Here is a 115,343-nt window from a genome sequence, read left to right as displayed (position 1 = left end):
CCGTCCCCCGCGCGTAGTACCCCTGTACTCCCCTCTTCCTCCAGCCTGCGCAGCGCTACCGCCAGTTCAATTCCCATGACTCCCCTCGGTCAATTCGGAAAGAATCCCCCGCAACCGAAACCTCGCCAAGGCCAGGTTTCCGGATTCCTCGTCGAAGAGAACGTGTACGAACAACCTGCCGTCGAAATCGCCGTCGATCAGATTCAGCAGGTGATAGCCGCGAGTCCCGCACACGATGATCTCGCCGACGTCGTCGTCGCCGTGCTCGGTGGCCAACGCGGGACACGCGAGCACCGCACGCACCACATCCGTTGTGGCAGCGGCATCTTCGTGCTCATCGATCGCATCGTGCCGACCGACCGCGGCGATCGCGAGCCCACTGGCCCCGTCCGCCAGTGTCACCCCGCGCGCCCCCGGAATCTCCATGATCCGCCGCAGGCATTCGTCGATACTGATCACACGCCCCCGCTCGCCGAGTTCGGGCTATCTGAAACGCCGACGCTACACATTGCCCGCCGGACCCGCATCTCGAACAGAGATAATGCCTGGCAAATTTGCTGCGGCACAAGATCATTGGCGGATTATGGACGCGCCGGCCCGCGGCGTCGGAGAGGACGGCCCGGAGCGACCACGTCGCCAAGTCCGGAACACGGGCAATCGATCAGCGCTCGAGCGCGATCACGTGGGCGTCGGCACCGACGTAGCGGTCGATCGGCGAGTACGGCGCCGGAACGCCCCGCGCGCGTCGATACGGGCGCGACCCGGCAACCGAGCCGACGCACACGGCAACCGGGCCTGCATACGCGATCGATCGGCGCCAGGCGGTCGCCGTTCCCGTGCGCGAATCACGTTTGAATGCAACATGTTCCACTTCTGGCGAGCACATTTTTCACAGATTGTTCTGAGACAAGTCCAGTACGATTTGTCCCGTTCGCCCACGACAGACAACAACTCGGGGAGCTGTATGCCTGCCATGAGCCTTACCAACCCTCACCGCGCACTCGTTCTCGGTTACGGATCACTGCTCGCGACCGTCGCGGGCTACGTCAATGCCGTAGCCATCCTCACCCTGGCCATCCCGGTCGGCAATCTGACCGCGACGACAACTCGGCTGGGGATGGACACCGCGAACCCCTGGCTGTTCGAAAGCAGCCTGCTCGTCCTCATCCTCATCGGATTCCTGCTGGGAGCGGCGGTCGCGGGCGCGACACTGTCGCCCACGAGAACACATGCGGGAGTCCGCCACAGCGCGATCATGATCGGTGAAGCGTCACTGTTCGTGCTGACCTTCGCCCTGACGGAGAACAGGCTGTCGGTTCTGCTCGCGGCCGTCGCCTGCGGGCTGCAGAACGGCACGACCTCCAGCCTGCGGACGATGCAGATCCGCACCACGCATTTCACCGGCACCGTCACCGATCTCGGCCTGCTCATCGGACGGTCCGGCCGCCACGGAATCGACAAGTGGCGGGCCGCGGTCCTGTCGGCCACCATGGTCACGTTCATCACCGGCGCCATCGCGGGCACCCTCCTCGGCACCCGGATCGGCAAGGCTGCACTGCTGTTGCCTGCCGCGGTGTGTGTCCTGATCGCCGTGGCCGGACTCGTCTACGATCGCCGCAGCTCCGCTCCGGCGTCGGCGACCGTCTTAGCACTACGCGGCGCCGCCGACCGCGACGAACCGGAACACGGCCACGACTCGATGCCGATGTATCGGGTCGGCTGACACGCATTCCAGCCGCACGCGCCCTCTCCCGCTCACCGGAGCGCGGTCACGGCGGTCGTCACCTCCGACAGCAGCGGCAGCGAGCGCACACCGAAACGAACGTCTTCTTCGGCTCGTCGGGAAAATCTGATTTCGCAACTCCCGATTTCCTCGTCACCCGATGTCTGCCGAACCCCTACCAGGATGTCCGGGCCGCCGATGTCCTTCTGGTCGGCGAGGTGCTGTCACCGTCGAACTCTCAGACCGACATGGACGACAAGCGGGCCCGGTGCGCGAGCGGGAAGAAGAGCGCGATTGCCATGATCCGAACTTTCGCCCTCGAAAAGACCCACGGCGCTCTTCCCGCCGGCGTGCACCCCTTGCATCCGGCCAACTACCTCCTGACCGGTAAATGGACGCCCAAAGATTCGACCGCGATAAGCATGAATTGCCGTTCCCCATCCACATCCCGTGGCCGGACCTCGAATTCTGAACGGCCGCATCGGAGGTCAGGGCAGCCGACTCGCACCGGGGCTTCGTCTCGCCAGATAGTTGAGCGCGGCCGCGTTCGGTGCGAAACCGGCGCGCCGGATCCGAAAGCCGGGCGTCAGCACCGAATCGACCACATATATGTCACAATACACATATGCCACTCAAACGCACGATGGTCTACGCCGACGCCGACGATCTTGCCGTCATCAAGGAGGCTGCCGCCCAGAGCAATGTCAGCGAGGCCGAGATCATCCGCAACGCCATACATCTGGCCGCTAAAAGGGTGCGGCGGCGGACGGAGCCCCTGCGGCTGCGACGGTTCGCGAGTGGTGACCCCACCCTGGCCGAGCGGGTCGATGACATTCTCACAGAAGACTTCGGCGGCGATTCGCAGGATCGCTGATGGGTCGACTCGACGGCCCCGGCATAGTCATCGCGGATACGTCAGGGCTGATCGCCGCATTCGATACCTCCTCGCCGGACAGCGATCGGGCCTTCCACGTTCTCGAAAGTGCCGGCCTCGTCGTTCTGTCGCCGCTCGTTCTCGCGGAAATCGACCATGTCGCGCGTCGGGAACTCGGCAGACACGTCTCCACGCAGATGATCGAGGACCTGACAGCTCAGGCACGCACCGATCACTTCGAAGTCGCCCGCGTCAGCGCAGATGTTCTGGATCAAGCCAATGCCGTCCGAAGGCTCTATCCGGATCTGCGCCTCGATCTTGCCGACGCCGTCTCCGTGGCACTCGCGGCCGATTACGAAACCGATGAAGTCCTCACCTTGGATCGGCGAGATTTCAGAGCCGTCACTCCGTTGACCGACCACAAAGCATTCCGGGTGCTGCCGGACGACCTGGCACCCGCATAGGCCCCCCACGCAAGAAAGGGTACGGACTCGGATGGGTCCGTACCCTTTCTCGATTCGATTGTCGCGCTCAGCGCGGGCGCTGCGTCAGCAGCGCCGGCTCACCAGGAGCTCTTGTGCACGCCCGGCAGCTCGCCGCGGTGCGCCATCTCACGGACGCAGACGCGGCACAGGCCGAACTTGCGGTAGACCGCGCGGGGGCGGCCGCAGCGCTGGCAGCGGGTGTAGCCACGCACGGCGAACTTCGGCTTCGCGGCGGCCTTGTTGACGAGAGCTTTCTTAGCCATGTGCTCAGTTCTCCTTGAACGGGAAGCCGAGGTGCTTGAGCAGGGCGCGGCCCTCCTCATCGTTGGTCGCGGTAGTGACGACCGTGATGTCCATACCGCGCGGACGGTCGATGGAGTCCACGTCGATCTCGTGGAACATCGACTGCTCGCTCAGGCCGAACGTGTAGTTGCCGTTGCCGTCGAACTGCTTCGGCGACAGGCCGCGGAAGTCGCGGATACGGGGCAGCGCGATGGACACCAGGCGGTCCAGGAACTCCCACATGCGGTCGCCGCGCAGCGTGACGCGCGCACCGATCGGCATACCCTCACGCAGCTTGAACTGCGCGATGGACTTGCGGGCCTTGCGGATCTCCGGCTTCTGACCGGTGATCAGGGCCAGGTCGTTGACGGCGCCGTTGATCAGCTTGGCGTCGCGGGCGGCGTCACCGACACCCATGTTGACGACGACCTTCACCACGCCCGGGATCTGCATCACGTTGGCGTAGTTGAACTCGTTGTTCAGCGCGTCCTTGATCTCCGCGCGGTAGCGCAGCTTCAGGCGGGGCTGAATCTTTTCAGACGTGGTCATGCTCAGATGTCCTTCCCGTTGCGACGGGAGATGCGCACCCGCTTGCCGTTCTCGTCGGTGCGGTAACCCACCCGGGTCGGCTTGCCGTCGGAGTCGACAACCATCACGTTGGACACGTGGATGGGCGCCTCCTGGGTCACGATGCCGCCGGAGCTGGCGCCGCGCTGGTTCGCGGAGTTCGCGACGTGCTTCTTGATCCGGTTCACGCCCTCGACCAGGACCTTGTCGGTCGCCGGGTAGGCCTGGATGACCTTGCCCTTGGCGCCCTTGTCCTTACCCGAGACGACGATCACGGTGTCGCCCTTGTGCACCTTCATGTCAGAGCACCTCCGGGGCCAGCGAAACGATCTTCATGAACCGCTTGTCACGCAGCTCGCGGCCGACGGGGCCGAAGATGCGGGTGCCACGCGGATCGTTGTCCGCCTTGATCAGCACCGCGGCGTTCTCGTCGAACTTGATGTACGAGCCGTCCGGACGACGACGCTCCTTGACGGTGCGCACGACGACCGCCTTGACGACGTCACCCTTCTTGACGTTGCCGCCGGGGATGGCGTCCTTGACGGTGGCGACGATGACGTCGCCGATACCGGCATAGCGACGCGACGACCCGCCGAGCACGCGGATGCACAGAATCTCCTTGGCACCCGTGTTGTCGGCGACGCGCAGTCGCGACTCCTGCTGAATCACTTCAGCTCCTCCTAGACCTGGACGTAATGCACGCCGGATTGCCGACCCGACGGGCATGGTCAGTTGCCCTTCGACGGACCTTGACGGCCCGCTCCCGCAAGCTCAGCGGGGCAGCGCCTGCCAGCGGTTTTGCATGATCGGAAGGATCAACCACTGTGGGTTCGCGGCCGAAGTGCGGGCACAATACCCGCAGGCAACCCGACAAGTGTAGCGAAGCCGCAGGTCGCGCCCAAATCAGGGTCGAACGGGGTCCGGTACGGCCACCCCACGGGTGGCGGCCGAACTCAGCCGAGTCTCAGCAGGTTCGGTTAGCCTCTCACGGACGCAACCGGCCCGGCCTCCGCGTGGAGCCGCAGTGACGGTCGTCGCGCAGGTGCACGATGAGTCGGGGAGAGGATTTTCTGTGACATCGTCCGGTCGCCAGGTCCGCCTGGGTCGCCGCTCGTTCCTGATCGCCCTCGGCGCGGTGCCGGTGGCCACCGCCCTGGTGGCGTGCAACAGCGACGACGCGAAGCCGAAACCCCTCACCGGCCCCGATCTGTCGGGCGTCGATCCCGCGGTGCGGCCGCAGGACGATCTGTACCGCAATATCAACGGCGCCTGGCTGCGTACCTACCAGCTGCCGCCGGACAAGGTCTCCTACGGCACCTTCGCCGAGGTGTCCGATCGGGTCGAAGGGCAGCTGCGCGAGGTCATCGACGGAATCCACGATCCGAAGGACGGGTCGGAGGGCCAGCAGATCCGCGACCTCTACGACGCGCGGATGGATCTCGACACACTCGAGAAGCTCGGCACCACCCCGCTGCAGCCGCTGTTCGCGCGGATCGACGGGGCGCAGACCAAGGCCGATCTCGCGAAGGTCATGGGCGCGCTGCCGCTGGGCGGCCTGATCGGGCTCGGTGTGAGTATCGACCGCAAGAATTCGAATGCCTACATTCCGTCCGTGGGCCAGTCCGGTCTCGGAATGAGCGAGCAGTACTACCGGAAACCCGAATTCGCGCAATATCTTTCGGCGTACCAGACACTGCTGCACAAACTGGCGACCGGCGCCGGCCTGCCCGACCCGGACGGCGCGGCCGAACGCACACTGGATCTCGAGAAGCGCATCGCCGCCGGTTACTGGGACAACGTGCGCACCCGCGACTCCGATGCCACCTACAACCTCATGGCGTGGAACGAGATGACCACGCTGGCACCGGGTTTCGATTGGGAGCCGTGGCTGGCCGGCAGCACCGACCGGCCCAAGGAGCTGTTCGGGAAGATGGTCGTCGGCGAACCGTCGTTCGTCACCGCGGCCGGGCAGCTGTGGACCGAGGTGGACATCAACGCCTGGCGGGAATGGCTGAAGCTCAGCCTGCTGCGCAAATACGCCAAGTACATGAACAAGGATCTGTCGGACGCGAATTTCGATTTCCTGAAGGCCACCAGCGGGATCGAGCAGCGCCCGGAGCTGTGGAAGTCGGCGGTCGCGGTGGTCGACGCCAATCTCGGTGAGCAGCTGGGCAAGTTGTACGCGGCGAAATACTTTCCGCCGCAGGCGAAGACGCGCGCCAAGGAGCTGGTCGACAATCTGCTGGCCGCCTATCGCGACAACTTCCGCAACTCGTCGTGGATGTCGCCGCGGACCCGCAAGGCCGCGATCGCGAAACTGGACAAGATCACGGTCAAGATCGGCTACCCCGACAAGTGGGTGGACTATTCGAAGCTGACGGTCACCCGCGGCCGACTGGTCGAATCCCTGCTCGCCATCGAGGCTTTCGAGGCGAAGCGTTCGATGGACAAGCTGGGGACGCCGGTGGACAAGGCCGAATGGGGTATGTCGCCGCAGACCGTCAACGCCTACTACGAGGCAACCTCCAATTCCATCAACTTCCCGGCCGCGATCCTGCAGGCCCCGTTCTTCGACACCGACGCCGAACCGGCGGTGAACTACGGCGCTATCGGCGCGACCATCGGCCACGAGATCGGGCACGGCTTCGACGACCAGGGCTCGAAGTACAACGGCGACGGCAATCGCGAGGACTGGTGGACCCCGGAGGACCGGACCGCCTTCGAGGCCAAGACGAAGCAGCTGATCGATCAGTACAACGCCCTGGTGCCCGAGGGACTGCCGCCCAGCGATCACGTCAACGGCCGGCTGACCGTCGGCGAGAACCTCGCCGACCTGCGCGGGCTGATGATCGCGCTCGCCGCCTTCCGCATCGAGGAAGCCAAGAACGGCCGCAACACGCCCGACTACACCCCGATGTTCCAGTCCTGGGGCCGCAATTGGCGGGAGAAGCAGACCCAGCAGTCGCTCGAACAGCAGGTTGCCACGGATCCGCACTCCCCCGGCGAATTCCGCTGCAACCAGGTGGTGCGCAATCTGCCGGAGTTCTACGCGACCTTCGGCGTCCAGCCCTCGGACAAGCTCTTCCTGCCCGAGGACCAGCGCGTCAGCCTGTGAGGTCAGTGGGTGATCAGCCGCCAATCCTCGGGCAGGTTGGTGGCGATCACCTGCTCACCGTCCACTGCCAGATCCACGGCCGTCCCGCCGAGGCGCAGATCGGTGAGCTCTACCCTGCCCCAGCGCGCGGGGACGTGCGGCAGGACGGTCACCGTCCGGTGCGGCACATCGGGTTCGAGCCCCAGGAACGAACGGACCAGCAACAGCGGCGCGGCGCTGGCCCAGGCTTGCGGGGAACACGAGGTCGGATACGGCACCGGCGCCGAGAAACGGGAGCGCTGAAAGCCACAGAACAACTCGGGCAGCCGGCCGCCGAAAGCGGTTGCGGCGTCGAGTAATCCGTTGGACAACCGGGTGGCCAGCCCGACCGCGCCCGGGATGTGGCGGTAACGCAGCAGACCGGCGACCGCGATGGCGGTGTCGTGCGGCCAGACCGAACCGTTGTGATAGCTCATCGGATTGAACGCGCCCATCCCGGAAGACAGTGTGCGCAAACCGAATCCGGAGTCCATCTCCGCGGTCGCCAGATGGTGCACCAGTTGTTCGGCGTGGTCGTCGGTCACGATGCCCGACCACAGGCAATGGCCGACATTGCTGGTGAGCGCATCGACGCGGCGCTTGTTACCGTCCAAAGCGACCGCATACCAGCCCTTTTCGGGAATCCAGAAGGCTTCGGCGAATTTCGTGCGCAATTCGGCGGCATGTTCGCGCAGCTTCTCGGCCTTGTCCGACTGCCCGAATTCCTCGGCCAGTTCGGCCCGGGCCAGGATCGCCGCGTAGACGTAGCCCTGCACCTCACACAGCGCGATCGGCGCCTGGGCGAGATGTCCGGCCGCGTCGTTGATGCCGTCGAAGCTGTCCTTCCAGCCCTGGTTGATCAGGCCGCGGTCGGTCGCGCGCTGATATTCGACGAAGCCGTCACCGTCGCGATCGCCGAAGTGTGAGATCCAGTCGAGGGCCGCGTCCGCCGCCGGCAGCAGCGTCTGCACCGCCTCCGGCGACGCACCCCAGCGCCGGGTCTCGGCCAGCAGCATCACGAAAAGTGGTGTGGCGTCGACGGTTCCGTAGTACACCTCCCCGCCCAGGGCCAGTCCGCCCGCCGGGCCGCGGCGGATCTCGTGCATGATCCGGCCCGGCTCCTCCTCGGTCAGCGCGTCGACCTGCTGGCCCTGCATTTCGGCCAGCTGCTGCATGGTGCCGAGTGCGAGCGAGGAGTCCAGCGGCAGCGCCATCCACGCGGTGAGCAGCGAGTCGCGGCCGAACAGCGTCATGAACCACGGTGCGCCGGCCGCGACGAAGGTGCGATGCCGGCGTTCCTCGCGAATCTGCAGTGCGCCCAAATCGCTTTCGGTGCGCTGCAGAATCGCGGTGAGCTGCGGATCACCGGTGGTGAGTTTGGTGGCGGTGTCACGCCAGGCGGCCATCTTGCGGCCCGGTTCGCTGCTGCGATAGTGCTCGCCGGGGCGCAGCGCGACATGCACCCGCTGATTGGCCACGGTCGGCTGCGCGAGGATCTCGGTCTGCCAGCGGCCGGTGGCGGGCACGACGATGCGCCAGGTCAGCGAGCCGGGCAGCACGGTCGGGAGTTCCGAGGAGGACACCGCCAGGCCGCGTGCGCGATCGGAGCGGTCGTTGAGCAGCAGTTCGTTATCGGTGACCAGTATTTCGGCGCGTCCGTGCCCGGCCCGGCCCTCCTTGACGGCGAACAGATCCACGAAGTCGGCGTCGGCGCGCAGCTCGAGCACCACGGCCGTGGGTTCGCGGCCGAGATTCTCCAGGATGACCGTTTCTCTCATCCCGTCGGCGACCAGTCGTTCGCGCACCACCAGGAGACTGGAATCGGCGGCGCCGGACCGCGGCGGCCGCCGCAGGATGAAGCGCGCGGTGAATGCCTCGGGGCTGAGCACCGACAGCGGTTCGAGCCGCTGCCCGTCCACCCGCAGCTCCCAGCGCGACACCACCCGGGCGTCGCGATAGAACAGGCCCTGCGAGGTTCCCGATTCCACATCGCCGACCCGGTCGGACAGGCAGAAGGTACTGCCCTCGACCAGCGTCACCGAACCGTTCAGCAAGGCGGGTTCGCCGCCGTTGAGAGGTGAGGGCCCGGTCATCGCGCAGCACCCCCTCGGGGGTGTCGCGGCGCCGCGGCGGGCACGGTAGATCGTTTCGTCGACTCGAACATCACCATCGCGAACGGCTCCTCCCTGATCACCGGCGACAACCGATCCGGCTCGAGGTTTGCGTGGGCCTATCCGACAACGTTCGCACGAGAACGTCTCGATCATCGAGAGTAACCGCTGGACGGTGCTCGGCACGGCCAATCCCTAGACCAGGTCGCAAATCCGCGGGGCGGCACAGCACGGCCAATCGCGGCCGGCACTCAGCGCGCGCGATCGCCGGCTCCTTCGACAGGCCGTTTGCGCGACGGTTTGACGTTGACCAGGCTGCGGTCACCTCCGTAGTGGGCCAGCACCCGAGGATCGATCACCGCCCGCCACAGCGGCGGCACCGCTGCCAGCAGGACCATCCCGGCATAGCCCATCGGAAGCTGTGGCGCCTGCTCGACGCTGCGCAAGGTCTGGTAGCGGCGCCCCGGATTCGCGTGGTGGTCGCTGTGGCGCTGGAGATGGAACAGGAAGATGTTGGTGACCAGACTGTCGCTGTTCCAGCTGTCGCGCGGCGAGCAGCGCCCGAACGTGCCGTCGGCGCGCCGCACGCGCAGCAGGCCGTAATGCTCGACATAGTTCACCGTCTCGAGCAGAAGGGCGCCGATCAACGCCTGCAAGGCCAGCCACGGGATCACACGCGGGCCGAAGTACAGGATCATGCCGCCGAACAGCACGACACTCATCGACCAGGCCTGCAGCAGATGATTCTCGTAGCTGAACCACCGCTTGCCCCTGCGCGCCAGCCGGTCCCGTTCGAGCCGGAACGCCGAGCGGAGGCCGCCGAACATGCTGCGCGGCAGAAACACCCACAGCGACTCGCCGAAGCGGGCGCTGGCCGGGTCGTCCGGGGTCGCGACGCGGGCGTGGTGGCCGCGGTTGTGCTCGACGAAGAAGTGCCCGTACGCGGACTGCGCGAGCGCGATCTTCGACAGCCACCGTTCCAGATGCTCGGACCGGTGGCCGAGTTCGTGGGCGGCGTTGATGCCGATGCCGGACACCACCCCGAGAGTGACGGTGAGACCGAGTTTGTCCGCGAAGGACAGGACGGTGTCCGCCCACAGATAACCCGCGACGAACAGGCCGAAGAATTGCATCGGCAGGAACAGGTAAGTGCACCAACGGTAGTAGCGGTCGTTGGAGAGCGCTTCGTAGTCCTCGTCGTGCGGATTACTGCCGTCGTTCCCGATCGCCCAGTCCAGCAACGGGATGGCCACGAAAACGATGATCGGCCCGATCCACCAGAACACCGGCGATCCGGTGAGGACCACCAGTGGCCCGGGGAGCAGGGCGCAAGCCGGTGCGATCAACCCCAGCATCCATAGGTAGCGCTTGGGGTCGCGGGCTCGGGATTGTTCGAAGATCGCCATGTACTTCTCGCTATCCAGAAGTGACACCAGATCGAGAATGCGGCCGCGCGAAGCGGCGCCGGCCTGAAACATGAAGCGGCATAGGCCTGAAACATTCAGAGTAGCCGTTCGTGCCAGGCTGTCCAGAGATCAGCGAAAAAGACCTACGGACGTGCAGATACCCCGAAATCGCCAAGATATGACAGCAATTTTCGTGGCGTGTTTCCGATCCGAGACGACGCGACGCCGCCCACCCCGGTCGGCGGGCGGCGTCTGTCGGGCTCGCTACGGCAGGGCGGCGCAATTACTCGGCGCGGGCAGCCCGGCGAGCCGATCGGTCATCCATGAATGCGCGGTCGCCAGCGATGGGAAATAGGCCAGGTCGTGGGTGCCCACGACGCCGGTGATCGCGGGCAGCTGCGGATTCGCGTCCAGCTGAACCGGAGTGCCACCGCCGCACCAACCGGCGGCCACGGCACGAACCGGCGCATACGGCGTGCCCTCGTCGTTCGCGGCCGAGGCGATGAGTACCGGCATCGAGGGCGCGATGGTTCCGATGCGCTGCTCGTCGAATGCCGCTTTGAGCGCGGGAGACCGGTCGATGACCGCGGTGAGAGGTTCTCCGCTATTGGTGATTTGGGCTATTCGTCGTATTTGAATGTCCAATGACGCCGCAATGGCGCACTTGCCCAGAGCGTCGTTCATCAGTCCTTTACCGGCGTCGTTGATTTCGGCATCGAGAATCGGACGCGTTTCGGGATAGTCGGCGGCGATGCCGTTGAGGGTGAACGGCGCGGAGGATCCGACACCGGGTTGGCCGTAGTTGTAACCGATGAAACTCTCCGGGTCGACGATCGGCCCGCCGATGTAGGCCCCGCGCACGTTCAGTTCGGGCGCGTAGCTGGATTGCAGTTCGGCGGCACCGGCCGAGGCCATGCCCCCCTGAGAGTAGCCGAACAGAATGACCGGAGAGTGTGGATTCAGCCCGGTCCCAGGTAGCTGCAATGCGGCACGCGCGGAGTCGAGTACCGCATACGCCTGCGCTTTCCGGTTAAGGAAATCGTGCACCTCGGGTGTGCCCAGCCCGTGATAATCGGTCAGCACCACGGCCATACCGCGCGCGAGCAACGACGTCAGCGCGATGACGTCGTATTCGGCGATGACGTCGTACGGCGGCTGGAACTGGGCCAGCTGCGGCAGCACCTTCGACGGCGCGCACTGATCGCCTTGGCCCTGCGAGCCGACTCCGTAGGCGACCAGCGGACGTTCACCCGGGCCGGTCCATGGCAGTGTCGGCTGCAGATACGTCGCCACCACCGCGGTCGGGGCATCGTGAGTATCGCTGCTGATGTACATCATTCGCGTCGACGCCGCCGGCACGACACCCGGTTGGCCGGGTGCCGACATCACCAGCGCTGCCGGTTGAGCACGAAGGATCGCGCCCGGCGGCATCGGCGGTACCGGCGGCGGTACGTAGAAATCATCGGCGGCGACCTGCGTAGCCGGTTGCGGCGACGCGGGTGGCGCCGATATCGCCGCGCCCGCGATGACGACGAGCGAGCCGAACAGAACTGCGTTCCATCTGTGGATCAAGCCCCTCACGATCGATCCTTCCCTGCGTTTTCAGCGGATATACATCGAGCGTCGAGCGATCGAACATCGGTGGCCCGGGTGGGCCTCTGCGGCCCCTCCGGGCACGGCGGCCGCTACGGCAACGCGGCGCAATTGCTCGCCGCGGGTGCCGCCGCGAGCCGATCGGTCAGCCACATCTGCGAGGCCGCCAAGGACGGGAAGAAGGCGAGATCGTGGGTGCCGACGACGCCGGAAATCGGCGGAAGCTGGGAGTTCGCGTCGATCTGCACCGGGACGCCGCGACTGCACCACGCGGCGGCCACATCTCGGATGGGCGCGTACGGCGCGCCCTCGTCGTTCTTCGCCGAGGCGATGAGCACCGGCGCCGCCGGCGTGCCGCCACCGATGCGCTGATCGGCGAAGGCCTGGCTCAACGCCGGGGACCGGTCGATCACCGTGGTGAGTGGCTGTCCACTGGAGGTGAACTGGGCCGTCTGCCGCTGCGGATTGTCGATCGATACCGCGATGGCACATTTATTCGCGGCATCGCTCAGCAGCGCCTTGCCGGCGTCGTTGAGTTCGGCGTCGAGTTCCGGGCGCGTCTCGGGATAGTCCGCCGCGATGCCGTTGAGTGTGAATCCCACCGCGCCGGAAAGGCTCGGCTGGCCCTCGTTGAAGCCGATGAAGTATTCGGGATCGACCACCGGCCCGCCGATGTAGGCGCCGCGCATATTCAGCTCGGGCGCATAGCTCGGTTGCAGTTCGGCCGCACCGGCCGAGGCCATACCCCCTTGGGAGTAGCCGTACACGATGACCGGCGGCCGCGGCCCCAGGCCGTTGTTCGGCAACTGCTCCGCGGCCCGCGCCGAATCGAGTACCGCATAGGATTGCGCTCTCCGATTCAGGAAGTCGTGCATTTCCGGTGTGCCCAGCCCATGGTAATCGGTGACCACGACGGCCATACCGCGTGACAGCAGCGAATACAGCGCCAACACATCGTATTCGGCGATGACGTCGAACGGCGGCTGGTATCGGACGAGTTGCGGGAGCAATTTCGAGGGCGCGCATTGGTCGCCCTGCCCCTGCGTGCCGACCGCGTACGCGACCAATGGGCGGTCACCGGGACCGGTCCACGGCAGCATCGGCTGCAGATACGTTCCCGTCACCGCGGTCGGCGCGTCGTGCGTGTCGTTGCTGAGATACATCATGCGTGTCGAGATCGCCGGGACGACGCCGGGCTGTCCCGGCGCCGAGAACATCAGCGATGCGGGCTGAGCTCGCATGATGGCTCCCGGAGGAGCAGGGGGCAGGGGCGCCGGCGGAACGTAGAAATCCTCATCGGCGGCGGCCTGCGCCGGAGGCTGCGTCCAGGCATGCGGCGCGGAAACCATTCCGCCCGCAACGGCGATGAGAGCTCCGAACAAGACAGCGGTACAACTGCGTATCCGGCTCCGCACGATTCGTCCTTTCCTGAGCCTCGGGATGCCTATCGGAACGAACAAACGGATCTCGACAGTACCGAAAAAGGCGGATCGATCTTCGGTGAATCAGAATGACACTCGGCGTGTCTCGCTAATGACGGGCTAATGGCTTGTCGGGAGGCGGAAGACGGGTCAACTCTGGGCGGCGCGACGGTAACCGCGAATGGCCACGGCGCCGAAAACCACCATCAGACCCACCGACCACGCCACGGTCTGCAATACCGGAACCAGCAGCGGACCACCTAGAGTGAAGTCGCGCATCGCCTCGATGGCGCAGCTCATCGGCTGAGCCCGCACGATCGGTTGCAGCCGGCCCGGATAGTTCTGCACCGGCACGAATCCGGAATTGAAGAACATGCCGACCAACACCACGATCGCGAACAGCTGCACCACCTTGTCACCGGCGCTGCTCACCCCGACCGCGATGACCAGCGGGGTGAATCCGGCGATCACGATCACCGGTACCAGCAGGACGCCGATCGCACCGCCCCAGCCCTGCTGGAACCGCAGGCCCAGCGCCATGCCCACGGCGACGACCACGACCGTCGCCGCGAGCGCGCGGGCGCATTCGGCGGCCAGCCGGCCGGACAGTCCGGCCCAGCGATGCATCGGAAGCACCCAGAATCGGCGCAGCAGACCGCTTTCCCGCTCGGCGTACAACGACATGCCGGTACCCATCGCGCCGTACATCGCCCCGGCGACGGCGATCATCGGCACGAACCCGTAGATCGGGTCGGCCCCGCCGGCGGCGCCGAGGGATTTGTCGAGCACCAGGTCGTACATGAGCAGCAGCAGAATCGGCAACACCAGCGTGCTGGTGATCACCTCCGGCTGCCGTGACCAGCGCCGCAGCAGGCGACCGGTCTCGATCAGGGTCTGCGACCACAGATCACCGATCCGGGTGCCGAGCACAGGAGAATTGTCCATAACGGTCGCACTCATCGCCGGTGCCCTTCCGCTCGCACTGCCAGGACCACGGCGACCACCAGCAGCACCGCGATCCAGATCGCGGCCACGCCGAGCTCGGCGGGGTACTTCCCCGCCGCCAGTCCACGCAGCGCGTCGGTGATCTGCGAGACCGGCTGATTGCGTACATACGGCTGGATCCAGCCCGGAAAACCCTGCACCGGAACGAACCCGGTGGAGGTCATCACCAGCAGCAGTTGCGGGCCGAACAGGACGGTGCCGCTGAGTTCGCTGTTACGCGTGATGGTGCCGAGCGCGTCGGTGGCGATCACGAGCGTGGCGCCGAACGCCAGGACCACCAGCACGAAGACCAGCGCGGAATCCGCGCCGTGGAATCGGAATCCGACGATCGTGCCGATGATCAGCGCCCCGGCGAAGGCGGCGACGGCGCGCACCAGATTCGCCGACATCCGAGCGGTCACCGGAACCCACGGCGGCACCGGCATCGCCCGCAGCCGGGTGGCCATGCCGCCCACGACCTCTCGCGCCGCCCGGTCACCGGCGAACATGGAGGTGAAGAACATGGCGAAGACCGCGATCAAGGGCAGCAGGTACTGCGCGTAGTCGATACCACCGGCCTCCATCGAATGCCGCAGCGGCACGTAGAAGCAGACGAAGAACACCACCGGCGCGGCGAAGGCCAGCACCAGATCGCCCTCGCGCAGCGCGGTGCGAATCATGCGGCCGCTCAATGCCGTCCATTGCAGCCCGGCCGGAACCCGGAACAGTTCGGGGGTTTCGGTGCTCGCCGCGGTCATGCCGGAATCTCTTCGGCCGGTTTGGTCAGCTGGATGAAGACCTCGTCGAGGGAGGGACGGCGCAAGGCGATGTCGATCAATTCGATTCCCGCGCTGTTGATCCGGTCCAGCGCATCCGACAGCGTCACCGCGCCACCGGGCGCGGGCACCGACACCCGGTCCTGCGATTCGGCGATCGTGACCTCCCCCAGGCTCGCCAGCGCGGCGGCCACGGCCGGCACATCGCCGGCATCGACCGGGACGACCTCGCAGTAGCTGTCGCCGGAGCGGGCCTTGAGCTGATCGGCGGTGCCCTCGGCGATCACGGTGCCCTTGTCGACGACAATGATGTTGTCGCTCAACGCATCCGCTTCCTCGAGGTACTGCGTGGTGAGCAGAATCGTGACGCCCTGTTCCTTGAGCGAGCGCACCAGCGCCCACAGGCTCTGGCGGCTGACGGGGTCCAGACCGGTGGTGGGTTCGTCGAGGAAGACCACGCGCGGCGGCCGGACCAATCCGCAGGCGATATCGATGCGCCGGCGCATACCGCCGGAGTACTGGCCGACCCGTCGTCCCGCGGCCTCGGTGAGCGCGAACTGCTCCAGCAGTTCCTCGGCGCGCTGCGCGGCGGCCTTGCGCCGCAAGCCCATCAGACGGGCGAAGAGCACCAGATTCTCCCGGCCGGTGAGCATTTCGTCGAGCGCCGCGTACTGGCCGGTCAGCATGATCGAGGAGCGGACCTGCGCGGCCTGGGTGACGACGTCGAAGCCGGCTACCCGCGCACTACCGGCGTCGGGACGGATCAGCGTCGACAACACCGACACCGTGGTGGTCTTACCCGCGCCGTTGGGCCCGAGCACACCCAGCACACTGCCCGCGGGGGCGCTGAAGCTGATACCTCGCAACGCGCGCACCGCGCCGAAGGTCTTCTCGACACCGTCGACGACGATCGCGTTGTCCGTATCCGCCGGACTACCCATTGAATTCGACACCATGCTCTCCGTCCGAGCGCCCGCCCATTTACTTTGGTAAGGCTAACTTGATAATTCGATGGACTCCACCGCCTCGGCCTCAGCCGAGCAGCGCCACCACCTCGTCGAGGGAGGCGCCGCCGAGAATGGCGGTGACCGGGAGATCCCGCCGCAATTCGGCCTCGACCCGCTTGCGGAGGTCGAGTGCCTGCAGCGAATCCAGGCCCAGCGCCACCAGCGGGACCGATCCGTCGACGGCCTCGCTCGGTTCCAACCCCATCACCACCCGCAGGGCATCGCGCACGGTGTCGGCGGTGCCGCGCGGCGCGGCGGCCGTGTCGGCGGCGGGCTCGGGTTCGGCCACCGGTTCGGCAACCGTGGCCGCCTCCGGCTCCGGTTCGTCGTCGGGCAGTTCGGCGAACAGCGGCGCGAAACCGAAGACCGAGAAGAGATCTCGGATGCGACCCCACTGGGCGGCGGCGACCAGCACAGTGGCCGCACGCGGCGCGAAGCCGGCGGCGACCGCCACCGCCGGGTCCATCGGCAGCAATCCGGTGCCGCTGATGCGAGCCAGCGCTTCGGCATGGTCGGCGCCGACCGCCCGCCACAGGCCCCACTGCACCGACGAGCATCGGATGCCTTCGGCCCGGTAGTGCGCGGCCTGCGCGTCCAGCATCCGGTTGATCGCGGAGTAGACCATATGCCCGCGCCCGCCCAGTGTGGCCGACAGCGACGAGCACACCACGATGCGACCGTCGTCGGTGCGCGGGAAGATACGCGTGAGGTTGTGCAGCACGACGGATTTGGCGTTGGCGGCCGCGCGAATGGCCGCCGGATCCGGATCGGCGGCCGCGGCGTCGTAATCCACGGCGGCATGCACGACGAGGGTCGCCGGGCTCGCGGCGTAGTCCGCCGCGAGGTCGGCGAGTGCGTCTGCGTCACCGGCGTCGCAGCGGCGCACCACGATCTCGGAATCGTGCCGGGCGCCGATCTCGGCGATGCGCGCGGCAGCGGCGGCCGAACCGCCGGACCGGCTGATCACCGTGATCCGGCCCGCGCCCGCGGCGGCGAACTGCTCGCAGAGGTCGAGCCCCACCTTGCCGGTGCCGCCGACGATGACGACCTCGCGCAGTTCCTCCCCGTGCGGCGGAATATCACCCTCGGTGTCGTCGAGGATCAGCCGTTTCGCGTAGTAGCCGCCGTCGCGCACGGCCAATTCCGGCTCCCCCGCGATATGGATCGCGCCGAGCAGCGCCTTCGCCGCCGCAGCGGCATCGGTCCCGGCGCCGAGATCGGCGTGCCGGAAGGCGACGCCGACGTGTTCGGCTGCCAGACAACGGAATCCGGCCTGTGCGGCGGCATGGAACGGATCCGGCAGATCTGAGTCGACGACCTGTTCGCCGCCGCTGGTCACCAGCCAGATATCGCCGATGCCGTCGAGTTCGGCCAACCAGCCGCGGTCCCCGAGGAATTCGGACACATCGTGCACCGGACCGTCCGGCGACGCGGGCGGGGCCAGCACCACCAGGGTGTCCGGCCGCGCGCCGGTACCCGCCTCGATCACCGTGGCGCCCTGGCGGGGCGCGGCCGCGCGGACGGCGGCCGCGAGTTCGGCGTGAGCGCCGCTCGGATCGACCACCGCGAGGGTCCGCGGCGGCACCATCGTGCGCCGCCGCAATCTGGTCCAGGTCTCGAGCACCCGCTGCGGGGCGACGGTGGAATCGTCGGAATCACTTCCGGCGGGGCTCTTTTCGGCAGTGCGAGCGTAGTCGAACGACGCCCACAGCGATTTGGCGCTCATCTGCGTGTTGGGGAAATCGAGCAGCGGCAGCGCGGGCACGCCACCGGCGCCCGGTTCGCGCAGCGCCTCCCACCGATAGTTCGCGTCGTGCACCGCGACGGTCGCCAGATTGCGGGTGAACTCTCGCAGATCCTCGGCGGTGCGGCGCGAGGTGCCCAACGTCCGAAATTCCCGCTGCCCCGGAACTTCCGACAGATTCTCCTGAATCGCGAGCATCAGCGTCGGATGTTCGGAGATCTCGATGAAGGTGCTCGCCCCGGCCTCCACGGCTTTCCGGATCGCCAGGTCGAAGCGCACCCGGTTACGCAGGTTCAGATACCAGTAGTCGACGATGGACAGACCCGGATGGAGGCGGTCGCCCATGGTGGCGCCGATACAGTCGATCTCGGTGTCGATGAAGGCGTGGTTGTCCATTTCCGGACCGACCGTGGCAGCCAGCAATTCGCGCCCGGCACTCACATAGGAGGTGTGCGCCGGATATTGGACGCGAATCTCTTTGGCGAATTTTCCTGCGGCATTGAGCGATTCGACGATGGCGACGACGGCGTCGCGTTCTCCGGAGATCGCGATGATGTGGCGGGAGTTGATCACCGACAACTCCACGAAATCGGCCTGGCGTGCGATCAGGTCCTCGCACTCGTCGCGGTCGATGCCCAGCACCGCCATGGAATACCCGCTGAGCTGACGGTCGTCGACGATCCGCGCCCGGGTGGTGACGATCCGGACCGCGTCCCGCAGGGTCTGCGCCCCGCTGACGTAGGCGGCGGCGATCTCACCCTGCGAATGCCCGACGGTCACACCCGGGCCGACCCCGGCGGCCTGCCACATCGCCGCCACACCGACCATCTGCACGAACAGCGCCGGTTGCACGGTCAGCGCCTTGTCGTCGGCCTCCTGCCCGGCCTCGAGCAGATAGGCGCGCGGCGACCAGCCGTAGAGATCGTGAAAGACCTTGTCGCACTCGTCGACAGCATCGCGATAGGCCGATGAGTGCTCGTAGAGCATCGCGCCCATACCGGGGCGCTGGCTGCCCTGGCCGGGAAAGACGTAGGCCACGCGCTGCGCGGTCGCGGCGCGCTCCGATCGCACCACCGCCGGATGCGGGCGGCCGTCGGCGACGGCACGCAGCGCGGCGATCACATCGGTCTGCGCATCCGCCATGATCACAGCGCGATGGCGGCGCGGCGAGCGGGTGCGAAACAGCATGTCGGCCAGGCGGTCCGGAGTCACCTCGGGATGGTCGGCGAGGTAGTCCGCGACGGCGGCCGCCTCCCGTCCCAGCAGGTCCGGGTTGTCGCTGGACAGCAGGATCGGGACGCTGCCGTCGGGCAGGCGGTAGCTAGACATGACTCTCCTATTCGGCCGGAATGGCCAGCAGCGCATGGGCATTCGTGCCCGACACCCCGAACGACGACACCGCCCCGTAGCGCACGCCGTCGTGCGGCTGCCAGTCCTCGAGTTTCGCCGCCAGCCGCAAGCCGGTCGCGTCCCAATCCACCTTGCCGGTCGGATTGTCGGCGAAGCGGGTCGGCGCGATCTGTCCGCGCAGACCGCTGAGCAGCACCTTGATCAGCCCGAGCATGCCCGCCGCCGCCTGTGCGTGGCCCAGATTCGATTTCACCGAGCCCAGGCGCGCGGAGCCCGATCCGTAGACGCGGTCCAGCGCCTCGAGTTCCAGCGGATCGCCGACCGCCGTCGCGGTGCCGTGGCCTTCGATCATGCCGACGACCTCGGGTGAAATTCCCGCCGCCGCAACCGTCGCGCGGATCAGTCGCTCCTGCGCGCGGCTGCTCGGCACGGCGATCGGCGCTCCGGCGCCGTTGTGGTTGACCCGGGTGGCGAGCAACCGGCCGTAGATCCGGCGACCGGCCGCGCGGGCCCGCGATTCGCGTTCCAGCACGACCACCCCCGCGCCCTCACCCCAGAGCGTGCCGTCGGCGGCATCCGAATACGGTTTGCACTGCCCGTCCGCGGCCAGCGCGTTGTTCTTGGAAAATTCGAAGAACGCGGCGGGCGAACCCATCACACAGACCGCACCGGCCAGCGCCCACTCACATTCCCCGGCGCGGATCGCCGCCGCCGCCATATGCAGCGCAGACAGCGACGAGGCACAGGCGGTGTCGACCACGATCGACGGACCGCCGAGGCCGAGGCAGTTGGAGATTCGCCCGGCCACCGCTCCCAGCGCCGCGCCGGCCACACGATAGCCGGAATAGTCGTTGACCTCGGCGCCGTGCGGACCGTATTCGGTCGGCGAGGCGCCCATATAACAGCCCACCTCGTCACCGTCGATGGCCGCGGGATTGAGCCCGGCGTTCTCGAGCGCCCGCCAGGCCACCCGCAGCGCCACCCGCTGCTGCGGATCCATCGCGACCGCCTCGCGTGGTGTGATGCCGAAGAACATCGGATCGAATTCCGCTGCGCGATCGAGGAATCCGCCCGCGTCGCGGACCGCGGCCCAGCCCTCGTGGCGCGACAGGTTCAGCAGTTCGGCGAGTGGCCAGCCGCGGTCGCGCGGGAACGGCCCGGTCAGATCGCGGGCCTGCGACAGCGCCGCCCAGTACTGGCCGGGGGTCTCGATGCCGCCGGGCGCCTCGACGGCGAGGCCGCTGACGACGATGGGATCCGCATCACTCATGCTGTGGTCACCTGCGGGCATTCCCGGCTCCCTCCGTGGTTACGCACGCTGCCGCCTCCGGTCGCGTCGCTCATGCTGTGGTCTCCATCTCGGCGACGAGCAGCTCCGCGATGCCCTCCACGTGGTCGTGCAAATAGAAGTGGCCACCGTCGAATATCGATACCGACAGCTGCGATTCGGTGTGCTGCTGCCAGCCGTAGAGGTCGCCCATGGTGACGTACTCGTCGTCGCTGCCGCCCATCGCCTGGACGGGAGCCTGTACCCGCACGTCCGGCGGGCAGGTGTAGCGGTCGAAGGCGGCGTAGTCGGCCTTCAGCGCGGGCAGCGCCATCCGCATCAGGTCACGATTACCTAGTAGATCCGAGCCGGTGCCCTCCAGCCCGGCCATATGGTCGAGCAACTGTTCGTCCTCGGTCGGATGGTTGGGCATCTCGGCTACCCGCGACGGGGGAACCGCACCCGAGACGGCCAGCAATCGCACCGGCACGCCTTCGGATTCGGCGATGCGGACGAATTCGAAGGCCACGATCGACCCCATACTGTGGCCGAGCACCGTGATCGGCTCGTCGCGGTTCCACGGTGAGAGCGCGAACTCGTCGAAGGCACCCTCGGCGATCTCCGGCAGCGTCCGCAGCGCGGCCTCGCGAGCGCGGTCCTGCCGGCCGGGGTACTGCAGCACACCGACGTCGAAATGGTCGCGCAACTGCTTCGAGAAGGGCCGATAGGTCGATGCGCCGCCGCCCGCGTGCGGGCAGATGATCAACGGTGCGCTCGCCCCGCGCGGTGCGTGGAACTGCCGGATCCAACCGGGTGCTGCTGCCATGCTCGTCCGACTCCTCATATCTGTCACTGCCACATCCGCCGCATCACCAGCAGGCCCTGATCCTCGTCGTCGAGCACGGTGGTGTCGGCGACGGCGCGGTCGGGCTGTTCGACGATGGCGCGCAACGTATTCCGGAACGCGGTCTCGATGATCCGGGCGTCGTCGGCTTCGAAACTGTCCTCGGCGTAGAACACCACTGCCTGCACGGCGTCGCCGGGCAGCAGGGAATTGGCCGGGAAGATCATCAGCAGCAGCGCGTTGTCGGTGGCGCCGCCGCCCTCGAACGACACCAGCTCCAAACCGCCCTCGCGCAACGAGGTTTCCAGTTCGTCGCGGCCCGGCGGATAGGACTGGAAGACGAACATGCTGTCGAACAGCTTGCGCGCCGCCGGGCCCGACCGTCCCGCCGCCCGCATCGCCGAGGTGAGCCGGTACTGGTGATACTCCATGAGATCCACCCGGTGCCGCTGCATTTCGGCGAGATGGTCGCGCCAGGTCCGGTCGCCGGCCAGGTCGATCGCGACCGGAATGGTGTTGGCGAAACAGCCGACCGCATGGTCGACGCCGTCGAGGTCGGCGGGCCGGCCCGACACCACCTCGCCGAAAACCGTTGCCTGGTCGCCGGTGACGTATCGCAGCGCGTTGGCCCAGGCGAGCTGGCAGACCAGACTGAAGGTGGCGCCTTGCTCGGCGGCCAGTTCGGTGGCACGCGCGACCGTGTCGTCGTCGAGAACGAACGTGCGCCCCTCCGGTACGCCGCCGCTGTCGGGCGTGCGGGCCGGGGCGACGAGGCACGGTCGCACATCCTCGAGGTAGTTCCGCCAGGCCGCCTCGGTGGCCTCCTCCCGGTCCCGGGTGAGGCGCAGGAACCGCGCGAAGGTGTCCGGATCGCCGAGTGGCTCGCCCCCGCGTCCAGCGTATTCGGCGAAGATCTCCCGCGGCAGCAGCTGCCCGGACCAGCCGTCGGTCAGCAGATGATGCGAGGTCAGCACGACCGTGTGCCGGTTGCCGGGCAGATGCACCACGGTGACCCGCAGCAGCGGGCCCTGGGTGAGGTCGAAATGTTCCGCCTGGTCGGCGCGGAAGAAGTCGTGCAGCCGCTCCTGCGCGTCGGGCAGGTCCACGAAGTCGATCTCGCGCACCGGGATGCTCATGTGGTCGGCGACCACCGCATAGGGCTGTCCCGCATGCGACACCGAAATCGACACGCGCAGATTGGGATAGCGGTTGAGCACGGTGTCGAAGGCCGCGGACAGCCGCGGCAGGTCGAGTTCGCCACGGACCCCGATGAGCGTCTGCACGTTGTAGACGTCGTTGCCCGCGGAGCCGAGCGCGGTGAAGTACAGACCGGCCTGCAGCGGGGCCAGCGGGTAGATGTCCACGCATCCGCGATACAGCGCCTGCCAGCGATCCAGATCCGGCTGGGTCACCTCGTCGGCGACCACGTCGCTGGGCGTGAGGCGGCGAATTGGGTTGTCGCGCACCGTCTTCACGAGTTCGCCCAGGCCCTCGGTCCACAGCTGGGCCAGTTCGCCGGCTTCGTCCACGGACAGCGGGCCAGCCGGGAACCGGAAGGAGGCGTGCAACCGCACACTGTCGCCGTCGGCAAGTGCCACGGTGTTGACGTCCAGCAGCGCCGGGGCCGGCATGGCCGGATCCGCATGGCCACCCAGATAGCCGAATTCCGGTGCGGCATCCCAGGTTCGGACCGAGTCGCGGTCCGCGGCGGACTCGGCGAATCGGCCCATGTAATTGAAACTCACCTGCGGCGAGCGTGAACCGGCCAGCTCGGCGCGGGTCTCCGGGTTGAGCCGGCTCAGCAGTCCCCAGCCGATCCCCGATTCGGGCACCGCGAGCAGTTGCTCCTTGACCGCCTTCACCGCGGATTCGACCTGCTCGCCCGCATCCGGAATGCGCAGCGAGACCGGGTAGGTGGTGGTGAACCAGCCGACGGTGTTCGCGAGATCCACTCCGCTGAACAGGGTTTCGACCCGGCCGTGTCGTTCCATCGTCACCGCGACCGCATCCGCGTCCCGGTCGCGGCGGCGGCGGAAGCGATGGATCGCGACCGCGAGCGAGGCGACCTGGATGTCGAGAAAATCGCAGCCGAAAGCCGTTGTAGCCGTGCTCATCAGGAACGCGGTGTCGTCCGCGTCGAGGGTGGCGGTGACCTCGCGCACGGCCGCGACGGTGTCGACGGCCGGGTCCAGGGCGCGACTGCCGAGCGGCGGATCCACCGCTTCGGCGGCCGCGCGCCAGTACGGCAGTGTCGCGAGGACGGCGTCGCTGTCGGCCACCTGCACCAGGCCGGTGTTCCAGGTCTTGACCGAGGTCCCCGGCTGCGGTTCGACCGTCGTGGCCGCGACACCCCACAGTCCACGCAGATCGTCATGCAGCACACGCCAGGACACACCGTCGACCACCAAGTGGTGGACGACCAGCAGCAGCCGCCCCTGCGTTCCGTCGGCGGAGTGCACCCAGGCGGCGGCGAGCATGCGCCCCGCGTCGGGGTCCAGCTGCGCGCTCAGCTCGACCAACTGCGCATTCAGCTGCGCACCCGCGGTGCGGTCCCAGTTCTCGTCATCGATCACGACCTCGGCGAGGGTGGGCGGGGCGGTCGGCTCGTCCGGTTCCGGGACGTAATAAGCCGTGGCGCCGAGGGGACCGGTGCCGAGCCGGGCACGCAGCATCGGATGGCGTGCGGCCAGCGCCGAGACGACCTCGGCGATCTGCTCGCGAGTGCTGTGCGCGGGCGCCACGACCGCGGTGGCCTGGGTATAGGAGCGGTAGTCGTCGGATTGTTCGGTGAGCAGGGCAGCGATGGGATTGAGCGGGATCCAGCCGGCCGGGCTCTCCGCCTCGACCAGGGCCGGGCCGCTGCTTTCGGCGATCGGCTCGCACGCCGCGGCGATGCGGGCGATCGTGCGCGCGTCGAACAGCGCGCTGGTGGTGATCAGCAATCCGTACTTCTTCAACGCCGACGCCATCCGGATCGCGCTGATGGAATCGCCGCCCAGGGCCAGGAAATCGTCGTCGGCCGCCAGCGCGGTGGTATCGCCGAGGTGCAGCACCGCGCGCACCACCTCCGCGACCGCGGCTTCGGCGCCTTCGCGCAGTTCCCGCCCGTGCCCGGTGCTGCCACCCAGATCCGGCTGCGGCAGGGCCCGGCGGTCGAGTTTGCCGTTGGCGGTCAGCGGCAGTGCCGCCAGTTTCACGAGTGCCGTGGGGATCATGTATTCCGGCAGGCGTTGCGCCAGTGCGGCTTTGATGCGCTCGGTGTTCTCGGCGTCGCCGGCGGTGGCGAACTCCGAGTTCGCCTCGGGCACATAGTAGGCCACCAGCGCCAGGTCGTGGCTCGGCTCGCCCTGCGGCACGGTGATCGCGACGGCGGAGGCGATACCGGGCACGCGGCGCAGCACGGTGCCGATCTCACCCAGCTCGATGCGATGTCCGCGCACCTTGACCTGATCGTCGACCCGGCCCAGATATTCCATGCGGCCCTGCGAATTCCAGCGCACGATATCGCCGGTGCGATACATCCGGGCCCCGGGCTCACCGGCGAACGGGCATGCCACGAAGGCCCCGGCGGTCAGATCGGGGCGGCGATGGTAGCCCTGGGCCAGCTGCACGCCGCCGAGGTAGAGCTCACCGATCACACCGGGCGGCACCTGCCGCAACCGCTCGTCCAGCACGTACACCGACGAATTCCATTCGGGCAGGCCGATGAGCGCCGGTTCGAGCGCGGTACCGGCCGCCTCCTCGGTGTTCGTCCGCCCGGCGAAGTCCTCGTGCATGAGGTCCATCGACCCCTCGGTGGGGCCGTAGAGACCGAGCACCGTACCGCCGAAGAAGCGGCTCGATTCCTCGACCAGCGCCGGCGGCACCGCCTCGCCGCCCAGATACACATAGCGCATGGATTGCAGCCGCGCCGGGTCCGGCCCCGCATCGATGAAGGCGCGAACCACACTGGGCACCAGCGAGATCTGCGTGATGCGGTGCCGGTGGATGATATCGGCGAGCGCCTCCACATCGGCCTGCCACCACCGCGGCGGCGGCAGCACCGTCGCCGATCCGGTGCACAGCGCGTTCACCAGCTCGAAGACCGAGACGTCGAAGCCGATCGGCGCCTTCTGCAGGATGCGCTCCTCGCCGAAGCCGAGGTAGTCGCGCATCCACTGCACATGGTTGGCGATTCCGCGGTGGTGGATCACGACACCTTTCGGGCGGCCGGTGGTGCCGGAGGTATAGAGCAGATAGGCGGGGTCGAGCGGATGCAGGGGCCGCGGCAGCTCGCCCGGCGACAGCTCCGAGCCGTCCAGCGCGGACAGCCGTTCGATCACCGACTTGTCGCTGAGATCGATTGCCGCGACATGGCTTTCGAGGGCAAGTTCCCTGTCGGCCGACATCAGCAGCAGCGCCGGCTCGGCATCGCCGAGCATGTACTCGATGCGGTCGAGCGGATAGCTGGGGTCGATCGGGAAATACACCGCGCCGACGCGCAGCACCGCCGCGAACGCGATCGGCAGCCGCTCACTGCGTTCGGCGTAGACGCCGACTCGATCGCCGGGCCGCACGCCCTCCGCGAGCAGCAGGCGCGCGAGCCGGTTCACCCGGGTGTCGAATTCGCGGTAGGTCAGTTCGATATCGCCGAACACCACGGCCGTACGGTCCGGGTAGGTGCGCGCGGAGGCGCGGATCATCGCGTCGGCGGTCTGCGCCTCGATCGGCACCGCGGCGCCGTGCGACCACTGCGCCAGCGCCTTACGATCGGTCGGCGACAACGTGGCGAGCTCCGATACCTTTCGGTCGGCGGTCGCGGCGGCGAGCACGAGGTCGATGTATTCGTGCAGGCGATCGATCGTGACGGGATCGAAAAGATCGGTGCGATAGGTGATCTGGACGTCGGTCCGATCACCGTGCATGAAGGTCTCCACCACCAGCGGCAGCAGGGCCGCGCCGTTGTCCATCAACTCCCAGCTGGTGGTGGCGCCCGGAAGCTGGGGGCCGTCGATTTTCTGGTGCAGGAACAGCACCATCGTGTCGAACAGCTGGGAGCCGACGTTGCCGGTCGCGGCGTTCACCGCGCGGACGATGCCTTCCTGCGGAAAATGCTTGTGCCCGAACGCGTCGGTGATCACGCCGCGCACGTGCTCGACCAGCTCGGCGAAGCGCTGATCGTCGCGGCCGGCGATGCGCAGCGGGAGCATATTGCCGAGATTGCCGATCAGCAGTTCCATCCCGGACTCTTCGCGGTTGGCCACGGTGGTGCCGATGACCATGTCGGTGCGCCCGGTCATCTCGCGCAGCGCGACGTAATAGGCGGCGAGGAACACCGAGAACGGGGTGGTGCGCAGGTCGGCGGTGAGGCGGCGCAGCGTCGCGTCGGCGGCCGCGCTCAGCGGGCGATCGCAGCGGGCTCCGCGTTCGGTGGCCGCGACCGGGCGGCGATCGTAGGGCAGCTGCAGTTCCGGCAGTTCACCGTCGAAGCTGTTGCGCCAGAAGCGAATATCCTCGGCATGGTCGTCGGCGGCGAACCGGTCGGCCTCCCATTCGGCGAAATCGGCGACCTGTAACCGCAGCGGCTCCACCGTGACCGGGCCGGTCAGTGCCTGCCGGTAGAAGTTCTCCACATCCCGCGAGAGCGCGGGCAGTGTCATACCGTCCCACGCGATGTGCTGAATGACCACCACCGCGACCAGTTCACCGGCGGATATGCGAACGAAGGTCACCCGCAGCGAGGACTCCGATGTCAGATCGAAGGTTTCCCGGGCCGCGGCCTCGGTCAGCTCACGCAACCGCTGCCGGGCCTGCTCCTCGGCGAGACCGGACAGATCCTCCTCCACCAGCCGGGGCGGCAGGTCGGAATGGATCCGCTGATAGGGCTCACCGTCCTCATCGGTGTGATAGGTGGTGCGCAGCACCTCGTGCCGCTCGACGAGCGCGGCGAAGGCCGTGCGCAGGGCGCCCACATCGATCGGCTCGGCGTCCGCCGCGCCCTCGAAGGTCAACGCCAGGCACAGGTTGTAGGCGGAGCTGCCGGGCGAAATCTGCTGATGCGCCCACACGTAACGCTGGCCGAACGACAACGGCGCCCGTTCCGGATTCCGGCGCACCGGCACAGCCGCGGCGGTGGCCAAACCCTCCTCGGCGAGCCGAGCGGCCATCGCTACCTGCAGGTCTTCCAGCGAACGCATCTGACGAACCAATCTGTCTACAACGAAAACTCGGGGCCTGTGCTGCGGTGGCTCAGTTCCCCGCCGAGGCGAGAGCCGAATCGGCCTGTGCCGAATGAGGCTGGGGCACCGGCACTTCGGCCAGCTCCAGCAGGATTCGCGAGACCTGCGCCAAGCGACCCGGGATGGTTTCGTCGGCCTGCAACTGCGCGGCGATGCGGCGCACCGTCCGGCCGGCGAATACCGCGGTGACACCGAATTTCTCGACCGCGAGCAGTCCGCGCACCTGGGCGGTCAGCGTGGTGGCCAGAATCGAATTGCCGCCGATCTCGAAGAAATCGGTTTCCACACCGAGGGTGTCGACACCGAGAATCTGCGCCGCGATATAGGCCAGCGCCGCCTCGACCTCGTTCGCCGGCGGCACCGCGGATGCGCCGGCGTCGGGCGCGCCCGCCTCCATCAGCCGCCGGATCGCCGCCCGGTCCAATTTCCCGTTGGGAGTCAGCGGAATCTCGGACACGGTTTCGATCAGGTCCGGAATCATGTGGGCGGGAAGCAGATCCCGCAGCGCGGCCCGCAGTTCGTCGGCGGTGACCACCGCGCCGGCCCGCACCGCGGCCGCCAACCGGCCGGAACCGGTCACCAGCGCGACGGCCTGCTGCACGGACGGCAGTGTGGTCAGGGCGGTTTCGACCTCGCCGAGTTCCACGCGGTAGCCGCGGATCTTCACCTGATGGTCGGCGCGACCGAGGAAGTCGACGGTGCCGTCGGGCAGATAGCGGGCCAGATCGCCGGTGCGGTACCACCGCAGGCCGCCGTACTCGACGAAACGCTGCGCGGTGCGTTCCGGATCGCCGCGATAGCCGTCGGCCACACTGGTTCCGCCGATCCACAATTCGCCGACGACCCAGTCGGGGCAGTCCTCGCCGCGCTCGTTCACCACGCGCATCGCCACATTGGCCAGCGGCGTGCCGTAGGGCACCGCGGTGCGGTCGGCCGGGAAGTCCTCGGTCACTTCGCAGACGGTCGAATGAATCGCGGCCTCGGTGGCTCCGCCCAGACCGGCGAAACGCAGGCCGGGCACCAGGGCGCGCAGGCGACGGGCGAGTTCGGCGTCGACCCGGTCGCCGCCGGTGACGACCACCCGGAGGGTGCGCAGGTCCTGCGCGTCGGCGGAGTCCAGCAACATCCCGATCAAGCCGGGCGCGCAATTGAGCACGCTCACTTCGTGTTCGGCGATCAGCCGGGCCCACGCCCGGGCGTCCCGCTCGATCTCGGCGTCCACACACACCAGCGCACCGCCCAGCGCGAGCGGGGCGAAGATGTCGAAGACCGACAGATCGAATTCCAGCGACGACAGGCCCAGCAGGCGAGCGTGCGCGTCCAGGCCGAAATACGCCGCGAGGGCGTCGACGGTGTTGGCGGCGGCCCGATGGCTGACCTCCACACCCTTGGGCTCACCGGTGGATCCGGAGGTGAACAGCACGTAGGCGACGGCATCCGGATCGCTGGCGTAGGCGCGATCGAGGCGACGACCCGCCAGCGCGGTGCTCAGTGCGATCGGGGTGACATCGGCCGGCAGCTCGAGCGCCGCATCGGTGAGCGCGACCCGGGCGCCCGCGCGGGCCAGAATGCGGTCGCGCCGCGCCGACGGCTGACCGGTGCCGATCGGCACGTAGGCCGCGCCCGCGGCCAGCACACCGAGTACGGCCGGAATCTGCCGATGCCCCTTGGGAACGATCACCGCGACGGTATCGCCCGGCCGCACGCCCGCATCGGTGAGCGCTGCGGCCACCGCGAGCGCCTGATCGGCCAGGTCGCCGTAGTCGCAGGCACCGCCGCGCCGGCGCAGGGCCTCGGCTTCCGGCTTGCGCCGGGCCCGGGCGAAGAACTCACCGTGCAGGGTGCGCGCCTGCCAGTCGGTGAAGGTGTCGTTCACCCGCTCGCGCACCGCGCGCTGCCGCACCGGCAGGTCGATCGACAGCGGTGCGTTCCAGTCCGCGCCCGGCTCGGCGAGGGTCAGCAGCAGGCGGCGGAATTCGGCGAACATCGCCGCGACCACTCCCTCGGGCATGGCGTCGCGGCGCACATCCCAGTTGACCAGCAGTCCGCCGCCCAGTTCGGCGACCTGCGCGTCCAGATCGACCTGCGGGCCCTGCGACAGAATCCACACCGGCTCGCCGAACAGCGCGGTGACCCGATCGGAGAAGAGCTCACCCAGGTCCAGTCCCGAGGTGAACACCACCGACGGCGTCACCGGACCACCACGCGACCGGCCGAGATCACGCAGCACATCCAGGCCCTCGTATACGGAATGCACGGCGCAGGTGTGCAATTCGCGCTGCAGGCGCTTGGCGCGGGCGACCATCGATTCCGGCTCGCGGGCATCGACGTCGACCAGCACCGAGTTCGTGAAATCACCCACTACGCGGTCGATGTCGTCGTGCAGCGGCTCCCGGTCGAACAGCGGGACGTTCAGCAGGAAGCGCTGCCGCGCGGACCAGCGCGCGATGGTCTCGGCGAACACCGTGGCCAGCGCGACCGCCGGGGTGACACCGTGACTGTGGGCGAGTGTGTCGAATCCGGCCTTGGCCTCGGGTTCGAACCAGTGGTGCAGCCGGATGCTGCGGCTGGGATCGGTGCGCTCGTCCTCGGCCAGGACCGGCAACGACGGGATATCGGGCAGGTCGGCGAGCCGCCGCTCCCACCAGGCCTTGGCGGCCGAATTGTCCGGCGCGTGGCGCGCTCTGGCGTCGAGATATTCGCGGAAGGTGTAGCCGACGGTGTCGGCCGGATCGGCGTCGCCGTCGTACAGCGCGGCCAGATCGTCGAGAATGCGCCGGTAGCTCAACGCGTCCGCGGCGAGCATGTCCACATCGACGTGCACGCGGTGCGCGCCGCCGGGCAGCAGAGTGACGGTGATGTCGACGACCTGACCGGATTCGACATCCATCCGCTGATGACTCTTGGCCTGGCGCAGGCGTTCCAGTTCCGCGTCCGGGTCGGCGGACGTGCGCAGGTCCTCCACCCGGAACACCGGGAGCAGCGGCTCGGGCAGCACGCGCTGCGTGCCGGCGTCGGTGAACTGCGCCCGCAACTGCGGATGGCGGCGTACCAGGCGGTCGACCGCGCGGCCCATCCGATCGGCATCCAGGCCGCGGCCGTCGAATTCGACGTAGAGATGGGCGGCGACACCGCCGAGCTGCTGGTCCTGGCGGCGACCGACCCAGTAGGCGTGTTGCATGGTGGCGAGGGCGAATTCCTCGCCCTCGGTGAATGTCGCACCGTCGGTGGCAGAGTCGGCACCGCTGTCGGCGGGGGCCGGTTCGGGGGTGGCGCCGAGCAGCTCGGCCCATGCCGAGATCGTGGGTGAGAGCGCGAGTTCGGAACTGCGGACCTCGTGGCCCTGTTTGCGCCAGCGACCTGCCAGGCGCATCAGTTTCATCGAATGCATGCCCAGGCCGACCAGATCGTCGTCGTATCCGATCGATTCGGGTTGGATCCCCAGCTCCGCCGCCACGAGGTCACGAACGTCAGCCTTGCCGAGCATCAGACAAACTCCTCACCGGCCGGAAATCGGGCCTCACCACCTACTTCAAAGGCTAGGCTTGCCTAACCTGCAAGCATAGTAGCCCACCGGCCCCAACTGCCGTAGGGGTGTGGTTTGGCTAACCTAACCCAGCTACCCTAACCCCATGGGCAAAGGCATCAACGGCGTCATCCTCAAGGCACTGCGCGCGGACGACTACCGGCTGACCGTCACCTCGGTGCGGCAGATCGGCGACAAGTACCTGCGGCTCGGCTTCACCGGCGGCGGGCTGCTGACCGACCATCCCGTCCATCCCACGCAGTGGATCCGCATCTGGTTCCCCGACGACAACGGCAACCTGCAACAGCGCGGATACACCCTCGTGGATCCCGATCCCGGCAACGACGCATTCGATATCGAATTCGCGCTGCACGGCGGCCCGGCCTCACAGTGGGCTGCGCGGGCCACGGTCGGTGACGAGATCGACGCCACCGTCATGGGCTCGAAATTCGCGGTGCCCGAACCGGTTCCGTCGGAATTCCTGATCTTCGGCGACAGCGCCTCACTGCCGGCGATCAACTCGCTGCTGGACGCGATCGGCGAGACGCCGGCCCGGGTATGGCTGGAATGGCAGGAGGAGTCCGAGCAGTCGCTGCCGGTGCGCACCGGACCGAAGACCGAGGTGACCTGGGTACAGCGAGTCAACTACGGTCAGCTGCTGCGGCAGGCGGCCGACTCGGTCACCTGCTCCCCCGACGCCTTCGGCTGGGCCGCCTGCGATGCCGCCACCACGCGCGCGATCACCAAATCGCTGAAAGCCAAACTGCCGAAGCACAATATCGCCGCCCGCGGCTACTGGCGGTGACCCGCACGCTGCCACCGGGCGTCACCACGCACCGGGCGGCGGTCACGGCATAGGTGCGTGACCGCCGCCCGTTCGGCGCCGAAACCTCAGGCCGACACCAGATGCCAGCCGTTCGCCCGGGACCGCTCCGACCAGAATCCGGCATAACGGCCGCCGAGTTCGAGAAGTTCGGCGTGCGTGCCCCGTTCGACGATCCGGCCCGCCTCCACGAACAGAATCTGGTCGGCGTGGGCGATGGTGTCGAGCCGATGCGCCACCACGACGACGGTCTTGTCCCGCGTCAGTTCGTGAATGCCGCGCACCACCGCCGCCTCGCTGTGCGGGTCGAGGGCGCTGGTCGCCTCGTCGAGCAGCACGATCGGCGCGTCCTTGAGCAGCGCGCGGGCGATCGAAACCCGTTGGCGCTCACCGCCGGACAATGCCGCACCGCCCTCCCCCACCGCCGAATCCCAGCCGTCGGGCAGCCGGTCGACGATCTCGTCCACCCGGGCGATCTCCGCGGCCCGGCGCACCTGCTCGGTCGTGGCGTCCGGATTGCCGATGCGGATGTTGTCGGAGATGGTCTCGTTGAACAGATAGACGTCCTGGAAGACCAGCGACACCTGGCGCAACAGGGTTTCCGAGGGCTGCCGGCGCACATCGTGACCGCCGACGGTGATGCTGCCGGAACCGACGTCGTAGAACCGGGAGGCCAGCTTCAGCAGCGTGGTCTTCCCGCCCCCGGACGGGCCCACGATGGCCGTGGTGGTGCCGCTCGGCACGGTGAAAGATACGCCGTCGATGACCTTCTCACCCTCGCGGTAGCCGAAGTCGACATCGTCGAAGACGATCTCCGGCGCACCCGGCGTCACGGGGTCGGCAGCCTCGGCCAGATCGCGCTCGGCGAGGAAGTTCGTGATCCGGTCGGCGGCGTCGGCGGCGCTGCGGATCGCGGTGCTCAGCTGTGCGGCCCGGTTGATCGGTTCGATGAACCGGGAGGTCACCGCGATCAGCGCGATCGTGGCCGGGATCGAGAGGTCGCCGCCGGTCCCGCGCGCGACCACCACCGACACCACGATCAGGAAGACGATCTGCACGCACAGCGCGAACACCATCAGCCCCGGCACACTGGCGACGATCATGCGCTTGGCGGCCGCCTCCTGTTCGCGCAGTGCCCGGGTGAGTGCCCGGTTGCCCGCGCCCACCGCACCGAAGGCCCGCAGCACGGGCTGCGCCTGCGCGAACTCCACGACCCGCGAATTGGCTTCGGCCGCAGCGGCATCGAGCCTGCGGTCGGCGCGGGTGTAGCTGGTGCCGGCCCAGCGGCTGACCAGCAGCAGCACCGGCAGGCTGATCAGCATCACCAACGCGATCCGCCAGTCGATGAAGGCGACCCCGATGGCGACACCCACCGGAACCAGTACCGCGGTCAGCACGGGTGCGAGCAGATAGTTGACCACACTGAGGATTTCGCGCACGCCGGCGACGACCATCCGCGAGAGGGATCCGGCGTTGGCGGTGGCGAACCAGCCCAGCGGCAGCGTGCTCAGATGATCGCCCAACCGGGTCTGCACGCCGCGCAGCATGCCCACGCCGATCCGCAGGCCCACCAGCAGCTGCTGATACGAGCACACCGAGGCGACGAGCACCGCGAGCGCCAGCCAGGCGGTCCAGCGCCACGCGCGGCCGAAATCGCCGTCGAACAGCGCCTGCAACACCGGAATCAGCAGCAGATAGGCCGCGATCTGTCCCAGCGCGCCCGCGCCGATGAGCGCCACATGGCGCGGCACGTAGCGGCGCAGTTCCGGCGGAACGAGGGCGAAGATCTTCCTGATCACCGCAGTTCTCCTTCGGAGTCGGAACCGGTCGCCGCGGCATCGGCGCCGGGCCGGGTCAGGGCGCCCACCGATGCCTGATTCTGTTCCCAGAGGCGCTGATAGAGCCCGCCGGCGACCGACAGCGTGGCGTGGTCGCCCGTTTCGGCGAGTTCGCCGTTGTCCAGCACCAGGATTCGGTCGACTCCGGTGATGGTGTGCAGCCGGTGCGCGATCACCAGCACGGTGCGGCCGGCGACCAGGACGGCGAGCGCGTCCTGAACCGCGGCCTCGGATTCCGGGTCGGCGAAGGCCGTGGCCTCGTCGAGCACCAGCACCGGCGTGTCGGCCAGCAGAGTGCGGGCGATCGACAGGCGCTGCGCCTCACCACCGGACAGCACCGCGTCGACGCCGATTTCGGAGTCGTAGCCGCGCGGCAGTTCCAGGATCCGATCGTGGATCTGGGCGGCGCGCGCGGCGCACTCGACGGCGGCCGCATCCGCCTCGGGCCGGGCCAGCGCGATGTTGTCGCGGATCGTCCCGCGAATCATCCGCACGTCCTGCAGGACGAAACCCACGGTGCGGTAGAGCTCGGCGGTGGAGTACTCGCGGACGTCCTTGCCGCCGATCGTGATTCGCCCCGCGGTCACGTCGTAGAAGCGCGGCAGCAGCCGGGCCAGGGTCGACTTGCCGGAACCGCTCGGGCCGACCAGTGCGGTGATGGAACCGGGAGCGAGTTCGAAGTCGACCTCACGCAGCACGGTTCGATCGGCGCGATAGCCGAAGCTCACCTGCTCGAACCGGACCGCGAGTCCCGTCGCGATGCCGTTGCCGGCCACATCCGCAGCCTCGGCGTCGCCGTCGGCCCGCACCTCGAGTTCGGGTGTCTGCTGCAATTGGTGCAGGCGCAACGCCGCGGCACCGCCCTCACGCAGCGCCTGCCCGCCGAAGCCGATGCCCAGCAGCGCGCCGCCCAGCCCGATGCCGAGCAGCAGGAACGGCAGGATGTCGACCGGATCGGTCCAGCCCAGATCGGCGAAGCCCACACCGGCCACCACCACGACCAGCATGAGCAGCACCGGGGTCAGCAGGATCTCGGCGGCCGACTGCAGTTTGGTCATCGGCGTCTTCCAGGCCAGCAGGCTCTCGGCGGTGTTGTCGACCGCGCGCTGGAAGGTGCTGTGCGCCTTGCGAGCCCGGCCGAACGCCCGCACCACCTGAATGCCGTCGACGAATTCGATGACGGACTGTTCGATGGCGCGTTCGTTGGCGTCGAAGACGGCGAAACGCTCCTGATGCGCCTTACCCATCATGGCCGCCAGGCCGCGCGTGTAGAGCACCAGCGGAATCAGCAGGATCAGGGTCAGCCGCCAGTCGACGGTGAACAGGTAGATCAGCGCCACCACCTGCACCGTCACCGCGCCGACGAATTCGAGCCGGGCGTGCGCGACCAGATAGTGCAGGGCCTCCACATCGTCCTGCAGGAACTTCTTCACCTCACCGGAACTGCGGTCGGTGAACCAGCCCAGCGGCACCCGGGTCAGCTTGGCCGCCAGCAGTTGTCGCAGCGTGAGCTGGAACTTCGCGTCGACCATATGGGTCCAGACCAGCGCCGCGGCCTGCAACAGTCCGCGCAGCACCAGCACCACGACCGCGGCGATCACCAGCGTCCACACCCGATCCGTGTCGATCGGAGCGGACAGCAGTTCGCGGCACGCCTCGACGATCAGGATGAACGGCACCACCGCGCAGATCGAGGAGGCCACGACGACCAGGCTCGCCAGCGACAACGCACCGTTCACCGGCGCCAGCACCTGTTTGCGGGCCAGGCCGTCGGCGCGGCGCTGCTGTTCGATCGCGACCCGGTCCGGTTCCAGCGGTGCGTCGGGCGTGGTGGGCGGCACCGGCCGCGCTGCCTCCGGCTCGGCCGGATCCACGGTCTGAACCGTCATCAGTCCTTCCCTCCCATAGCTGTCACCCTGCCTGTCGCTGGGCGCCGAATTCGGACATTCCGGCGGCGAAATCACACAGTATGGTGCGCCAGCGCTCGGCGCGCGCGTCGGCCCCGGCCTCGTCCAGCACCGCGGAGTTCACGTCGATATGCGCGACCAGAACCGGGCGCGAATCCTTCGGAACCACCGCGGTGTTGAGGTCGATCGTGAAGCGCAGCGGCAGATCCGGATGTCCGGCCGCACCGAATTCGGCGGTGAGGTCCGGCAGCGGCACCGGCGTCCACGGGCCGCTGCCGAACTGCAGCACATCGAAGCGGCCCAGGTGGTTGAGGCGAATCTGCCCGCGCGCATCCAGGGTTCGAACGTGGACCGGCGCACGGCCGGCCGCCGGAGTCCAGGTCTCGAGTTCGGCCGCCGGCACCACTGCCGTCTCCTCGACGGTGAACCAGCCGACGCGGCGGGTGTCGTCGCCGGGGTCGCGGCCGTGCGATTCCCGGGTGACCGCGATGCGACCGGTGGCGTCGGCGGTGTCGGCGACCAGCCGGGCGCAGGCGGCGAGCAACAGATCATCCAGGGGCACCTCGCTTTCCGCGCACCGGGTGAGCAGGGCCTCGGTGTCGTCGGGGCCGAGTTCCACGATCCGCCGGATCGCCTTGCCCGCCCGGTCGCGGCGTGGATCGGTGTAGCGGCCGCCGAGCGGTGTGCCCAGCGTCGGTGGAGCGTCGGACCGCGTCGGGATCGGATCCGATTCCGGCCGATCCTCGTTCATCGGTTGCTCGCCCTGTTCCAGTCGGCGCAGGTCGTCGACCAGGATGAGCCAGGACACCACATCCACGGCGAGGTGATGGATGGACAGGACGAGTCGCGGTTGCTCTCCGCGTAGCAGCGTGGCCGATATCATCCGTCCGGCGCCGGGGTCCAGGCGCTGCACAGTATCAGCGAGATAGTTTGCCGCACTGAGTCTTTCGGTTCCGTCGGCGACGGTGAGCAGTTCGGCGGCGCTGGATTGCTCCTGCGCGACGAGCACAGCGCGGCCGTCGTCGCCGGTGACCAGCCGCGAGCGCAGCGTGGGATGGGCGACCGCCAGGGCCTCCAGCCGTTGGACGACCGACTCGGGAGTGACCGCCGGATCGAGCGAGAAGACCTGGGACTGGGCGAGATAGCGGTAATCGCCGTGTCCGAGGATCTCCTGGGCCAACACGGTGAGCGGCAGCACCGTGCCCGCCGGCGTCACCTCGGCATTCCCGGGAGTGTCCCCGGACGGATCGTCCAGACGCTCGGCGAGATCGCGAAGATCGGCCGCGGCCAGCACTTCTCGCGCCGAGATGCGGTAACCGGCGCCGCGCAGCCGCGACACCAGATCGATGACGCAGATGCTGTCGATACCCAGATCCACCAGGCTGTCCAGGATGCCGATCCGCGTCCCCGCGCCGGCGCTCATCGCCTCGATCAGCGCCAGCAGGGTGCGTTCGGTCTCGGTTCGCGGTTCGGCGCGGGCGGCGGTGTCGGCCGGGCGGGTCAGCAGTTCGGTCGCCGCGTGCACATCGAGTTTGTCGTTGCGGTTCAACGGAATCTCATCGACGAACACGATGCGGGTGGGGACCAGGAATTGCGGCAGCCGGCGGGCCAGATCCGAGCGCAATCGTGCGACGGTGCCCTCGCCGACCACCAGCGCACCCAGCCGGGTCCGCCCGTTCTCGGTGAAGGCCAGCGCCGCGGCGTGGCGTACGCCGTCGAGTTCGCGCAGCACCACGCTGACCTCGTCGGGTTCGACGCGGTATCCGTTGATCTTGACCTGCCGGTCGACACGGCCTTCGTAGGCGACGGTGCCGTCGTCGGACCGGCGCACGAGATCGCCGGTGCGATAACGCCTTTCACCCGCCTCGCCCGCGACGAAGGCGGCCGCGGTGGTGGCGGGCCGCCCCAGATACCCGAGCGCGAGTTGCGGCCCGGAAAGATAGAGCTCGCCCTGCCCACCCGGCGGCACCGGCCGTAGCCGATGGTCGAGCACCTCGGCGGTCATCCCGTCGAACGGGCGGCCGATGGTCGGCGCGGCGTGATCGTGCACGTCGGCCATCAGCGCCTCGACGGTCGCCTCGGTCGGACCGTAGAAGTTGATGACACGGGTGGTCGCCAATCCCTGCAGGCGCCGCCAGGTGTCCGGACCGATCGCCTCACCGCCCAGCGCGAGGACGGCCAGCGGACAGCGCTCGGCGCCGGTCTCGGGATCGGTGCGGAACAGTCCGGCGGCGATCAGCCGGTTCAGCATCGACGGCGACGTGTCGAAGATGTCGATCCCGAATTCGCCGATGGCGCCGACGATGCGCTCGGCATCGGTGCGCACCTCGTCACCCAGCAGGACCACGGTGTGGCCGCTCAGCAGCGCGACCGTGGGCTGCCAGGCAGCGTCGAATCCGGTGGACCAGCCGTGGCCGATCCGCAGCGTCCGCCCGGTGGCGGCGGCGATGGGCGCGAAGATCCGCCGCTCGTGATTGCCCCAGTGGTTGAGCAGTGCGCGATGCGATACCGCGACCCCCTTGGGCCTGCCGGTCGTGCCGGAGGTGAACACCACGTAGAACTGGGCGTCCGAATGGTGCTGCGGCGCAACGTCTGTCGCGTGGACCGACTCGCCGTTCCGTTCCGCCGCCGGTACCCCCGGCACTGTGACCGGCATCGTCACTCGCGGCACACCATGGTCGCCCGCCGAAACCGCAGCGATGCCCGGGAATTGGAGCCGGCCGTCGCTGTCCGTGATCCCGTGGCGGCATTCCGCCCCTTGGGCGCGGACCTCGGCCAGCACCTCGGCGCGATCCGCATCGGCGAGGACGATCCGCGCGCCGCTGGTGCTCAGCAGATAGGCCACGCGATCGGCGGGGGTGGCCGGATCGATGTGGACACACGTGGCACCGGCGAGACCGATGGCGAAGGGAGCGTGCAGGACTCGGCGGTCACGGGGCAGCATGACCGCCACCGCGTGACCGGTGCCGACTCCGGCCGCCCGGAGCTCGTCGGCCAAGGCGCGGACCGCGGAACCGAATTCGGTGAAATTGTGCTCGCCCGCCGCGTCGACGACGGCGATCCGATCGGCGGCCGCACGCGCAGCGTTGAGCAACGCTTCCGGGACCGTCGCGGCAGGACTCGGCGCACCGCCCGGCACCGCCCGCACGGATGCGGGGGGACCCGATTCGCCGACGGACGAGCCGACCGTCTCCTTCGCCGTATCGGAAAACTTTGCACCACAGTCGTGTTCAGCTATCAGCGCGCCAGGCTCGTCGTCGAGCAGCACGTCGACCGCACTACACTGCCGCGCGCCCACGATCCGGGTGGCGACGGCGAGGAGCCGGCGCGCCATCCGGTCGGGGTCGAAGGTGGTGAGCAGGTCGGGGCGGGTTTCGACGCGGCAGATCAGCTCGCCCTGCTCCAGCACCGGGACGACGGCGATCGGATAGTGGCTCGGGGAGTCGACGCGGCGGGCGGTCATGGTGGCGCCGCCGCCCATCGGCATGCGCGGTGCGACCGCGCCGACCGGGGAGTTCTCGAAGACCAGCAGGCTGTCGAACAACTGCCCGGCGCCGGCGTGCCGCGTGATCTCCGCGATGCCCAGATACTCGTGCGCCCGCAGCTGCGCCACCGAGCGCTGCAGTTCGGCGCCGATCCGCGCCGGCGTGCGCTCGTCGATCCGGACCCGCACCGGAATGGTGGTGACCAGCGCGCCGACGAGGCGTTCCGCATTCGGCAGCGAGGCATCACGGCCGGAGGTGGTCTGGCCGAACACCACGTCGTCGCGGCCGGTGAGCCCGGAAAGAATTCGGGCCCAGGCCATTTGGAGCACGGTGTTCAGTGTCAGGCCGTTGGCGCGCGCCCAGCCGACGAGCCGGTCGGTGCCGGCGGGGTCGAGGCGCGCCTCGCCCACCACGGGCAGGTCGAGATCCGCCGGGGCCGGTGGCCCGAGCATCGGCATCGGCGCCAGACCGTCGAGCGCCCCGGCCCACGCCCGTACCGAGGCCGCGGTATCGCGGCTCGCCAGCCATGCCGCGTGCTCGCGCAGCGGCGGAGCCGGCGGCAGCGCCGCGCCCTCCCCCCGATGCAGCGCGATCAGATCGGAGAACAACAGTGGAATCGACCAGCCGTCGACGACGATATGGTGTGCGGTGCACACCACTTCGTAATCGCGCTCGCCGATGCGCGCCGCGACCACCCGGAACAGCGGGCCGCGATCCAGATCGAGCCGCCGGCGCGCCTCCTGCCAGTAGAGATCGCGCGCCGCCGCCTCGGGATCGCGAGCGGAGCGCAGATCCACCTCGCGCCAGCCGATTCGCCCCTCCGAGGTGATGACCAGCACCGGATGCGGCACATCCTCGGCGAGTACGGCCGCGCCCAGATGCGGATAGCGTCGCAGGACGCCGTCGAAGGCCGCACGCAACGCCGCCGGATCGGCCAGATTCTCCACTCGCACCGCGAAGGTGACGAGGTAGGGATCGATGCCCTGTGCCATCGAACTGACCGAATACAGCCCGCGCTGCAGCGGTGACAGCGCGACGACGTCGAGAATCTCCACCTCGCTCACCGCGCGGCGAACTTCTTGCCGAGTGCCGCCAGCGCGGCCGAGTCCAGTCCGGAGGCGCTCATCGGCGCGACGGGTGCGCTCTGTTCGGCGGCCGGGGCAGCCGCGGCCTCGGTCAGTTGTGCTGCCATCTCGTGCACGGCCGGGAATTCGAACACCTTCTGCACGTCGAGCACGTAACCGCGCTCACCGAGCAGGGTGACCATGCGCAGCGCGGCGATGCTGTCACCGCCGAGGGAGAAGAAGGTGTCGGCGCGGCCCACCTCGTCGTCCGCGTCGAGTTCGAGCACCTCGCGAATGGTGTCGGCGATCAGCCGTTCGGCATCGGTGCTGGGCTGTCCGCCGAGCCCGGTGCCGCCCGGGTAGGCCGCGGTGCGTTCGAACACCGTCGGAAGCTCGCCATCGGGCAGCGCGGTCTCCGGCTCCGCGAGATTCAGCAGCCACCGCTCGAGACCGCTTGCGAGCGCATCGATTTCGTGCCGCCCGGCCAGTGCGACCGGAAATTCGAGAATCACCGTTACCTCTTCGCCTCCGGTGACGACATCGGCGACGATATCGACCCCGTGCGGCCGCGCCACCCGCCGGGCGATCTCGCGCGCGTTCGCACCGATCACCTCGGTTCGGAGGGTGACCAGTGCTTGGAACGGCGCACCGGCGGCGACGGCGACGGCGCCACGCAGCTGATGCGTGATCCGCTCGATCCGGGCCGCGGCGTGGGCGCGGGCGGCGACGGCCAGCTCCGTGACCTGCTCCAGCAGTGCCCGTGCGGTGGGCGCCGAGCCGGTATCGATCCGCAGCACCAGATGGTTCGCGTACGCACCGAGCGCCGAATCAGCTTGTGCCTCAGACCGTCCCGCATCGACGATGGCGACCGGCACATCACCACCGAGACCCGCCGTGCCCAGCACTGCGGCCAGCGCGGCGACCACGGACAGCTCGGCGTCGCGGTCGCCGAAGGCAGCGGCCGGAATCCGCAGTGTGCGGGTCGCGGACGCGGCGGTGGCCGGATCCGATTCCGCGCCGGGATTTCCGGCCACGACCAGGGTTGCCCGTTCCGGCAGATCGGCGAGCCGGTCCAGCCAGTACCCCAGGTCGGGATCGGCGGCGGCATCGGCGACCAGCGACTTCATCTGCGCCATCGCGTAGCCGCGGTACTGCGTCACCTGCTCGGCTGTCGTTTCCCCGAACAGTTCCGCCGCCAGCAGCTCGAGACTGCGGTCGTCGGCGGCTACCGGATGAGCGGTGAGGGACAGGACGTCCCGATCGGGCGTGCGGTGCAGTCTGATTCGGATCGGCAGCTCGCGCACCGGGTCGATGGGGTGTGCGGCATCCGAGCGCAGCGCGGCGTCGAGTTCCGACGACAGGGTCTCGACCGTTTCGACCACCGTCTCGGGTGCGTCGACGACGCGCTGGTACGGAATCCGGCGATCGTCCGGATAGACCGTGCGCAGAATCTCGTGCCGGCTCACCGCGGCTACCGCGGCGCGGTCGAGGGCGGCCGGTTCGAGGTCGCCGGTGATCTCCAGGGCGACAAACAGATTCGTCGCCGCGACGCCGCGCAGTCGTTCCGGCAGCAGCGCGGCCTGCTGGGCCGGGGACAACGGGATGCCACGCCCGCCCGTTCGCGACCCCGCCGCGGCCGCAGCGTTGTTCGGAGCAGTCGTGGCCGGCGCGGTCGTGTTCGGCACGGGCGAATCAGACATGGGTCATCAGTCCTTACTTGCCGACGGTGGCGAGCGTCGGTTCGAGCTTGTCGAGCAGATACGGCACCGACAGTGCGGTCGGCTGGTTGATGGCGTTGATCGTGATCATGTCGACGAACGAGATTCCGCCCTGGCGCACCGACGGCAGATCCGCGTAACCGGGCAGCTGGGTGAACTTCTCCTGCAGGCCCGGCGCCGCGCCGCACACCAGCAGATCGGAGGTCAGATCTCCGAGCCGTTCCGGCGACAGCGCCAGCCGTCCACCGGAGGGGGCCTCGGCGACGAGTTTCGCCGGCATGGTCATCCCGAGCCGCGTGAACACCTGGGCGGAACCGTCTTTCGGATCCGCCAGCACCATCAGCTGGGTGGGCGTGGTGAGCATGCAGGTGAGGAAGCTCTTGCCCTTCAGGCCCGGATGCTTCGCGGCGACCGCGTCGATCCTGCCGTGCACATCGGCGACGACCTTGCCGGCCTGGTCCTGCTTGTGCAGCGCCTTACCGAGCGCCTGGACCTGGTCCTCCCATGGATCGATCTGGGCCGAAGTCAGCGGGCCGATGGTCGGGGCCAGCTTGGACAGCTTGTCGTACATGGCCTTGTCCATCAGGTAGCCCGGCGCCACGATGAGATCGGGCTCGAGTGCCGCGATCTGCTCGACGACGTCGCCGCCCATGTTCAGCGCCTTGGACTGCTGCGGCAGCGACTGCGGCAACCACGGCACGGTCATCCCCGCCCCGGCGCCGGGCACCAGATAGCCGACGGGGGTGACCCCGAGGGATACAGCCGCGTCCAGCCAGGCCGGGCCGAGGGTCACCACGCGCTTGGGCGTGCTATCGACGGTGGTTTCGCCCATACTGTGCTTGATCGTCACGGCCGCACCGGAATCGGTGTCCTCCGCGCCGGATCCACAGGCGGCCACGGCCGTCACCAGCCCCAGGATCAGCGCCAGCAACGTGGTTCGCAGCACCGCGGCGCGTGCGCGCACTCCGCGACGCGCGGATGTTCGACCTGGTTTCATTGCACAGCTCCTTGCACTTCGCTCCGGGCTACTCGCGATCCCGGCCCTCTCGGAATCGTAGCTTAGGCTAAGCTAACACTGACCGTCGATGCCTCGACCCGGGCCGCCAATCCGGCCACCGTCGGAGTGTCGAACAGCGCTCGCACACCGATCCGCACGCCGAATTCGGCTCGGATCCAGGCCAGTAGCCGCACCGCCAGCAGGGAATGACCGCCGAGTTCGAAGAACGAATCCTCGGCGCCGATCCGCTCGCGGCCGAACATCCGCCCGAACAATTCCGCGATCCGGGTCTCCACCGCCGTATTCGGCTCCCGATACGGCTCCACCGGCGACCGCTGTGGCACCGGCAGGGCACGGCGGTCGAGTTTTCCGTGTTCGGTCAGCGGAATCTCGTCGATGATCGCGAAGGCGCCCGGCACCATGTACGGCGGCAGCACCGCCGCCGCATGTGCTCGTACCGATTCCGGATCCACTGCAACACTGTCGTTTTCGCGGCGTGCGGGCACGAGGTAGGCAGCGAGTACGGTGCCGAGCACCTCGTCGGTCACCGCGGCGGCCACGCAGTGCGCGACATCCGGATGGGCGCCGACGGCGGCCTGCACCTCCGCGAGTTCGATGCGGTGGCCGCGCACCGTGACCTGTTCGTCGGCGCGGCCGAGAAATTCGAGCTCACCGTTTCCGTTGCGGCGCGCGAGATCTCCGGTCCGATAGAGCCGCTGTCCGGGGGCGAACGGGTCGGCCACGAAGCGTTCGGCGGTTGCGGCGGCGCGGCCGAGATAGCCGCGCGCCAATTGGGCACCGCCGAGGTAGATTTCGCCTGCCACGCCGGTGGGCACCAGTTGCAGCCGCTCGTCCAGCAGATACAGGGCGACGTTGCGGTTGGGCCGGCCGATGGGCACGATCCGGGTTCCCTGCGGGCCCTCCACGGTGTGATGGGTTGCCGAGACGACCGCCTCGGTGGGCCCGTAATGGTTGCGCAGTTCGGCCTCGAAGATGCCGGCGAAGCGGTCGGCGACCTCACCGTAGAGGGCCTCGCCGCCGACCGGCACATGGCGCAGCGCGCGCCACCGGCTCACCTCCGGCAGCATCAGCAAGGTGCTGAGCATGGACGGCACCATATGCAGCACGGTCACGCCGCACCGCGAAATCAGTTCCGCCACATACGGTATGTCGTCGAAGGCGTTCACCTTCGGAATCACCAGGCCGGCGCCGAGCGTGAGGGGTACGAAGATGTCGAGCAGCGAGGCGTCGAAGCTGATCGACGAGGATTGCAGCAGCCGATCCTCGGCACCCACCCCCCACTGCGCACAGAACCCCACGAGATGTTCGGCGATCGCCGCGTGGGATACCGCGACGCCCTTCGGCATTCCGGTCGAGCCGGAGGTGTAGATGACGTAGGCGAGATCGGCGGGCCGCAGCGGACGCACCCGATCGCTGTCGCGCGGATCGTGCTGCGGCGATGTGCGCGCGGCCCGTTCCGCGGCCCGCAGATCCTCGGCATCCAGGACCAGCGCGGGCCGCGCATCGGCGATCAGGAATTCCACCCGATCGGCCGGATAGGCCGGATCGATCGGCAGATAGGCCGCACCGGCCTTCAGCACCGCGACGACGGCGACCACGAAATCCACCGAGGTACTCAGCCGCAGCGCTACCACGTCCTCGGTGCCGATACCCTGCCGAATCAGCTGGTGCGCCAGGCAATTCGCGCGCCGGTTCAGGTGGTCGTAGCTCAGCTCGCGATCCCCGTCGCGGGCATCGACGAGTGCGACCGCTCCGGGATTCGACGCCACCCGCCGCTCGAACAGATCGACCAGCGTGGTGGGTGCGACGGGGACGAGTTCACCGTGGGACTGCTCCAGAATGTCCGCGCGGTCGCGGACTCCGAAAATGTCCAGCTCGCCGATGCGACGCTCGGGTTCGGCCGTCGCCACGGTGAGCACGCGTACATAGTGGGTAAGGAACTGCTCGAGGATACGGGCGTCGAATTCGTCCGCCTGATAGACGATTTCGACGCGCTCGGGCACGTCGCCGGCGGTGATGACGGTGAGCGACAGCGGCATCCGGGTCGTCGGGCTGCCGACATCGACAGCCGTGGCCGCGATGCCGTCCAGGGCGAGCGACACGGTCCGGCGGATCCCGAATTCGACGCGGGCCACCTGCTCCAGCCCGTCGCGACCACTGCCGCGCTCGGGGTTGAGGTCGGCGATCACCTGATCGATCGGCGTGCCGCGGTGCTCGAAAGCCGTTGCCGCACGGTCGTTCACCGCACGCAGACATTCGAGGAAGCTGTCCGCGGGGTCGACCGTCGTACGCAGCAGCAGCGTATTGCCGAAGTATCCGATACCGGTGTCGTCGGCGTTCCGCACGGTGGCCGGTGCGCAGACCAGGAAATCCGTTGCGGCGGTATAGCGGTGGATCAGCGCGTCGAAGGCGGCGAGGAGCACCGTGAACGGTGTGGCGCCCTCCCGTCGGGCGAACTCCGGCACCCGCGCGGCCACGTCGGCCGGCAATTCGGCGCGGATCCGGGCGGTGCGCAGCGAGGGCAGGGTCGCGACGACGCGGCCCGGCAATTCCAACGGCTGCGGCAGGGGCGAGAGCGCGTTTCGCCAATAGCTGCGAGCGACCTCGGTCGCCGGCGCGGGGGCGCCACCGCCTTCGGCATCACGAAGGCTGCGCACACGGTCGTCTCCGAGACTCGCCGGTGCGGCCGGGACCGTCGCCGCGTCGTAGCGCGCACGGACCTCGTCGAAGAAGATCTGCCAGGAGTCGTCGTCCCACGCGATCGTATGCACCACGAGAGTGAGGAGGTACCGCCGCTCGCCCGTGCGAATCAGCAAGCAGCGCAACGGTGTTTCGGACGACGGATCGAACGGTCGCCCCGCCTCGCGGCGGATCAGCACCTCGGCCCGGCGCTCGCGACTGGCATCGGCGAGGTCGCGAAGATCCACCTCCTGCCAGGACGGCGTCGCGTCGGATCGCACCACCGCCCGCGGCTCGTCGTCCTCGCCGACGGTGTAGATCGTGCGCAGAATATCCTGCCGCGCAATGGTTCCGGCAATCGCCGAGCGCAACCGATCCGCTTCCACGGCACCGTCGAGCCGGTAGACCGCACAGCAGTTGAGTGTGGTGTCCTCCGGATCACGGGTCTGCAGGAACCAGATCCGGCGCTGCCCCGCCGACAACTTCCCCGCGGCCGGCTCCTGCGCCGACAGCACGGTCATCGCGGGGCGTCGGTGAGATAACCACCGCGAGCGAAGAATGCGGCGCCGTCGTGTTCCATGCCGTCGGCGGTGCGCACCCGGGTCACGAGCAGACCCAGATTGCCGCCGCGATGTGCGTCCGGCCCGCAGATCACCACGCCACCGCCCTCCTGCACGACGACTCGGCCGGGGGTTCCGCCGTAGCGGGCCTGCGACAGGGCGGCGGCGGTGATCTCCACCTTCTCGCCCCGATAGTAGGAGAACGCCCGCGGGTACGGCTCGGACAGCGCGCGCACGAACCGCTCCAGATCCACTGCGTCCCAATGCCAGTCGATGCGGCTGTCACGCTCGGAACGCTTGTGGAAATAGGTGCGCTCGGCCTTGTCCTGCGGCCGCCAGACCGCGGTGCCGGATTCGATCGCGCTCAGCGCCTCCCGCAGCGCTCCCGGAATCAATTCCATTCCGGCGAGGACGAGTTCGGTTCCGGTGGCGGTCGGGCCGATCGGCAGCGAACGCTGCACGATGATGTCGCCGGTGTCGAGCTGTTCGTCCATCCGGTGCACGGTCAGGCCGAATTCGGATTCGCCGCTGATCAGCGCCCACAGCACGGGCGAGAAACCGGTGAACTTCGGCAGCAGCGAATCGTGCAGATTCAGCGTGCCGTGCGGCGGCATCAGATACAGCTCCGGCGGCATCCAGGTGTACCAGCTGTTGACCACGATGATGTCGGGCTCGGCACGCTTGACCAGATCGATGGTCTCCGCATCGGCCCGCTCGGTGAGGTGGACCGGAATGCCGTGCTCGCGGGCGAGCTCCTCGACCGAATCGGACCAGATGCCCTTGTAGGCATGTTCACTCGCGGGATGGGTGATCGCGAGCACCACCTCGTGTTCCGAGTCGATCAGAGCCTGCAGCGTGGTACGACCCCAGGTCTGATAACCGAACGACACGATACGCATGAACCGAACCTCTTCCCTCGAACTAAGGGTAGCCTAGCCTACTGTTTGCTCGGTGATCATTCCGGGCGCCGACCGGCCGCGACCCGGGCCGCCACGACGGCCGCGCGCGTCGGCACCTCACCCAGCACGCGATCCGAAAGCTCGCCCAGGCAACTGAGATTCGGAAATCCCGGCCCCTGCGCCATCCCTGCGAGATTCGGCAGATAGAGCTTGGCGTCGAGGCCGGACACCGCCAGATCGTGGCCGATCGCCGCCTCCAGCCGGGTATGGGTGATAGGCCCGCCCACCGCCAGTTCCACCAGATCCGAGGTATCGGAATCGAACAGATCCAGGAACCACAGCGGCTGGCCGCCGGTGGCGTCGACCACCAGATCGAAGGCGTGCATCTGGTCGGGGCGCAATTCGTTGCGCAGCGTGAGCGCCACTCCCTCGCCGCGCTCGGCGACCCGGACCACGCGGCCCTGGAGATGATGAACGCGATTGTCCGCCAGCACGTTCTCCTGCACACGCACCGAGAACACGCCACGATCGGTGCGGCGGATGACGTCGCGGCGCTCCTGCAGGCTCAGCGCCCGCCACTTCGCCGGATCACTGAACAGCGCATTCTCGAAATAACTTTCACCGCGGGTGTAGATGGTGGCCGCGGGCGAGATCACCGAGACCGTGAGGACGTCGTGGCGGACCAGTTCGTCCACCGCCGAGCCCGCGGTCTCACCGCCGCCGATCACCGCCGCCCGCGAGGAGACCGGCAGCCGGCGCTTACCCGCGAGATCCCAGAAGTCCGCGATACTCAGCACCTTCGGATGTTCGGCCAGCGCGCGGCGGCTGTCGCCCGGTCCGGTGATCATCAGTCCGTCGCAGTCGATTTCGGTCTCCACGCCGGAACCGTCGGCCACCGAGACCAGCCAGCCGTCGGCAGCGGGGCGGATCCGGCGCACCGCGCCCACGACCATCTCGACCTCGGCCTTGCGCGCGACCCACTGCAGATAGTTGGCCCAGACGTGGTGGTGCGGATTGGGCCGGCCCCGGTCGACCCATTCGGCATAGGTGCCGTTCTCGACCAGGAAGGAATTCCAGCTGTAGGCGATCATCGACCGGTCGATCGCGCGGTTGTGGCCGCGCGCCCAGGTGGAGTGGTATGGGAAGCCGACGTCCTTCTCGGGGCTGGTGCCGAGCCGGTGCTGGCCGTCGGTCCATCCGCCGCTGGGCAGCCAATTGCCTCCCACCGCATGCGGTTCCACCACCACCACGCGCGGAGCGGGTAGCCCCAGGTCCCGCAGCACCCTGGCCTTCGCCGCCACTGCCATCGCTTTCGGCCCGGCTCCGACCACGAGAAGCGTCTTCACTGGTACTCCCGTTCTGTGATTCCAGCCACCGCTCAGCCGGGCGCCGGGGCGTTCAGCTGGGCAGATCCGACATATCAGGAAGAGCGGATCCGCCCGAAGTCGACTGAGTACTACCTACCTTTGCATAGGCTTACCTTATATTGCTTAGTGGTGCCAGCCCCTGCGGAACGATTGCGAGGCACGGCACTCCTGTCCCACAACTGATCGGATACGACCATGATCAAGATCAAATCCCGTGCCGTTGCGGCGTTTTCGCTGGCCGCCGTGGTCTTCGCCGGCGGCGTCGCCTCCGTGACCCCGGCCGTCGCCGCGCCGATCGCCGCCCCCGTCCACGCCGCCGCCCCGGGCGTCGGCGAGCTGCAGAGCAAGCTCGAACTGGTGCTCGACCCGAACGGTTCGCGGTCCGCCCGCGCCAACGAACTGGAGGCCGGCGAGGCCGGGCTGGGCCTGGTCGACCAGGTCGGCGGTGTGATGGCCACGGTGCCCGGATTCCAGTGGCAGGCCGTCGCGCCCGTGAACGTCCAGGGCGACACCCTCACCCACAACCTGCAGATCAACGTCCCCGGCTTCGATGCCATGTACATCGAGCTGAAGTGGAGGGACATCGACGGCACCTGGAAGCTGACCCGCGAATCCGAGTGCACGATCGCCTATTACGCGAACCTGCCCTGCACCGTCTAGTGCACGAGCGGTCCCGGGCGCACCGCCGTCCTGCCCGGGACCGCCGCCGCGGGCGGCTAGGGAGATTCGCCGGACAGCTCCGCTCGTTCCCGCCGCGCGCGCTCCAGATCCTCCGGCGTCGCGGTTGATCCGTATCTGCGCAGGCCGACGTCCAGCACGCGCAGCGCCGCCGCGTCATCGTTCTTGAAATCGCGCAGTATGCGCACATTATCGAGCACCCGAGCGAGACCTTCGAGTTCCTTGGACCCGCCGTACTCCAGCTCTCGTGGCTCGTCGCGCTGGATCACCAGCACGTGATTGCCCGCCGGATCGACCATCGTGAATCGAGTCTGCCCGGGCTTGAACCGTGTGATTCTCGGTATTCCCTTGGCCGGCACCTTGCCGAGCCGCGCCCGCAGTGCGGCGGTGAATTCGCGGTGATACGCGGCGACGTCATCGACGAGAACCAAGCAGCTGAGTTCCGCATCGACGCCCTCGGGCCGGTCGACGAAGTGCAGTTGATACTCGCTGCGCGCCACCGCGCCGTACACGTAGGGGCGGGTCTGCTCATGCGTGACCTCGAAACCGAGCCCGCGGTAGAAGTCGAGCAATCCGGACAGCTGAGCCTTGCGGCTCCACAACAACGGCACCGCACTCTCGGGCATCCCCGCCCCTCCTGTCGGTAATCAAATTTGACTAGCGAAGGTTATCATCACCCGGTGTCCACAGTGCGATTACTCGTCCTCGGTGTGATCCGATTGCGGCAGCCGACCTACGGCTACGCGGTTCGGCGCGAACTGCTGTCCTGGCGCGCCGACACGTGGACCAACGTGAAGCCGGGCTCGATCTATCACGCCCTCAAACAGCTCACCCACGAGGGCAAACTGCACGCGACCGGCACCGAAGCCAGCAGTACCGGCCCCGGCCGCACCCTGTTCGAAATGACCGAGACGGGTGACGCCGAGTTCCGTACGCTCCTGGATGCCGCGCTGGTCAGCATCGATATGGAGGAGCTCGGCGCCGGAATCGCGTTCATGGATACTTTGCCGCGATCGCACGTCATCGGGCTGCTGCGACGGCAACGCGAACGCAGCGCGGAGGTGCGCGACGAACTGCTCGCCATGAAGGCCGACTACCCTCCTAGGTACGAGGCCCCGCACTCCGCCGACCTGCTCGAACTGTGGAGCGGCACATTCGGCAATCTGTCGCGCTGGACGGCCGGCGTGCTGCAGCGACTCGAGAACGGCCACTACCGAATGGCAGACGACCGACCGGCTGCACGAGACGGCGACCTCTAGTCCGGGCCTTGCGCGGCTGTCGTTAGGGTCGATATGTGCGACGCCGGCAACAGCCGCCGCTGCCCAAGCGCCACGGACTAGATCCGGCGCGGCTGCGGTTACCCGAAGACGGAACCTGGGCGACCGTCCGCGACCATCTGGTCCATCGGCTCCCCCGGGTCCCCGCCGCGCGCATCGACGAAATGCTCGCCGATGGCGACATCGTCGATCTCGACGGACCGATCGGGCCGGACGCACCCTATGTGCCCGGGGGCGCGGTGTGGTTCCACCGCGATCTTCCCGACGAGACACCGGTGCCGTTCGACGTCACCGTGGTGCATCGCGACGACCACCTGCTCGTCGTCGACAAACCGCACTTCCTGTCCACGATTCCACGCGGTCAGCACATCCTCGAGACCGCACTCGTCCGGTTGCGGCGCGATCTGGACCTTCCGGATCTGGTGCCCGCGCACCGGCTGGACCGGACCACGGCCGGACTGATCCTGTTCGTCGTCGATCCGGCGCGGCGCGGGGCGTATCAGACCCTGTTTCACAAGCGCCGGGTACACAAACAGTACGAGGCGATCGCACCCTACGATCCCCAACTCACCCTCCCCCGCACGGTGCGCAGCCGGATCGTCAAGGAGCGCACCGTGCTTCGCGCCTTCGAGGTCGAGGGCGAGCCCAACGCGGAAACGCTGGTCGAGCTGATCGAGCACCGCGACGGCCTCGGCCGCTACCGGCTGAGCCCGCACACCGGCCGCACCCATCAGCTGCGGCTGCACATGAACGGGCTCGGAATCCCGATCCTCGGGGACGACTTCTATCCCGACCTCACCGATCGCCCCGTGGACGATTTCACCCGGCCGCTGCAACTGCTGGCCGCACGGCTCGCCTTCACCGACCCGATCAGCGGGGCCGAGCGGGTATTCGACACCACGCGGACGCTGCAGGCGTGGACGGATTACGCGGGCTGGTGCGGCGGAGGGACCGGATAGCGGCGATTCGTTCCGCCCGCGAGCCGCAACCGGCGGCGCGGAGATCGTGACCCGCCGAACACGGCACACCCGCCCGGATGAACGTAGACTGGCGACGATGTCTCGAAACGATAACGGGGTTGCGCAGTCCTCGGCCCCGATCGGCCCGGGGCGCCGGTTACACGCCTACCTCGACGTCGCCGTCGTGGTGGCGGTGCTCGCCGGGACGAATCTCATCGCGCATTTCACCTCGCAATGGGCGAATATCGCGACCGTTCCCGCGGCCGCGGTGATTCTCGTGCTGTTGATGCGACAACGCGGGCTCGGCTGGGCGGAATTGGGACTTTCACCGCGGCAGTGGCGCCGCGGAACGCTCTATGCGCTCGGCGCGGTCGCGATTGTCGTGGGAGCCGTGGTGATCGGCGCACTACTGCCGATTACGCGGCCGTTCTTTCTCGCGAATCGATATGCGACCTTGTCCGGGGCATTGATCGCCTCGATGATCGTGATTCCGCTGCAAACGGTGATTCCGGAGGAACTCGCCTTCCGCGGCGTACTGCACGGGACACTGGATCGGGCGGCCGGCGCGCGCGGCGTATTCATCGTCGGCTCATTGCTTTTCGGCTGCTGGCATATCGCCTCGTCGCTCGGCTTGACCAGCGGGAATCGCGGGTTGAGCACACTGTTCGGCGGCGGTGTCGGCGGCCAGATCGCCGGAATCGCCTCGGCCGTCCTGGCGACCGCGGCCGCCGGTGTGATCTTCACCTGGTTGCGCCGGCGCAGCGGAAGTCTGCTGGCGCCGATCGCACTGCACTGGTCCCTCAACGGCGCGGGCGCACTCGCGGCGGCCATTGTCTGGCACACCGCGGTGCACTGAAATTCCGCTGTCCCAGCCGAATTCGCCAATCGCCGAGCCGAACAGCCCATTTGCATATTCACCCGAACTGATGTTCGGTGAAAGCGTTGACCGCGCCGATGGTCGGCGATTACTCTCTCATCTCGATCACACATATGTTCGAGTACTCGGGTAATCGACCTCGGTAGCGCGGCCGCTGCCGGGAAAGGCACGCCATGCTCGACGAGCAGTCGACCACCACGACCGCCGTCCCTCCGGCGGATTCCGCGCACCTTCCGCTCCGCGACACGGAACGGACCGGCGCAGACGCACGCTTCGGGGAGATCTCCGTGGAGGAACCATCGAAGGGCGCGGCCCGGCGCCGGGGCACCCCTGAGCACTCCCCGCAGGCGGAGCTGAACGCGTTGGCGCGGCGGGTGGCGACCGCGCGGGGCAAGCTGCCCCTGCAAGCGGACCCGGCGCTGTTCGCCGAACTGTCCGATCGGGAGATCGCCGCCGAACGCGATCTCGCCGAATGGATTCGCACACAGCGCCGCCGGCAACGCAAACGCGCGGTGACGGCGCAGCTGTCGGCAGAGAGGCGTGATCGCCGCGTCGCCCTGGCACTGCGCCGGGCCGACGACGCGGACGCCCGCTGGCACCGGCGCGCCCGGGCGGCCCGCATGCGGGTGTCGAATCCCGATGCGCGCCTGGCACAACTGTTCCGCCGCGCCGAATGGTCCTCGCGGGCGCTGATCGGCGTCGTCGTGCTCGGCATGGTCTGGGCGGGAGTGAACGTCCAGCACAACCTCGTCCCCAGCGGCGACATGTCGGATCCGCTGTATTGGCTCAGTTACGGCTTCGAGGCGATGATCTCGATCCCGATCATCACGATCATGGTCGTCGCCACGACCGCTGCCCGATGGGGTCGCGACATCGACCGCGGCAAGGTCGTATTCCTGGAAACCGCACTGCTCGGCGTCACCATCGCGCTCAACGCCGGCCCACATCTGGTCGCGGGCGAACCGGCACGCGCAGCCGAGGCCGCCGTCGCCCCGGTCATGGTCGGCGTCGTGATCTGGTTGCACGCCTGGGTTTCCGCGCGCTACGCGCAGCTCATCGACGACATCCCGATGGAGGACATCGACTCCGATCTCCCGCCCACCGGCTATCGCCCGAGCTACCGCCCGGACGATCTTCCGGAGTGGGCGGAGGCACGTCCGCTGCCCGACAACGCGGGGTCCGTGGAATTCCCCAGCTATCCCCAGCTTCCGTCGACCACTGCACCGCAACCGGTTTCGGTGGCGGGATGGGATGCCGCGCTGCGGCTCGCGGACGCGGTGGAGAACGGCCGGCCGCCGACTGCGACCGTGGCCGCTGCCGCCGCCGTGCCCCCAGCGAAGACACCGTCGACCACGCAGGCCGTGGCCCCCGTCGAACCTGCCGCGGCATATGAGGTCGTCGCCGAGGCAACAGCGATCGACGACTCTTCCGGCGCGGCACCGGCAAAGACCACGGCACCAACGGAATTCGAGGAGGCCGAGGCGCCCGCGCGATCCGATGAGCGATCGGGATCGCACGGCGCCGGGCTGCGGATCGTCTCCGACGAGCCGCACAAGACGCGCACGCGGCGGGCCGTGGACGATGCCGTGCAGTTGGTGCTGGGTGAGCCGGTCGCCGAAGCACCGCGACCGGCCGCGGCCGACGTCGACCCCACGACAACACCGGACGAATCCACCGACCTTCCCGGCGTCGCGGAGGTGGCCGAGGTGGACGAGGCCGAATTCGCCGATGTCGAATCCATCGCCGTCGATTCCGCCGCTATCGATGCCGCGGAGGAAGAGACCGGCGAGGTCGCCATCCGGTCGGTCGCGCACGAGATCCGCCGTCGCGGCCTGTCCAAGCTGTCGGTCGACCAGCTCGCCGAAATCCTGACCCTCACCGACGAATCGTGGACCCCCGCCGCGATCGGTGCCGCCATCGGCCTGCCGGGCTCCCGGATCCTGGGAATTCTGGAGGCGGCGCGCCGCATCACCATGCCGGTGGCAGTCGGCGGCTGAACGCCGATTCGCACCGCCGCCACCAGGCGGTTCAGGCGCCTCGAAGGGGCTGATAAGGAACCTCACAGGCTCGGTCGTAATCATGGAGTGCGACGACCGACTCGAGGAAGCAGATGATCGAGACCTTTCCGCGAGCGCATTCGTCGGCGACCTTGCTGCGCGACGGACGGTGCTCCTGCCCACGGATCACGGCACGATGAGTACGGCGACTGTGACATCGGTCCGCGGTAAGCCCACCACCGTCACGACCGAATCGGGAGCGGCCGCGCAGCCTCAGCCGTCGCGGCCCTACCTGCATCAGGTCAACCTGTTCCGGATCCTGACCTTCGCCTGTGTGATCGCCGTCCACGTGATCGACAGATCCAGTGACCCGAACAATGTGTCGGCGAACGGGGCCATGGTGCTGCTGCACTTTCCCCGCGAGGCCTTCTTCACGCTGACCGGATTCGTGCTGATCTACCAGTACGCCGACCGGTCCTTCGACGCGCCGCACTTCTGGCGCCGGCGCTTCGCGCTGGTCGGCATCCCCTACATCATCTGGTCGGTGTTCTACTGGGGCTATTCGGTGGTCGCCGGCATTCATCAGGAGTCCGTGGCGGGCGCGATACGCCGGTTGGCGGTCGAACTGGCGACCGGTGAAGCCTGGTATCAGTTGTACTTCCTGCTGGTGTCGATGCAGATCTACCTGCTGTTCCCGCTGTTGCTCCGATTCGTGCGCTGGACGGCCGGCCACCACAGGTGGGTGCTGGGGACGAGCGCGCTCGTGCAACTGGGCATGCTGTGGGCGCTGACGCATCCGCCGACACTCACCGGAATGCCGGCGCAACTGTGGAACCACCTCTACGTGACGGTACTGCCGTACCAGTTCTACATTCTGTTCGGCGCGGTCGCCGCATGGCATATCGGCACCGTCGACCGTGCCGTGCGCCGCTTCGGCCCGCTGCTGATCACCGCCACCCTCCTCGGGGCGGCGGGCGCCGAGTGGTTTTATCAGCGCGCGGTCGCGGGCGGCACCACACCGTGGCAGGCCGACAATGTCTTCAACCCCTACATGGCCGTCTATTTCCTCGCGCTGATCGTCGGTCTCTACACCGTGAGCACCTGGTGGTCCTGGCTGCGCCCGAAGTACCGCATCGTCGGCCGTATATCCCGCTACGGCGCCGATCGCTCCTTCGCGGTCTTCCTGATGCATCCGATCGTGCTGGAACTGCTGATCCCCCTCTATCCCCGGCTGCACGACGCGGTCGGCGCCGCGGGCGCGACGGTGCTGTTGTTCGTCGCGGTCCTGGCGGTCACCCTCGCGTTCGTCGGCGTGGTGCGCCATGCACCCGGCAGTATCTACCTCACCGGCCGGGCACGGATCGAAGGCCCAATCCCGCTCGTTCGCCGATTGCGGTCCATCGGCCCGGCATCGCCGCAGCGTGTGACCGCCCTCGACACCGGTCACGCACTCTCGGGGTCGTACGGACGGCAGTCGTCCGCCGAGGCGCCGGCGGCGTAACGCGCGGCGACGTCCGGGACGGCGGGGGCAGAGCCACTGGTGTGGCGGTACGCATCGGCCAGGGCGGCGAGTTCGGCGGCGGTGAGAACATCCTCGATCCGATCGAAGCCGTTCGGCGCCCGCTGCGCCACGGCGTGCAGGACGCGGTCCATCGGCATGTCCCGGTTCGCCAGCACGATGGTGTTCACCGCCTCCCGCCGGACCTGTTCGTATCGCGCGAGTCCGGCGATCGGGTCGGCGGCCGCGGCCAGCTCGCAAGCCACGGCGCGGGCGTCGAGAATCGCTTGCGACCCGCCGTTGGAACCGACCGGATACATCGGATGCGCGGCGTCACCCATCAGCGTCACGCGTCCGGAACCCCAGCGCGGCAACGGGTTCCGGTCGACCATCGGATATTCGAGCACTTCGGCACTGGCGCGCAGCAGTGCCGGAACATCGACACCGGCCAGGTGCCAACCTTCGTAGTGCGGCAGCACATCCGCCAACCGCCCGGCGCGATTCCAGTCGGGGTTCTGTACCCCGGCATCGTGGACGCGCACCTCGGCGACCCAGTTCACCAGCGCACGCCCACGCCGGTGCGCACCACCCGAGATCGGGTACATCACGAATTTCGCGGCGCGATTGGAACCCGCGAGCACCATCGTCCGCCCGTCCAGGAACGGACGAATCTCGCTGACTCCGCGCCACATTCGAATGCCGTTCCACAACGGCCGCCCCTCCTCCGGATGCAACTGCGCGCGGACCGTGGAATGCAGGCCGTCGGCGCCGATCAGCACGTCCGCGGTCTCTTCGACGACGGTGCCGGCGGCTCGGTCGAGGAAGCGGCAACGCACGCCGTCGGTATCCTCGGCGAACGATTGCAGCACCATTCCTTCGCGCACGGCATCGGACCCGAGTCGACGGCGCACCAGATCCAGGAGCAGGCCCTGCAATTCGCCGCGGTGCACCGAGTATTGGGGCCACGGGTGCCCCGCGGCGAGACCGCGCGGCTCACTCCAGATGTGATTTCCGAACCGGTCGAGATGCACCGCGGTGGAGGTGGCGATCGCGCAATCGTCCAGTGCCGCACCGAGTTCCAGTTCGTGCAGCTCCCGCACCGCATGCGGGAGCAGATTGATTCCGACGCCGAGCGGGCGAAGCTCACCCACCGCGTCCAGCACGACGGCCTCGATCCCCACCCGATGCAAGCATGCCGCCGCGGTCAGTCCGGCGATTCCGGCGCCTGCGATCAGAACCCGCATCACCGCACCCCCGGCTCGTCGACGGCCGGCGCCCCACCCACGATTCCGCTCCTCCCGACGACCCGAATCTACCGATTCGCGGTACGCGATGCAGAGCGGTCGTTCACCGGGGGTGGAAATGCCGCGCACTCGACACCACTGTTTCTCGACCCATTCGAGGTATTCGATATCGGTATCGCCGCTACCCGCGCGGTGGCAGCAGATGCCCGGTGAACCCGGCTGCCACCAGCCGGTCGTATGCGGCGCGAACCTTCTCCGGAACGTCCTGCTCGATCGCCCAGCCCTCGGCCGCGTATCGCCACACGCGTTGCGTATCCCCCACCAGCATCGTGACCACCCGCTCCACGTCACCGATCCGCTCCACATAATCGTCGAGCGATTCGGGCAGCGAACCACACACCACCTCGACCTCCGGCCACCGCTTCCGGCAGGTCGCATAACTGCGCCGCTGTTGATACGGCCGGCAGATCAGCAGAACGGATGTCACGACACGGCCGCTCTCGCGCAGCAACGCACGCGAAAAGTCGATGTTCTCAGCGGTATTCGTGGCCCGTGGCTCGACCAGCACGACGTCGTCCGGGATCCCCAGCGCGACAGCGTGATCGCGGTAGTGGACCGCTTCCCCCGCCGGGAACTCGGCGACCGTCGTGGGCGCGTTCGCGCCGCTGAACACGATCGTCGAAAAGATCCCCCGCCGAAACAGCTCGGCCGCATACGTCGCCACCCCGATGTCATGGCTCCCCAGCCCGATCCCGACATCCACCGGCTGCACATCATGACCCATGAGGTTGTACTCCCACAGGGTGCGTACATCGGCCCGGATGGAGTCGGGAATCCAACGCATGCACCGATCTTACGAACGTGCGCATTCACCTGCCGGTGTGTGTGCCGGTCCTGGCGAACCCGAAGGCAGGGCGCTCGAGGGCTCCGAAACACACGAAGGCCCGCTTCCCAACCGGGAAGCGGGCCTTCGCGATTCGACTACACAGCCGAGGCGGAGAAGAGTCTTACTTCGCCTTCTCCAGGACCTCCACCAGCCGCCACCGCTTGGTGGCCGACAGCGGACGGGTCTCCATCAGCTGCACGCGGTCGCCGACACCGGCGATCTCGTTCTCGTCGTGCGCCTTCACCTTCGAGGTGGTGCGGATGATCTTGCCGTAAAGCGGGTGCTTCACACGATCTTCCAGCTCGACCACGATGGTCTTGTTCATCTTGTCGGAGACGACGTAGCCGATGCGCACCTTGCGCGAGCCACGCTCCTCCTGCTTGGCCGGCGTCTTGGCCGGGCCCTTGGCGTCACTCATGCCGCGTCTCCCTTGCCTTCAGGACCGGAGGCCAGGCCGAGCTCGCGCTCACGCATGACCGTGTAGATGCGCGCGATCTCGTGACGAACCACACGCAGGCGCCGGTTGTTCTGCAACTGGCCGGTCGCCATCTGGAAGCGCAGGTTGAACAGCTCTTCCTTCGATTCACGCAGGCGGGCGACGAGCTCGTCCTCGTTGAGCTCGCGCAGGTCTGCGGCCGGAGTTCCGGTAGCCATCAGAACTGCTCCTCCCTGGTCACGATCCTGCACTTCATCGGGAGCTTGTGCATCGCGCGGCGCAGCGCCTCACGAGCGGTCTCCTCGTTCGGGTAAGACATCTCGAACATCACGCGACCCGGCTTGACGTTCGCGACCCACCACTCCGGCGAACCCTTACCGGAACCCATGCGGGTTTCGGCCGGCTTCTTGGTCAGCGGGCGGTCCGGGTAGATGTTGATCCAGATCTTGCCGCCACGACGGATGTGGCGGGTCATCGCGATACGCGCCGACTCGATCTGCCGGTTGGTGACGTACGCCGGCTCCAGAGCCTGGATGCCGAAGTCACCGAACGCCACCGAGGTGCCGCCCTTGGCCATACCGGTACGACGGGGGTGATGCTGCTTGCGGTGCTTGACCTTGCGGGGCATCAACATTGGTCAGCCCTCCTGATTCTCTGCCGGAGCCTCCGCCACCGCGGTGGCGGCCCGTCCGGCCTCAGTGCTGGTCGCGGTGGTACCGGCCGAACCGGACCGCCGCGGACGGCTCGGCCGCTCCCGACGCTCGCGACGCTCGGGCTGCGCGGCGGCGGCGGTGACCTCACGCTTGCCGCCGACGATGTCGCCCTTGTAGATCCACACCTTCACGCCGATGCGGCCGAAGGTGGTGCGAGCCTCGTACAGGCCGTAATCGATGTCGGCGCGCAGCGTGTGCAACGGCACCCGACCCTCACGGTAGAACTCCGAGCGCGACATTTCGGCGCCGCCGAGGCGGCCCGAGCACTGCACTCGAATGCCCTTGACGTTCGGCGAACGCATGGCCGACTGGATGGCCTTGCGCATCGCGCGACGGAACGCCACACGGTTGGACAGCTGCTCGGCCACACCCTGGGCAACCAGCTGCGCATCCGACTCGGGGTTCTTGACCTCGAGGATGTTCAGCTGAACCTGCTTGCCGGTGAGCTTCTCCAGCTCGGCGCGGATGCGGTCGGCCTCGGCGCCGCGACGGCCGATCACGATGCCCGGACGCGCGGTGTGGATGTCCACCCGGACGCGGTCACGAGTGCGCTCGATCTCGACCTTCGAGATGCCGGCCCGCTCCATACCCGTGCTCAGCAGCTTGCGGATGGCTACGTCTTCCTTGACGTATTCCTTGTACTGCTTGTCGGCGTACCAGCGGGACTTCCAATCGGTGGTGATACCGAGGCGGAAGCCGTGGGGATTGATTTTCTGTCCCATTTACTTAGCCCCTCCCTTCCGGCGGCTACGAGCCGGGGCGGCGCTGGCGACGCTCTCGACCTCGATCGTGATGTGGCTGGTGCGCTTGCGGATCCGGAACGCGCGGCCCTGGGCGCGCGGCTGGAAACGCTTCATGGTCGCGCCCTCGTCGACATACGCCGTCGAGATGACCAGGGTGTCGGGGTTCAGGCCGAAGTTGTTCTCGGCGTTCGCCGCGGCGCTGGCCACGACCTTGGCGACGGGTTCGCTGGCGGCCTGCGGTGCGAAGCGCAGGATGTTCAGCGCGTCCTCGACCCGCTTGCCGCGGACCAGGTCCACGACGCGGCGAGCCTTCATCGGAGTGACGCGAACGTGCTTCGCGGTCGCGCGCGCGGTCGGGTTCTGAAGCGTGGTGTCTTGTTCGCTCATCGCCGCTTGCTCTTCCGATCTTCCTTGACGTGGCTCCGGAACGTCCTGGTCGGCGCGAACTCACCGAGCTTGTGCCCGACCATGTTCTCCGAGACGAACACCGGCACGTGCTTGCGGCCGTCGTGGACCGAGAACGTGTGGCCGATGAAATCGGGGATGATGGTCGAACGACGCGACCAGGTCTTGATGACCTGCTTGGTGCCCTTCTCGTTCTGGACGTCCACCTTCTTGAGGAGGTGTTCGTCGACGAACGGGCCCTTCTTGAGGCTGCGTGGCATCTTTAACCTCCTCCTTAACGCTTCTTGCCGCGGCGGCGGACGATGAGCTTGTCGCTCGGACGGTTGGGCTTACGAGTACGGCCTTCGGGCTTACCCCAGGGCGAGACCGGGTGGCGACCACCGGAGGTCTTGCCCTCACCACCACCGTGCGGGTGGTCGACAGGGTTCATGACGACACCACGGACCGTGGGGCGGCGACCCTTCCAGCGCATACGGCCGGCCTTACCCCAGTTGATGTTCGACTGCTCGGCGTTGCCGACCTCTCCGACGGTGGCGCGGCAGCGCACGTCGACGCGGCGGATTTCGCCGGAGGGCATACGCAGGACGGCGTAGGCGCCTTCCTTACCCAGCAGCTGGATGCTCATACCGGCGGCACGAGCCAGTTTGGCGCCACCGCCCGGACGCAGCTCCACCGCGTGGATGGTGGTACCGGTCGGGATCGAGCGCAGCGGCAGGTTGTTGCCGGGCTTGATGTCGGCGCCGGCGCCGGACTCGATCCGCGTGCCCTGGGCGATGCCCTTGGGCGCGATGATGTAGCGCTTCTCGCCGTCCGCGTAGTGCAGCAGGGCGATGTTGGCGGTCCGGTTCGGGTCGTACTCGATGTGAGCGACCTTGGCCGGGATGCCGTCCTTGTCCAACCGGCGGAAGTCGATCAGACGGTAGGCCCGCTTGTGACCGCCACCGCGATGACGGGTGGTGATCCGGCCGTGCGCGTTACGACCACCGGACTTGGTGAGCGGGCGCAGCAGCGACTTCTCGGGAGTGGACCGGGTGATCTCGGCGAAGTCCGAAACGGACGACCCGCGCCTACCCGGCGTAGTCGGCTTGTACTTACGGATTGCCATGAGTTCTTCTCTGCTTTCTGAAGATCCGACCGCTTACGCGACCGGGCCTCCGAAGATCTCGATGGGCTTGCTGTCGGCCGAGATGGTCACGAGCGCGCGCTTGGTGCTCTTGCGCTGGCCGTAACCGAAGCGGGTCCGCTTGCGCTTGCCCTGACGGTTGGCAGTGTTGACGCTGGTGACCTTGACGCCGAAAACCTTCTCGACGGCGATCTTGATCTGCGTCTTGTTCGAGTCCGGGTGCACCAGGAAGGTGTAGGTGCCCTCTTCGATCAGCCCGTAGGACTTCTCGGAGATCACCGGCGCGAGCAGAATGTCGCGGGGGTCGGCGATGGTGGTCACTTGCTTTCCTCCTGTGCAGACTCGGCCGGGCCGTGCACGAACGCGTTGAGCGCCTCGACGCTGAACACGACGTCGTCGCTGAGCAGCACGTCGTAGGTGTTCAGCTGGTCCGGCGCGATCGGGTGCACACCCTGCAGGTTCGCCACGCTCTTCCACGCGGTGACATCTTCGCGGCCCACCACGACCAGAACCTTCTTGCGGTCCGACAGCTCGGCCAGGAAGTTCTTGGCGGCCTTGGTGGACGGCGTCTGGCCGGCGACCAGTTCGGTGATGACGTGGATGCGCTCGTTGCGGGCCCGGTCCGACAGGGCGCCACGCAGGGCGGCGGCCTTCATCTTCTTGGGCAGACGCTGCGAGTAGTCGCGCGGCTGCGGGCCGTGCACGGTGCCACCGCCGGTGAACTGCGGCGCGCGGGTCGAACCCTGGCGGGCGCGGCCGGTGCCCTTCTGGCGGTACGGCTTCTTACCACCGCCGCGGACGTCGCCGCGGGTCTTGGTGGCGTGCGTGCCCTGGCGAGCCGCGGCCTGCTGGGCCACGACGACCTGGTGCATCAGCGCGATGTTGGCGGTCGCGTCGAAGATCTCCGCGGGGAGCTCGACGGTGCCGTTGGTCTTGCCGCCCGGCTCTTTCACCGGAAGCGTCAGGTTGGTCTTAGTGTCGGTGCTCATGCCCGGGCACCACCCTTCGCAGCACTCTTGACGATCACGATGCCGCCCTTGCGGCCCGGGATCGCGCCCTTGATCAGCAGCAGGCCGTTCTCGGCGTCCACCTTGTGGACCGAGAGGTTCTGCGTGGTCACGCGGTCGTTACCCATCCGGCCGGCCATCCGCATGCCCTTGAACACGCGGCCCGGGGTGGAGCAACCACCGATGGAGCCCGGCCGGCGGTGCACGGCCTGCGCACCGTGGGCGGCGCCCTGGCCACGGAAGCCGTGGCGCTTCATGACACCGGCGTAGCCCTTGCCCTTGCTGGTGCCGGTCACGTCGACGTAGGTGCCCTCTTCGAAGACATCCGCCGACAGTTCCTGGCCCACCTCGAACGCGGCGGCGTCGGCGACGCGGATCTCGGCGACGTGGCGACGCGGGGTGACACCGGCCTTGGTGAACTGCCCGGCGACGGGCTTGGTCACCTTGCGCGGGTCGATCGCGCCGAAGGCGAGCTGAACGGCGGAGTAGCCGTCGCGCTCCTCGGTGCGGATCTGGGTCACGACGTTCGGTCCGGCCTTGACGACGGTCACCGGAACGACGCGGTTCTTCTCGTCGAACACCTGGGTCATGCCGAGCTTGGTGCCCAGGATGCCGGCCGCCGGCCTGTTCTTGTTGTCAGTCATATCTGCAATCCCCGTCACTGAATGTTGACGTCGACGCTGGCCGGCAGATCGATGCGCATGAGCGCGTCGACCGTCTTCGGCGTCGGGTCGAGGATGTCGATCAGCCGCTTGTGCGTGCGCATCTCGAAGTGCTCGCGCGAGTCCTTGTACTTGTGCGGCGAGCGGATGACGCAATACACGTTCTTCTCGGTCGGCAACGGCACCGGCCCGACGACGCGGGCACCGGTGCGGGTCACCGTCTCGACGATCTTGCGTGCAGACGCATCGATCGCCTCATGGTCGTAGGCCTTGAGCCTGATGCGGATCTTCTGTCCCGCCACGCTGAGTGTCCTTTTCTCCGCTTACGTTGTGACCCAGGAGCTTTCGCTCCCGAACCACCCTCATTTGCACAGCCCGAACACACGAAGACGCATCAGCCACCAACACGACCGGGGCGCACCCGATCCATCGCCGCTGTTCATCTGTCATGGTTCTTCCGGTCCACGCGGTCGGGCGTGTCGCCTCTCCGCTCATTCTTCGACCCCGGGCATATCTCACCTGTTGGGTCTCGGAACTTCGTCCCGGACGTACCCGCGCCGGACTCGACGCCGATACTCAGTGGGTCCTGCTCACCTACCGGCGATGGACACACACCACCGCTGCAGGCAACCCGAACAGTATGCCCGAGGCCCCCCACCCACTCCAAATCGGGGGTCGTCCGCCCCGGCGGACGCGCCGCGGCCCTGGTCGGACGGTACCGGACCGTGCGGCGACGCGTCGAACTTACTCCAGAGTAAGGTGTTGCCATGACCACAGAGACCGCTACCTACCGCGGCTGGAAGAAGCTCCCCGACAACCGCCTCGGACATGCCCTGTTCTCGGTCGGCATGATCGCCCGCGTCCCCTACTTCGGCACGGTCGTGCCGAACGTCGTGCGGCTGGAACCGGGATTGTGCGAGGTCACCGCGCCCAAGTGGTTCGGGATCCACAATCACCTGGGCACCTTCCACGCGATCGCGGCCTGCAATCTGGCCGAGGTCGCGATGGGCATGCTGAGCGAGGCGACGGTTCCGACCACCCACCGCTGGATCCCCAAGGCGATGAACGTGCAATACCTGGCCAAGGCGGAATCCGGCCTGCGCGCGGTCGCGAAGCTCGACCGGATTCCGGACTTCCCGGCCCTCACCGAAGGGACGGAAGTGGTCGTCCCGGTGTCGATCTACGACAAACACGGCGTCGAGGTGGTGCACGCCGACATCACCACCTGGGTGACGCCGAAGTAGCCGATCGGCCCGGCTCAGCAGGGCGGAGGCGGCGGCGCGCCGGCGACCGCGGCCGTGATCTCGGCGATCGCGCGCGGATTCGACAGCAGTTCGTTGTGGCTGACCGCCAGCCCCGGGCACCCGTCCTGGATCCAGATATTGCGGTTGTCGCCCTGCGGATCGGCCAGCAATGCGGTCTCCGCCGGGGTGATCACCTCGTCGGTGCGGCTCGCGATCGCGGTGTAGCGGATCCCGGGCTCGGTTTCGCCGTGGGCGTTGAGCCGGGTCAATGTCGGCGTGCCCGGAACCTGCTCGGCGCCTGCGGGACCGAAGACCTGGGCCGCGGTCTGCTCGCCGTCCATGCCGATGGCCCCGTAGAACGGGAACATTTTCGGCAGGCCGTCGAAGGTCGAACCCCGGTAGGGCGTGCCGACTGTGACCACGCTGTCCACCACGCCGGGATGGCGGCGCACATACTCCCGAATCTCGGTGCCGCCGGTCGAATGCCCCACCATCTCGACCTTCGACGCGCCGGTCACCCCGCGCACCATGGCGACGAACGCGGCCAGTTGCACCGCTTGCGAGCCGATATCGGCCACGCCGTAGACGACGTTGCCCTGCACGGCCGCGGCGACCGGGCCCAATCCGGGCCAGCCGGCATCGGAGACACCGTTCAGGCCGAACGTCGGCAGCGGTACCCGTCCCACATCGGCGGCGAAGACGCAGTAGCCCTGGCTGCGCAGCGCCGGGGCCAGCGCGCCGAAGCTGCGCTGGGCGTCGGTCGCCGCACCGTGCGCCAGGATCACCGGATATGGCTTGTCACGGGTCGGGCGACAGGAGAAATCGTTCGCCCCGGCCAGCGGCGGAACGTCCATCGCGAAGGCGTGCGCTCGCGGCGCGCGGCCGGCCGCGACGGCGATCAGCGCGCACAGGAGCACGGAGATCGTGGCGAACCGCACCGCACTCATGGCAGCCCAGGGTAGCGGAAGGATTGCTCGCCGCCGTCCGGCCACACCTGGGCGCCCGGTGACGAATCAGCGCCCTCAGCAGGGCGGGGGCGGCGTGCCCGCGACGGCGGCGGTGATTTCGGCGAGCGCGCGCGGATCCGACAGCATCGCGTCGTGGGCGACGACGAGGGCGGGGCATCCGTCCTGCAGCCAGATGTTTCGGTTGCCGCCCTGCGGATCGCTCAACAGGGCCGTCTCGGGCGGGGTGATGACCGTATCGTCGCGGCTGGCGATGGCGGTGTAGCGGATTCCCGGATGGGTCTCACCGTCGGCGTTCAACCGATTCAGGGTCGGCGTTCCCGGCGCCTGTTCGGCTCCGGCGGGTCCGAAGACCTGCGCCGCGACCGCCGGTCCGTCCATGCCCAGCGCGCCGTAGAAGGGGAACATCGCCGGCAGGCCGGCGAAGGTCGATCCGCGATACGGCGTGCCGACGGTGACCACGCTCGCCACCTGCTCGGGGCGGTGGCGCACGAATTCACGAATATCCGTGCCACCGGTGGAATGGCCGACCATGACGACCTTCGCCGCTCCGGTCGCATCCAGGACCCGTGCGACGAAGGCGCCCAATTCCGTTGCCTGCGTGGCGATATCGGCCACGCCGTAGATGCCGTTGCCCTCCACCGCCGCGGCCGCGGGACCCAAGCCCGCCCATTTCGGATCGGGCACACCGTTGGCGCCCAGATTCGACAACGGCAGTCGTCCCACATCGGCGGCGAAAACACAGAAGCCGAGCCGGTGCAATTGCGGTGCGAGTACGGCGAAACTGCGCCCGGCGTCGGTGGCTGCGCCGTGGGCCAGAATCACCGGATAGGGCTTGTCCGCGGTGGTCCGGCAGCCGAAATCGTTGGCGCCCGGCAAATACGGCACTTCGGCCGGGAAGGCCGCGGCCTGGGGCGCACGGGCGCCGGCCCAGACGATCAACGCCCCCAGGACCAGCGCGAGTATCGCGCGCGCAGTGGGATTGCGATCGCCGCGCATCGATTACAGTCCCAGGCCCGAGGCCAGCACCGGCCACGATTTCTTGAGGTCGTCCTGCCAGTAACCCCAGGAGTGCGTGCCGGTCGGCCGGAAGTCATAGGTGGCGGGGATGTTCAGCGAGTCCAGCCGTGCCTGCATGTTGTGGGCGCAGTAGTTCGTCGCCGATTCGATGATGCCGCCGAGCACGAGCTGATTGGCGTAACCCCATTCCCCGGGCAGCGAGTATTCGCCGTTCAAGGTGTCGTAGGGCCCGGGCAGTCCGCTGCCGTTCGCGATGTAGATGGCCTTGCCGCGCAGGCCCTCCGCGTGTACGTAGGGATCGTTGCCGACCCAGTCCGGATCGCCGGGCGGTCCCCACATGTTCTCGGCATTGCCCCATCCCCACGTCTCGACCGTGAGCCGGACGAATTCCTGTCCGACCGGATCGGAGGTCTGCGCGCATCCGCTGTAGGAGCCGACCGCGGAGAACAGGTCCCCGGCGGTCGCTGCGAGCGCCAAGGTCGTGGTGGCCGACATCGAATAGCCGGCAATTCCGTTGCGGCCGTTGGCATCCAGATACGTGTTCAGAAGCGGCGGCAGTTCCTGCGTCAGGAAAGTGCGCCACTTGTTGCGACCCAGGTGCGGATCGTCGCGCTGCCAGTCGGCGTAATAGCTGAACATGCCACCGATCGGCGTCACCACGTTGACGTTCTTGTCGGCGAGGAATTTCAGCGCATCGGTTTTCGTCGCCCAGGTCGAGCCGTCGAGACCGCCGCCGGCGCCGAGCAACAGATACAGCACCGGACGCGGAGCGCTCGTATCGGCGGCCCGCTGCACCTGCACTTCGATGTCCTGCCCCATCGCCGCGGAGTGCACGAACAACGACTGATGGCGCGGATCGTCGGCGCGGACCCGGACGATCGCCGAGTCCGAGCCGGTCGGACCGGGCGCCGGCGGGGGATCGGCCGCACCGTTCCCCTGGCACATCAGCAGAGCGGCGGCGGCCACCACCGCCGTACTCATCATCCGCGGCATTGATCTGTGCCGCGGAGCCCGCCCCGTGTCTCGAAACCTTCGCATATCGTTCTCCCTGGCCACCAGCAATCGGCGAGCACGCCCGACGGCGCCCGTGGTCTCAGGTTATGAACTGCCCCAACGCATTTCACGACGCGAATTGCTACGCCACGAGTTTTCGGGGCGTAACATCCACGGCCCCCGCAGCGATGCGGGGCCGGACTGGGAGAATGCGGCCATGAGTGCGCAGCATGTCCGTCGAGCCGATCTGTGCGTGGTCGGGCTCGGGCCGACCGGCCGTGCCGTCGCGCACCGCGCGATGCGGGCGGGGCTCGAGGTGGTGGCGGTGGACCCGCGGCCCGAGCGGCTGTGGCCGCCGACCTTCTCCTGCTGGGTCGACGAACTGCCCGCGTGGCTGCCACACAGCGCGATCGCCCAGCGCATCGAGGCGCCCACCGTCTGGACGCAGACGCCGCATCGAATCGAAAGGCCGTACTGCGTACTCTCCAAGCCCGGGCTACGCGATGCGCTACCTCTAGACGATGCCACCGTGCTGGCCGGTCGCGCTACCTCTGTCGATGCTCATCGCGTCGACCTGCAGGACGGCAGCACGATCACGGCCGCCACGGTGGTGGACACCCGCGGGCTGGCGTCGCCGGGGGCGCGGCGCACCGCCAGCGCGCACGGCATCTTCGTCGACGCCGAACGGGCGGCGCCGATGGTCGGCGACGGCGAAGGGCTGCTGCTGGATTGGCGCGACGAGAACGGCGCGGGTCCGGACGAGCCGCCCTCGTTCCTGTACGCCGTCCCGCTCGGCGACGGCACGGTGATCTTCGAGGAGACCAGTCTCGGCCTGCGCGGCGGCATGCCGCAGCACGAACTGCGCCGGCGCACCCTGCATCGACTCGCCTCGCACGGCATCCGGCTGCGCGGTGACGAGCCGTCCGAGGCCGCGCACTATCCGCTGGATCAGCCACCCCCGCCGATGCGTGGTTCGGTGCGCGGAAACGACCCGGTTCCGTTCGGCTCCCGCGGCGGAATGATGCATCCGTGCACCGGCTACAGCGTCGCCGATTCGTTCGCCCTGGTCGACACGCTGGTCGATGCGGTGCGCACCGGTTCCGATCCGGTCGCGGCGCTGTGGCCGTGGCAGGCCCGGCTGGTGTACTGGATGCGGATGCGCGGCCTCTACGGCTTGGGGCGGTTGACGACCGCGCAGTCGATCTCGATGTTCGAGGCCTTCTTCACCGCCTCCCCGCGCCAGCAGCGGGCACTGCTGTCGGCGCACGACGACTACGCGGCACTGGGCGTGGTGCTGTTCATGACGGTGTCGCGAACCTGGCCGTTCCGCTGGCGATACGACCTGGTCGGCTGGGCGAACCGCAACCGCTGGGTGGGCTACGACTATCCGGCGGCGACGCCGGACCAGATGCTCGACGCGGCGCTTCCGGAGGACGGGAGCGTGGGAGGCTAGCCACCCGGGCAGCGACGGCGACGAGTCGCGCTCGGTGGCCGAGTAGGTGGCCGCCTCCGGCCCGAACATCTCCCCGCCGGCTACTTCGGCCGCCGAAACACGCTGCGGCGCAGCGCTCACCGCGGCCGCTGGTTCGGCTTGGGCGTCCTAGTGCGCGAACACCGCTTTGCGCTTGCCCAGCATCGCCGCGGCGCCCTCGGCGAAATCGGGTCCGCGCAGCAACTCGGCCTGCCCGGCCTTCTCGGCGGCGAGCGCCTCGTCCAGCGAGGCCAGCGCGGCGCGGTTGAGGGTGCGCTTGGTGAGTTCGAGGGCGCGGCGCGGGCCGTGGGCGAGTTTGGCGGCCACAGCTTCGACCTTCGCATCGAGTTCGTCGGCGGGCAGGACCCCGGCCAGCAGCCCGCGCCGGTACGCCTCGGTGACCGGCAGCCGCTCCCCGAGCAGCGCCAGCTCCGCCGCCAGCGCCCGCCCGGATGCCGCGGCCACCAGCGCGGCGGCGCCACCGTCGGGCATCAGGCCGATGTTGATGAAGGCCTGCAGCAGATAGGCCTCCTCGCTCGCATAGGTGAAATCGGCGGAAAGCGCCAGCGCCACACCGATTCCCGCGGCGGCGCCACGCACCCGCGCGATGACCGGCACCGGCGCGTCGATGATCGAGCGGACCATGCGGTTCGCGCCGTCCATGGTCATCTCCGGTGTGATGCCCCGCTCCTTCTCGGCGGCCGCCGCGGCCAGATCGGCGCCGGTGCAGAAGTCACCGCCCGCCCCGGTCAGCACGACCACGCGGATCGACGAATCCTGCGCCACGTTGCTCAGCGTGTCACCGAGAGCGATCATCGCGTCGTAGCTGAGAGCGTTCTTGCGACCGGGATTGTCGATGGTCACCCGCAAAACGCGATCGTCCCGCACGATGGTGAGGCCGGGGGTGTGGTCGTGATCGCTCATGGTTACTCCCAGGTGGGCCGCCGCCGGTGGCGACGAGACGAGAATGATGGTTAACTTTGCGAATTGTGGTTAACTTATGTTGACTTGTCCGGCGCTGTCAACCAGTCGGCGCCGTCGACGAGCCGAAACGCAGAAGGAGAGGTGTATGGTCGCGGATCGCAGCGAGGCCGGGCTCGCATCCGCGCGACCGGGTACCACCACGACGCCCCGGCGTCGGCCGAAGAATCGCAAGGCACAGATCGTGCGGGTCGCCGCCCGCGCCTTCAGTGAACGTGGCTATCACCCGGTGGGCGTCGACGAGATCGCCGCCGAGGTGGGCATCTCGGGACCGGCGCTGTACCGCCACTTCGCCAACAAGTACGCACTGCTGGTGGCCGCCGCCGAGGCCGGCGCCCAGCAACTGCTCGACGCCGCCAAGGCCGCCGACGAACCCGGGCTCGATCCGAAATCGCGCCTCACCGCGCTGATCCGCGCTCTGGCCGAGCACACCATCGATGTCCGCCGCGAGGGCGGGCTGTACCGCTGGGAGCGCCGCTACCTCGAGCGGGAGGACCGCGCCCGCATCCGGGTGATCTACGACGAACTACAGGATCTGATCGAATCCGCGGTCGCCGCGCTGCGACCGGATGCGCCGCCCGCCGATGTCGAACTGCTGGCGACCGGCATGCTGGGCGTGATCGGCAGTATCACCGCCCATCGCACCGCCCTGTCCAACGCGCGCCTCACCGATCTGATCCTCGATATGTGCTGGTCGCTCCTGCACACCGAACTGCCGCCGCTGCCGGATCCGGCGGCCACCGGGGCGCCGGTGCGCGGGTTGCCGCTGAGTTCCAAACGCGAACAGCTGCTCACCGAGGCGATCCGCATCTTCGGCCGCCAGGGCTATCACGAGGCCAGTATCGAGGAGATCGGCGCCGCGGTCGGGATCAACGCGTCCAGCGTCTACCGCTACTTCGCGAGTAAGTCCGATCTGCTGGCCGCCGCATTTCACCGCACCGGCGAACGCGTCGCGATCGCGAATTCCGAGGCGCTGGCGGAGGCGACCAGCCGCTCCGATGCCGCGCTGCGCATCGCGGCCCGGTTCGCGCGGCTGACCTTCTCGACGCCGGAGATCCTGCCGGTCTACTTCGCCGAATTCTCGAATCTGCCCGCGGCCGAACAGCAGAAACTGCGTTCGGTGCAGCGGCAGAACGTGCTCGAGTGGGCGCATCTGCTCGACGACGACCCGGCCGAGGCGCGCTGCCGCGTCCATGCCGCCATCGCGCAGGTGGTCGATGTCGGACGGCGGGTGCGCTTCGAGAATCGGCCGGAACATGTCGCCCGGGTGTGCGCGCTGATGGAAGCGGTTCTGCTGGGCTGGAATTCGCCGCCCGAGACGGCCCAGGGCGAACAGGTCCAGGCCTAGCGGTCCAGGCGTAGCGGTCCAGGCGGGGCGGCCGTGGCTAGAAGCGGCTGTGGCGAATCCGGAAGATCGCCCGCGTCAGCCGCAAATGGCGCGGGTGCCGGTCGAAACTCGACAGATCCACCGGCGCCCGATAGCGCTTCTCCGCGATCGCCAGCGTCCGGCTGAATTCGCGCAACCCGGCCTCGCCGTGCGTATGTCCCTGCCCGTACTCGCCGACACCGCCGAAGGGCAGGGCCGGATTGGCGGCGTAGGCCATGGTCGAATTCACCGTCACCACACCGGTTCTGATGCGTTCGGCGAAGTCGGCGACGCCCCGCACGTCGCGGGTGAACACCGAGACCGCCAGTCCCTGATCCGCGACGTTGATGCGGTCGATGGCCTCGTCGATATTCGCCACCCGATTCACGATCAGCACCGGCCCGACCGCCTCCGCGGTGATCGCCTGGCTGTCCTCGGGCACGTCGGTGAGCACGATCGGCTCGATATACGGTTCGCGAATCGATTCCAGACCGCCCACCACGGCCCGGCCGCCGCGCGCGATCGCGTCCTTGACCTGACGGCGGACCACGTCGACCTGGGCATCCATGATCATCGGCCCGTAGGAGGCCTTGCGGTCGCCGCCGGGACGCAGCGAACGCGCCCGGGCGACGACCCGTTCCAGGAACGGTTCGTAGACCGAGTCCGCGACGTAGGCCCGCTGGATACCGGCCGGGCTCTGCCCCGCGTTGGACATGGCGCCGAACACCGCCGCCTCGGCCGCGGTGTCGAGTTTGGCGTCGACGTGCACGATCATCGTGCCCTTGCCGGCCTTCTCGACCACGACGGGCGTCAGGGTGGGTGCGCACAGTTCGATCACCTCGCGCGCACCGGCCTCCGAGCCGGCGTAGGCGATCTTGTCGACCCGAGCGCGGCACAGTTCGGCACTGGTGGCGCTGGTTCCCGTGATCGCCTGCAGGACGGGTTTGTTCGGCGCCAGTGCCGCCCAGCTGTCGGCCAGCCACACGCCGACACCCGGGGTGAGCTCACTGGGTTTGAACACCACCGCGTTGCCGGCGGCCATCGCATAGGCGATCGAGCCCATCGGCGTGAAGACCGGATTGTTCGGGGAGCCGAGCACCCCGACCACGCCCAGCGGCAGATAGCCCACCGACGCGCGCTGATTGCGGGTGAGCCACGTCGAGGCGAGTTTGCTTCGCCCCAAAAGCTTTTCGGCATTGCGCGCGGCCCAGTTCAGATGTTCCACGGCGAGCATGATCTCGATCGCGGCATCGACGCGCGGCTTACCCGACTCGGTGCAGATCAATTCGGCCAGTTCGCCGGCATTGCGGGCGATACTGCGCTTCCATTCCAGCAACCAGCGCTTGCGCCCGGCGAATCCTATTGCCGCCCACCAGGTCTCGGCCGACCGGGCGGCGCGCACGACGTCGGTGACCGCGGCCGCGTCCAGGATCGGATATTCCCCGATGAGCTCGCCGGTGCGTGGATCGTGGGACTTCAGCATCTCGGCCATTGGCCACCCTCTCGCCGGCGGAGACCTCGGCAGTCGTTCGACGTGTGCACCAGCAGCGGGCGGGCGACGATGCCGCAGGAGGGTGCGGACGAATCGGATACCGCTCCCCTGGTCGTCAGACTATGGTGCCCTCCGGGCGGGCGACAACAACCGTGAACATCCTACGAACCATCCGGTCCGCGTCCGGACCAGCGACAATGGTGATCGGAGCCGATTGGGCACCGGAAGTGTGACCAACGCCACAGATTACGGAGCCTGCCACATTTCGAATACGCCACGTTTCAGATCGCGGTAGAACCTATCGCGATGGAAAAATTCGGGACCGCGAGCGGCATCCCGAGGTCGCGGCACCGACAGCCGCGCAGCCGGACGAAGTAACATCGCGCCCGGTGGAAGGTATCCATCAACCGGGACAAAGATCAGCGTTCCGGACAATCCGGTCGCGGCCCGGCCGATAGTGGAGAGTTGATGCCGAGTTTGGACAACGCAGGATCGCACACACCGCGTGAGGATTCGGGCGCTACCGACGCGGCAGCGTCTCAGGCCGGTGCCGACGCGGCAGCGTCTCGGGCAGGTACCGGCGCGGCAGCGACGCGGGCCGGTTCCGACGCCGCCGGCGGTGCCGATACCGCGGTGCGCGTATCGGGTACCGATCCGGCCGTCGTGGTCGACGATGTGCGCAAATCCTTCGGCGAGGTGCAGGCCCTGCAGGGCATCAGCTTCACCGCCGCCCGCGCCTCGGTGCTGGGCATCCTCGGACCCAACGGCGCCGGCAAGACCACCATGGTCAAGATCCTGTCCACGCTGCTGCGACCCGATTCGGGCAGCGCCTCGGTGGCCGGGCACGACGTGGTCGCCGATGCGGCCGGGGTGCGGCGCTCGATCATGATGACCGGGCAGTACGCGGCGCTGGACGAGAATCTCTCCGGCCGCGAGAACCTCGAACTGTTCGGCCGGCTGATGGGCCTGCCCAAGAAGGACGCCCGCCGCCGCGCCGACACGCTGCTCGAGGAATTCGACCTGGTCGGCGCCGGTAAGCGCGCGGTCCGGCACTACTCCGGCGGTATGCGCCGCCGCGTCGACATCGCCTGCGGGCTCGTGGTGCGCCCGGAGGTGGTCTTCCTCGACGAGCCGACCACCGGCCTCGATCCACGCAGCCGCCAGGGGGTGTGGGATCTGGTCAACGCGCTCAAGGAGCAGGGCATCACGGTGCTGCTGACCACGCAATATCTGGAAGAGGCAGACGTCCTCAGCGACAACATCATCGTCATCGACAAGGGCACGGTGATCGCCGAGGGCACCGCCGACGAACTCAAGGAGAAGACCGGCGGCAGCTACTGCGAGGTGGTCCCACTGGATCCGACGCAGCTGCGCAAGGCGGTGACCGCCCTCGGGGAGCTGGTACCCGAGGCCCTGCGGCACGAATTCGCCGGCGACCGGATCTCCATTCCGGCGCCGGACGGGGCGAGCACCCTCGCCGAGGCGGTACGCCGCCTCGACGCGGCGGGCCTCGAACTGGCCGATATCGCGCTGCGGCGGCCTTCGCTCGACGACGTGTTCCTGTCCATCACCGGTCATTCCGGCGGACATCAATGAGCGCGCCGGTGGCCGCCGAGGCCCGCCTCTTCGCGCAGATGCCCGAGGCGCGGATCTCCAGCTTCGCCCAGTGGCGGGCGCTGACCGGGCGGATCGTACGCACGATGGCGACCAAGGGTGAACTGGTCGTCGCGGTGATCACGCCGCTGGTGTTCACCCTCGGGTTCTATCTGCCGCTGCGTTATGTGATGCAGTTCCGCGGCATCGACTACGCGCAGTTCGTGATGCCGATCATCGTGCTGCAGACCATGTCGTTCACCATGATGTCGAATGCGCAGATCGCGGCCTTCGAATCGATGACCGGTCTGCACACCCGCATGCAGACCATGCCGATCGGGCCGATGGTTCCGCTGGTCTCCCGCATCTGCGCGGGCCTGGTGCGTTCGGTGACCTCACTGATCGCGGCCTTGATCTTCGGATACATGATCGGTTTCCGGTTCACCGCCGGACTCGGCCAGGCCGTGCTGTTCTGCGCGTTCTCGCTGGCCGTCGGGACCGTGCTGGCGATCGGCGCGGACGCGCTGGGCAGTTTCACCAAGAGTCCGGAGGCGCTGAGTCAGGCGCTGACGCTGCCGACGCTGATCCTCGGCATGCTGTCGTGCGGCTTCGTGCCGGAATCCGGATTCCCGGCGTGGATTAGGCCGTTCGCCCGCAATCAGCCGGTCTCCCAGTTCTCCTTCGCCCTGCGGGATATGGCCGCGGGCGGAGTGAGCTGGCATGTGCTGTGGGTGCCGCTGGTGTGGTTGATCAGTCTGGCGGCGGCCTTCGTTCCGCTGGCGGTGTGGGCGAGTGTGAGGCGATCGTGAGCAGTTTGACCATCGATGCCACCGAGGCGTCTCCGGAAACTCTCGGCTGGAAGACGCCGCTGCCCAGGGTCGCGGCTCGGTCGGAGCGGTCGGTCGCGACCTGGGCACGGCACAGCCTGATTCAGTGCAAGCGGTTGCTGATGGTGTGGGCGCGCGACCCCGCGACCACCATTCAGACGCTGATCTACCCGGCGCTGACCCTGCTGATGTTCCGGATCGTGCTCGGTGATTCGATCACCGCGGCCACCGGCATGCCCAGCGTCTACGGCACGGTCCCCCTGATCACCCTGGTGGCGGCGATGTCCGGAGCGGTGGTCAGTGCGCTGGGCTTCAAGACCGAGAAGTACACCGGCCTGCTCGGCCGCTTCTGGACGATGCCGATCCACCGGGCCGCGGGACTCACCGGGCGACTGCTCGCCGAGGCGTTGCGCGTCCTGGTGACCACGCTGTTCGTGATCGCGGTCGGCGTCTGCATCGGCTTCCGCTTCTGGAACGGTCCGCTGGCCTCCCTGGCCATGATCGGCATCCCGGTGCTGTTCGGCGTGGGCTTCGCGGTGATGGTCACCGCCCTGGCCACCGTCTCCGAGGGCGTGATGCTGGTCAACATCGTCAGCATCATCAACACCCTCCTGATGTTCTTCAACTCCGGCTTCGTCCCGGTCTTCGCCTACCCCACGTGGTTGCAGAAGGTCGTCGAGAACCAGCCCATGAGCACCGCCATCGACGCGATGCGCGGACTCTGCTGGGACGGCCCCGTCGCCGAACCCCTGTGGAAGACCGTCGCCTGGGTTCTCGGCATGATCGTGGTCTTCGGCTACCCGGCCGTGCGCGGCTACCGCCGCGCAGCAGAGACGGGCGCCTGATCGGACCAAACGTCTACTCATTTGACTTGTAATTGTCCAATGAGTAGACAACACTGGTGATCAGCGAACAGCCGACCCGGACGATCCTCCAGGAACTCATCCGTTCGGGATGGAGCCGTAAGCGCCAGGGCAAGGGCAGTCACAGTCTGTGGCAGTGTCCGACCGGGCAGCATTCGGTGACTGTTCCGGATGGGCATACGACGATCCGAGCTGGCGTGTTGCGGAACATCCGGAAAGCGGTCGACGGCTGCAGTTGCTGAGAGGAGACGGCGATGAAATACGAGGCACACGTGACCGGACGCGAGGGCCGGTGGTGGGCGGTGACCATTCCCGCGCTCGGCGAGGACGCACAGACCCAGGCACGCAGGCTCGACGACGTCGCGGACGAGGCGCGGGACTATGTCACCGTGGCCCTCGATGTGGCCCCTTCGACCATCGACATCGAGGTGGTGATCGATGACCTCGGTGGCGTCCGCAACATCAACGAACGCGCCGCCCGGATCCGCGCCGGGCGTGCCGAAATCGAGCGCATCGAGCGCGAGAATCAGGCTGAGGCCCAGGCGTTGGCCGTCGAACTCGCCGCGCAGGGAATTCCCTTGCGAGACATCGCAAGTCTCACCGGGTACACCTTCCAGCGAATCGGGCAGATGACGGCATCCAAGACTCGTGAGCAGGCGCAGGCGAGCTGAGCCCCGCCGATGCGGCCGGATGGCGGCTTCGTCAGGCCGGACGGGCGCAGCCGCGTAGTTCGCCGATGTAGGTGGTCATGGCGTCGCGGTTGCGGGTGAGCAGATCGATGCGCTGGGTCAGGCGGTCGCGCTGATGTTCGAGGGTGGCGATGATTTCCGGTGTGGCGTCGGCGAAATGGATGTCGCGCGGATCGTCCAGGCAGGGCAGGATCTGCTTGATGATCCGCGTGGGCAGGCCCGCGTCCAATAGTCCGCGGATGTGCAGGATCTGATCGACCAGGCGCTCGTCGTAGTCGCGATAGCCGTTGGCACAGCGGCGCACCCGGATCAGTCCCTGCTCCTCGTAGTAGCGCAGCAGCCGCCGGGAGGTATCGGTCCGCTCCGCCAACTCACCGATTCGCATATGCTCTACCTCACAACGACTTTCGGTTGACCTTCACATCTATGTCAAGGTCCGACGATACCGGCATGAGCACGGACATCACACTGTACGACTACTCCCCGATCACCGAGCGCGAGCCGATCCACTGGCCCGATGGTAAGCGAGTCGCGTTCTACGTCGGCCTCAATATCGAACATTTCTACGTCGACCTGCCGGGTACCGCGACCTACGAGGGCACCACCGCACTGACGCCGGACGCGCTGAACTACGGCTGGCGCGACTACGGCCCGCGGGTGGGCATCTGGCGCCAGATCCAGCTGCTCGACAAATACGGGATTCGCGCCAGCGCACTGCTGAATTCCGATGTGGGCGAACGGTATCCGCAGATCATCGCGGCCGGGAAGGAACGCGGCTGGGATTGGCTCGCGCACGGCAGCAGCAACAGCCACCTGCACACCGGACTGTCGCTCGAGGAGGAGCGCCGCGTTCTGACCGACATCGTCTCGACCATCGAGAAGACCACCGGCCGCCGGCCGCGGGGCTGGATGGGTCCCGGACTCACCGAAACCTTCCACACGCCCGGGCTCCTGGCCGAATTGGGGCTGGAATACGTCCTCGACTGGACCAACGACGATCAGCCCTATCGGCTGAATGTGCCGGGGATGCTGAGCGTTCCGTATTCGGTGGAACTGAACGACATCGGCATCTTCGTCAGCAAGGGGCTCACCGGACCCGATTTCGTCCGCATGGTCCGCGACCAACTCGACCAGCTCTACGCCGACTCCGCCGACAGCGGCCGGGTGCTGGCGCTGGCCCTGCACCCGTTCGTCACCGGTCAGGCGTTCCGGCACCGCTATCTGGACGAGGCGCTCGAGTACGTGGTGAACCATCCGGGCGTGTGGGTGACCACCAGCGACGAGATCGCCGCGCACTATCGACGGACGACGTCAGCTAGCGACCGGCCACGGTCAGATAGATCAGCAGCAGGTTCAGCGCGCTGATTACGGCGGCGATCAGCCACGCGGCCGCGGTGGTCGCCCGTTGATTGGCGTCCGCGCCCATCAGGCTGCGATCACCGGTGAACCGCACCAGCGGGATCAGCGCGAACGGGATGCCGAAGGACAACACCACCTGCGAGACGATCAGCGCGCGGGTCGGGTCGACGCCGGCGGCGAGGATGAGCAGAGCGGGAATCAGGGTGACCACGCGGCGCAGCAGCAGCGGCACCTTGCGGCGCAGCAGCCCGTCCATGATCATCGCGCCGGCGTAGGCGCCCACCGAGGTGGAGGCCAGCCCGGAGGCCAGCAGGGCCACGGCCAGCAGCAGCGCGGCCCAGGGGCCGAGAACCTCCCGGACTGCGGCGTGGGCGGATTCGATCGAGTCGACATCGCGGCCGCCGAGCGTGGCGGCGGCCATCAGCAGCATCGCGAGATTGACCGCGCCGGCGATGATCATGGCCAGGCCGACATCCATCCGGGTCGCGCGCAACAGGCGACTGCGGCGCGGGCCCGGCTCGGTGCGGCCGTGCCGGTCGCGGGTCAGGCCGGAGTGCAGATAGATGGCGTGCGGCATGACCGTGGCGCCGATCATGGCGGCGGCGAGCAGGACGCTCTGCGCCCCGTCGAAACGCGGCACCAGCCCGCCGGCCACCCCGGAGGGCGAGGGCGGCGAGATCACCACACCGGCCAGGAACCCGATCGCGATCACCGCCAGCAGGCCGATGATCACGCGCTCGAACGGTTGTTGTCCGCGGCGGTTCTGCACGGCCAGCAGGGCCATCGACACCCCGCCGGTGATCACGCCGCCGAGCAGCAGCGGCAGGCCGAACAGCAGGTTCAAGGCGATCGCGCCACCGACGACCTCGGCGAGATCGGTTGCCATCGCGGTCAATTCGGCCTGACCCCAATAGGCCAGCCGGACCGGGCGCCCGGCTCGTTCGCGCACGATCTGCGGTAGCGAGCGGCCGGTCACCACCCCCAGTTTCGCCGACAGGTACTGCACCAGCGCGGCCATCACATTCGCCATGACGACCACCCACACCAGCAGGTAGCCGTACTGCGCGCCGGCGCTGATATTGGAGGCCACATTCCCGGGATCGACATAGGCGATCGCCGCCACGAAAGCCGGGCCCAGCAGCACCACGAGCGAACGCAGCCGATTCCGGCGTGTGGGCCCGGCCTCGACGGTGATCGCATTCATGAAAAATAGTTTACGGCCAACCGAACTTTTTAGTGAGCCAGCCCCCGGAAAATGGCGAATCCGCCCCGATCGCGACGGCGATCGAGGCGGATTCGGTGGTTCGTTCAGGCCGGTCAGATGCCCAGACCGCGGGCCAGCACGGGCCACGAGTCGAGGAAGTCGTCGTGCCAGTAGCCCCACGAATGGGTGCCGGAGTTACGGAAGTTGTAGGTCGCCGGAATGTTCAGCGAGTCCAGCTTCGTCTGCAGGTTGTGGCTGCAGTAGTTGGTCGCGGCCTCGATCACGCCGCCGATGACGAGCTGGTTGCCCAGACCGTAGGCGCCGGGCAGGGCGTAGGGGCCGTTGAGGGTGTCCCACTGGCCGGGCAGGCCGTTACCCGAGGAGATGTACAGGTTCGCGCCGCGCAGCTGATCGGCGTGCAGCAGCGGGTCGTTGTCCTGCCAGGCCGGGTTGTCGTCGTCGCCGTACATGTTGCGCACGTCGCCGCCACCCCAGGTGTTGACGGTGAGCTTCACCGCTTCGCGGCCGACCTCGGTGCTGCTCTCCGCGCAGCCGGAGTAGGCGGCCACCGACTTGTACAGACCCGGCTTGCCGATCGCCAGGTTCAGCACCGAGGTGCCCGAAGTCGACAGGCCCGCAATGGCATTGACGCCGTTGGTGCCCAGCGCGCCGTCGATCAGCGGAGGCAGCTCCTCGGTGAAGAAGGTCTTCCACTTGTTGCGGCCCAGGTTCGGGTCGTCCTTCAGCCAGTCGGTGTAGTAGCTCCACTTACCGCCGATGGGCTGCACGACGTTGACGTTCTTGTCGGACAGGAAGCCGTTGACGATGTCGGTCTTCTTCTGCCACGACGCGTCGTCCTCGCCGCCGCCCGCGCCGTTGAGCAGATACAGGGTCGGGCGCGGCACCGACGCGTCGGCGGGGCGCTGCACATCGACCGGGAAGGTGCGGTTCATCGCCGCCGAGTGGACGTACAGCCGGATGCTGCGGTCGTCCTTGTAGGTGGCCTTCTCGATACGCGATCCGTCGGGCGACTGCGGGTCGGCCAACAGGGACTTCGAGGCGATGACCGGATCATCCGCCGAGGCGGACGTTGCGCCGACTCCGGCCACGACGCCTGTGAGGACCCCGGTGGCCGCGAGCACGGCAGCAGCTCTCAGGCCACTACGCCGGAAGTGTCGACGAATCAATGTTCACACCTTCGCTATCTGCTCGAATTCGGTTTCAGCTCTTCCGTGGGGCGCCCGGCGAGGCGCCACCCCGGACGGTCGAGAACTCGCCCGACCCTACGGCCTATCTAGTCGTCTGACCAGACCGGTCCGTTACGTATGCGCCGCCCCATCATGCCGGAGACGACCCGTCCGGGCGAGGACCGCCCCCGCGCGCCAGTACCTGTGCCAGCACCGGACCGAGTTCGGCCAGCGCCGGCGGCGAGGTCATCTGGTCGTGCGAGACGCCGACCGGATGATCGGCGATCTCGCCCTCGACGTAGGGCCGCCAATTCTGCGCCGCCGTTTCGTGACCGGCCGCACTGAAATAGTCCAGGCGGCCACGGTATACGTCCGGCCGATGTTCGGCGATCAACTCCGCCGACCGCACCGCGCTGCGGTAGATGCGACGTACCCGGTCCGGCGTCAGCACGGCCATATCCGGCGGGATGGTGGCGTGCAGTGCGGCCACCGCCTCCTCGCTGAGGTCGTGGATGTCGCCGTTGCCGACCAGGGCCTCGGCGCCGATCCCGATCTCCGCCAGCGCTTCTCGGATCGCGGTCCGGAAATCGGCGACGTCGATCTCGGCGTGGCTGTCGAGCATGCTCACCGAGCCGACCTGCTCACCCGCCGCCTGCAGGGTGGTCGCGACGGCATGGGCCAGCACACCGCCCAGCGACCAGCCGAGCAGGTGGTACGGACCGTGCGGCTGCACCGCGCGAATCTCGGCGACGTAGCGATCGGCCATCTCCTGCAACGATTCCGGCAGGTAGCCGTCCTCCGACAGCGCCGGCGACTGCACACCCAGAATCGGCCGGTCCGCGACGTACCGGGTCAGACCCGCGTAGCACCAGGACAATCCGTACATCGGGTGGATGCAGAACAGTGTCTCGCCCTCGCCCTGCGCCCGGATCGGCAGCAGCACACCCAGAGCCGCATCCGATTCCAGGTCGTAGTCGTGCTCGTCGCTCATCGCCGCGACGATGCGCTGCGCGAGTGCGGCGACGGTCGACCCGAGGAAGAACCACTGCACCCGGACCTCGACACCGGTGAGCGCGCGCAAGCGGCTCACCGCACGGGTCGCGACCAGGGAATTGCCGCCCAGATCGAAGAAGTCGTCGTCAAGGCCGACCCGGTCGGCGCCCAGCACCTCGGCGAAGACGCCGGCGATCGCCTCCTCCAGCGATGTCGACGGCGCCCGGTAGGGGCGTCCGGAGAACTGCGGCACCGGTAGCGCCTTGCGATCGAGTTTGCCGCTGGCGTTGAGCGGGAGCGCGTCGAGTACCACCACGGCCGCCGGAATCATGTACGCCGGCAACGATTCCCGCGCGTAGGCCAGCAGTTCTGCCTCGTCGATCGTGCCCGCGTCGGGCACCACGTAGGCGACCAGGCGATCACCCGACGAGCTGCGCACCAGCGACACCACGGCGTGGCGCACCGGCGCGAAGCCGGCCAGCACCGCCTCGATCTCCCCGAGCTCGATGCGCTGACCACGCAGCTTGATCTGGAAATCGCTGCGGCCCAGGTATTCCAGTGCCGCACCGGCGCCGGTTTCGCGCCAGCGCACGATATCGCCGGTGCGGTAGAGCCGCTGCCCGTCCTCGTGGGCGACGAACCGTTCGGCGGTCAGCGCCGGTGCGCCGAGATATCCGCGGGCCAGCTGCACACCGGCCACGTAGAGTTCACCGGGCGAGCCCGGCGGCACCGGCCGCAGCTGCCGATCCAGCACGTACACCCGGGTGTTGGCGACCGGTGTGCCGATCGGGACCGCGACGCCGTCGCTGTCCCCGGCGGGCCAGGCCGTGACCACGGTGGCCTCGGCCGGGCCGTACCAGTTCACCAGCTCCGTGTCCCCGAGTGTGGCGCGGAATCGCTGCGCGGTCTCCCCCGACAGCGCCTCACCGGCGGCGAAGACCCGTCGCAGCGACGGATAACCGCGCGTCACCGCCGCATTCGCGGCCGGATCCAGGAACGCGTCCAGCATCGAGGGCACGAAGTGCACGGTGCTGACCGAGCGCTGTTCGATCACCTGCGACAGATACGCCGGATCGCGGTGGCCGTCCGGCTCGGCGATCACGATCGCCGCACCGGTCTGCAACGGCCAGAACAACTCCCACGTCGAGATGTCGAAGGTGATCGGTGTCTTGTGCAGGACGACGTCGCCGGTGTCGTGCGGATAGGTCCGCTGCGCCCACCGGAACTGGTTGGTCATCTGCCGGTGCGTGATCACCACGCCCTTCGGCCGGCCGGTCGAGCCGGAGGTGTGGATGACATAGGCCACCGCGTCCGGATGGACGTACGGGAACCGCAGTGCCGCAACCGATTCCGGCTCGCCGTCCAATCCGGAGATATCGACGACCGGGACTCCGCTGTCGGTGGCGAAGCCGTCGCGGCCCGTGGTCAGCACGCACACCGGACGGGCGTTGGCCAGCACGAATTCGTTGCGTTCGGCCGGGTGATCCGGGTCGACGGGGACATAACCCGCACCCGTCCGCAGCACCGCGTAGATGCCGACCACCAGGTCGATCGAACGCCGCATGGCCACGGCCACCAGCGAATTCGGTTCCACTCCCCGGCCGAGCAGTTCGGCGGCGAGGGCACGCGACCGCAGATCCAGCTCGCGGTAGCTCAGCGTCACGTCGCCGAAGTGCAGCGCCGGCGCCTGCGGGGTGCGGGCCACCTGCTCGTCGAACAGGCTCAGCAGGGTCGCCTGATCGCGCAGCTGCGGCACATCGGTGGCGTTGCGGGTCTCCAGTGCGGCGCGCTCGCCGTCCAGCAGCGCATCGACATCGGCGACCCGAGCCTGTGGTGTATCGGTGAAGCGGCCGATGAGCGCCGCGAGCCGCTGCGACAGCGCCTGCGCCGCCGCTTCGTCGAAGACGTCGCGCAGATACTTCAGGCTGATCCGGAGCTGGTTGTCCAGCACCACGATCACCGTCACCGGATAGTGCGTGCCGTTGACCGCGCCGATGCCGGTGACGTGCATACCGTCGATCGAGCCGACCCGGTCGAGTCCGTCGCGATCGACCGGGAAGGATTCGAACACGACCAGCGAATCGAACAGCCCTTCCACTCCGACGGCCTGCTGGATATCGCTCAGGCCCAGGTAGTGGAAGTCCAGCAGCGCCGCCTGTTCGGCCTGCAACTGGCTCAGCAGTCCGGCCAGCGTGTCGGTGGCGCCCAGACGCACCCGCACCGGAATGGCGTTGAGGAACAATCCGACCATCGTCTCCACACCCGGCAGCGCGGGCGGGCGCCCGGATACCGTGGCGCCGAAGACGACGTCGTCGCGATCGATGCTGCGGCCGATGAGCAGACCCCACGCCGCCTGCACCACGGTGTTGACCGTGACACCGAGCCGGGCGGCGAGGCGGGTCAGCTCGGTGGTGTCGGCGACCGACAGCTCGAAGCCGATTTCGCCCACACCCGCGGAGATCTCCCGGCTCGGGTCGACCGGCGCCAGCGGTGTCGGCTCGGTGATCCCGTCCAGCGCCCGCTGCCACTGCGCCCGCGCGGCGGCCGGATCCTGCGCGGTCAGCCAGCGCAGATAGTCACCGTAGGATCCGGCCGGCGGCAGCTGCCGCGACCGCGCGCCCACCGCGTACAGCGTGAGCAGATCCTGCATGAGCAGCGGCGTCGACCAGCCGTCGATGAGGATGTGGTGGCTGGTGACGAGCAGCCGGTAGGCGTCGGCGCCGAGCCGGAACAGGGTGAACCGCAGCAGCGGCGCCCGGTCCATCGCGAACCGCCGGCCGTAGTCGAGTTCACACATCCGGACCGCTTCGGCCTCGGCGGCCTCGGGTGCCAGATCGGTGAGATCGATACTGCGCCACGGGACGTCGACGTGATCGAGCACCACCTGCACCGGATTCCCGGCGGCATCGGCGGCGAAGGCGACCCGTAGGTTGTCGTGCCGGTCCAGCACTGCCTGTGCGGCCGCGCGCAGCCGCCGCTCGTCCACGGCACCGCCCAGATCCAGGGTGAACTGGGTGATGTAGACGTCGGTCGAGGTGTCGGCCAGCAGGGCGTGGAACAGCATGCCCGACTGCAGCGGCGTCACCGGCCAGACATCGGCCAGATTCGGGTAGTCCTGCGACAACTTCGCGATATCGGCGGTTTCCAGGCGGACCAGTTCGAAGTCGGACACGGTGAAACCGCCGGCGTCGGCGTGGGTTCCGTGCTCGGCGAGGCCGCCCAGCGCACGCACCCACAGTCCGGCGAACTCCTTCACCTGGTCGACGGTGAAAACGGCTGCCGCGTAATCGAATCGCGCGAGCAGTCCGTCCTCGGTGGCGTCGACGGTGATGTCGAGCAGCAGATCGGCCGCGGGCAGGTGCGGATACGGCCGGGCCGGACGCAGATCGCGGTAGCGGAACGCGGTGCGGCCCTGCGGGGCCGCGGCCAGCGCGGGCGCGGTGTCGGCGTTGAGATACCGCAGCAGACCGTAGCCGACACCCGAATCGGGCACCCCGCGCCGCAGTTCCTTGATCTGCGCGATGGCGTCGCCCGCGGCGCGGTTACCGAGCAGCGCCTGCTCGACATCGATATCGGTGAGGCCGACCAGCAGCGGATAGGTCGAGGTGAAACCACCGACCGTACCGGCGGATTCGGCGCCGGCGACCGCACGGCCGTCGGCCGCCAGCCGCACCACGGTGCCGATCAGATCACCGGCATCGGCACGGGCGCCCCGTTCCTGCGCCAGCGCGAACGCGGTGAGCAGCACATCCTCGATGGTGGCGTGATAGGCGTGCGCGACCGCGTCCACGGCGGCCGCGCCCTCGGCGGTGATGACCAGCGAGACCCGGCCGCGCGCAGCCAGATCGATGCCCTCGACCGGAGCGTCGGCGGGCGCGTCGGCGAGATGACTCTGCCACCAGTCGAGTTGCGCCACGGTCTCGGCCGCGACGGCACTCGCCGCGAGCGCGCGACCCACGCCCAGCGGACCGGCATCGACGGCTGCGGGCGCGGAATGTCCGCCCGCCCACGACTCCGACAGTTCGTCGACGACGATGCGCCACGAGGTGTCGTCCACCACCAGACCGTTGGCGGCCACGACCAGACTCGTTGCGGCGCCCGCGGATTCCCCCGGGTCGGGGGGCGCGATCAGCGCGAAGGCGATGGTGCGCCCGTCGGCCGGATCGAGCTCCTGTGCCAGCGATCGCACCGCCAGGTCGACGGCGTCGGGCCCGGGCACGAACTGCCGCAGGATCGCTGGGACGGGAGTTTCCGGAATCACCAGGGCGCCGGCCTCCACATCCAGGCGAGCCGACAGGACGGCATGCCGGTCGAGCACCCCGGTCACCGCCGCACGAATCCGCTCGGGATCGCAGTCGGCCGGAATATCGAGGGCGATCGCCCGGAGCTCGCGACCGGAGGGGTCGAGTTCCAGCGCGCGAATCGCGGCCGGCGGCAACGGCATCGGTCCGGACTGCTCGGCGGCGGCCGGCGCCTCGACGGTGGCCGCGCGGGCCAGCGCCTCGACCGTGCGCGCGGTGAACACGTCGCGCGGGGTGAAGTGCACGCCGCGCGCCCGCGCCCGGGACACGACCTGGATGGAGACGATGCTGTCGCCACCGAGGGCGAAGAAGTCGTCGTCCACGCCGACGCGATCGACGCCCAGCACCTCACCGATCACCTCGGCGACCACCTGTTCGGTGGCGGTCTGCGGTGCGCGGTAGCGCTTGGCCTCCAGGACCGGTTCCGGCAGGGCCTTGCGATCGAGTTTGCCGACCGGGGTCAGCGGAATCTCGTCCAGGACCACGATCGCGGTCGGAACCATGTACTCCGGCAGCCGCGCGGCGAGTTCGGCGGTCAGCGTCTCGGTATCCAGCGGTAGACCGGCGGTCGAACGCACATAGGAGACGAGAATCGTCGTGCCCGTGGCGGTGCGATGCCCCACGGTGACCGCGAAATCGACGCCCGGCTGATCGATCAGCGCACTGTCGATCTCGCCCAGTTCGATGCGCAGGCCGCGGATCTTGACCTGGAAGTCGTTGCGGCCCACATATTCCACCACCGGCTCGCCGCGACGCCAGCGCACCACGTCGCCGGTGCGGTAGAGCCGCTGCCCGGGCGGGCCGTACGGATCGGCGACGAACCGGGCGGCGGTGAGACCGGGCCGGTCGTGGTAGCCGCGGGCCAACTGGATGCCGCCCAGATACAGTTCGCCGGCGACGCCTTCGGGCACCAGCCGCAGCCGCGAGTCGAGGATCAGCGCCCGCATGCCGCGGATCGGCCCGCCGATGGTCACCACGTCACCGGGCGAGAGCGGATCGCTGATGTTGGTCATGATCGTGGTCTCGGTGGGGCCGTACCCGTTGTGGAACCGGCGGCCCGAACCATCCGGCGCGCCACCCCATTTGGCGACCAGATCGGCCGGCACGGCCTCACCACCGGCGACGATGACCTGCATCGAGGCCAGCGCATCCGAATCCAGCGAGGCCAGGACCGACGGAGTGAGGAAGGCGTGCGTGACCCGCTGACCGCGGATCACCTCGGCCAGTTCCTCACCGCCGAAAGTGCGTGGCGGCACGATCACCAGCGCCCCGCACGCACCGATGGCCAGCAGCAACTCCAGCATCGAGGCGTCGAAGGACGGCGACGCGAACGCCAGCGCCCGCGAATCGCGATCCAGCCGGTAGCGCTCCCGCTGTTCGGCGCTGAAGTTCGCCAGACCCGCATGGGTGACCACGACGCCCTTGGGCAGACCGGTGGAACCCGAGGTGTAGATGAGGTAGGCGGTGTTGTCCGGGCGCAGCGGGGCCAGGCGTTCGGCATCGGAAACCGGTGCGCCGGACAGGGAATCGACCTCGTAGGCGAAGTTGGGATCATCGAGCACGATCCAGCCGCCGGCGGTATCCGGCAGGTCCGCGACCTCGGCCCGCACGGTGACTCCGAGGTCCGCGCGGCAGTCGGCGACCATGTGCGCGATGCGGTCGTACGGATAGGTCGGGTCGATCGGCACGAACGCCGCACCCGACTTGGCGACCGACCACAGCGCCACCACACCCTCGAGCGAGCGCGGAATGGCCACCGCCACATGCTTGTCCGGCCCGGCACCCAGTTCGATGAGCCGGCGGGCCAGTTTGGTCGAGGCCAGATCCAGCTGGGCATAGGTGAACGCGCGCCCGCCCACGACCACCGCCGGACCGTCCGGATTCGCCGCGACCGCGGCCGCCATCAGATCCGGCAGCGTGGCGGGCGCCACCGCGGGAAGTCCGGTGCGAGCGGCGAGATCCTCGGCTTCGGATCCGACCAGGATGTCGAGATCGCCGACCGCGATATCGGCGTCGCGCGCGACCGCGGCGAGGATCCGGCCCAGCCGCCGGCCGAAGTCGACGACCGTGTCCCGGTCGAAAAGATCGGTGGCATAGGTGAACTCGCCGAAGATGCCGGCCTCGCCGCCGGATCCGGTGCGCTGTTCGCGCAGCGTCAGCAGCAGATCGAATTTCGCGGTGTCGGCGGCCGGATCCAGGGCGGTGAAGCTCAGGCCCGGCAGTTCGAAACTGGTTCCGGCCAGATTCTCGAACGACAGCGCCACCTGGAACAGCGGATGCCGGGCGGTGGAGCGCTCCGGGTCCAGCGCCTCGACCAGCCGCTCGAACGGCACGTCGGCGTGGGCGAAGGCGCGCAGATCGGTTTCCCGGTTGTCGGCCAGCAGTTCGGCGAAGCTGCGGCCCGGCGTCACCCGGCTGCGCAGTACCAGCGTGTTGACGAACATGCCGATCAAATCGTCGAGTTCGGCCTCACCGCGGCCCGCGATCGGCGCACCGATGGCGATGTCCTCGGTACCCGACATGCGGGCCAGGAAGACCGCCAGGGCGGTGTGCACCACCATGAACACCGTGGAATTGTGCCGCTGCGCCAGCGCGGTGAGGCCGGCGTGCACCTGCGAATCGACGGCGAAATCGACCTTGGCGCCGGCGAAGCTCTGCACCGCGGGCCGCGGCCGGTCCGCGGGCAACCGCAGCTCGTCAGGCAGGTCGGCCAGTTCCTGTGTCCAGTACGACAATTGGGCGCTGACCAGGGATTCCGGATCGTCCTCGGCGCCCAGTGCGGCGCGCTGCCACAGCGCGTAATCGGCGTACTGGATCGGCAGCGGCGCCCACGAGGGCGCCTGTCCGGCGGCCCGGGCCACATAGGCGGTCATCAGATCCCGGGTCAGCGGGCCCATCGACCAGCCGTCGGCCGCGATGTGGTGGGCGACGAAGACGAGGACGAACTCGCTCGCCGAGAGCTGGAACAACCGGATTCGGAACGGGATCTCGGTGGTCACGTCGAATCCGCTCGCGACCTGACGCCCCACCTCGTGGGCCACCCGCTCCTCACCGATCTGCACCGGCTCCAGATCGATGCTCACCGCGCCCGGCGCCAGCACCTGCTGCACCGCGCCGCCGGACTCGGATTCCGGATAGATGGTCCGCAGCACCTCGTGCCGGGCCACCAGATCCGCGACGGCCTGCCGCAGCGCGGCCACGTCCAGCGCACCGGACAGCCGGATGGCGACCGGGATGTTGTACACCGTTGCGGCGGTGTCGAATTGGTTGAGGAACCACATCCGCTGCTGGGCGTAGGACAGCGGAACGGCGTCCGGACGCGGACCGGCGACCAGCGGCAGCCGCGGCCGTTCGGTTCCGGTGCGCTCCACCCGGGCGGCCAGTGCGCCCACGGTCGCCGCCTCGAACAGCGCGCGCACCGGCACGCGCACCTCGAGCGCGGCGCCGATCCGCGCGGCCACCTGAGTGGCCAGCAGCGAGTTACCGCCGAGGGCGAAGAAGTCGTCGTCCAGGCCCACCCGGTCGATCCCCAGCACCTCGGCGAAGGTGCCGGCCACGATCTCCTCCACCGGAGTCGAGGGCGCACGGAAGGCGGTGGTCTCGAATTCCGGCTCCGGCAGGGCCTTCCGGTCGAGTTTGCCGTTCACGGTGAGCGGCAGCGCGTCGAGGACCACGAAGGCCGCGGGCACCATGTAGTTCGGCAGCGCCGAGGCGAGTGCCGACTTCACCTGTGCCACATCGAGTTCCCGGTCCGCGGAGACCAGATACGCGACGAGCCGATCGCCGGTGCGCGGGTCGGACTTCGCCACCACGACCGCCTGGGCGAGCTGCGGCAGACGCAGCAGCGCCGCCTCGATCTCCCCCAGTTCGATGCGGAAACCGCGCACCTTGACCTGGAAGTCGGTGCGGCCGCGATACTCCAGCTCACCGTTCGCCGTCCAGGCCACCAGGTCGCCGGTGCGGTACATGCGCGTACCGCTGCCGAACGGGTCGGCCACGAAGCGCTCCGCGGTCAGATCGGCCCGGCCGAAATAGCCGCGCGCCAGCTGCGCACCGGCCAGATAGAGCTCACCGGAGACGCCCACCGGCACCGGGTGCAGGCGCGAATCCAGCACGTAGACACTGCTGTTCCACTCGGGTGCGCCGATCGGCACCGACAGTTCGCCGGCCGCGCCGACGCGGTGCGCGGTGATCGAGACCGCGGCCTCGGTCGGACCGTACAGGTTGTAGAGCTCGACCTCGGAATGGGCGGAGGCGAACCGCTGCGCCAGCGCCGCGGGCAGCGCCTCACCGATGGCGAGGACTCGCCGCAGCGGGCTCGTCGCCTCGGGTGCGTTATTCGTCCGAGCCTCGGTGAGCAGGGCGTCCAGCATCGACGGCACCACATGCAGCGTGGTGACGCCGGCGCGCCGGATCAGATCGTTCAGGTAGGCCGGATCGCGATGTCCGTCGGGCGCGGCGATCACCAGCCGTCCGCCCGACACCGCCGCGGACCAGAACTCCCAGACCGACAGGTCGAAGGTCGCGGCGGTCTTCAGCAGTACCGCGTCATCGGCTCCGAGCCCGAATTCGGCCGTCTTCCACACCAATTGGTTGACGATCGCGCCGTGCGGCACCGCCACGCCCTTGGGGCGTCCGGTCGAACCGGAGGTGAAGATCACGTAGGCCGTGTGCTGCGGCAGCAGCGGTGCGATCCGGTCGGCGTCGGTGACCGGCCGCGCCGACAGGCCCGACAGATCCAGCTCGTCGAGGCGCACGACGTCCTCGCGCGCCGCGGACCGGCCGGAACCGGCCAGCGCGGGCATGGACTGCGAGCGACCGCGCCAATCCCGGGTCGCCGCGGCGGCTGCCGAGGGTGCGGTACGTCCGGGCAGGTTCGGAATATCCGAGGTGGTCAGCACGCACACCGGGTCGGCGGAATCGAGGATGTAGCCGACGCGTTCGGCGGGCTGATCCGGATCGAGCGGCACATACGCGCCACCGGCCACCGAGACGGCGTACATCGCGACCACCAGATCGACGCCGCGCCGCAGGGCCAGCGCGACCCGCGATTCGGGGCCGACGCCGAGCGAGATCAGATGCCGGGCGAGGCGGTGGACGCGCTCGCCGAGTTCGCCGTAGGTGAGCTCGGCGGGTGTACCGCCGAACTGCTCGTCGGCATCGGCCGTCAGGGCCACTGCGTGCGGCCGTGCGGCGATCGTCGCCGCCAGCAGTTCCGGCAGCGTCGCGGCAGCGACCGGATGCGACGCGCCGGTCGCGGCACGCTCCAGCGCGGCCCGCTCGGCCGAGGTCAGGATGTCGAGATCGCCGACCGCAGTGGCGGCCTCGGCGACCACACCGGCCAGCAGCAGCGACAGCCGCTCGACGATCGATTCGGCGGTCGCGGCGTCGAACAGATCCGTGGCGTAGGTGAGGAAACCACCGATGCCGTCCGGATTTCCGTCCGCGTCGTACGCGTCGGCCACGATCAGATGCAGGTCGAACTGCGAGACGTCCAGATCGGCGTCCACACCGGCGACGCTCAATCCGGGCAGTTCCAGTTCGGTGCGCGCCAGGTTCTGGAACGACAGGCCCACCTGGAACAGCGGGTGGTGCGCGGTGGAACGCGGCGGGTTCAGCACCTCGACCAGCCGCTCGAACGGAATGTCGGCGTGGGCGAAGGCCTGCAGATCGGTTTCGCGCTGGCGGGCGAGCAGCTCGGTGAACGGCTCGCCGCGCTCGACACGGGTCCGGAAGACGACGGTGTTGACGAACATGCCGATCAGATCGTCGAGTTCGGCCTCACCGCGACCGGCGACCGGGCTGCCGACGGCGATGTCGTCGCTACCCGACAACCGGGCCAGCAGCAGCGCGAACGCCGAATGCACGACCATGAACAGCGTGGCGCCGTGGGCGCGGGCCAGCTCGACCAGGCCCGCGTGCACCTCGGGTGCGATCCGCACGTCCACGCGCGCACCGGCCAGCGTCGCCACCGGCGGACGCGGGCGATCGGTGGGCAGCTCCAGCACGTCCGGCAGGCCGGCCAGCTCGCGCTGCCAGTACGAAATCTGCTGGGCGGCAATGGAATCCGACTGCGACTCCGAGCCCAGGACGGCACGCTGCCACAGCGCGTAATCGGCGTACTGCACGCGCAGCGGCGCCCAGTCCGGCGCGGCGCCGCAGGTGCGGGCGGCGTAGGCGGTCATCACGTCGCGCACCAGCGGGCCCATCGAGGACGCGTCGGCGGCGATGTGGTGCACCACCACGGCGAGCACGTATTCGCGTCGCGAACCAGGGGCGAGATCGGAGATCTCCAGTAGCCGCACCCGCAGCGGAACCTCGGAGGTGACATCGAAAGGCGTTGCGGCCAGGGCATATACCGCATCGGCGATCGCGGCGGCGGCGGTGCGTTCCGGCCGCAGGCCCAGCCGGGTGTCGGCCGGCAGGATCACCTGCACGGGACCCTCGGGAGTCTCCGGGTAGACCGTGCGCAACACCTCGTGCCGCGCGACCACGTCGTCGAGGGCCGCGCCCAGCGCCTCCACATCCAGGCTGCCGGTCAGCCGCAGCGCGAAGGGCAGGTTGTAGGCCGCCGAACCGGAATGCACCGCCTCCTCGGCGGTTTCGGCCTGGTCGAAGCGGTTGAGGAACCACATGCGCTGCTGCGCGAGCGAGAGCGGCAGTTGTTCCGGGCGCTCGATCGAGCCCAGTTCCACACCGCGCCGGATGTGGGTCTGGGAATCGAGGGTGGCGGCCAGTCCGGCCACCGTGGGCGTCTCGAACAGCGACCGCACCGGCACGCGGCCGCCGACCGCCGCACCGAGGCGGGCCACCACCTGCGTGGCGATCAGCGAATTGCCGCCGAGGGCGAAGAAGTCGTCGTCGGCGCCGACCCGTTCCAGGCCTAGCACGGAGCCGAAGACCTCCGCGACGATCTCCTCCACCGGAGTACTCGGCGCCCGGAATTCGCGGCTGCTGAAGGTGGGTTCGGGCAGCGCCTTGCGGTCGAGTTTGCCGCTCGGATTGAGCGGGAAGGCGTCGAGAACCACGACGACCGCCGGAACCATATAGGCCGGAAGCGAATCCTTCACGCCGTTGCGCAGGCGCTCGGGATCGAGGGTGGTGCGCGGCTGGGCGACGACATAGGCGACCAGCTGATCGCCCAGTGCCGAGCCCATCACCAGCGCGACCGCCTGGCTCACGCCCGGCAGCGCCAGTAGCGCGGTCTCGATCTCGCCCAGCTCGATGCGCTGGCCGCGGAACTTCACCTGGAAGTCGGTGCGGCCGATGTAGTCGAGCCGGGCGGGCCGGGTCTCGTCGGCGTCACGCCACAGCACCAGATCGCCGGTGCGGTACATCCGCTCGCCGTGGCCGAACGGGTTGGCCACGAACCGGTCCGCGGTCAGGTCGGGGCGGCGCACATAGCCGCGGGCCAGCTGGTCTCCCGCGAGATACAGCTCACCGGGCACGCCCACCGGCACCGGACGCAGACGGCCGTCGAGCACGTAGACGCGAGTGTTCCACTGCGGCAGGCCGATCGGCACGGTCGGCCGGTCGTCCTCACCGACCGGCCAATACGTGACCGACACCGCGGCCTCGGTGGGCCCGTACAGGTTGTGGATGCGCGCATCGCACACCGCGTGCACGGCATCGGCGGTCTCCGGCGGCAGCGCCTCGCCGATCACGAAGATGTCCTGCAGGCTCGGGCAGCTGCCCGCCGCGATGTGCGCGGCGAAGACGGTGAGCATCGACGGGACGAAGTCGGTGACCGTAACTCCGTGCGCGGCAATGGTTTCCGCGACGTACAGCGGATCGCGATGGCCGTCGTGGGTGGCCACGACCAGCTCCGCACCCGCCCGCAGCGGCATGAAATAGCCCCACAGCGAGACGTCGAAGGTGGTCGCCGTCTTCTGCAGATAGACGTCGCCGCTGCCCAGCGGGTAGGCGGCCAGCATCCACTCGATCTGGTTGTTGATCGCGGCATGCGAGACCGCGACGCCCTTGGGTCGGCCGGTGGAGCCGGAGGTGAAGATGACGTAGGCCGGATGGTCCGGCCGCACCGGCGCGAGCAGTTCGCCGGGCCGGATCGGGCTCGGATCGAAGCCGCCGAGATCCATGGTGTCCAGCCGCAGCACCGGAAGCCGCGCGGGCACCGCGACGGTATCGGCGACGGTGGTCACGACGCAGACGGGCTGGGCGGTATCGAGGATGTGCGCGATGCGGTCCGCCGGATGATCGGGATCCAGCGGCACGTACGCACCACCGGCCGCCACGATCGCGTACATGCCGACCACCAGATCCAGCGATCGGCGGATCGCCAGGCCGACCAGGGCATCCGGGCCGACACCGCGCGAAATCAGCAGGCGCGCCAGCTGATTGACCTGCGCGTCGAATTCGGCGTAGGTCAGCTGCGCACCCTCGTAGGTGACCGCCACCGCGTCCGGATTGCGCAGCGCCGTGCGCCGATAGCCGTCGAGCAGCAGCTCCGGTTCGACCCGGTGGGCCGTGTCGTTCCAGTCCTGCAGGATGCGCAGGCGCTCGGCCGGATCGAGCAGCTCGATATCGCCCACGGCAGCCGCCGGATCGGCGACGATGCCCTCCAGCACCCGCACCAGCCGGTCGGCGTAGGTGGCGACGGTCGGCTCGTCGAACAGATCCAGCGCGTAGGTGAACATGGCCGATACGCCGGCCGGGGCACCCGCGTCCGATCGCGGCACGGCGGTGAGCTGCAGATCGAATTTCGCCACCGCGCCGTCGAATTCGACCGTTTCGGCGACCAGTCCGGGCAGCCGCAGCTGCGGCTTCTGCATGTTCTGGAAGAACAGCGCGGCCTGGAACAGCGGATGATGCGCCTGCGACCGCACCGGGTCGAGCACCTCGACCAGGCGCTCGAACGGCAGCTCGGCGTGCGAGAAGGCCCCCAGATCGGTGTCCTTCACCGCCGCCAGCAGTTGCTCGACCGTCGTCGCGGCGTCGATGCGGGTGCGCAGCACCAGGGTGTTGACGAACATGCCGACCAGAGCGTCGAGTTCGGCCTCACCGCGCCCGGCCACCGGGGTGCCGATGGTGATGTCGTCGGTGCCGCTGGAGCGGGCCAGCAGGATCGCGAACGCCGCATGCACCACCATGAACAGCGAGGTGCCGGTGCGCTGGGCGAGCTCCTCGAGCCGGGCGTGCAGCTCGGGCGCGATGTCGAAGGTGTATTCCGCGCCGCGCCCCGAGGCGATCTGCGGGCGCGGCCGATCCGCGGGCAGATCCAGCCGGTCCGGGATGCCGGCCAGGGTGGTGCGCCAGTAGTCGATCTGCTGGGCCGCAAGGGAATCGGGATCGTGTTCGTCGCCGAGCAGCGCCCGCTGCCACAGCGCGTAGTCGGCGTACTGCACCGGCAACGGCTGCCAGCTCGGCCGGGCGCGGTTGCGCCGGGCGAGGAAGGCGGCCAGCAGATCGCGCATGAACGGCGCCACCGAGGCGCCGTCGGCGGCGATGTGGTGGACCACGACCGCCACGACGTGATCGTCGGGCGCCAGTTCGGCCACCGCGATGCGCAGCGGCACCTCGGCGGCCACATCGAATCCGGCGAGCAGATAGCCGGCCAGCCACTGCGGCAGTTCGTCCTCGGTCACCGGCTTCGGCGCCAGATCCGGAACCGATTGCGACGCGGGCAGAATCACCTGGTGTCCGGCGCCGTCCGCGGACGGGTAGACGGTGCGCAGGGTTTCGTGGCGCTCGACGACGTCGGCGACGGCCGCCTGCAGCGCCTCCACGTTCAGCGCGCCGGTGAGCCGGATCGCGAACGGAATGTTGTTGGCAGCAGATTCCGGATCGAACTGGTTGAGGAACCACATCCGCTGCTGGGCCAGCGAGAGCGGAATGCGTTCCGGACGCGGCATCGGCGCCAGCGCCAGTCGACCGCCCGCACCCTTCAGCGGTTCCAGCCGCTGTGCCAATTCGGCGACCGTGGCCGCCTCGAACAGCAGCCGGGCCGGTACCCGCGCCGAGATCTGGGCGCCGAGGCGGCCCGCGACCTGAGTGGCGATCAGCGAGTTTCCGCCCAGTTCGAAGAAGTCGTCGTCGGCGCCGACCGGCCCGGGCGGGTCGAGCAGATCGGCGAAGACGGCCGCCACCATCTCCTCGAGCGCACCCGAGGGCGCGCGGAATTCGCGGGCGGCCAGGACGGGTTCCGGCAGCGCCGCCCGGTCCAGTTTGCCGACCGGGGTCAGCGGAATCGCGTCCAGGACCATGATCGTCGTCGGCACCATGTGGGCCGGAAGACTCTGTCCCGCATGCTCGCTCAGCTCGTCGGTGTCGACCTTCGCACCATCGGCGGCGTGCACGTACGAGACGAGAATCGTGGCGCCGCTGTGCAGGGTGTGGCCGACGGTGACCGCGAAGTCGACCGAATCGTGGGCGGCCAGTACCGCGTCGATCTCGCCGAGCTCGATCCGGAAGCCACGGATCTTGACCTGGAAGTCGTTGCGGCCCAAATACTCCAGTTCGCCGGCGGCGGTCCAGCGCACCAGGTCACCGGTGCGGTACAGCCGCGAACCGTTGGCGTCGAAGGGGTTGGCGACGAAGCGCGCCGCGGTCAGGCCGGGGCGCAGGTGGTATCCGCGCGCCAATTGCGCACCGGTGATGTACAACTCGCCGACCGCACCGCGCGGCACCCGCGCCAGCTGTTCGTCGAGCACGTATTCGGTGATGTTGCGCACCGGCGCGCCGATGGTGACCGTCTCCCCCGGCACCAGCGGCGCGCTGATGTTGGTCATGATCGTGGTCTCGGTCGGGCCGTACCCGTTGTAGAACTCGCGGGTGCCGCCCTCGATCGCGATCGCCCAGCGCCGCACCAATTCCGGCGGGCAGGCCTCACCACCGGCGACCACGACGCGCAGGTCGTCCAGTCCGGCCGGATCCACCGAGGCCAGGGCCGCGGGCGTGACGAAGGCGTGGGTGACCCGTTCGCGCCGCAGCAGATTCGCCAGCTCGTCGCCGCCGAGTACCGACGGCGAGGCCACCACCATGGCGGCCGCACCGCCGATGGCCAGCAGCAATTCCAGCACCGAGGCGTCGAACGAGGGCGATGCGAAATGCAGGGTGCGCGAGTCGTTTCCGACCCGGTACCGCTCGCGCTGTTCGTCACAGAAACTCGACAGCCCGGCCTGGGTGACTACGACACCCTTCGGCTTGCCGGTCGAGCCGGAGGTGTAGATCACGTAGGCCGGATGTTCGGCCCGCAACGGCCGCAACCGATCGGCATAGGTGACCGGATCGCCGGAGAACTCCTCGAGCCGCGCGGCGAAATCAGCGGTATCGACGGTCAGCCACTCCACCGAGTCGGGCAGGTCCTCCCGCACCGGCGACACCGTGAGACCCAGTTTCGCACCGGAGTCGGAGACCATGTGCGCGACGCGATCGGCCGGATAGTTCGGATCCACCGGCACGAATCCGGCGCCGGTCTTGGCCACCGCCCAGACCGCGACCACCGATTCCACCGACCGGGGAATACCGACGGCGACCAGATCCTCCGGGCCGATGCCGCGGGCGATGAGCAGCCGGGCCAGCCGGGTCGAACGCTCGTCGAGCTCGGCGTAGCTGAGTTCGGCCAGCGTGGTGGTGGCATCGGCGAACACCAGGGCCGTACCGGTCGGATCCGCCTCGACCGCGGTGGCCATGAGCTGGGGCAGGGTGGTGACGCGTGGCCGGCGAGTGCGTGTCGGCCGAACCCGAGCGGGGCGCGTCATGCCGTCACTTCCAGCGCGTACTGTCCGCTGACCACCCGTACCACCTATCTCATCCTGCCTGTCGTCGCCGCATGCGCCTGCACGCAGGCCACCCTTGTCCATCGATTCCGGCCGCGGCGGGCGTTACTTTCCCGCGATCGTGCCACCGGTTGCTCAGCGAAGCACATTGTCCGGCAGCAGTACCAGCTCGGCGGAACCGAAGGCCGCCGGCGCCGGCCCGTCCTCGAGTACCACGGCCCGCAGGTCTTCCAGCGGTTCCGGATCCAGCCGGTCCAGACCGGCGCGATCGGTGAACAGGTGGGTGACCCATTCGTCGGCGAGCCCGTCGGTGCCGACCTCGGCCGGCAACACCATCGACGCACCGGTCGTCCCCGCGCCGACCACCTCGAGCAGTGCGGCGACACCGTCGGCCCGGCCCTGGCGGAAGGTGCGAGATTCGAAGTCCAGCTCGGTGCGGGCCCGCAACCGGTCGACCGCGGCGGCCAGCGCGTCGTAACTGTGCGTGCCCTCCGCGCCGACGAAGGCCGGATCGGCGCCACGCAGCGCCCGGGTGCGGTTGGCGTAGGTCACCGGCCGCGCCGACTCACCCGCGATCTCGGCGGCGACCGCCGCATCGTCGAGGACCAGCCAGTCGATACCGTTCGGCCCCGCCTTCGGCCGGGCCGCGGCCACGGTGACTCCGGTCTTGATCTCCAGCTCCGACGGCAGTTCGCCGCCGTCGACGACCGGAACCAGTGCGGCACCGGCCTTGAGCACCGCCCAGGCCGCGACCGCCGACTCGATACCGCGCTCGAGCCGCACCGCGACCCCGCGACCGGGACCGCAGCCGCGACCGATGAGGGCCCGGGCCAGCCGGGAGGAGCGGGCGTCGAGCTCCTGATACGAGACCGCCTCCTCGCCCCAGGCCAGCGCCGGCCCCTCGGGGTCGTCCTCGACGGCGGCGGCCAGCGCCTGCGCCAGCGCGGTGCCGACGGTGGAGCCGGTCTCGGCCGGTTCGGTGCGGGCCGCCTCGACCACAACCTCCGACTCGTCGTGCAGGTCGATCGCGCCGAGCAGGATCTGCGGGTCGGCGGCCACCGCCGCGAGGATGCGCTCGAATCGATCACCCAGGGTGCGCATCGTCGCGGGATCGAACAGTTCCCGCGCGTAGGTGAAGACCGTGACCAGTTCCGCCGGTGAGCCGTCGGATTCGTGGCGCGGCTCGACCGTGACCTGCAGATCGAACTTCGCGGCCACCGCATCGGTGTCGAGTGCGGCGATGGTCAGGCCCGGCAGTTCCAGCGTCGGCTGCTGCGTGTTCTGGAACGACAGCACCACCGTGAACAGGCTCTGCGCACCACCGCGTCCCGGAGCCACCACCTCGGCGACCCGTTCGAACGGGATGTCGGAGTTCGCGAAGGCCGCCAGATCGGTGTCGCGGGCGGTTTCCACCAGCGCGTCGAAGGTGTCGGTGGTGTCGACACCGGTGCGCAGCGTCAGCGTGTTGACGAACATGCCGACCAGATCGTCGAGCGCGCGCTCGCCGCGGCCCGCGATCGGCGTGCCGACCACCACGTCGGCGGTACCGGACTGCCGGGCCAGCAGCACCGCGAGCGCGGCGTGCACCACCATGAACAGCGACGAATTGTGTTCGCGCGCAATCCGGACCAGGCCCTCGTGCACCGTGGCCGGGATCGCGAAACCGATCGATTCGCCGCGCATCGACGGCACGGCCGGACGCGGATGATCGGGAGCCAGCAGCGGCGAACCGGACACCCCGGCGAGCCGGTCCCGCCAGTAGGCGAGCTGCTTCGCCGCCACCGAATCCGGATCGTCGTCGGTGCCGATGGCCCGGCGCTGCCAGATCGCGAAATCGGCGTACTGGACTTCCAGTGGCGCCCAGCCCGGTTCGCGGCCGCCGGTGCGGGCCACATAGGCGGTCATCAGATCGCGGGCCAGCGGGGCCATCGAGGAACCGTCGCCGGCGATGTGGTGGATCACCAGCGCCAGCGCCTGGTCGGACCCGTTGCGCAGCAGCAGGGCGCGCACCGGAACCTGTTGGGTCACATCGAATCCGGTCGCCATGAGCGCGGCGATCCGGTCGATCGGCTCGGCGGTGTCCTCGACCGGCAGGCCCTCCGGCAGCGCCTCGCGGACCGAGAGGATCTCCTGATACGGCAGCCCGCCCGGACCGCCGGCGGGGTAGCGGGTGCGCAGCACCTCGTGCCGCTCCACCACATCGGCGACGGCCTGGCGCAACGCGTCCACATCGAGATCGCCGGTGAGCCGGATCGCCAGCGGAATGTTGTAGGCCGGCGATTGCGGATCGAGCTGGTTGATCACCCACATCCGCTGCTGGGCCGGCGACAGCGGAATCCGCTCGCCGCGCGCGGCGGGCTCGAGGCGCGGGCGCACCGCACCGGCGGCCGCACCGGGCACGATCCGCGCCGCGAGCGCTGCCACACTCGAGGCCTCGAACAGCTCCCGGACCACGAGGTTCGCGTCGAGCGCCTCGTTGATGCGAGCCACCGCACGGGTCGCGAGCAGCGAATTGCCGCCGAGGGCGAAGAAGTCGTCGTCGAGGCCGACACCGGTCGTCTCCGCACCGGCGACACCGAGCAGATCGGCGAACACGTCGGCGACGGCCTGTTCGATCGGCGTACTCGGCGCCCGGAAGGCGGCCGCGCTGACGACCGCCGGTTCGGGCAGGGCGCGACGATCGAGTTTGCCGTTCGGCGTCAGCGGCAGCGCGTCGAGCACGACCACCACGTCGGGCACCATGTAGCCGGTCAGGAAGGCGCCGACCTCGGCGCGCAGCGCGAGCGGATCGAGCGACGAACCAGCCTCGGGCACAACGTAACCCACCAGCCGCTCACCGGAGTGCTCTGCGGTGCGTACCATCGCCACCGCCTGCGCGACACCGGTGCAGCGCAGCAGCGCGGCCTCGATTTCGCCGAGTTCGATGCGGAAGCCGCGCAGCTGCACCTGCTGATCGCTGCGTCCGGCGTATTCCAGCGCGGCCTCGCCGTCGAAGCCGGCCCAGCGGCCGATATCGCCGGAGCGGTACATCCGGGAGCCGGGCGCACCGTACGGATTGGCCACGAACCGCGCCGCGGTCAAGCCCGGACGGCCGAGATAGCCGCGCGACAGTTGTTGTCCGGCAATGTACATCTCACCGGCCACGCCGACCGGCGACGGATGCAGCCGGTCGTCGAGCACATAGGTCTCGAGGCCCGGCAGCGCCCGGCCGATGACGCTGGCCGGATGGTCGGCCAGACCCTCGTCCAGCGCCAGGAACGACACGTGCACGGTCGTCTCGGTGATGCCGTACATGTTCACCAGCTGCGGGGTGGTGGAGCCGTGCCGCTCGTACCAGCGCGCGAGCTGGCGCAGATCCAGCGCCTCACCGCCGAAGACGATGTAGCGCAACGCGAATTTGGCCGCGACCGTCACCGCGGCGTCACCGGTGTGGCTGTGCGCCGCGCGGTCGGCCTCGGCGAGCTGATAGAACGCCGAGGGCGTCTGGTTCAGCACGGTGACCTGCTCGCGAATCAGCAACTCGCGGAACAGCTCCGGCGATCGCGAGGTGAGGTGGTCGACCACCACGACCGCACCGCCGTTGGCCAGCGAACACCACAGTTCCCAGACCGAGAAGTCGAAGGCGAAGGAGTGGAACAGCGTCCACACGTCGGTTTCGTCGAAGTCGAACAGCAGCTGGGTGTTGGCGAACAGTTCCAGCACGTTGCGGTGGGTGACGCCCACCCCCTTGGGCACACCGGTGGAGCCCGAGGTGTAGATGACGTAGGCCAGATCGGCCGGTCGCAGCGGGGCGAGCCGCTCGGCGTCGGTGATCGGACCGCCGGCGAAGTTGCCGGTCTCCTCCAGCAGCACCGTCGCCAGGCCGGCGGCGGGCACCGCTTCCCGCAACTCGGCGGTCGTGAGTACACATGCCGGCGCGGCGTCGCCGAGCATGAATTCCAGTCGCTGCACCGGATAACCGGTGTCGATGGGCAGATAGGCGGCACCGGCGAGCAGCACGCCGAGCAGCGCGACCGGCAGTTGCTCGGTGCGCGGCACCGCCACGGCCACCAGCGATTCCGGCCCGACGCCCTGGGCGATCAGCGCCCGGGCCACCTGGCTCGCGCGCTGGTGCAGATCGCCGAAGGTGAGCGTGGTGTCACCGAAGCGGACCGCGACCGCGCCCGGCCGGCGCCGGACCTGCGCGGTGATCAGATCGACCAGGGTCACCGGCGGCACCGGCGCGCCGGGCGAATTCCATTCGTGCAGAACGAGTTCGCGCTCGCCGGGGGCCAGCACATCGATATCGCCCACCACGGCCGCGGCGTCGGCGGCGACGGCATTCAGGATGCGCGTGAACCGATCGGTGAAATCGCGCACCGTCGCCTCGTCGAACAGGTCGGTGGCGTAGCTGAAGGCGGCCGAAATACCCTGCGGCACACCATGTGCGTCGATCCGCTCGGCCATCGCCAGCTGCAGATCGAACTTGGCCAGCTCGATGTCGAGGTCGACACCGGAAACCGCCAGCCCGGGCAGCTCCAATTCGGTGCGGGCCAGGTTCTGGAAGGTCAGCATCACCTGGAACAGCGGATGCCGCCCGGCCGAACGCGCCGGATCCAGGATCTCGACCAGCCGCTCGAACGGCACATCGGCGTGGCCGAATGCCGCCACGTCGGTGCCGCGGACGTCGGCCAGTACCTGCTCGAAACTGCGCGCCGGGTCGATCTCGGTGCGCAGCACCAGGGTGTTGACGAACATGCCGATCAACTCGTCCAGCGCTGCCTCACCGCGCCCGGCGACCGGGGTGCCGATCGCGATGTCGCGGGTACCCGACAGCCGGGCGAGCAGCACCGCGAGCGCCGCGTGCACCACCATGAACAACGTCGAATGATGTTGGTGCGCAAGGCGGTTCAGCGCCGCGTGCACATCCGGGGCGATCTCGAAGTCGAGCGTGGCGCCGCGATAGGACGCGACCGCCGGACGCGGCCGATCGGCCGGCAGGTCCAGCTGTTCGGGCAGCGCGGCGAGTTCGCGGCGCCAGAAGTCGATCTGCGCGGCGAGCACCGACTCCGGATCGTCCTCGCTACCGAGCGTTTCCCGTTGCCACAGGGCGTAATCGGCGTACTGGACGGCGAGCGGCGTCCATTCCGGATGACCGCCGCGCACGCGATCGAGGTAGGCGGTCATCAGATCGCGGGTCAGCGGGCCCATCGAGAAGCCGTCACCGGCGATGTGGTGCACCACGCACACCAGGACGTGTTCGGTCTCGCTCGAGCGCAGCACCCGCAGGCGCACCGGCGGCGCGGCCGTCACATCGAAGCCGCCCGAGACGGTTTCGGCGACCAGGGCGGCCACCTCGTCCTCGCGCGCTTCGACCAGGGGAATCTCGGGGATCGCCCGGGGATCCGAGACGGGCAGCACCCGCTGGTAGCCCTCGCCGTCGAGTTCCGGATAGATGGTGCGCAGTACTTCGTGGCGCTCCACCAGATCGCGCACCGCGGACCGCAGCGCGTCCACGTCGAGGCGTCCGCTCAGCCGCACCGCGACCGGGATGTTGTTGACCGCGCCCGCCGGGTCGAAGCGGTTGAGGAACCACATCCGCTGCTGCGCATAGGACAGCGGGATGCGTTCGGGCCGCGGCATCGGCCGCAACCGCTCGCCGGTGTCGGTTCCGGCGTGCCGTTCCACCTGTTCGGCCAGTGCGGCAACGGTCGATGCCTCGAACAACAGCTGCACCGGCACCCGGGCACCCAGGGCCGAGCCGATCCGGGCCGCCGCCTGCGCGGCCAGCAGGGAGTTGCCGCCGAGTTCGAAGAAGTCGTCGTCGGCGCCGACCCGGCCGGGATTGTCGCCCTCGCCGGGAACGAGCAGAGCCGCGAACACCTCGGCGACGATCTCCTCCACCGGGGTGGCGGGAGCGCGGAATTCGCGTGCGGCGAAGGTCGGTTCCGGCAGCCGGGCGCGATCGAGTTTGCCGACCGGGGTCAGCGGAATCTCGTCCAGCGGCATGATCGCGGCGGGAATCATGTAGGCGGGCAACGAGGCCGCCAGGAAATCGTCGAGGGTCGCGAAATCGAGCGCCGCACCGGGACGCGGCAATACGTACGACACCAGCGCCGTCGCGCCGGAGGGCAGCGTGCGGCCGATGGTGGCGGCGAAATCGATATCCGGATGCGCGGTCAGCGCGTTGTCGATCTCGCCCAGTTCGATGCGGAAGCCGCGAATCTTGACCTGGAAATCGGAGCGTCCCAGATATTCGATGGTGCCGTCGGACTCGTTGCGGCGCACCAGGTCACCGGTGCGATACAGCCGGGCCCCGGACCTGCCGGTTTCGGCGCCGAAGGGACTGGCCACGAACCGTTCCGCGGTGAGCCCCGGGCGGCCCAGATATCCTTGTGCCAGCGCCGGACCCGCCAGATACAGCTCGCCGACCACCCCGGCGGGCACCGGTCGCAGCCGCGAATCCAGCACGAACGCGCCGACGCCGGCGATCGGGGTGCCGATCGTGATCGGCTCGCCGGCAATCATTTCCGCGCTGGAGGTGGCGAGGATCGTCGCCTCGGTCGGGCCGTATCCGTTGTAGAAGCGCCGCCCGTCGCGCGCCCAGCGGCCCACCAGCTCCGGGCCGAACTTGTCGCCGGCCACGACGACGGCCTCGAGGTCGGGCAGTCCGGCCGGATCGACCGACTCCAGCGCGCCGGGGGTGATCAGCATGTGCGAAACCTGTTCGCGGCGCAGCAGATCGGCCAGCTCGAAACCGCCGAACACCTCCGGCGGCGAGACCACCAGGGTGGCACCCGACGAGAAGGTCAGCAGCAGTTCCAGGACGGAGACGTCGAAATTCGGCGAACAGACGTGCAGGACACGGGAATCCTCGGTCACGCCGTAGTGCTCGCGCTCGGCGGCGACCAGACCGCCGAGTCCGGCATGGGTCACCACGACGCCCTTGGGACGGCCCGTGGAGCCCGAGGTGTAGATCACGTAGGCCGGGTGATCCTCGGTGAGCGGGCGGACCCGGTCGGTGTAGGAGATCGGATGGGCAGGGCGCGCGCCGATTCGCTCCGAGACGACCGGATCGTCGAGTTCGAGCCAGTACACACCCGTCCCCAGCGCCCGGCGATGGGCTTCGGTGGTCAGGCCGAGTGACGCGCCGGAGTCGGCGACGATATGCGCGATGCGTTCGGGCGGATAGGCCGGGTCGACCGGAACGTAGGCCGCGCCCGCCTTGGCGACCGCCCAGACCGCGAGGACGGATTCGATCGAGCGGGCGATGCCGATAGCCACCACGTCGCCGGCGCCGATGCCGCGGGAGATGAGTTCTCGGGCCAGGCGCGACGATCCCTCGTCGAGCTCTCGATAGGTCAGCTGCCGAGCGTCGGCCGGATCATCGGTCGGCGCGAACCGGATCGCCACCGCATCGGCGGCGGACTCGACCGCAGCGGTCAGCAGCTGGCCGAAAAGGGGGCTGCCCGACCTGCGGCGACGACCTCCACGAGCGGAACGGCGGGCAGTATCCATTCGAGTGTCTTCACCTCTCGCGTCCAGCAGGTCCGCACGGTCGAACACCCCCTCGCGCGGTCCGAGCAATCATATAAGGATGGCGAGCACGGCGTGGTGCGCCGGATCGAACTGGTGACCCGCCGGTACTCCTAGTACTCATCGCTGCCAGGGTGCCTCGATGTTGCGCTTCGTGTCGACTTCCGTGGCGCTGGTCACAGTAGGTCCCCAGCTTGTCACAGCCAGCCGCGGCGGATCGCCTGCACGCCCGCCTGGAACCGGGTGCTGGCACCCAGTCGCTCCAGCAGGCTCGCGGTCCGCCGCACCACCGTGCGCCGGGACATGCCCAGCCGCCGGGCGATGGTGTCGTCCGTCGCGCCCAGGCCCATCAGGGTCAGAATGGCCCGGTCGCGTTCGTCCAGCGGCTGGTCCGGATTCACCGAGATCGGCGCGGCCAGTGACCACAACACCTCGAAGGTGTGCACGATCGCGTCCAGCGTCGGGCAGGCCGCGATGCGCAGCCCCATCGGATCGCCGCGGCGTTCGTCGTGGTGCAGCATCAGCGCCGCGCGGTCGTCGTCGGCGATGATCACCTTGAAGGGCGGATCGGGCAACGTGCGCGCCTGCGCCCCTGCGGTATTGGCCTGTAGCGCGAAGCGCAGCCGATCGGGATCCTGATAGATGGTGTCCTGATAGAGCGTCTGGTAGCGCACGCCCGCCGACATCCGCGCCGAGCGCAGATCGAACAGCCGCGCGGCGCGTTCGCCCTCGCACAGATACGGTCCCCGGTCGATCATCCGGATCCGGCTGCGCGCGGCACGCTGCAGATCCTCGAATTCGGCGACCACCTCGCGCGCCTCGTACATCGGCACGACGGTGCCGTCGCCGCGGGTGGTGCGGCGCACCGAGCGGAAGGTCTCGCCCAGCCGGGCCGCGGCCTCGTGCATGCGCGCGGTTTCGGCCTGGCGGCGGCGGGATTCGGCTTCCGACAGGGCCTCGGGGGCATGCGCGTCCCAGCGGACGGAGTCACCGATTTCGACGCGGACTACGGCCTGCATCTCACAGAGTTCGTCCAGGGCCGCCGCGACGGACTCGCGGGAACACTCCAGATATTGCGCCAGCTCCGACAGGCTGGACCGCGGATGCTGCACCAGAGCCGTATAGGTGCGGCCGTGCACGGATCCGGAGTCGAACAGCTCGTACAAACCAGTCAATGCATCAACCCCCCGCGGCCGGCCGAGCCGGGCGGCCGACGACAGCGCGGGCGCTATTCGCCCGCCCCCCACGACTGCTGGGACAGGACGACGCCCTTGCTCGCCAGATAGGGAGCGGGATCGATCTTGACGTCGCTGGGATCCCAGATCTCCAGATGCAGGTGCGGGCCGGTGGAGTTGCCGCGGTTGCCGACGGTGGCGATCACGTCGCCGGCGTTCACCCGCTGGCCGACGTGGGTGAGGATGTCGTTGACGTGGCCGTACACCGCGGTGGTGCCGTCGTCCTGCTTCACCCGGACCCACAGCCCGAAGCCCGAGGCGGGACCGGCATCGATCACCGTGCCGTTCTCCACCGAATGAATAGGAGTACCGATCGCGTCGGCGAAGTCGACACCGTAGTGCATGGCGCCCCAGCGGGATCCGAAGCCGGAACTGACGACCCCGGCCACCGGGCGCACCGCCTGGGCCGGTGCGAGCTGCTGCTGAATGCCCTTCAGCACCTCTTCGGCGTGCGAGAGCGGACCGGCGACCTCCGGCGGCAGATTCTGCAGACCGAACGGCGCGGGCGCGGGGGCGGCCACCGGCTGGGCCTGCGGCGCGGCCGGCGTCTCGGCGACGACCGGGGCGGCGACGGAGGCGGCCTGCTGTTCGGCCTCGTGCGCGGGTTCGGAGGCCGACTTCAGTGCGACCGGCTCGGGAGTGTCGTTGTGGCCCCCGGGCAGCAGCGGCGCGGCGTGCGCGAACTGAGTGGCGGTGCCGATCAGCGCGCCGGTCGCGACGGCGGCGCTGGCGGCGAGCTTCACCCGGTCACCCGTGCGCGGCTGGGCGCGGTGGCGGGTGGGACGCTCGGCAGCGCCGTCACCGGCGTAGATGTCACCGAGGAGGTCCTGAACGGATACGGAACTGGATGTCTCACGGTGCTGCGGCAAGGCTCGTCCTAGCGTCGATCAACTCGGTGGCGACGCCGGGTCGAAACCTCACATTCGGTAACGATTCGGCATCTGTTGTGACGGAAACTGTACTCCGTCGTGACCTTTTCGCAACCTCCTCGGAGGAATTCGCAGGTGGAAGGCTGATCTTGGTGCCGTGGGCGCCGTTATCGAGGACCACGGACGGGTTCAGACTGTGGAGGTGATCCTCGACAACGTGCGCACCCCGATCGTGCTGGCGCCGATGGCCGGCGGCCCGTCCACCCCGGAACTCGCCGCCGCTGTCGGCGATGCGGGCGGCCTGGGATTCCTCGCCGCCGGATATCTGAGTGCCGCCGATACCGCCGCGCGCATCGCGGCGCTGCGCGAGCTCACCGAGAGGCCCTTCGGCGTGAACCTGTTCGTTCCGGGCGCGCCCACGCCGCCGGAACACTTCGCGGCCTACCTCGACCGGCTGAGCCGCCGCTTCTCGCTCGGCGAGGCACGTTTCGACGCCGACGCCTGGGATGAGAAGCTCGACCTGCTCACCGCCGAGCCGGTGGCGGTGGTCTCGTGCACCTTCGGCTGCCCCTCGGAGGCCGAGATCGAGCGCCTGCATCGCGCCGGATCCGAGGTGTGGGTCACGGTGACCTCGGTGCCGGAGGCCCGGGTCGCCGCCGAGACGGGCGCCGATGTCCTCATCGCCCAGGGCGCGGAGGGCGGCGGACATCGGGGCGGTTTCGCCGACCGGCCCGAGGAGGACGGCGCCGATCCGCTCACCACCCTGGCACTGGTGCAGCTGGTGCGCGCAGCGGTCGAGACGCCGGTGGTCGCGGCGGGCGGCATCGCCACCGGCGCGGGCATCGCCGCGGTCCTCGCCGCCGGCGCCGCGGCCGCACAGCTGGGCACGGCCTTCCTCCGCTGTCCGGAGGCGGGCACCTCGGCACTGCACCGCGATGCGCTGGAGATCGAGACCCCGACCATGCTGACCCGCGCCTTCAGCGGCCGCCGAGCCCGCGGCCTGCGCAACCAATTCATGCTCGACAACCCCGACGCGCCCGCGGCCTACCCCGAAATCCATTACGCCACCGGACCGTTGCGAGCCGAGGCCCGCGCCGCCGACAACCCCGACGCGGTGAATCTGTGGGCCGGGCAGGCACATACCCTCGCGGAGGCCGTTCCTGCCGCCGACCTGGTACGCAAGCTCACCGAGGAGACGAAAGCCGCTCTGCAATCGGCACTTTCGCGGGCATTCCCGTCTTGTTGACAACGTTTTTCGTTTAGACTCGTGGGACATCACCCGCCATCCCACGAGGAGAGCGTCATGTCATTGGATGTCCCAGCCGCACTGCTCGAACGCGCCGAAAGCGGTCCGGTCAGCGACGAGGAATTCGTCGAATGCGTTCGCACCTCACTGCCGTACGCCTACGAGGTCGTCAGCCGAGTGGCCGCCGACTTGCGTTCCGGCACAGCAGAATTCGCGGACAACCAGGTACCCCCGCCGGACGAGACCGCCCGCGGCCAACTGCTGCGCGCGATGGCGTCGGATTCGATTCGCGGCAGCCTGGAGCGGCATTTCGGCATCAAGCTGGCCTTCCAGAACTGCCATCGGGTGGCGGCCTTCCCGCTGTCCGCCGTCGGCGGCGACACCTACTCGACCTTCATCTCCACCCGCGCTCAACTGCTCAATCAGAGCCCGGAACTGCGTAACTGCTGACCGGTAGGGTTCCGGCGCCGGTGCGTCCGGCGCCGGAACCGGCGTTACGCTTCGCCGCCTGCTCCCCATTCCCGCAGCCGGCGCTTGAGGACCTTTCCGGTGGGGTTGCGTGGCAGCTCGTCGATGAAAACCACCTCGCGAGGCACCTTGTAGCGCGCCAGGTTCGACTTCACATGCGCTTTGATCTCCTCCGCGCCGAGGGTTTCGGTGGTGCGGACGACGAAAGCGACCAGCCGGGCGCCGTATTCGTCGTCGGGCACCCCGATGACCGCGGCCTCCCGCACGTCCGGATGCGCGTCGAGCAATTCCTCGACCTCGGCCGGGAACACGTTCTCCCCGCCCGAGACGATCATGTCGTCGTCGCGGCCGTCGATGAAAAGCCTTCCGGCGGAATCGAAATGACCGACATCGCCGGTGGACATCAGCCCGCGGATCTGTTCCTTGCCGCCGCCACCGGTATAGCCGTCGAACGGAATCGCGTTGCGGACGAAGATCCGCCCCGTGGTCCCCGGCGGCACCGGCTCGCCCTGCTCGTCGAGGATCTCGACCACCGCGCCCGCCACCGGTGAGCCCACACATCCCGGTTCCTCCGCCAGATCCTCCGGCGTGGCGACGGTGGCGTAGGCCACCTCGGTGGATCCGTACAGGTTGTAGACGACCGGCCCGAAGGTGGCGGTCACCCGTCGGCACAGCTCGGCGCCCAACTGCGATCCGGCGACGAAAACGATGCGCAGCGCCGACAGATCCCGCTCGCTCACCGCCTCCGGCCCCAGTTCGACCATGCGCGCGAGCATCACCGGCACCACGATCAGCGCGGTCGCGTGATGTTCGGCCATGCTGTCGATCACCCGCTGCGGATCGAATCGCCGCCGGATCACCAGTGTCGAGCCGAAACCGATGGCCAGCAACGACATCGCGAAGCCGAGGGTGTGGAACAGCGGCGCCGGGCATTCGGTCACCTCGCGGGTCCGGAACGGCACCTTGCTGAGAATCGCGCCCAGCGGTTCCAGCGAACGCGGCTCCGACCGCGGCGCGCCCTTGGGTGTGCCGGTGGTGCCGCTGGTCAGCAGGATGATCTTGGCTCCGGAGCGCGAGAACGGCGGCGTGGCGGGCGAGCCGGCGGTGATCAGCGATTCCAGGCTGGAGGTGTGCCCGGTCTCCGACCAGGCCCGATACGCTCCCCGCTCGGGGCTCAGATCGCCGAGGATGGATTCGTACTCCTCGTCGTACACCAGCAGATCCGCCCCCTCCCGGGCGGTCACATCGCGTAGTTGCGGCCCGGCGAAGTCGGTGTTCAGCAGGATGATCCGGGCCCCGCATTTGGCCGCGGCGAAGACCGCGTCGAGCAGCCCGCGGTGATTGCGGGCCAGAATCGCCACGCCCTCGCCGGTGCGCAGTCCGCGCTTGCGCCATTCGTTGGCCAGCCGGTTGGAGCGGTCGTCGAGTTCCCGATAGCTCAGCGCGCCGAGGTCGTCGATCACGGCGGCGCGATCGCCGTAGCGGGCGGCGGCCAGCCGCAGCAGCGCGGCCAGCGCACCGTGACGCAGTAGCGCGTCGCCCGCGGACAGCAACGTCAACGGCGAGTCGATGCCGACCACGCCACTGCCGACCGCCAGCCGCAGATATTCCAGCTCGGACCACGCCCGTGCGATCACCGTGCGTAACAGATTCACCGTCATGCTCGAATCCCCCTGCCGCGCCGACTGTCTCGCATCGGATGGCGGTGCACGCCCATGACCCCGGACCTCTCTGTCCCCGCCCGGTGGAGCCGGGGGTCCGCGAGGAGGCTACGGCTGCGTGGCCACGCGGGCTCCCCTGTCGGGCGCATACAACACCGCCCCTTCGACGGTACGCGCCCTCACCGTAACCCCGCCGCGCACGATCGGTCGACCGCAGCCGTGCGGGCGGGGTCGCTCCTGCCGGACTTCCTACTTTCCGTGCGCGCGCAACTGGTAGAGCCCGCGGGTCTCGGCGACCACCACGCCGTCGGCGTCGGTCACCGTGGCCTCGAGGGTGAAATCGGCCTTACCGTTGGCCTCGGCGGCGGCGATCACCCGCGCGATCTCCTCCTCCGACAGCGAAGCCTCGGCGCGCACATCGGTTTTCGCCGGCTTGCGGAAGAAGATCTGCAGGTCCTTCACCAGCGGGTAGTACTTGGCGTTGTCGAAGGTGGCGATCGGAATCGCACCGCCGAGAATCTCCGCGACGGTGAACAGCACGCCGGCGTACATGACGCCGAAGTGGTTGCCGTTGCCCTCGATCGGCACGGTGGTGGCCGCGAATCCGGGCCGCACCTCGAGTGCCTTTACACCCATCTTGTGCGCGATCGGGATGGTGAACTCCAGCGCGCCGTTCACCACATCCGCGAACGCGGGGGTGTCGTTGTTCGTCTCGGCGCTGCTCGTCTCGGTCATCGCCAACCCTTTCTGCACGTGATCGGACGCCCACCGGACGTCGGTGCTCAGCCTACGACACCTTGTTGACATAGCGCCAACAGGTTCGGTGATCCCCCGCCGACCGGCACAGGCGGGCACCAGCGGCCCCCGCTCACGCCGCAGCCGCGGCCGGATGTTCCGGCCGCGGCTGCGGGAACGTTCACAGCGTCGGGACGCTCTATGTCACAGCGTCGTGACGCTCAATTCGCCGTCGGCGTAGCGCGCCCGCAACCGCTTCTTGTCGAATTTTCCGACGCTCGTCTTGGGCACCTCGTCGATGAAGGTCCAGTGCTCGGGCAGCTGCCACTTGGCGAATTTGTCCGCCAGGAAATCACGCAGCTCGGCCGGTTCGGCGCTCGCGCCCTCCTTGAGGACGATGGCGACCAGCGGCCGCTCGTCCCACTTCTCGTCCGGCACCCCGATCACCGAGGCCTCCGCGACGGCCGGATGACCCATGATCGCGTTCTCCAGATCCACCGAGGAGATCCATTCGCCGCCGGACTTGATCACATCCTTGGACCGGTCCACCAGCGTGAGATAGCCGTTGGGCGTGATCTTGCCGACGTCGCCGGTGCGCAGCCAGCCGTCGTCGAATTTGTCGGGGTCGACGGACGCACCCTCCGGGGAGTAATAGGCCCCGGCGATCCACGGGCCGCGGACCTCGAGTTCGCCCACGGCCTCGCCGTCGTTGGGCAGCACCGAGCCGTCGTCGCCGACCAGGCGCGCCTGGACCAGGGCCGGGAACCGGCCTTGCGTGTAGCGGTACTCCCATTCGTCCTCGCCCGTCACACCCTTCGGCGGGTGCGCGACGCTGCCCAGCGGCGAGGTCTCGGTCATTCCCCAGGCGTGCAGCAGTCGCACCCCGTGCTTTTCCTGGAAGGCCCGCATCATCGACGGCGGCAGCGCGGACCCGCCGACGACCACCTCGCGCAGATGCCTGATGTCCTGCGGCTTTGCGTCCAACTGCGCCAGCACGCCACCCCAGATGGTCGGCACCGCGGCGGCGAAGGTCGGCTGCACCGCGGCCATCATCTCCAGCAGCGGCGCCGGCTGCAGGAAGCGATCGGGCATCAGCACGCTCGCCCCCGACAGCATCGCGGCGTACGGCAGACCCCAGGCGTTGGCGTGGAACAGCGGCACGATGGCCAGCACGGTGTCGGAGGAGGTGAATCCCATACTCGCGTTGGTCAGCACCTGCATGGCGTGCAGGACATTGGACCGGTGCGAGTACACCACGCCCTTGGGGTCGCCGGTGGTGCCGGAGGTGTAGCACATGCCGGCCGCGGAGCGTTCGTCGACGACCGGGAAATCGTAGGTATCGGGTTGTCCCGCAAGCAGTTCCGCGTAGGAGTGCACCTGCACGCCCTCGGGCGCGGTCAGATCCGCGGCATTACCGTTGGCCACGATGACGTGGCGGACGGTCTTCAGCGTCGGCAGATAGTTGGCGAACATCGGCAGCAGCGAGCCGTCGACGATCACGACCTGATCCTCGGCGTGATTGGCCACGTAGGTGACCTGCTCGGGGAACAGCCGCAGGTTCAGCGCGTGCAGCACGGCGCCCATCGCGGGCACGGCGGCGTAGGCGACCATATGTTCGTTGTTGTTCCACATGAACGTGGCGACGCGGTCGCCCACGTCGATCCCCAGCCCGCGCAGCGCGTTGGCCAGCCGCGCCGATTCCGCACCCAATTCCCGATAGGTCATGGTCCGCACCCCGTCGCCCGTCCAGGTCGACACCGTGGCATCGCCGTGGAACGTGGACGCATATCGCAGCAGCGTGGCCAGCGACAGTTGCTCGTCCTGCATCGTGCTCAACATCAGTAACCGCACTCCTTCACCGGTGAACGACGTCACACCTGCCGCGAGGATAGCCGAAACCGGACGTAGCGATTTTCGGGCCGACCAGATGGTCCACTTTTCCCGCGACACGCGGCGCGAACAGCGCGGGCATGGGGATGAATCGGCTGCCCGTGGCGAACCCCTGATCGCCACGGGCAGCCGTCCCTGCCGTATCCGGGCGCACCCGGATACGGCAGATCCGTCCCGAATGGCCGCCGGACGCGCGACGACACCCCCTGCAGCGCCGTCGAAACGCCAAATACCCACCGGGACAGGCTTTTTGAAGAGGAACTGGTATAGATAGTAGGTTCGGCGAACCGGAACTGTCCAGCGGAGTCACATGTCCGGTCCGACGCCGCAGCCGCGGCGTGGCCGGAAATGTTGATTCATTGGCCGCTGATCTCTCGGAACCGACCGCCCGGCGCTCTACTCTTCGACTATGACTGCCACGCCGTCCATCGTGATCATCGGCGCCGGATTCGCCGGCCTCGGCATGGCGCTGGAATTACAGCGCGCCGGTATCGACAACTTCACCATCGTCGAAAAGGCCGCCGATCTGGGCGGCGTCTGGCGCGAGAACACCTACCCGGGCGCGGCCTGCGATGTGCCCTCGCCGCTGTACTCGTGGTCGTTCGAACCCAAATCCGATTGGCCCCGACGGTTTTCGCAGCAGCGCGACATCCACGCGTATATGCGCGCGGTCGCCGAGAAGCACGATCTGCCGCGCAAGATCCGCTTCGGCATCGAGGTCACCGACGCGGAATTCGATCCGGCCCGCGGCGTCTGGCAGGTGCGCACCGCGGACGGTGAGACCCTCACCGCCGACGTGCTGATTCCCGCGGTGGGCCAGCTCTCGCGGCCGGCGATGCCGAATATCCCCGGCATCGACACCTTCACCGGTCCCGCCTTCCACTCCGCCGAATGGGACCACAGCGTCGATCTCACGGGCAAGCGGGTGGCGTGCATCGGCACCGGAGCCAGTGCGATCCAATACATTCCGGCCATTCAGCCGACGGTTGGGCATCTCACCCTGTTCCAGCGCTCCGCCGCCTGGGTGCTGCCGAAATTCGACACCGAATACACCGGCCTGCATCACGCGCTGTTCAAGTACTTTCCGCCCAGCCGGTGGGCCGAACGCTTCGCCATCTGGACCTTCTTCGAGGTGATGGCGCTGGCGTTGACCGACGTGCCGTGGATCAAACACCCGGTGGTCGCGATCGCCGACCGGCATCGCGCCAACGCCGTGCCCGATGAACAATTGCGCGCCAAGCTCACTCCGGACTACGCCGCCGGCTGTAAGCGCGGCCTGTTCTCCAACGAGTATTTTCCCGCACTCGCCCAGCCCAATGTCAGCGTGGAGACCACCGCGATCGAGGCGGTCACGGCGAATGGAATCCGCACCGCCGACGGCGTCGAGCATCCGGTGGACGTGATCATCTACGGCACCGGATTCAAGGGCACCGAATTCCTCGCGCCGATGAACATCTACGGCCTCGGCGGTCGCAAACTGTCCGACGAATGGGCGCCGGAGGGTGCGCGGGCATTCCTGGGCATGTCGGTGCCGGGCTTCCCGAATCTGTTCATGATGTACGGGCCCAACACCAATGTGGGGTCCGGCTCCATCATCTACATGCTGGAATCACAGGCCCGCTACATCCGGCAGGTGGTGGAGTATCTGTCCGCCAAACCCGGACATTTCCTCGCCGCACAGCCCGCTGCCGAACAGGCCTGGGACGACTGGCTGCGCAAGCGCCTGGCCGATACGCCGTGGAACTTCTGCTCCAGCTGGTATCGCAACGCCTCGGGCCGCATCACCAACAACTGGCCCGGCGCCACGCTGCTCTTCCGATGGAAGACACGGCGTTTCGACCCGGCCGACTATGCCGAAGGCGTCGCCGGAGCCTGATTCACCGGCGCGGTGTTCACAACCGGAGGGTGGTGAACACCGCGACCGTACTGTCCTGGCGGTAGTAGATGTCAGCCGGTGCGTCGGCGAGATGAGCATCGGGCAGTCGGCTGTAATCGACCGCCCGGAGAGTGAGCGGTCCGGCCGGCGCCGTGACTTGGATGTCGACCCCTTCGGCGGGCGGCGCGTAGAACCGGACCCCCTGGGCGGGCACCGGCGTGATGTCGCGTCCCGCGACCGTGAGTGCGCGGACCGGCCCGGTATACCGCAGCGCGACGGAGGTGGCCCCACGGGTAGATCGCAGCCGCAGCCGCACGGTGCGCAGATCCGCCTCGGTGCGGTCGGAGAGGACTTCGGCGACAGGACCGGGGAGATCGTGCGCCGGGGCGGC

The 115,343-nt window shown here is 68.5% G+C and carries 79 protein-coding genes (2 of these 79 cut by a window edge); 23 read left to right on the top strand and 56 right to left on the bottom strand.

Features of this window, described 5'->3' with window-relative positions:
- On the bottom strand, positions 1 to 77 hold the beginning of the coding sequence (locus NE2_RS09920; RefSeq protein WP_084493925.1) for a hypothetical protein. The gene continues 718 nt to the left of window position 1, outside the view; 77 of the gene's 795 nt are visible here — the first part of the coding sequence; the start codon lies at positions 75 to 77; the stop codon falls past the left edge of the window.
- On the bottom strand, positions 67 to 459 hold the full coding sequence (locus tag NE2_RS09915; protein WP_063025658.1) for a roadblock/LC7 domain-containing protein: 393 nt from the start codon (positions 457 to 459) through the stop codon (positions 67 to 69). The genes NE2_RS09920 and NE2_RS09915 overlap by 11 nt, the downstream gene beginning before the upstream one ends.
- A gap of 505 nt (positions 460 to 964) precedes the next feature.
- Here NE2_RS09915 and NE2_RS09910 point away from each other — a divergent pair.
- From NE2_RS09910 to NE2_RS09900, 3 genes are all read left to right on the top strand, one after another.
- Positions 965 to 1,723 carry a YoaK family protein gene (locus NE2_RS09910; protein WP_084493924.1) on the top strand — a complete coding sequence of 253 codons (759 nt, stop codon included), beginning with the start codon at positions 965 to 967 and terminating at the stop codon, positions 1,721 to 1,723.
- A 625-nt stretch (positions 1,724 to 2,348) separates the two neighbouring features.
- Complete coding sequence (locus tag NE2_RS36565) at positions 2,349 to 2,597, top strand: ribbon-helix-helix domain-containing protein (protein WP_063025657.1); 249 nt, start codon at positions 2,349 to 2,351, stop codon at positions 2,595 to 2,597.
- Complete coding sequence (locus tag NE2_RS09900; RefSeq protein WP_063025656.1) at positions 2,597 to 3,061, top strand: PIN domain-containing protein; 465 nt, start codon at positions 2,597 to 2,599, stop codon at positions 3,059 to 3,061. Before NE2_RS36565 ends, NE2_RS09900 begins: the two co-directional genes overlap by 1 nt.
- A gap of 98 nt (positions 3,062 to 3,159) precedes the next feature.
- On the opposite strand, the gene NE2_RS09895 is transcribed toward NE2_RS09900, so the two are convergent.
- The 4 genes from NE2_RS09895 to rplN are packed head-to-tail and all read right to left on the bottom strand — an operon-like array spanning position 3,160 to position 4,600.
- On the bottom strand, positions 3,160 to 3,345 hold the full coding sequence (locus NE2_RS09895) for a type Z 30S ribosomal protein S14 (RefSeq protein ID WP_025347225.1): 186 nt from the start codon (positions 3,343 to 3,345) through the stop codon (positions 3,160 to 3,162).
- Positions 3,346 to 3,349: 4 nt separating this feature from the next.
- Positions 3,350 to 3,913, bottom strand: a complete 564-nt coding sequence (gene rplE, locus NE2_RS09890) for a 50S ribosomal protein L5 (protein ID WP_030513397.1) — start codon at positions 3,911 to 3,913, stop codon at positions 3,350 to 3,352.
- Between the two features lie 2 nt (positions 3,914 to 3,915).
- Entirely contained in the window at positions 3,916 to 4,230 is a 315-nt protein-coding gene (gene rplX, locus NE2_RS09885; protein ID WP_036498213.1) for a 50S ribosomal protein L24, read from the bottom strand.
- 1 nt (position 4,231) lies between these two features.
- Positions 4,232 to 4,600, bottom strand: coding sequence for a 50S ribosomal protein L14 (gene rplN, locus NE2_RS09880; protein WP_030513395.1), 369 nt, complete (start codon positions 4,598 to 4,600; stop codon positions 4,232 to 4,234).
- Between the two features lie 403 nt (positions 4,601 to 5,003).
- Between rplN and NE2_RS09875 the strand changes: the two genes are divergently transcribed.
- Entirely contained in the window at positions 5,004 to 7,046 is a 2,043-nt protein-coding gene (locus NE2_RS09875) for a M13 family metallopeptidase (protein ID WP_063025655.1), read from the top strand.
- Positions 7,047 to 7,048: 2 nt separating this feature from the next.
- Here NE2_RS09875 and NE2_RS09870 read toward each other — a convergent pair whose 3' ends face one another.
- From NE2_RS09870 to NE2_RS09815, 12 genes are all read right to left on the bottom strand, one after another.
- Complete coding sequence (locus NE2_RS09870; protein ID WP_063025654.1) at positions 7,049 to 9,157, bottom strand: amylo-alpha-1,6-glucosidase; 2,109 nt, start codon at positions 9,155 to 9,157, stop codon at positions 7,049 to 7,051.
- Positions 9,158 to 9,426: 269 nt separating this feature from the next.
- The gene (locus tag NE2_RS09865; protein ID WP_063025682.1) at positions 9,427 to 10,581 is read right to left on the bottom strand and encodes an alkane 1-monooxygenase; all 1,155 of its coding nucleotides are present in this window, start codon (positions 10,579 to 10,581) and stop codon (positions 9,427 to 9,429) included.
- Positions 10,582 to 10,845: 264 nt separating this feature from the next.
- Positions 10,846 to 12,162, bottom strand: a complete 1,317-nt coding sequence (locus tag NE2_RS09860; protein WP_146165298.1) for a lipase family protein — start codon at positions 12,160 to 12,162, stop codon at positions 10,846 to 10,848.
- Positions 12,163 to 12,266: 104 nt separating this feature from the next.
- Complete coding sequence (locus NE2_RS09855) at positions 12,267 to 13,415, bottom strand: lipase family protein (protein ID WP_167356725.1); 1,149 nt, start codon at positions 13,413 to 13,415, stop codon at positions 12,267 to 12,269.
- A 330-nt stretch (positions 13,416 to 13,745) separates the two neighbouring features.
- The gene (locus NE2_RS09850) at positions 13,746 to 14,555 is read right to left on the bottom strand and encodes an ABC transporter permease (RefSeq protein WP_233429724.1); all 810 of its coding nucleotides are present in this window, start codon (positions 14,553 to 14,555) and stop codon (positions 13,746 to 13,748) included.
- Complete coding sequence (locus tag NE2_RS09845) at positions 14,552 to 15,337, bottom strand: ABC transporter permease (RefSeq protein WP_063025650.1); 786 nt, start codon at positions 15,335 to 15,337, stop codon at positions 14,552 to 14,554. The genes NE2_RS09850 and NE2_RS09845 overlap by 4 nt, the downstream gene beginning before the upstream one ends.
- Positions 15,334 to 16,296 (bottom strand): daunorubicin/doxorubicin resistance ABC transporter ATP-binding protein DrrA, encoded by a 963-nt coding sequence (locus NE2_RS09840; protein ID WP_063025649.1) that lies wholly within the window; start codon positions 16,294 to 16,296, stop codon positions 15,334 to 15,336. The genes NE2_RS09845 and NE2_RS09840 overlap by 4 nt, the downstream gene beginning before the upstream one ends.
- Positions 16,297 to 16,387: 91 nt before the next feature.
- Positions 16,388 to 19,435, bottom strand: coding sequence for a nocobactin polyketide synthase NbtC (gene nbtC, locus NE2_RS09835; protein ID WP_063025648.1), 3,048 nt, complete (start codon positions 19,433 to 19,435; stop codon positions 16,388 to 16,390).
- Between the two features lie 7 nt (positions 19,436 to 19,442).
- Positions 19,443 to 20,726 carry a beta-ketoacyl [acyl carrier protein] synthase domain-containing protein gene (locus tag NE2_RS09830; protein WP_063025647.1) on the bottom strand — a complete coding sequence of 428 codons (1,284 nt, stop codon included), beginning with the start codon at positions 20,724 to 20,726 and terminating at the stop codon, positions 19,443 to 19,445.
- Positions 20,727 to 20,796: 70 nt separating this feature from the next.
- A complete protein-coding gene (locus NE2_RS09825) occupies positions 20,797 to 21,549 on the bottom strand; it encodes a thioesterase II family protein (protein ID WP_063025646.1) in 753 nt (250 codons plus the stop codon).
- Positions 21,550 to 21,572: 23 nt separating this feature from the next.
- Positions 21,573 to 27,743, bottom strand: coding sequence for a non-ribosomal peptide synthetase (locus tag NE2_RS09820; protein WP_063025645.1), 6,171 nt, complete (start codon positions 27,741 to 27,743; stop codon positions 21,573 to 21,575).
- Positions 27,744 to 27,795: 52 nt separating this feature from the next.
- Positions 27,796 to 31,272 (bottom strand): non-ribosomal peptide synthetase, encoded by a 3,477-nt coding sequence (locus NE2_RS09815; protein ID WP_063025644.1) that lies wholly within the window; start codon positions 31,270 to 31,272, stop codon positions 27,796 to 27,798.
- A gap of 145 nt (positions 31,273 to 31,417) precedes the next feature.
- On the opposite strand from NE2_RS09815, the gene NE2_RS09810 reads away from it, so the two are divergent.
- The gene (locus tag NE2_RS09810) at positions 31,418 to 32,116 is read left to right on the top strand and encodes a siderophore-interacting protein (protein WP_063025643.1); all 699 of its coding nucleotides are present in this window, start codon (positions 31,418 to 31,420) and stop codon (positions 32,114 to 32,116) included.
- An 86-nt stretch (positions 32,117 to 32,202) separates the two neighbouring features.
- On the opposite strand, the gene NE2_RS09805 is transcribed toward NE2_RS09810, so the two are convergent.
- From NE2_RS09805 to NE2_RS09770, 8 genes are all read right to left on the bottom strand, one after another.
- Positions 32,203 to 33,933, bottom strand: a complete 1,731-nt coding sequence (locus tag NE2_RS09805; protein ID WP_063025642.1) for an ABC transporter ATP-binding protein — start codon at positions 33,931 to 33,933, stop codon at positions 32,203 to 32,205.
- Positions 33,930 to 35,861 (bottom strand): ABC transporter ATP-binding protein, encoded by a 1,932-nt coding sequence (locus tag NE2_RS09800; RefSeq protein WP_063909341.1) that lies wholly within the window; start codon positions 35,859 to 35,861, stop codon positions 33,930 to 33,932. The genes NE2_RS09805 and NE2_RS09800 overlap by 4 nt, the downstream gene beginning before the upstream one ends.
- 22 nt (positions 35,862 to 35,883) lie before the next feature.
- Positions 35,884 to 40,428 carry a non-ribosomal peptide synthetase gene (locus tag NE2_RS09795; protein ID WP_233429723.1) on the bottom strand — a complete coding sequence of 1,515 codons (4,545 nt, stop codon included), beginning with the start codon at positions 40,426 to 40,428 and terminating at the stop codon, positions 35,884 to 35,886.
- Positions 40,425 to 42,128: a condensation domain-containing protein gene (locus tag NE2_RS09790; protein WP_063025641.1), complete on the bottom strand. Its 1,704-nt coding sequence runs from the start codon at positions 42,126 to 42,128 to the stop codon at positions 40,425 to 40,427. The genes NE2_RS09795 and NE2_RS09790 overlap by 4 nt, the downstream gene beginning before the upstream one ends.
- Before the next feature lie 13 nt (positions 42,129 to 42,141).
- A complete protein-coding gene (locus NE2_RS09785) occupies positions 42,142 to 43,143 on the bottom strand; it encodes an ABC transporter substrate-binding protein (protein WP_063025640.1) in 1,002 nt (333 codons plus the stop codon).
- A 62-nt stretch (positions 43,144 to 43,205) separates the two neighbouring features.
- Positions 43,206 to 46,364 carry a non-ribosomal peptide synthetase gene (locus tag NE2_RS09780; protein ID WP_063025639.1) on the bottom strand — a complete coding sequence of 1,053 codons (3,159 nt, stop codon included), beginning with the start codon at positions 46,362 to 46,364 and terminating at the stop codon, positions 43,206 to 43,208.
- Positions 46,361 to 47,302, bottom strand: coding sequence for a methionyl-tRNA formyltransferase (locus NE2_RS09775; protein ID WP_063025638.1), 942 nt, complete (start codon positions 47,300 to 47,302; stop codon positions 46,361 to 46,363). The genes NE2_RS09780 and NE2_RS09775 overlap by 4 nt, the downstream gene beginning before the upstream one ends.
- 56 nt (positions 47,303 to 47,358) lie before the next feature.
- Entirely contained in the window at positions 47,359 to 48,648 is a 1,290-nt protein-coding gene (locus NE2_RS09770) for a SidA/IucD/PvdA family monooxygenase (RefSeq protein ID WP_063025637.1), read from the bottom strand.
- 216 nt (positions 48,649 to 48,864) lie between these two features.
- Here NE2_RS09770 and NE2_RS09765 point away from each other — a divergent pair, with 216 nt between their 5' ends.
- Entirely contained in the window at positions 48,865 to 49,329 is a 465-nt protein-coding gene (locus NE2_RS09765; protein WP_063025636.1) for an MTB12 C-terminal domain-containing protein, read from the top strand.
- A gap of 56 nt (positions 49,330 to 49,385) precedes the next feature.
- On the opposite strand, the gene NE2_RS09760 is transcribed toward NE2_RS09765, so the two are convergent.
- Positions 49,386 to 49,973, bottom strand: a complete 588-nt coding sequence (locus NE2_RS09760; protein ID WP_063025635.1) for a DUF8817 family protein — start codon at positions 49,971 to 49,973, stop codon at positions 49,386 to 49,388.
- Between the two features lie 54 nt (positions 49,974 to 50,027).
- Here NE2_RS09760 and NE2_RS09755 point away from each other — a divergent pair, with 54 nt between their 5' ends.
- The 5 genes from NE2_RS09755 to NE2_RS09735 all read left to right on the top strand — a co-directional run bounded on the left by NE2_RS09755 (position 50,028) and on the right by NE2_RS09735 (position 55,958).
- Positions 50,028 to 50,606, top strand: a complete 579-nt coding sequence (locus NE2_RS09755; protein WP_063025634.1) for a PadR family transcriptional regulator — start codon at positions 50,028 to 50,030, stop codon at positions 50,604 to 50,606.
- Positions 50,607 to 50,641: 35 nt separating this feature from the next.
- Complete coding sequence (locus tag NE2_RS09750; RefSeq protein ID WP_063025633.1) at positions 50,642 to 51,583, top strand: RluA family pseudouridine synthase; 942 nt, start codon at positions 50,642 to 50,644, stop codon at positions 51,581 to 51,583.
- Positions 51,584 to 51,680: 97 nt separating this feature from the next.
- On the top strand, positions 51,681 to 52,439 hold the full coding sequence (locus tag NE2_RS09745; RefSeq protein ID WP_063025632.1) for a CPBP family intramembrane glutamic endopeptidase: 759 nt from the start codon (positions 51,681 to 51,683) through the stop codon (positions 52,437 to 52,439).
- Positions 52,440 to 52,747: 308 nt separating this feature from the next.
- Positions 52,748 to 54,457 carry a hypothetical protein gene (locus NE2_RS09740; protein ID WP_146165300.1) on the top strand — a complete coding sequence of 570 codons (1,710 nt, stop codon included), beginning with the start codon at positions 52,748 to 52,750 and terminating at the stop codon, positions 54,455 to 54,457.
- Positions 54,458 to 54,653: 196 nt separating this feature from the next.
- Positions 54,654 to 55,958, top strand: coding sequence for an acyltransferase (locus tag NE2_RS09735; protein WP_167356724.1), 1,305 nt, complete (start codon positions 54,654 to 54,656; stop codon positions 55,956 to 55,958).
- Here the strand turns inward: NE2_RS09735 and NE2_RS09730 are convergent.
- The 13 genes from NE2_RS09730 to rpsJ all read right to left on the bottom strand — a co-directional run bounded on the left by NE2_RS09730 (position 55,901) and on the right by rpsJ (position 63,476).
- Positions 55,901 to 57,199, bottom strand: coding sequence for a flavin-dependent oxidoreductase (locus NE2_RS09730; RefSeq protein ID WP_063025629.1), 1,299 nt, complete (start codon positions 57,197 to 57,199; stop codon positions 55,901 to 55,903). The genes NE2_RS09735 and NE2_RS09730 overlap by 58 nt on opposite strands.
- Before the next feature lie 181 nt (positions 57,200 to 57,380).
- Positions 57,381 to 58,043, bottom strand: coding sequence for a YdcF family protein (locus NE2_RS09725; protein ID WP_063025628.1), 663 nt, complete (start codon positions 58,041 to 58,043; stop codon positions 57,381 to 57,383).
- Positions 58,044 to 58,206: 163 nt separating this feature from the next.
- Positions 58,207 to 58,503: a 30S ribosomal protein S17 gene (gene rpsQ, locus NE2_RS09720; protein WP_030513365.1), complete on the bottom strand. Its 297-nt coding sequence runs from the start codon at positions 58,501 to 58,503 to the stop codon at positions 58,207 to 58,209.
- Positions 58,500 to 58,739: a 50S ribosomal protein L29 gene (rpmC, locus tag NE2_RS09715; protein WP_025347181.1), complete on the bottom strand. Its 240-nt coding sequence runs from the start codon at positions 58,737 to 58,739 to the stop codon at positions 58,500 to 58,502. The genes rpsQ and rpmC overlap by 4 nt, the downstream gene beginning before the upstream one ends.
- Positions 58,739 to 59,155 carry a 50S ribosomal protein L16 gene (rplP, locus tag NE2_RS09710; protein ID WP_030513364.1) on the bottom strand — a complete coding sequence of 139 codons (417 nt, stop codon included), beginning with the start codon at positions 59,153 to 59,155 and terminating at the stop codon, positions 58,739 to 58,741. Before rplP ends, rpmC begins: the two co-directional genes overlap by 1 nt.
- A 3-nt stretch (positions 59,156 to 59,158) precedes the next feature.
- Positions 59,159 to 59,956, bottom strand: a complete 798-nt coding sequence (rpsC, locus tag NE2_RS09705; protein ID WP_039776445.1) for a 30S ribosomal protein S3 — start codon at positions 59,954 to 59,956, stop codon at positions 59,159 to 59,161.
- Positions 59,957 to 60,364: a 50S ribosomal protein L22 gene (gene rplV / locus NE2_RS09700; RefSeq protein WP_025347178.1), complete on the bottom strand. Its 408-nt coding sequence runs from the start codon at positions 60,362 to 60,364 to the stop codon at positions 59,957 to 59,959.
- Positions 60,361 to 60,642 (bottom strand): 30S ribosomal protein S19, encoded by a 282-nt coding sequence (gene rpsS / locus NE2_RS09695; RefSeq protein ID WP_030513362.1) that lies wholly within the window; start codon positions 60,640 to 60,642, stop codon positions 60,361 to 60,363. The genes rplV and rpsS overlap by 4 nt, the downstream gene beginning before the upstream one ends.
- A 14-nt stretch (positions 60,643 to 60,656) precedes the next feature.
- Positions 60,657 to 61,487 carry a 50S ribosomal protein L2 gene (gene rplB / locus NE2_RS09690; RefSeq protein WP_030513361.1) on the bottom strand — a complete coding sequence of 277 codons (831 nt, stop codon included), beginning with the start codon at positions 61,485 to 61,487 and terminating at the stop codon, positions 60,657 to 60,659.
- 33 nt (positions 61,488 to 61,520) lie between these two features.
- Entirely contained in the window at positions 61,521 to 61,826 is a 306-nt protein-coding gene (rplW, locus tag NE2_RS09685; protein ID WP_030513360.1) for a 50S ribosomal protein L23, read from the bottom strand.
- Positions 61,823 to 62,494 (bottom strand): 50S ribosomal protein L4, encoded by a 672-nt coding sequence (gene rplD, locus NE2_RS09680; protein WP_063025627.1) that lies wholly within the window; start codon positions 62,492 to 62,494, stop codon positions 61,823 to 61,825. The genes rplW and rplD overlap by 4 nt, the downstream gene beginning before the upstream one ends.
- The gene (rplC, locus tag NE2_RS09675) at positions 62,491 to 63,156 is read right to left on the bottom strand and encodes a 50S ribosomal protein L3 (RefSeq protein WP_063025626.1); all 666 of its coding nucleotides are present in this window, start codon (positions 63,154 to 63,156) and stop codon (positions 62,491 to 62,493) included. Before rplC ends, rplD begins: the two co-directional genes overlap by 4 nt.
- 14 nt (positions 63,157 to 63,170) lie before the next feature.
- Positions 63,171 to 63,476 (bottom strand): 30S ribosomal protein S10, encoded by a 306-nt coding sequence (rpsJ, locus tag NE2_RS09670; RefSeq protein ID WP_003938093.1) that lies wholly within the window; start codon positions 63,474 to 63,476, stop codon positions 63,171 to 63,173.
- A gap of 465 nt (positions 63,477 to 63,941) precedes the next feature.
- Between rpsJ and NE2_RS09665 the strand changes: the two genes are divergently transcribed.
- Complete coding sequence (locus NE2_RS09665; RefSeq protein ID WP_063025625.1) at positions 63,942 to 64,418, top strand: hotdog fold domain-containing protein; 477 nt, start codon at positions 63,942 to 63,944, stop codon at positions 64,416 to 64,418.
- A gap of 14 nt (positions 64,419 to 64,432) precedes the next feature.
- On the opposite strand, the gene NE2_RS09660 is transcribed toward NE2_RS09665, so the two are convergent.
- The 3 genes from NE2_RS09660 to NE2_RS09650 form a co-directional block, all read right to left on the bottom strand.
- On the bottom strand, positions 64,433 to 65,365 hold the full coding sequence (locus NE2_RS09660) for an esterase/lipase family protein (protein ID WP_063025624.1): 933 nt from the start codon (positions 65,363 to 65,365) through the stop codon (positions 64,433 to 64,435).
- Positions 65,366 to 65,440: 75 nt separating this feature from the next.
- Positions 65,441 to 66,382, bottom strand: a complete 942-nt coding sequence (locus NE2_RS09655; protein WP_063025623.1) for an esterase/lipase family protein — start codon at positions 66,380 to 66,382, stop codon at positions 65,441 to 65,443.
- Positions 66,383 to 66,385: 3 nt separating this feature from the next.
- Complete coding sequence (locus NE2_RS09650) at positions 66,386 to 67,387, bottom strand: alpha/beta hydrolase (RefSeq protein WP_373862238.1); 1,002 nt, start codon at positions 67,385 to 67,387, stop codon at positions 66,386 to 66,388.
- A 226-nt stretch (positions 67,388 to 67,613) separates the two neighbouring features.
- On the opposite strand from NE2_RS09650, the gene NE2_RS09645 reads away from it, so the two are divergent.
- Complete coding sequence (locus NE2_RS09645; protein ID WP_063025621.1) at positions 67,614 to 68,849, top strand: lycopene cyclase family protein; 1,236 nt, start codon at positions 67,614 to 67,616, stop codon at positions 68,847 to 68,849.
- Between the two features lie 147 nt (positions 68,850 to 68,996).
- On the opposite strand, the gene NE2_RS09640 is transcribed toward NE2_RS09645, so the two are convergent.
- Complete coding sequence (locus tag NE2_RS09640; protein WP_063025620.1) at positions 68,997 to 69,791, bottom strand: enoyl-CoA hydratase; 795 nt, start codon at positions 69,789 to 69,791, stop codon at positions 68,997 to 68,999.
- Positions 69,792 to 69,936: 145 nt separating this feature from the next.
- Between NE2_RS09640 and NE2_RS09635 the strand changes: the two genes are divergently transcribed.
- Complete coding sequence (locus tag NE2_RS09635; RefSeq protein WP_063025619.1) at positions 69,937 to 71,196, top strand: TetR/AcrR family transcriptional regulator; 1,260 nt, start codon at positions 69,937 to 69,939, stop codon at positions 71,194 to 71,196.
- Between the two features lie 37 nt (positions 71,197 to 71,233).
- Here NE2_RS09635 and NE2_RS09630 read toward each other — a convergent pair whose 3' ends face one another.
- On the bottom strand, positions 71,234 to 72,697 hold the full coding sequence (locus NE2_RS09630) for an aldehyde dehydrogenase family protein (RefSeq protein ID WP_084493932.1): 1,464 nt from the start codon (positions 72,695 to 72,697) through the stop codon (positions 71,234 to 71,236).
- A 477-nt stretch (positions 72,698 to 73,174) separates the two neighbouring features.
- On the opposite strand from NE2_RS09630, the gene NE2_RS09625 reads away from it, so the two are divergent.
- The 5 genes from NE2_RS09625 to NE2_RS09610 are packed head-to-tail and all read left to right on the top strand — an operon-like array spanning position 73,175 to position 76,660.
- Entirely contained in the window at positions 73,175 to 74,302 is a 1,128-nt protein-coding gene (locus NE2_RS09625) for an ATP-binding cassette domain-containing protein (RefSeq protein WP_174553922.1), read from the top strand.
- Positions 74,299 to 75,108, top strand: a complete 810-nt coding sequence (locus NE2_RS09620) for an ABC transporter permease (RefSeq protein WP_062961861.1) — start codon at positions 74,299 to 74,301, stop codon at positions 75,106 to 75,108. Before NE2_RS09625 ends, NE2_RS09620 begins: the two co-directional genes overlap by 4 nt.
- A 5-nt stretch (positions 75,109 to 75,113) precedes the next feature.
- A complete protein-coding gene (locus NE2_RS09615; protein ID WP_369801464.1) occupies positions 75,114 to 75,971 on the top strand; it encodes an ABC transporter permease in 858 nt (285 codons plus the stop codon).
- Between the two features lie 56 nt (positions 75,972 to 76,027).
- Positions 76,028 to 76,231, top strand: a complete 204-nt coding sequence (locus NE2_RS34875; RefSeq protein ID WP_084493920.1) for a type II toxin-antitoxin system HicA family toxin — start codon at positions 76,028 to 76,030, stop codon at positions 76,229 to 76,231.
- 12 nt (positions 76,232 to 76,243) lie between these two features.
- Complete coding sequence (locus NE2_RS09610; RefSeq protein WP_063025617.1) at positions 76,244 to 76,660, top strand: hypothetical protein; 417 nt, start codon at positions 76,244 to 76,246, stop codon at positions 76,658 to 76,660.
- 31 nt (positions 76,661 to 76,691) lie between these two features.
- Here NE2_RS09610 and NE2_RS09605 read toward each other — a convergent pair whose 3' ends face one another.
- Positions 76,692 to 77,063 carry a MerR family transcriptional regulator gene (locus NE2_RS09605; RefSeq protein WP_063025616.1) on the bottom strand — a complete coding sequence of 124 codons (372 nt, stop codon included), beginning with the start codon at positions 77,061 to 77,063 and terminating at the stop codon, positions 76,692 to 76,694.
- A 65-nt stretch (positions 77,064 to 77,128) separates the two neighbouring features.
- Between NE2_RS09605 and NE2_RS09600 the strand changes: the two genes are divergently transcribed.
- The gene (locus tag NE2_RS09600) at positions 77,129 to 78,043 is read left to right on the top strand and encodes a polysaccharide deacetylase family protein (protein WP_063025615.1); all 915 of its coding nucleotides are present in this window, start codon (positions 77,129 to 77,131) and stop codon (positions 78,041 to 78,043) included.
- Here NE2_RS09600 and NE2_RS09595 read toward each other — a convergent pair.
- The 6 genes from NE2_RS09595 to NE2_RS36560 form a co-directional block, all read right to left on the bottom strand.
- Positions 77,994 to 79,241 (bottom strand): Nramp family divalent metal transporter, encoded by a 1,248-nt coding sequence (locus tag NE2_RS09595; protein WP_063025614.1) that lies wholly within the window; start codon positions 79,239 to 79,241, stop codon positions 77,994 to 77,996. The genes NE2_RS09600 and NE2_RS09595 overlap by 50 nt on opposite strands.
- Before the next feature lie 113 nt (positions 79,242 to 79,354).
- Positions 79,355 to 80,383 (bottom strand): alpha/beta hydrolase, encoded by a 1,029-nt coding sequence (locus NE2_RS09590; RefSeq protein WP_063025613.1) that lies wholly within the window; start codon positions 80,381 to 80,383, stop codon positions 79,355 to 79,357.
- A 196-nt stretch (positions 80,384 to 80,579) separates the two neighbouring features.
- Positions 80,580 to 97,541 carry a non-ribosomal peptide synthetase gene (locus NE2_RS09585; RefSeq protein ID WP_373862237.1) on the bottom strand — a complete coding sequence of 5,654 codons (16,962 nt, stop codon included), beginning with the start codon at positions 97,539 to 97,541 and terminating at the stop codon, positions 80,580 to 80,582.
- Positions 97,542 to 97,592: 51 nt separating this feature from the next.
- Positions 97,593 to 104,954 (bottom strand): non-ribosomal peptide synthetase, encoded by a 7,362-nt coding sequence (locus NE2_RS09580; RefSeq protein ID WP_063025679.1) that lies wholly within the window; start codon positions 104,952 to 104,954, stop codon positions 97,593 to 97,595.
- Positions 104,955 to 105,169: 215 nt separating this feature from the next.
- A complete protein-coding gene (locus NE2_RS09575; protein WP_063025611.1) occupies positions 105,170 to 106,147 on the bottom strand; it encodes a helix-turn-helix transcriptional regulator in 978 nt (325 codons plus the stop codon).
- 53 nt (positions 106,148 to 106,200) lie between these two features.
- Positions 106,201 to 107,076, bottom strand: a complete 876-nt coding sequence (locus tag NE2_RS36560; protein ID WP_063025610.1) for a M23 family metallopeptidase — start codon at positions 107,074 to 107,076, stop codon at positions 106,201 to 106,203.
- 202 nt (positions 107,077 to 107,278) lie between these two features.
- Between NE2_RS36560 and NE2_RS09565 the strand changes: the two genes are divergently transcribed.
- Both NE2_RS09565 and NE2_RS09560 read left to right on the top strand, forming a co-directional pair.
- On the top strand, positions 107,279 to 108,322 hold the full coding sequence (locus NE2_RS09565; protein ID WP_174553923.1) for a nitronate monooxygenase: 1,044 nt from the start codon (positions 107,279 to 107,281) through the stop codon (positions 108,320 to 108,322).
- A gap of 57 nt (positions 108,323 to 108,379) precedes the next feature.
- Positions 108,380 to 108,772: an SCO5389 family protein gene (locus NE2_RS09560; RefSeq protein WP_030513337.1), complete on the top strand. Its 393-nt coding sequence runs from the start codon at positions 108,380 to 108,382 to the stop codon at positions 108,770 to 108,772.
- Between the two features lie 44 nt (positions 108,773 to 108,816).
- Here the strand turns inward: NE2_RS09560 and NE2_RS09555 are convergent, their stop codons facing one another.
- From NE2_RS09555 to NE2_RS09545, 3 genes are all read right to left on the bottom strand, one after another.
- Positions 108,817 to 110,451 (bottom strand): acyl-CoA synthetase, encoded by a 1,635-nt coding sequence (locus NE2_RS09555; RefSeq protein ID WP_063025609.1) that lies wholly within the window; start codon positions 110,449 to 110,451, stop codon positions 108,817 to 108,819.
- Positions 110,452 to 110,700: 249 nt separating this feature from the next.
- On the bottom strand, positions 110,701 to 111,186 hold the full coding sequence (locus NE2_RS09550; protein WP_063025608.1) for a PaaI family thioesterase: 486 nt from the start codon (positions 111,184 to 111,186) through the stop codon (positions 110,701 to 110,703).
- Between the two features lie 204 nt (positions 111,187 to 111,390).
- Positions 111,391 to 113,025, bottom strand: coding sequence for a long-chain fatty acid--CoA ligase (locus NE2_RS09545; protein WP_063025677.1), 1,635 nt, complete (start codon positions 113,023 to 113,025; stop codon positions 111,391 to 111,393).
- Between the two features lie 460 nt (positions 113,026 to 113,485).
- Between NE2_RS09545 and NE2_RS09540 the strand changes: the two genes are divergently transcribed.
- Positions 113,486 to 114,952 carry a flavin-containing monooxygenase gene (locus NE2_RS09540; RefSeq protein ID WP_030513333.1) on the top strand — a complete coding sequence of 489 codons (1,467 nt, stop codon included), beginning with the start codon at positions 113,486 to 113,488 and terminating at the stop codon, positions 114,950 to 114,952.
- Positions 114,953 to 114,968: 16 nt separating this feature from the next.
- Here NE2_RS09540 and NE2_RS09535 read toward each other — a convergent pair whose 3' ends face one another.
- Positions 114,969 to 115,343: the final stretch of a M20/M25/M40 family metallo-hydrolase gene (locus NE2_RS09535; protein ID WP_084493919.1), read on the bottom strand. Its footprint extends 1,863 nt past the window's final position; only the last 375 of its 2,238 coding nucleotides appear in the window; its start codon lies beyond the right edge, outside the window; the stop codon is at positions 114,969 to 114,971.

Source organism: Nocardia elegans NBRC 108235 (assembly GCF_001612845.1).
GTDB lineage: Bacteria > Actinomycetota > Actinomycetes > Mycobacteriales > Mycobacteriaceae > Nocardia > Nocardia nova.
This window is presented reverse-complemented; position numbering and strand designations above follow the sequence as displayed.

Bases quoted from the DNA above. Each gene is read 5' to 3' on its own strand.
- NE2_RS09845 (WP_063025650.1), bottom strand. From the start codon at position 15,337: ATGACCGCGGCGAGCACCGAAACCCCCGAACTGTTCCGGGTTCCGGCC.
- rpsQ (WP_030513365.1), bottom strand. From the start codon at position 58,503: ATGAGTGACGCCAAGGGCCCGGCCAAGACGCCGGCCAAGCAGGAGGAG.
- rplP (WP_030513364.1), bottom strand. From the start codon at position 59,155: ATGTTGATGCCCCGCAAGGTCAAGCACCGCAAGCAGCATCACCCCCGT.
- NE2_RS09550 (WP_063025608.1), bottom strand. From the start codon at position 111,186: ATGACCGAGACGAGCAGCGCCGAGACGAACAACGACACCCCCGCGTTC.
- NE2_RS09610 (WP_063025617.1), top strand. From the start codon at position 76,244: ATGAAATACGAGGCACACGTGACCGGACGCGAGGGCCGGTGGTGGGCG.
- NE2_RS09560 (WP_030513337.1), top strand. From the start codon at position 108,380: ATGTCATTGGATGTCCCAGCCGCACTGCTCGAACGCGCCGAAAGCGGT.
- NE2_RS09810 (WP_063025643.1), top strand. From the start codon at position 31,418: ATGGGCAAAGGCATCAACGGCGTCATCCTCAAGGCACTGCGCGCGGAC.
- rplV (WP_025347178.1), bottom strand. From the start codon at position 60,364: ATGAGCGAACAAGACACCACGCTTCAGAACCCGACCGCGCGCGCGACC.
- NE2_RS09815 (WP_063025644.1), bottom strand. From the start codon at position 31,272: ATGCTCGGCAAGGCTGACGTTCGTGACCTCGTGGCGGCGGAGCTGGGG.
- NE2_RS09855 (WP_167356725.1), bottom strand. From the start codon at position 13,415: ATGCGAGCTCAGCCCGCATCGCTGATGTTCTCGGCGCCGGGACAGCCC.
- NE2_RS09790 (WP_063025641.1), bottom strand. From the start codon at position 42,128: ATGTCTGATTCGCCCGTGCCGAACACGACCGCGCCGGCCACGACTGCT.
- NE2_RS09555 (WP_063025609.1), bottom strand. From the start codon at position 110,451: ATGACGGTGAATCTGTTACGCACGGTGATCGCACGGGCGTGGTCCGAG.
- rplX (WP_036498213.1), bottom strand. From the start codon at position 4,230: ATGAAGGTGCACAAGGGCGACACCGTGATCGTCGTCTCGGGTAAGGAC.
- NE2_RS09895 (WP_025347225.1), bottom strand. From the start codon at position 3,345: ATGGCTAAGAAAGCTCTCGTCAACAAGGCCGCCGCGAAGCCGAAGTTC.
- NE2_RS09830 (WP_063025647.1), bottom strand. From the start codon at position 20,726: ATGAGTGATGCGGATCCCATCGTCGTCAGCGGCCTCGCCGTCGAGGCG.
- NE2_RS09660 (WP_063025624.1), bottom strand. From the start codon at position 65,365: ATGAGTGCGGTGCGGTTCGCCACGATCTCCGTGCTCCTGTGCGCGCTG.
- NE2_RS09600 (WP_063025615.1), top strand. From the start codon at position 77,129: ATGAGCACGGACATCACACTGTACGACTACTCCCCGATCACCGAGCGC.
- rpmC (WP_025347181.1), bottom strand. From the start codon at position 58,739: ATGGCTACCGGAACTCCGGCCGCAGACCTGCGCGAGCTCAACGAGGAC.
- rplB (WP_030513361.1), bottom strand. From the start codon at position 61,487: ATGGCAATCCGTAAGTACAAGCCGACTACGCCGGGTAGGCGCGGGTCG.
- NE2_RS09640 (WP_063025620.1), bottom strand. From the start codon at position 69,791: ATGAGCGATCACGACCACACCCCCGGCCTCACCATCGTGCGGGACGAT.
- NE2_RS09730 (WP_063025629.1), bottom strand. From the start codon at position 57,199: ATGCGGGTTCTGATCGCAGGCGCCGGAATCGCCGGACTGACCGCGGCG.
- NE2_RS09870 (WP_063025654.1), bottom strand. From the start codon at position 9,157: ATGACCGGGCCCTCACCTCTCAACGGCGGCGAACCCGCCTTGCTGAAC.
- NE2_RS09765 (WP_063025636.1), top strand. From the start codon at position 48,865: ATGATCAAGATCAAATCCCGTGCCGTTGCGGCGTTTTCGCTGGCCGCC.
- NE2_RS09850 (WP_233429724.1), bottom strand. From the start codon at position 14,555: ATGAGTGCGACCGTTATGGACAATTCTCCTGTGCTCGGCACCCGGATC.
- NE2_RS09800 (WP_063909341.1), bottom strand. From the start codon at position 35,861: ATGACGGTTCAGACCGTGGATCCGGCCGAGCCGGAGGCAGCGCGGCCG.
- NE2_RS09745 (WP_063025632.1), top strand. From the start codon at position 51,681: ATGTCTCGAAACGATAACGGGGTTGCGCAGTCCTCGGCCCCGATCGGC.
- NE2_RS09620 (WP_062961861.1), top strand. From the start codon at position 74,299: ATGAGCGCGCCGGTGGCCGCCGAGGCCCGCCTCTTCGCGCAGATGCCC.
- NE2_RS09760 (WP_063025635.1), bottom strand. From the start codon at position 49,973: ATGCCCGAGAGTGCGGTGCCGTTGTTGTGGAGCCGCAAGGCTCAGCTG.
- NE2_RS09545 (WP_063025677.1), bottom strand. From the start codon at position 113,025: ATGTTGAGCACGATGCAGGACGAGCAACTGTCGCTGGCCACGCTGCTG.
- NE2_RS09775 (WP_063025638.1), bottom strand. From the start codon at position 47,302: ATGCGTATCGTGTCGTTCGGTTATCAGACCTGGGGTCGTACCACGCTG.
- NE2_RS09820 (WP_063025645.1), bottom strand. From the start codon at position 27,743: ATGCGTTCGCTGGAAGACCTGCAGGTAGCGATGGCCGCTCGGCTCGCC.
- NE2_RS09585 (WP_373862237.1), bottom strand. From the start codon at position 97,541: ATGGACAAGGGTGGCCTGCGTGCAGGCGCATGCGGCGACGACAGGCAG.
- NE2_RS09650 (WP_373862238.1), bottom strand. From the start codon at position 67,387: ATGATGAGTACGGCGGTGGTGGCCGCCGCCGCTCTGCTGATGTGCCAG.
- NE2_RS09625 (WP_174553922.1), top strand. From the start codon at position 73,175: ATGCCGAGTTTGGACAACGCAGGATCGCACACACCGCGTGAGGATTCG.
- NE2_RS09725 (WP_063025628.1), bottom strand. From the start codon at position 58,043: ATGCGTTGGATTCCCGACTCCATCCGGGCCGATGTACGCACCCTGTGG.
- NE2_RS09825 (WP_063025646.1), bottom strand. From the start codon at position 21,549: ATGGCAGCAGCACCCGGTTGGATCCGGCAGTTCCACGCACCGCGCGGG.
- NE2_RS09595 (WP_063025614.1), bottom strand. From the start codon at position 79,241: ATGAATGCGATCACCGTCGAGGCCGGGCCCACACGCCGGAATCGGCTG.
- NE2_RS09630 (WP_084493932.1), bottom strand. From the start codon at position 72,697: ATGCTGAAGTCCCACGATCCACGCACCGGCGAGCTCATCGGGGAATAT.
- NE2_RS09580 (WP_063025679.1), bottom strand. From the start codon at position 104,954: ATGGATACTGCCCGCCGTTCCGCTCGTGGAGGTCGTCGCCGCAGGTCG.
- NE2_RS09910 (WP_084493924.1), top strand. From the start codon at position 965: ATGCCTGCCATGAGCCTTACCAACCCTCACCGCGCACTCGTTCTCGGT.
- rpsC (WP_039776445.1), bottom strand. From the start codon at position 59,956: ATGGGACAGAAAATCAATCCCCACGGCTTCCGCCTCGGTATCACCACC.
- NE2_RS09840 (WP_063025649.1), bottom strand. From the start codon at position 16,296: ATGGGTAGTCCGGCGGATACGGACAACGCGATCGTCGTCGACGGTGTC.
- NE2_RS09735 (WP_167356724.1), top strand. From the start codon at position 54,654: ATGAGTACGGCGACTGTGACATCGGTCCGCGGTAAGCCCACCACCGTC.
- rplD (WP_063025627.1), bottom strand. From the start codon at position 62,494: ATGAGCACCGACACTAAGACCAACCTGACGCTTCCGGTGAAAGAGCCG.
- NE2_RS09645 (WP_063025621.1), top strand. From the start codon at position 67,614: ATGAGTGCGCAGCATGTCCGTCGAGCCGATCTGTGCGTGGTCGGGCTC.
- NE2_RS09785 (WP_063025640.1), bottom strand. From the start codon at position 43,143: ATGAAACCAGGTCGAACATCCGCGCGTCGCGGAGTGCGCGCACGCGCC.
- NE2_RS09900 (WP_063025656.1), top strand. From the start codon at position 2,597: ATGGGTCGACTCGACGGCCCCGGCATAGTCATCGCGGATACGTCAGGG.
- NE2_RS09540 (WP_030513333.1), top strand. From the start codon at position 113,486: ATGACTGCCACGCCGTCCATCGTGATCATCGGCGCCGGATTCGCCGGC.
- rplC (WP_063025626.1), bottom strand. From the start codon at position 63,156: ATGACTGACAACAAGAACAGGCCGGCGGCCGGCATCCTGGGCACCAAG.
- NE2_RS36565 (WP_063025657.1), top strand. From the start codon at position 2,349: ATGCCACTCAAACGCACGATGGTCTACGCCGACGCCGACGATCTTGCC.
- NE2_RS09780 (WP_063025639.1), bottom strand. From the start codon at position 46,364: ATGACCGTGCTGTCGGCGCAGGAGCCGGCCGCGGGGAAGTTGTCGGCG.
- nbtC (WP_063025648.1), bottom strand. From the start codon at position 19,435: ATGTCTAGCTACCGCCTGCCCGACGGCAGCGTCCCGATCCTGCTGTCC.
- NE2_RS09655 (WP_063025623.1), bottom strand. From the start codon at position 66,382: ATGCGCGGCGATCGCAATCCCACTGCGCGCGCGATACTCGCGCTGGTC.
- rplE (WP_030513397.1), bottom strand. From the start codon at position 3,913: ATGACCACGTCTGAAAAGATTCAGCCCCGCCTGAAGCTGCGCTACCGC.
- NE2_RS09665 (WP_063025625.1), top strand. From the start codon at position 63,942: ATGACCACAGAGACCGCTACCTACCGCGGCTGGAAGAAGCTCCCCGAC.
- NE2_RS09605 (WP_063025616.1), bottom strand. From the start codon at position 77,063: ATGCGAATCGGTGAGTTGGCGGAGCGGACCGATACCTCCCGGCGGCTG.
- NE2_RS09635 (WP_063025619.1), top strand. From the start codon at position 69,937: ATGGTCGCGGATCGCAGCGAGGCCGGGCTCGCATCCGCGCGACCGGGT.
- rpsS (WP_030513362.1), bottom strand. From the start codon at position 60,642: ATGCCACGCAGCCTCAAGAAGGGCCCGTTCGTCGACGAACACCTCCTC.
- NE2_RS09865 (WP_063025682.1), bottom strand. From the start codon at position 10,581: ATGGCGATCTTCGAACAATCCCGAGCCCGCGACCCCAAGCGCTACCTA.